Annotated in this window: 99 protein-coding genes, 1 tRNA gene and 2 pseudogenes (1 of these 102 only partly in view); 57 read left to right on the top strand and 45 right to left on the bottom strand. The window is 68.7% G+C overall.

Features of this window, described 5'->3' with window-relative positions; genetic code table 11:
• Both AC1DTW_RS02325 and AC1DTW_RS02320 read left to right on the top strand, forming a co-directional pair.
• Positions 1-345, top strand: partial view of an MBL fold metallo-hydrolase gene (locus AC1DTW_RS02325; protein ID WP_477978719.1) — the final stretch only. 618 nt of this gene lie to the left of the window's left edge; 345 of the gene's 963 nt are visible here — the last part of the coding sequence; its start codon lies off the left edge, out of view; it ends in the stop codon at positions 343-345.
• A gap of 9 nt (positions 346-354) precedes the next feature.
• On the top strand, positions 355-783 hold the full coding sequence (locus AC1DTW_RS02320; protein WP_477978717.1) for a cupin domain-containing protein: 429 nt from the start codon (positions 355-357) through the stop codon (positions 781-783).
• Between the two features lie 18 nt (positions 784-801).
• Here the strand turns inward: AC1DTW_RS02320 and AC1DTW_RS02315 are convergent, their stop codons facing one another.
• The 4 genes from AC1DTW_RS02315 to AC1DTW_RS02300 are packed head-to-tail and all read right to left on the bottom strand — an operon-like array spanning position 802 to position 4,741.
• Complete coding sequence (locus AC1DTW_RS02315) at positions 802-1,665, bottom strand: ABC transporter permease (RefSeq protein WP_477978715.1); 864 nt, start codon at positions 1,663-1,665, stop codon at positions 802-804.
• 16 nt (positions 1,666-1,681) lie between these two features.
• Positions 1,682-2,563, bottom strand: a complete 882-nt coding sequence (locus AC1DTW_RS02310; RefSeq protein WP_477978713.1) for an ABC transporter permease — start codon at positions 2,561-2,563, stop codon at positions 1,682-1,684.
• The gene (locus AC1DTW_RS02305) at positions 2,563-3,663 is read right to left on the bottom strand and encodes an ABC transporter ATP-binding protein (RefSeq protein WP_477978711.1); all 1,101 of its coding nucleotides are present in this window, start codon (positions 3,661-3,663) and stop codon (positions 2,563-2,565) included. The genes AC1DTW_RS02310 and AC1DTW_RS02305 overlap by 1 nt, the downstream gene beginning before the upstream one ends.
• Positions 3,664-3,673: 10 nt before the next feature.
• Positions 3,674-4,741: an extracellular solute-binding protein gene (locus tag AC1DTW_RS02300; protein ID WP_477978709.1), complete on the bottom strand. Its 1,068-nt coding sequence runs from the start codon at positions 4,739-4,741 to the stop codon at positions 3,674-3,676.
• 176 nt (positions 4,742-4,917) lie between these two features.
• Between AC1DTW_RS02300 and AC1DTW_RS02295 the strand changes: the two genes are divergently transcribed.
• Positions 4,918-5,973 (top strand): class I SAM-dependent methyltransferase, encoded by a 1,056-nt coding sequence (locus AC1DTW_RS02295; protein ID WP_477978707.1) that lies wholly within the window; start codon positions 4,918-4,920, stop codon positions 5,971-5,973.
• Between the two features lie 20 nt (positions 5,974-5,993).
• On the opposite strand, the gene AC1DTW_RS02290 is transcribed toward AC1DTW_RS02295, so the two are convergent.
• The 7 genes from AC1DTW_RS02290 to AC1DTW_RS02260 form a co-directional block, all read right to left on the bottom strand.
• Positions 5,994-6,257, bottom strand: coding sequence for a hypothetical protein (locus AC1DTW_RS02290; RefSeq protein WP_477978705.1), 264 nt, complete (start codon positions 6,255-6,257; stop codon positions 5,994-5,996).
• A 130-nt stretch (positions 6,258-6,387) separates the two neighbouring features.
• Positions 6,388-7,146: a flagellar brake protein gene (locus AC1DTW_RS02285; RefSeq protein WP_477978703.1), complete on the bottom strand. Its 759-nt coding sequence runs from the start codon at positions 7,144-7,146 to the stop codon at positions 6,388-6,390.
• Between the two features lie 21 nt (positions 7,147-7,167).
• Positions 7,168-7,467 (bottom strand): flagellar protein FliT, encoded by a 300-nt coding sequence (locus AC1DTW_RS02280; protein WP_477978701.1) that lies wholly within the window; start codon positions 7,465-7,467, stop codon positions 7,168-7,170.
• A gap of 57 nt (positions 7,468-7,524) precedes the next feature.
• Positions 7,525-7,944 carry a flagellar export chaperone FliS gene (fliS, locus tag AC1DTW_RS02275; protein WP_477978699.1) on the bottom strand — a complete coding sequence of 140 codons (420 nt, stop codon included), beginning with the start codon at positions 7,942-7,944 and terminating at the stop codon, positions 7,525-7,527.
• A 127-nt stretch (positions 7,945-8,071) separates the two neighbouring features.
• Positions 8,072-9,550 carry a flagellar filament capping protein FliD gene (gene fliD / locus AC1DTW_RS02270; RefSeq protein ID WP_477978697.1) on the bottom strand — a complete coding sequence of 493 codons (1,479 nt, stop codon included), beginning with the start codon at positions 9,548-9,550 and terminating at the stop codon, positions 8,072-8,074.
• Between the two features lie 124 nt (positions 9,551-9,674).
• The gene (locus AC1DTW_RS02265) at positions 9,675-10,832 is read right to left on the bottom strand and encodes a flagellin (RefSeq protein WP_477978695.1); all 1,158 of its coding nucleotides are present in this window, start codon (positions 10,830-10,832) and stop codon (positions 9,675-9,677) included.
• Positions 10,833-11,163: 331 nt separating this feature from the next.
• Complete coding sequence (locus AC1DTW_RS02260; protein WP_477978693.1) at positions 11,164-12,318, bottom strand: flagellin; 1,155 nt, start codon at positions 12,316-12,318, stop codon at positions 11,164-11,166.
• Between the two features lie 531 nt (positions 12,319-12,849).
• Here AC1DTW_RS02260 and flhD point away from each other — a divergent pair.
• The 7 genes from flhD (at position 12,850) to AC1DTW_RS02225 (ending at position 18,353) form a co-directional block, all read left to right on the top strand.
• On the top strand, positions 12,850-13,173 hold the full coding sequence (gene flhD / locus AC1DTW_RS02255; protein WP_477978691.1) for a flagellar transcriptional regulator FlhD: 324 nt from the start codon (positions 12,850-12,852) through the stop codon (positions 13,171-13,173).
• A gap of 41 nt (positions 13,174-13,214) precedes the next feature.
• On the top strand, positions 13,215-13,751 hold the full coding sequence (flhC, locus tag AC1DTW_RS02250; RefSeq protein ID WP_477978689.1) for a flagellar transcriptional regulator FlhC: 537 nt from the start codon (positions 13,215-13,217) through the stop codon (positions 13,749-13,751).
• Between the two features lie 273 nt (positions 13,752-14,024).
• Positions 14,025-14,885: a flagellar motor stator protein MotA gene (gene motA / locus AC1DTW_RS02245; RefSeq protein WP_477978687.1), complete on the top strand. Its 861-nt coding sequence runs from the start codon at positions 14,025-14,027 to the stop codon at positions 14,883-14,885.
• 111 nt (positions 14,886-14,996) lie between these two features.
• Positions 14,997-15,962 (top strand): flagellar motor protein MotB, encoded by a 966-nt coding sequence (gene motB, locus AC1DTW_RS02240; RefSeq protein ID WP_477978685.1) that lies wholly within the window; start codon positions 14,997-14,999, stop codon positions 15,960-15,962.
• Positions 15,963-16,009: 47 nt separating this feature from the next.
• Positions 16,010-16,408 carry a response regulator gene (locus AC1DTW_RS02235; RefSeq protein WP_477978683.1) on the top strand — a complete coding sequence of 133 codons (399 nt, stop codon included), beginning with the start codon at positions 16,010-16,012 and terminating at the stop codon, positions 16,406-16,408.
• 19 nt (positions 16,409-16,427) lie between these two features.
• Entirely contained in the window at positions 16,428-17,054 is a 627-nt protein-coding gene (locus AC1DTW_RS02230; RefSeq protein ID WP_477978681.1) for a protein phosphatase CheZ, read from the top strand.
• A gap of 135 nt (positions 17,055-17,189) precedes the next feature.
• Positions 17,190-18,353, top strand: coding sequence for an EscU/YscU/HrcU family type III secretion system export apparatus switch protein (locus AC1DTW_RS02225; protein WP_477978679.1), 1,164 nt, complete (start codon positions 17,190-17,192; stop codon positions 18,351-18,353).
• Positions 18,354-18,460: 107 nt separating this feature from the next.
• Here the strand turns inward: AC1DTW_RS02225 and AC1DTW_RS02220 are convergent, their stop codons facing one another.
• Together AC1DTW_RS02220 and AC1DTW_RS02215 are read right to left on the bottom strand one after the other, a co-directional pair.
• A complete protein-coding gene (locus tag AC1DTW_RS02220) occupies positions 18,461-19,225 on the bottom strand; it encodes a substrate-binding periplasmic protein (RefSeq protein WP_477978677.1) in 765 nt (254 codons plus the stop codon).
• Between the two features lie 10 nt (positions 19,226-19,235).
• Positions 19,236-19,447, bottom strand: a pseudogene (locus tag AC1DTW_RS02215) (hypothetical protein); the annotation flags it as partial.
• Between the two features lie 29 nt (positions 19,448-19,476).
• Between AC1DTW_RS02215 and AC1DTW_RS02210 the strand changes: the two are divergent.
• From AC1DTW_RS02210 to AC1DTW_RS02170, 9 genes are all read left to right on the top strand, one after another.
• On the top strand, positions 19,477-22,641 hold the full coding sequence (locus tag AC1DTW_RS02210) for a response regulator (RefSeq protein WP_477978675.1): 3,165 nt from the start codon (positions 19,477-19,479) through the stop codon (positions 22,639-22,641).
• Positions 22,642-22,933: 292 nt separating this feature from the next.
• Positions 22,934-23,923: an alpha/beta hydrolase gene (locus tag AC1DTW_RS02205; RefSeq protein ID WP_477978673.1), complete on the top strand. Its 990-nt coding sequence runs from the start codon at positions 22,934-22,936 to the stop codon at positions 23,921-23,923.
• A gap of 105 nt (positions 23,924-24,028) precedes the next feature.
• Positions 24,029-24,523, top strand: a complete 495-nt coding sequence (locus AC1DTW_RS02200; RefSeq protein ID WP_477978671.1) for a methyltransferase family protein — start codon at positions 24,029-24,031, stop codon at positions 24,521-24,523.
• 328 nt (positions 24,524-24,851) lie between these two features.
• A complete protein-coding gene (flhA, locus tag AC1DTW_RS02195) occupies positions 24,852-26,936 on the top strand; it encodes a flagellar biosynthesis protein FlhA (protein WP_477978669.1) in 2,085 nt (694 codons plus the stop codon).
• A complete protein-coding gene (flhF, locus tag AC1DTW_RS02190; protein WP_477978667.1) occupies positions 26,933-28,420 on the top strand; it encodes a flagellar biosynthesis GTPase FlhF in 1,488 nt (495 codons plus the stop codon). The genes flhA and flhF overlap by 4 nt, the downstream gene beginning before the upstream one ends.
• A gap of 43 nt (positions 28,421-28,463) precedes the next feature.
• Positions 28,464-29,255: a MinD/ParA family ATP-binding protein gene (locus tag AC1DTW_RS02185; RefSeq protein ID WP_477978665.1), complete on the top strand. Its 792-nt coding sequence runs from the start codon at positions 28,464-28,466 to the stop codon at positions 29,253-29,255.
• Between the two features lie 17 nt (positions 29,256-29,272).
• Positions 29,273-29,986, top strand: a complete 714-nt coding sequence (locus AC1DTW_RS02180; RefSeq protein WP_477978663.1) for an RNA polymerase sigma factor FliA — start codon at positions 29,273-29,275, stop codon at positions 29,984-29,986.
• Between the two features lie 14 nt (positions 29,987-30,000).
• Complete coding sequence (locus AC1DTW_RS02175; protein ID WP_477978661.1) at positions 30,001-31,350, top strand: methyl-accepting chemotaxis protein; 1,350 nt, start codon at positions 30,001-30,003, stop codon at positions 31,348-31,350.
• A gap of 5 nt (positions 31,351-31,355) precedes the next feature.
• On the top strand, positions 31,356-32,108 hold the full coding sequence (locus AC1DTW_RS02170; protein WP_477978659.1) for a class I SAM-dependent methyltransferase: 753 nt from the start codon (positions 31,356-31,358) through the stop codon (positions 32,106-32,108).
• 4 nt (positions 32,109-32,112) lie between these two features.
• On the opposite strand, the gene argH is transcribed toward AC1DTW_RS02170, so the two are convergent.
• Positions 32,113-33,537: an argininosuccinate lyase gene (gene argH / locus AC1DTW_RS02165; protein WP_477978657.1), complete on the bottom strand. Its 1,425-nt coding sequence runs from the start codon at positions 33,535-33,537 to the stop codon at positions 32,113-32,115.
• A 65-nt stretch (positions 33,538-33,602) separates the two neighbouring features.
• Between argH and AC1DTW_RS02160 the strand changes: the two genes are divergently transcribed.
• Together AC1DTW_RS02160 and AC1DTW_RS02155 are read left to right on the top strand one after the other, a co-directional pair.
• Entirely contained in the window at positions 33,603-34,712 is a 1,110-nt protein-coding gene (locus AC1DTW_RS02160; protein WP_477978655.1) for a sensor histidine kinase, read from the top strand.
• A 10-nt stretch (positions 34,713-34,722) separates the two neighbouring features.
• Entirely contained in the window at positions 34,723-35,514 is a 792-nt protein-coding gene (locus AC1DTW_RS02155) for a LytR/AlgR family response regulator transcription factor (RefSeq protein ID WP_477978653.1), read from the top strand.
• 16 nt (positions 35,515-35,530) lie between these two features.
• Here the strand turns inward: AC1DTW_RS02155 and AC1DTW_RS02150 are convergent, their stop codons facing one another.
• On the bottom strand, positions 35,531-35,776 hold the full coding sequence (locus tag AC1DTW_RS02150; RefSeq protein ID WP_477978651.1) for a hypothetical protein: 246 nt from the start codon (positions 35,774-35,776) through the stop codon (positions 35,531-35,533).
• Positions 35,777-35,785: 9 nt separating this feature from the next.
• Positions 35,786-38,608: a phosphoenolpyruvate carboxylase gene (gene ppc, locus AC1DTW_RS02145; protein ID WP_477978649.1), complete on the bottom strand. Its 2,823-nt coding sequence runs from the start codon at positions 38,606-38,608 to the stop codon at positions 35,786-35,788.
• A gap of 137 nt (positions 38,609-38,745) precedes the next feature.
• On the opposite strand from ppc, the gene hemC reads away from it, so the two are divergent.
• The 6 genes from hemC (at position 38,746) to AC1DTW_RS02115 (ending at position 43,404) form a co-directional block, all read left to right on the top strand.
• Positions 38,746-39,693 (top strand): hydroxymethylbilane synthase, encoded by a 948-nt coding sequence (gene hemC, locus AC1DTW_RS02140; protein WP_477978647.1) that lies wholly within the window; start codon positions 38,746-38,748, stop codon positions 39,691-39,693.
• Positions 39,694-39,727: 34 nt separating this feature from the next.
• Positions 39,728-40,486 (top strand): uroporphyrinogen-III synthase, encoded by a 759-nt coding sequence (locus AC1DTW_RS02135; protein ID WP_477978645.1) that lies wholly within the window; start codon positions 39,728-39,730, stop codon positions 40,484-40,486.
• Positions 40,487-40,548: 62 nt separating this feature from the next.
• Complete coding sequence (locus AC1DTW_RS02130) at positions 40,549-41,631, top strand: uroporphyrinogen-III C-methyltransferase (protein ID WP_477978643.1); 1,083 nt, start codon at positions 40,549-40,551, stop codon at positions 41,629-41,631.
• Between the two features lies 1 nt (position 41,632).
• A complete protein-coding gene (locus AC1DTW_RS02125) occupies positions 41,633-42,880 on the top strand; it encodes a heme biosynthesis HemY N-terminal domain-containing protein (RefSeq protein ID WP_477978641.1) in 1,248 nt (415 codons plus the stop codon).
• 33 nt (positions 42,881-42,913) lie between these two features.
• Positions 42,914-42,990 (top strand) — tRNA-Arg (locus AC1DTW_RS02120).
• A gap of 207 nt (positions 42,991-43,197) precedes the next feature.
• Entirely contained in the window at positions 43,198-43,404 is a 207-nt protein-coding gene (locus AC1DTW_RS02115) for a hypothetical protein (protein WP_477978639.1), read from the top strand.
• A 434-nt stretch (positions 43,405-43,838) separates the two neighbouring features.
• On the opposite strand, the gene AC1DTW_RS02110 is transcribed toward AC1DTW_RS02115, so the two are convergent.
• Entirely contained in the window at positions 43,839-44,762 is a 924-nt protein-coding gene (locus AC1DTW_RS02110; protein WP_477978637.1) for a LysR family transcriptional regulator, read from the bottom strand.
• Between the two features lie 185 nt (positions 44,763-44,947).
• On the opposite strand from AC1DTW_RS02110, the gene AC1DTW_RS02105 reads away from it, so the two are divergent.
• From AC1DTW_RS02105 to AC1DTW_RS02075, 7 genes are read left to right on the top strand one after another with little or no spacing between them, the layout of a single operon-like run.
• Complete coding sequence (locus AC1DTW_RS02105) at positions 44,948-46,426, top strand: ABC transporter substrate-binding protein (RefSeq protein WP_477979163.1); 1,479 nt, start codon at positions 44,948-44,950, stop codon at positions 46,424-46,426.
• Positions 46,427-46,448: 22 nt separating this feature from the next.
• Positions 46,449-47,366, top strand: a complete 918-nt coding sequence (locus tag AC1DTW_RS02100; protein ID WP_477978635.1) for an ABC transporter permease — start codon at positions 46,449-46,451, stop codon at positions 47,364-47,366.
• Positions 47,367-47,375: 9 nt separating this feature from the next.
• Complete coding sequence (locus AC1DTW_RS02095; RefSeq protein WP_477978633.1) at positions 47,376-48,278, top strand: ABC transporter permease; 903 nt, start codon at positions 47,376-47,378, stop codon at positions 48,276-48,278.
• Between the two features lie 10 nt (positions 48,279-48,288).
• The gene (locus AC1DTW_RS02090) at positions 48,289-49,299 is read left to right on the top strand and encodes an ABC transporter ATP-binding protein (RefSeq protein ID WP_477978631.1); all 1,011 of its coding nucleotides are present in this window, start codon (positions 48,289-48,291) and stop codon (positions 49,297-49,299) included.
• Positions 49,296-50,129 (top strand): ATP-binding cassette domain-containing protein, encoded by an 834-nt coding sequence (locus AC1DTW_RS02085; RefSeq protein ID WP_477978629.1) that lies wholly within the window; start codon positions 49,296-49,298, stop codon positions 50,127-50,129. Before AC1DTW_RS02090 ends, AC1DTW_RS02085 begins: the two co-directional genes overlap by 4 nt.
• Entirely contained in the window at positions 50,126-51,529 is a 1,404-nt protein-coding gene (locus tag AC1DTW_RS02080) for a M20 family metallopeptidase (protein ID WP_477978627.1), read from the top strand. The genes AC1DTW_RS02085 and AC1DTW_RS02080 overlap by 4 nt, the downstream gene beginning before the upstream one ends.
• On the top strand, positions 51,526-52,665 hold the full coding sequence (locus AC1DTW_RS02075) for a M20 family metallopeptidase (RefSeq protein WP_477978625.1): 1,140 nt from the start codon (positions 51,526-51,528) through the stop codon (positions 52,663-52,665). The genes AC1DTW_RS02080 and AC1DTW_RS02075 overlap by 4 nt, the downstream gene beginning before the upstream one ends.
• 42 nt (positions 52,666-52,707) lie before the next feature.
• On the opposite strand, the gene AC1DTW_RS02070 is transcribed toward AC1DTW_RS02075, so the two are convergent.
• A complete protein-coding gene (locus tag AC1DTW_RS02070; protein ID WP_477978623.1) occupies positions 52,708-53,724 on the bottom strand; it encodes a 1-aminocyclopropane-1-carboxylate deaminase in 1,017 nt (338 codons plus the stop codon).
• A 205-nt stretch (positions 53,725-53,929) separates the two neighbouring features.
• On the opposite strand from AC1DTW_RS02070, the gene AC1DTW_RS02065 reads away from it, so the two are divergent.
• Positions 53,930-54,439, top strand: a complete 510-nt coding sequence (locus tag AC1DTW_RS02065) for an Lrp/AsnC family transcriptional regulator (RefSeq protein ID WP_477978621.1) — start codon at positions 53,930-53,932, stop codon at positions 54,437-54,439.
• Between the two features lie 53 nt (positions 54,440-54,492).
• Here AC1DTW_RS02065 and AC1DTW_RS02060 read toward each other — a convergent pair whose 3' ends face one another.
• The 3 genes from AC1DTW_RS02060 to AC1DTW_RS02050 all read right to left on the bottom strand — a co-directional run bounded on the left by AC1DTW_RS02060 (position 54,493) and on the right by AC1DTW_RS02050 (position 59,060).
• On the bottom strand, positions 54,493-54,696 hold the full coding sequence (locus AC1DTW_RS02060) for a hypothetical protein (RefSeq protein WP_477978619.1): 204 nt from the start codon (positions 54,694-54,696) through the stop codon (positions 54,493-54,495).
• Between the two features lie 484 nt (positions 54,697-55,180).
• Positions 55,181-56,758, bottom strand: coding sequence for an ATP-binding cassette domain-containing protein (locus AC1DTW_RS02055; RefSeq protein ID WP_477978617.1), 1,578 nt, complete (start codon positions 56,756-56,758; stop codon positions 55,181-55,183).
• Between the two features lie 331 nt (positions 56,759-57,089).
• The gene (locus AC1DTW_RS02050) at positions 57,090-59,060 is read right to left on the bottom strand and encodes a sigma-54-dependent Fis family transcriptional regulator (protein WP_477978615.1); all 1,971 of its coding nucleotides are present in this window, start codon (positions 59,058-59,060) and stop codon (positions 57,090-57,092) included.
• A 402-nt stretch (positions 59,061-59,462) separates the two neighbouring features.
• On the opposite strand from AC1DTW_RS02050, the gene AC1DTW_RS02045 reads away from it, so the two are divergent.
• A complete protein-coding gene (locus AC1DTW_RS02045; RefSeq protein WP_477978613.1) occupies positions 59,463-61,037 on the top strand; it encodes a flavin-containing monooxygenase in 1,575 nt (524 codons plus the stop codon).
• Positions 61,038-61,100: 63 nt separating this feature from the next.
• Positions 61,101-62,285 carry a methyl acetate hydrolase AcmB gene (acmB, locus tag AC1DTW_RS02040; protein WP_477978611.1) on the top strand — a complete coding sequence of 395 codons (1,185 nt, stop codon included), beginning with the start codon at positions 61,101-61,103 and terminating at the stop codon, positions 62,283-62,285.
• Positions 62,286-62,306: 21 nt separating this feature from the next.
• Here acmB and AC1DTW_RS02035 read toward each other — a convergent pair.
• A pseudogene (locus tag AC1DTW_RS02035) lies at positions 62,307-63,803 on the bottom strand (aminotransferase class V-fold PLP-dependent enzyme); the annotation flags it as partial.
• Between the two features lie 124 nt (positions 63,804-63,927).
• Here AC1DTW_RS02035 and AC1DTW_RS02030 point away from each other — a divergent pair.
• The 10 genes from AC1DTW_RS02030 to AC1DTW_RS01985 all read left to right on the top strand — a co-directional run bounded on the left by AC1DTW_RS02030 (position 63,928) and on the right by AC1DTW_RS01985 (position 74,893).
• A complete protein-coding gene (locus AC1DTW_RS02030; RefSeq protein WP_477978609.1) occupies positions 63,928-64,407 on the top strand; it encodes an Lrp/AsnC family transcriptional regulator in 480 nt (159 codons plus the stop codon).
• An 87-nt stretch (positions 64,408-64,494) separates the two neighbouring features.
• A complete protein-coding gene (locus AC1DTW_RS02025; RefSeq protein WP_477978607.1) occupies positions 64,495-65,478 on the top strand; it encodes a LysR family transcriptional regulator in 984 nt (327 codons plus the stop codon).
• The gene (locus AC1DTW_RS02020) at positions 65,475-66,974 is read left to right on the top strand and encodes a SidA/IucD/PvdA family monooxygenase (RefSeq protein WP_477978605.1); all 1,500 of its coding nucleotides are present in this window, start codon (positions 65,475-65,477) and stop codon (positions 66,972-66,974) included. The genes AC1DTW_RS02025 and AC1DTW_RS02020 overlap by 4 nt, the downstream gene beginning before the upstream one ends.
• Positions 66,971-67,945: an ABC transporter permease gene (locus AC1DTW_RS02015; RefSeq protein WP_477978603.1), complete on the top strand. Its 975-nt coding sequence runs from the start codon at positions 66,971-66,973 to the stop codon at positions 67,943-67,945. The genes AC1DTW_RS02020 and AC1DTW_RS02015 overlap by 4 nt, the downstream gene beginning before the upstream one ends.
• The gene (locus AC1DTW_RS02010) at positions 67,942-68,841 is read left to right on the top strand and encodes an ABC transporter permease (RefSeq protein ID WP_477978601.1); all 900 of its coding nucleotides are present in this window, start codon (positions 67,942-67,944) and stop codon (positions 68,839-68,841) included. Before AC1DTW_RS02015 ends, AC1DTW_RS02010 begins: the two co-directional genes overlap by 4 nt.
• Positions 68,838-69,851 (top strand): ABC transporter ATP-binding protein, encoded by a 1,014-nt coding sequence (locus AC1DTW_RS02005; RefSeq protein WP_477978599.1) that lies wholly within the window; start codon positions 68,838-68,840, stop codon positions 69,849-69,851. The genes AC1DTW_RS02010 and AC1DTW_RS02005 overlap by 4 nt, the downstream gene beginning before the upstream one ends.
• Positions 69,848-70,864, top strand: a complete 1,017-nt coding sequence (locus tag AC1DTW_RS02000; protein WP_477978597.1) for an ABC transporter ATP-binding protein — start codon at positions 69,848-69,850, stop codon at positions 70,862-70,864. Before AC1DTW_RS02005 ends, AC1DTW_RS02000 begins: the two co-directional genes overlap by 4 nt.
• Before the next feature lie 25 nt (positions 70,865-70,889).
• Positions 70,890-72,461 (top strand): ABC transporter substrate-binding protein, encoded by a 1,572-nt coding sequence (locus tag AC1DTW_RS01995; protein ID WP_477978595.1) that lies wholly within the window; start codon positions 70,890-70,892, stop codon positions 72,459-72,461.
• A gap of 10 nt (positions 72,462-72,471) precedes the next feature.
• On the top strand, positions 72,472-73,770 hold the full coding sequence (locus AC1DTW_RS01990) for an acyl-CoA thioesterase/bile acid-CoA:amino acid N-acyltransferase family protein (RefSeq protein WP_477978593.1): 1,299 nt from the start codon (positions 72,472-72,474) through the stop codon (positions 73,768-73,770).
• A 10-nt stretch (positions 73,771-73,780) separates the two neighbouring features.
• Positions 73,781-74,893, top strand: a complete 1,113-nt coding sequence (locus AC1DTW_RS01985) for a CMD domain-containing protein (RefSeq protein WP_477978591.1) — start codon at positions 73,781-73,783, stop codon at positions 74,891-74,893.
• 107 nt (positions 74,894-75,000) lie between these two features.
• Here AC1DTW_RS01985 and AC1DTW_RS01980 read toward each other — a convergent pair whose 3' ends face one another.
• From AC1DTW_RS01980 to AC1DTW_RS01960, 5 genes are read right to left on the bottom strand one after another with little or no spacing between them, the layout of a single operon-like run.
• Positions 75,001-75,225 carry a formate dehydrogenase subunit delta gene (locus AC1DTW_RS01980; protein ID WP_477978589.1) on the bottom strand — a complete coding sequence of 75 codons (225 nt, stop codon included), beginning with the start codon at positions 75,223-75,225 and terminating at the stop codon, positions 75,001-75,003.
• A 4-nt stretch (positions 75,226-75,229) separates the two neighbouring features.
• Positions 75,230-76,066 carry a formate dehydrogenase accessory sulfurtransferase FdhD gene (fdhD, locus tag AC1DTW_RS01975; protein WP_477978587.1) on the bottom strand — a complete coding sequence of 279 codons (837 nt, stop codon included), beginning with the start codon at positions 76,064-76,066 and terminating at the stop codon, positions 75,230-75,232.
• Positions 76,063-78,927 (bottom strand): formate dehydrogenase subunit alpha, encoded by a 2,865-nt coding sequence (gene fdhF, locus AC1DTW_RS01970; protein ID WP_477978585.1) that lies wholly within the window; start codon positions 78,925-78,927, stop codon positions 76,063-76,065. The genes fdhD and fdhF overlap by 4 nt, the downstream gene beginning before the upstream one ends.
• Before the next feature lie 9 nt (positions 78,928-78,936).
• Positions 78,937-80,508 (bottom strand): formate dehydrogenase beta subunit, encoded by a 1,572-nt coding sequence (locus AC1DTW_RS01965; protein ID WP_477978583.1) that lies wholly within the window; start codon positions 80,506-80,508, stop codon positions 78,937-78,939.
• Positions 80,505-80,987, bottom strand: coding sequence for a formate dehydrogenase subunit gamma (locus AC1DTW_RS01960; RefSeq protein ID WP_477978581.1), 483 nt, complete (start codon positions 80,985-80,987; stop codon positions 80,505-80,507). Before AC1DTW_RS01960 ends, AC1DTW_RS01965 begins: the two co-directional genes overlap by 4 nt.
• A 135-nt stretch (positions 80,988-81,122) precedes the next feature.
• Here AC1DTW_RS01960 and AC1DTW_RS01955 point away from each other — a divergent pair, with 135 nt between their 5' ends.
• Complete coding sequence (locus tag AC1DTW_RS01955; RefSeq protein WP_477978579.1) at positions 81,123-82,214, top strand: substrate-binding domain-containing protein; 1,092 nt, start codon at positions 81,123-81,125, stop codon at positions 82,212-82,214.
• A 122-nt stretch (positions 82,215-82,336) separates the two neighbouring features.
• Here AC1DTW_RS01955 and AC1DTW_RS01950 read toward each other — a convergent pair whose 3' ends face one another.
• From AC1DTW_RS01950 to AC1DTW_RS01935, 4 genes are all read right to left on the bottom strand, one after another.
• A complete protein-coding gene (locus AC1DTW_RS01950) occupies positions 82,337-83,131 on the bottom strand; it encodes an oxidoreductase (protein ID WP_477978577.1) in 795 nt (264 codons plus the stop codon).
• A gap of 64 nt (positions 83,132-83,195) precedes the next feature.
• Complete coding sequence (locus AC1DTW_RS01945) at positions 83,196-86,288, bottom strand: efflux RND transporter permease subunit (protein ID WP_477978575.1); 3,093 nt, start codon at positions 86,286-86,288, stop codon at positions 83,196-83,198.
• Positions 86,285-87,298: an efflux RND transporter periplasmic adaptor subunit gene (locus AC1DTW_RS01940; RefSeq protein WP_477978573.1), complete on the bottom strand. Its 1,014-nt coding sequence runs from the start codon at positions 87,296-87,298 to the stop codon at positions 86,285-86,287. The genes AC1DTW_RS01945 and AC1DTW_RS01940 overlap by 4 nt, the downstream gene beginning before the upstream one ends.
• 107 nt (positions 87,299-87,405) lie before the next feature.
• Positions 87,406-88,899, bottom strand: a complete 1,494-nt coding sequence (locus AC1DTW_RS01935) for an efflux transporter outer membrane subunit (protein ID WP_477978571.1) — start codon at positions 88,897-88,899, stop codon at positions 87,406-87,408.
• Positions 88,900-88,967: 68 nt separating this feature from the next.
• Between AC1DTW_RS01935 and AC1DTW_RS01930 the strand changes: the two genes are divergently transcribed.
• From AC1DTW_RS01930 to AC1DTW_RS01910, 5 genes are all read left to right on the top strand, one after another.
• Positions 88,968-89,618, top strand: a complete 651-nt coding sequence (locus AC1DTW_RS01930) for a TetR/AcrR family transcriptional regulator (protein ID WP_477978569.1) — start codon at positions 88,968-88,970, stop codon at positions 89,616-89,618.
• 160 nt (positions 89,619-89,778) lie between these two features.
• Positions 89,779-90,789 carry a MerR family transcriptional regulator gene (locus AC1DTW_RS01925; protein ID WP_477978567.1) on the top strand — a complete coding sequence of 337 codons (1,011 nt, stop codon included), beginning with the start codon at positions 89,779-89,781 and terminating at the stop codon, positions 90,787-90,789.
• Positions 90,790-90,829: 40 nt separating this feature from the next.
• On the top strand, positions 90,830-91,705 hold the full coding sequence (locus AC1DTW_RS01920; protein WP_477978565.1) for a class I SAM-dependent methyltransferase: 876 nt from the start codon (positions 90,830-90,832) through the stop codon (positions 91,703-91,705).
• Between the two features lie 50 nt (positions 91,706-91,755).
• Positions 91,756-92,211, top strand: a complete 456-nt coding sequence (locus AC1DTW_RS01915) for a hypothetical protein (RefSeq protein ID WP_477978563.1) — start codon at positions 91,756-91,758, stop codon at positions 92,209-92,211.
• Positions 92,212-92,249: 38 nt separating this feature from the next.
• Positions 92,250-93,551: a lytic murein transglycosylase gene (locus AC1DTW_RS01910; RefSeq protein WP_477978561.1), complete on the top strand. Its 1,302-nt coding sequence runs from the start codon at positions 92,250-92,252 to the stop codon at positions 93,549-93,551.
• Positions 93,552-93,555: 4 nt separating this feature from the next.
• Here the strand turns inward: AC1DTW_RS01910 and AC1DTW_RS01905 are convergent, their stop codons facing one another.
• Positions 93,556-94,137 (bottom strand): putative pterin-binding protein, encoded by a 582-nt coding sequence (locus tag AC1DTW_RS01905; RefSeq protein ID WP_477978559.1) that lies wholly within the window; start codon positions 94,135-94,137, stop codon positions 93,556-93,558.
• Positions 94,138-94,281: 144 nt separating this feature from the next.
• Here AC1DTW_RS01905 and AC1DTW_RS01900 point away from each other — a divergent pair, with 144 nt between their 5' ends.
• Positions 94,282-96,009 carry a carboxylesterase/lipase family protein gene (locus AC1DTW_RS01900; RefSeq protein ID WP_477978557.1) on the top strand — a complete coding sequence of 576 codons (1,728 nt, stop codon included), beginning with the start codon at positions 94,282-94,284 and terminating at the stop codon, positions 96,007-96,009.
• A gap of 25 nt (positions 96,010-96,034) precedes the next feature.
• Here the strand turns inward: AC1DTW_RS01900 and AC1DTW_RS01895 are convergent, their stop codons facing one another.
• The 10 genes from AC1DTW_RS01895 to AC1DTW_RS01850 are packed head-to-tail and all read right to left on the bottom strand — an operon-like array spanning position 96,035 to position 106,845.
• On the bottom strand, positions 96,035-97,231 hold the full coding sequence (locus AC1DTW_RS01895) for a CaiB/BaiF CoA transferase family protein (RefSeq protein WP_477978555.1): 1,197 nt from the start codon (positions 97,229-97,231) through the stop codon (positions 96,035-96,037).
• A gap of 13 nt (positions 97,232-97,244) precedes the next feature.
• The gene (locus AC1DTW_RS01890; protein WP_477978553.1) at positions 97,245-98,060 is read right to left on the bottom strand and encodes a citryl-CoA lyase; all 816 of its coding nucleotides are present in this window, start codon (positions 98,058-98,060) and stop codon (positions 97,245-97,247) included.
• A 27-nt stretch (positions 98,061-98,087) separates the two neighbouring features.
• Positions 98,088-98,981, bottom strand: coding sequence for a dioxygenase family protein (locus AC1DTW_RS01885; RefSeq protein WP_477978551.1), 894 nt, complete (start codon positions 98,979-98,981; stop codon positions 98,088-98,090).
• A gap of 41 nt (positions 98,982-99,022) precedes the next feature.
• The gene (locus tag AC1DTW_RS01880; protein WP_477978549.1) at positions 99,023-100,621 is read right to left on the bottom strand and encodes an amidohydrolase family protein; all 1,599 of its coding nucleotides are present in this window, start codon (positions 100,619-100,621) and stop codon (positions 99,023-99,025) included.
• Positions 100,602-101,021, bottom strand: coding sequence for a Dabb family protein (locus tag AC1DTW_RS01875; RefSeq protein WP_477978547.1), 420 nt, complete (start codon positions 101,019-101,021; stop codon positions 100,602-100,604). The genes AC1DTW_RS01880 and AC1DTW_RS01875 overlap by 20 nt, the downstream gene beginning before the upstream one ends.
• Before the next feature lie 5 nt (positions 101,022-101,026).
• Positions 101,027-101,332 carry a YciI family protein gene (locus AC1DTW_RS01870; protein WP_477978545.1) on the bottom strand — a complete coding sequence of 102 codons (306 nt, stop codon included), beginning with the start codon at positions 101,330-101,332 and terminating at the stop codon, positions 101,027-101,029.
• 7 nt (positions 101,333-101,339) lie between these two features.
• On the bottom strand, positions 101,340-103,889 hold the full coding sequence (locus AC1DTW_RS01865) for a branched-chain amino acid ABC transporter ATP-binding protein/permease (RefSeq protein ID WP_477978543.1): 2,550 nt from the start codon (positions 103,887-103,889) through the stop codon (positions 101,340-101,342).
• An 8-nt stretch (positions 103,890-103,897) separates the two neighbouring features.
• Positions 103,898-104,764 carry a branched-chain amino acid ABC transporter permease gene (locus tag AC1DTW_RS01860; protein WP_477978541.1) on the bottom strand — a complete coding sequence of 289 codons (867 nt, stop codon included), beginning with the start codon at positions 104,762-104,764 and terminating at the stop codon, positions 103,898-103,900.
• A gap of 6 nt (positions 104,765-104,770) precedes the next feature.
• Positions 104,771-105,979 (bottom strand): amino acid ABC transporter substrate-binding protein, encoded by a 1,209-nt coding sequence (locus tag AC1DTW_RS01855; protein WP_477978539.1) that lies wholly within the window; start codon positions 105,977-105,979, stop codon positions 104,771-104,773.
• Positions 105,976-106,845 carry a dioxygenase family protein gene (locus AC1DTW_RS01850; RefSeq protein ID WP_477978537.1) on the bottom strand — a complete coding sequence of 290 codons (870 nt, stop codon included), beginning with the start codon at positions 106,843-106,845 and terminating at the stop codon, positions 105,976-105,978. The genes AC1DTW_RS01855 and AC1DTW_RS01850 overlap by 4 nt, the downstream gene beginning before the upstream one ends.
• A 113-nt stretch (positions 106,846-106,958) precedes the next feature.
• On the opposite strand from AC1DTW_RS01850, the gene AC1DTW_RS01845 reads away from it, so the two are divergent.
• On the top strand, positions 106,959-107,873 hold the full coding sequence (locus tag AC1DTW_RS01845; RefSeq protein ID WP_477978535.1) for a LysR family transcriptional regulator: 915 nt from the start codon (positions 106,959-106,961) through the stop codon (positions 107,871-107,873).
• Positions 107,874-107,888: 15 nt separating this feature from the next.
• On the opposite strand, the gene AC1DTW_RS01840 is transcribed toward AC1DTW_RS01845, so the two are convergent.
• The 3 genes from AC1DTW_RS01840 to AC1DTW_RS01830 are packed head-to-tail and all read right to left on the bottom strand — an operon-like array spanning position 107,889 to position 109,740.
• Positions 107,889-108,296 (bottom strand): GFA family protein, encoded by a 408-nt coding sequence (locus tag AC1DTW_RS01840; protein ID WP_477978533.1) that lies wholly within the window; start codon positions 108,294-108,296, stop codon positions 107,889-107,891.
• Positions 108,289-108,708 carry a YybH family protein gene (locus AC1DTW_RS01835; protein ID WP_477978531.1) on the bottom strand — a complete coding sequence of 140 codons (420 nt, stop codon included), beginning with the start codon at positions 108,706-108,708 and terminating at the stop codon, positions 108,289-108,291. The genes AC1DTW_RS01840 and AC1DTW_RS01835 overlap by 8 nt, the downstream gene beginning before the upstream one ends.
• Positions 108,709-108,711: 3 nt before the next feature.
• The gene (locus AC1DTW_RS01830; RefSeq protein WP_477978529.1) at positions 108,712-109,740 is read right to left on the bottom strand and encodes a uroporphyrinogen decarboxylase family protein; all 1,029 of its coding nucleotides are present in this window, start codon (positions 109,738-109,740) and stop codon (positions 108,712-108,714) included.
• A gap of 171 nt (positions 109,741-109,911) precedes the next feature.
• On the opposite strand from AC1DTW_RS01830, the gene AC1DTW_RS01825 reads away from it, so the two are divergent.
• Together AC1DTW_RS01825 and AC1DTW_RS01820 are read left to right on the top strand one after the other, a co-directional pair.
• On the top strand, positions 109,912-110,982 hold the full coding sequence (locus tag AC1DTW_RS01825) for a maleylacetate reductase (protein ID WP_477978527.1): 1,071 nt from the start codon (positions 109,912-109,914) through the stop codon (positions 110,980-110,982).
• A gap of 60 nt (positions 110,983-111,042) precedes the next feature.
• A complete protein-coding gene (locus AC1DTW_RS01820) occupies positions 111,043-112,215 on the top strand; it encodes an ACT domain-containing protein (RefSeq protein ID WP_477978525.1) in 1,173 nt (390 codons plus the stop codon).
• Positions 112,216-112,311 lie beyond the last annotated feature (96 nt).

Here is a 112,311-nt window from a genome sequence, read left to right as displayed (position 1 = left end):
GACGGCCGCAGCGAGCTCGTCGCCGGCGTGCGTGCGCTGCCGGCGCCGGGCCATACGCCTGGCCACACGGTCTACGTGGTCGAGAGCGACGGCGAGAAGCTGGTGCTGTGGGGTGACCTGATGCACGTGGCCGCGGTGCAGTTTCCGCTGCCGGCCGCGACGGTCTCGTTCGATGCGGTGCCGGCGCAGGCCGCGGCCAGCCGTGCACGCGTCTACCGCGAGGCCGCGCGCGAGGGCGTGTGGATCGCCGCCGCGCACATCGGTTTTCCCGGCATCGGGAAGATCCGCTCGAATCCCGACGGCGGCTACACCTGGGTGCCGATCTCGATGGTGCGCGGGCACTGAGCGTCGAGGATGGGCGAAGTCGACGACCTGATCGCGCGCCTCGCGCTCATGCCGCATCCCGAAGGCGGCTGGTACCGCGAGACCTGGCGCGCGGCACCGATCGCCGGCGCCGAACGCGGCGCCGGCACCTCGATCCTGTTCCTGCTCGAAGCCGGGCAGCGCTCGCACTGGCACCGCGTCGACGCCACCGAGCTGTGGATCTTCCAGGCCGGTACCGCGCTGACGCTGAGCATCGCGCAGGGCACGCGGATCGAGTCGTTCCGGCTCGGGGTCGATGTCGCCGCCGGCGACCGGCCGCAGCAGGTCGTCGAGCCGCACCGGTGGCAGTCCGCGCAGGCCGGCAACGGCTGGTGCCTGGTCGCGTGCGTGGTCGCGCCGGCGTTCCGCTTCGAGGGCTTCGAGCTCGCGCCGGCGGGCTGGGCGCCGGACCGGCCCTGACGCGCAACGACCGCGCGATCAGCCGGCGCCGTCGCGCCGCCGCGCGCCGCGCATCAACAGCAGCGCCAGCAGGCCGGAGGCCAGCATCAGGAACAGGCTCACCGCGTTCAGCACCGGGCTCGCGCCCTCGCGCATGCGGCCGTACATCAGCACCGTCAGCGGCGGGTCCGAGCCGACGAGCATCAGGGTCGTGTTGAAGTTCTCGAACGACATCAGGAACGAGATCACCGCGGCGCCGATCAGCGCGGGCTTCAGGTACGGCAAGGTGATCGTCGCGAACACCGCCGCGCGCGACGCGCCGAGGTTGTAGGCGGCGTCCTCGAGGCTGGTGTCGAAGCGCCGCAGGCGCGCGCCGATCGTCAGTGTCGCGATCGAGACGATGTAGGCGAACTGGCCGGCGACGACCAGCGGCAGGCCCGGCCGCAGGGCGTCGAGCTCCCAGCCGAGCACATCGTCGGCGAACTGCGCAATGCGGCTCGCGAACGCGAGGATCGAGATGCCGAGGATCACGCCCGGGATCACCAGCGGCGCGAGCATCAGCAGCGACAGCGCCGCCTTGGCGCGGAACTGCGCGCGCTCGATCAGGAACGCGTTCGCGGTGCCGACGAGCACCGCCAGGCCCGTGACCCACGCGGCCACCAGCGTGCTGGTCCACAGGCTGCGCAGCAGCGGGCCGTCGCCGAACAGCCCCGTGCGACCGCGCGCGTTGCCGACGAACCAGTCGAACGTGAAGCCGCGCCACGGTGGCGCGGGGTAGGGCGCATCGTTGAACGCGAACACCGCGACCACCGCGAGCGGCAGGAACAGGAACGCGAAGAACGCCAACGCGTACAGCGTGGTGCTCGCGCGCAGCCAGCGCGGGCGGGGCAGCGACGGGATCATGTCGAGCGCGGCGCCTTCATGCTCTCCGCATCGCCTCGCCGAAGCGCTGGCCAGCGAGCTTGAGCCCAAGCCACACGATCGCGGTCGACAAGCCGAGCAGCAGGAAGCCGAACGCCGCGCCCTGTTCCCAGTTGAAGCGCGTGATGAACTGCGTGTAGATCTGCTCGGTGAACCAGAGCGAGTTCTTGCCGCCGAGCAGCGTCGGCGTCAGGTAGTTGCCGAGCGTCAGCATGAACACGACGATGCAGCCGGCGGTGATGCCGGGCGCGGCGTGCGGGATGACGATCTGCCGCAGGATGCTCCAGCCGTTGCCGCCGAGGTCGTAGGCGGCCTCGATCAATGCATCGTCGAGCGATTCGAGCGCGCCGATCAGCGGCACGACCATGAACAGCAGTGAGGTGTAGACCAGGCCGACGAGGATCGTCGCGTCGCGGTACAGCAGCTCGACCGGCTGCGCGGTCAGCCCCATCGCGACGAGCAGCTGCGGCAGCACTCCCGACTCGCGCAGCAGGATCATCCAGCCCAGCGTGCGCACCGTCTCGCTGACCCAGAACGGGATCAGGCACAGCACGAAGAGCAGCGACTTCGCGCGGCCGCGCGCGAGCTTCGCGATCGTCCACGCGATCGGGAACGCGAGCAGCAGCGTCAGCGCCGTGGCGACGATCGCCATCACCGCGGTGCGCACGAAGGTGTGCCAGTACAGCGGCTCCTCGAAGAAGGTGCGGTACTGCGCGAGGCTCGCCTCGTACTGGCGCGGCGCGGTGCGCGCACGCAGCGAGAGCACGCCGAGCTCGAGATGCGGCAGCACGATCAGCCCGACCAGCCACAGCAGCGCCGGCGCGAGCAGCAGCCCCAGCGCGAGGCGCTTCGATGCGGCGGCGCGGTGCAGCGTCGGCATCAGCCGCTCGCGGCCGATGCGAAGCAGACGGCGCGCTGCGGATCGAACCCGAAGCTGACGATCTCGCCGACGCGCAGGTCCGAGAGCTGGCCGGTCTGCGGCAGCGCGACGCGAAACTCGAGCCCGGTGCCGGCCTCGCGCAACAGCACCGCGGAATTCGCGCCGTCGAACAGCAGGCTCTCGACCTGCGCGGCAAACCGCGGCTGCGCATCGCCGAGCTCGGCCGGGTCGCGCGCGAGGTTCGCGACCTCGGGCCGCACGAAGGCCTCGACCGCATCGCCGACCGCGACCGCGCCGCTGCGCCGCGCGAACAGGTACAGGCCCTCGGGCGTGACGAGCTCGACCGCGTCGCCGGCGACGCCGGTCGCCCGGCCCTTGACGCGGTTGTTCGCGCCGACGAAGCCGGCGACGAACGGCGTCTGCGGCGCGTAGTACAGCTGCTGCGGCGTGCCGATCTGCTCGAAGCGCCCGGCGTTCATCACCGCCACGTGGTCGGAGAGCACCAGTGCTTCCGACTGGTCGTGCGTGATGTAGACGAAGGTCGTGCCGAACGCGGCCTGCAGCTGCTTCAGCTCGATCTTCATGTGCTCGCGCAGCTTCAGGTCGAGCGCGCCGAGCGGCTCGTCGAGCAGCAGCAGCGTGGGTTCGAGCACGAGGCTGCGCGCGATCGCGACACGCTGCTTCTGGCCGCCCGAGAGTTCGTCGATGCGCTTGTGCTGCGCCCCCGCGAGGCCGACGCGTTCGAGCATCGCGCCGACCTTCTGCGCGATCAGCGCCTTCGGCAGCGCGCGCCGCGCGAGGCCGTAGCCGACGTTCTCGGCGACCGACATCATCGGGAACAGCGCGAGGTGCTGGAACACCATGTTGACCGGGCGCCGATTCGGCGCGACGCCCTGCATCGGCTGCCCGCCGATGCGGATCTCGCCGGCATCCGCCGCGATGAACCCGGCGATCAGCCGCAGCAGCGTCGTCTTGCCGCAGCCCGAGGGCCCGAGGATCGAGAAGAAGCTGCCGCGCTCGACACCGAACGAGAGCGCGTCGACGGCCTTGTGCGCGGCGTAATGCTTCGCGACCCGGATCGCTTCGAGGTCGAGCTGCATCGGGGCGGCGTCAGTTCGCCGCCTTGACCCGATCCAGCACGCGCCCTTCGATCTCCTCGATGCCGGCCGGCACGGCCGGATACCAGCGCACGTTCTCGAGCGCCGCCTTCGGGAAGCTCGCGGCGAACTGTGCCTTCAGCTTCTCCTCCATCAGCCGGTCGGCCCCTTGCGACGCGGTGAAGTTGCCGGCCGAGGCGGCGACCTTCGCGGCGATCTCGGGGCGCATGTTGAAGTTGATCCAGGCATAGGCGGCGGCGTCGGCGCGGCCCTTCGCGGGCAGCGCGAAGGTGTCGATCCAGCCCATCGCGCCGGATTTCGGCGCGATGAACTGGATCTCGGCGTTGTCGCGGTTCAGCTTCCAGCCGCCGGTGTCCCACATCATCGCGCCGACGACCTCGCCGGCGCGCATGCCGTTCAGCAGCTGGTCCTTGTTGTCCCAGAAGAACTTCAGGTTGCCCTTGCAGGCCGCGAGCGTCTTGCCGACCTCGTCCATCAGCGCGGCGTAGGCCTTCGGGTCGCCGTAGAGCGCGAACGGGTCCTTGCCGGCCGCGAACGCGAACGCCAGCAGGGTCGGTCGCTTCAGGCGCACGGCGGTCTTGCCCTTGTAGTCGGTCTTGCACAGGTCCGGGTAGTCGCTCATCTTCGCGAGCTTGGTGTTGACGACCAGGCCGTCGGTGCCCCAGATGTGCGGCAGGCCGTAGACCTTGCCGGCGAGCGTGGTGTTCTTCTTCGTCGCCTCGAGCATCGCCGGGATGAACAGCTCGGACTTGACCTTCGCCAGGTCGATCGGCTTGTAGATGCCGAACTCCTGCTGCGGGCCGGTGATGCGGTCCTGCGAGGGCTGCGCGAGGTCGAAGCCGGCGCCGCCGGTGGCGCGCAGTTTCGAGATCATCTCCTCGTTGTTCGACAGCGTGATCTCGACGTCGATCCCGGTTTCCTTCTTGAACTGCGCGACCACCTCGGGGGGCACGTAGTCGGCCCAGGTGATCAGGCGCAGCTTGTTTTCCTGCGCGAAGGCCGGCACGGCGAGCGCGGCACCGAGGACGAGCGTCGCGGCGAGGGCGGATCTGAGCTTCATGCGGTGGTCTCCTGATGTCCCTCGAGCCAGAGGGCGGGCGTCGGGTGCGCGAAGCATACCCGGCCGAAGCCGCGCTTCGCAGCGCCGCAACGGCGGCGTAAGCTTGCGCTGCATGCCTGCCGCGGACAGTGGCGCGTCGCCGATCGGCGACGCCCGAACCCCTTCAGGAGATCGACATGGCCATCGACGAGTCGAAGCTGAATGAATTCATGGGCCACTTCGTGCACGACATCGGCGCCGTGATGCATGCCGCGACCGTCGTCGTCGGCGACAAGCTCGGCCTGTACAAGGCGCTCGCCGAGTCGCCCGCCAGCGCCGAGGACCTGGCGCGCCGCACCGAGACCGACCCGCGCTACCTGCGCGAATGGCTGTCGAGCCAGGCCGCGAGCGGCTACGTGCAATATGACGCGGCGAACGACCGCTTCAGCATGAGCGAGGAGCAGGCCTTCGCGCTGGCGGTCGAGGGCAGCCCGGCGTTCATCCCCGGCGCGTTCCAGATCGCGGTGGCGCAGTTCAAGGCGATCCCGAAGGTGATGCAGGCCTTTCGCACCGGGCTGGGCCTGGGCTGGCACGAGCACGACGCGGCGCTGTTCCATGGCACCGAGCGCTTCTTCCGCCCCGCCTACGCCGCCAACCTGGTGAGCCAATGGCTGCCGGCGCTCGACGGCGTCGAGGCGCGCCTGAGGGCCGGCGCCAGCGTTGCCGATGTCGGCTGCGGCCACGGCGCCTCGACGATCATCATGGCGCAGGCCTATCCGAACTCGCGGTTCGTCGGCTTCGACTACCACGAGCCCTCGATCACGCATGCGCGCGAGGCGGCGGCCGCGGCCGGTGTCGGCGACCGCTGCCGCTTCGAGGTCGCGAGCGCCAAGACCTATCCCGGCAACGACTACGACCTCGTCACGGTGTTCGATTGTTTGCACGACATGGGCGACCCGGTCGGCGTGTCGCGCCATGTGCGGCAGAGCCTGCGCAAGGACGGCAGCTGGATGATCGTCGAGCCCTTTGCGAACGATCGGCTCGAGGACAACCTGAACCCGGTCGGGCGCGTCTACTACTCGGCCTCGACCTTCATCTGCACGCCGGCCTCGCGCTCGCAGGAGGTCGGGCTGTGCCTGGGGGCGCAGGCCGGCGAGGCGCGGCTGCGCGATGTCGTGACCGACGGGGGCTTCACGTCGTTCCGGCGCGCCGCGCAGACACCGTTCAACCTGGTGTTCGAGGCGCGCGCCTGAGCGGCAGCCTCAGGGTGACGTCACGCCGATTTGTCGACGTGGTCGCCCAGGATAGGCGCCGGCGCGAACGCCGGGCGCTGCCGGGCTGCCGATTCGAGTTGCTGCGAGAGCCGGCTCAGCCACGGGAAGCGTGGCGGCAGCGGCTGTTGGGTGACCTGGTCGATCTCGACCTCGGGCGCTGCGCTCGCCGAGAGCGCGCCCGGCGCCGGGGTGGTGGTCGCGGCCGGCGTGTCCGCGATCGTCGCCGGGACACGGGCGATGCCGGTGATGCCGGTGATGCTCATGAATGCGCTCCTTGCTCCCGCCCAAGAATGGCTGGTCAAGGGTCTATCGGCAGCGCCCGGAAAAACCTGAGGGCCGATCTGCGGAAAAGTTCGCGAAATCCGGCGCTGTTCGATCGATGGCGACGAATTCTCAGCCGACCGACAGCAGGTTGCCGCGCTTCTGCGTCAGGTCGATGAAGCGCTGCAGCGCACGCAGCGCGTTCGCGTCGGCGCGCACGAACTCGCAGCCCAGCCGCACCCCGTGCGACTCGTTGTTCAGCGAGGTCACGTGCTGCAGCCGCAGGTTGACGTGGAAACGGGTGTCGGCATCGAGATCGATCTGCACCTGGTTGATGACCCCGCCGACCTGCATCGGCGGCACGTCGTCGGGCAGGAACAGCGCGCAGCCGCCGATGCTGACGTCGAGCACGCGCAGGGTCAGCTGCATCTCGGCGATGTCGGTGTGGCGCACCCGCGCGACCGGCATGCTGCGCAGCAGCGGCCGCACGCGGTAGGCGTTGCGGCGCTGGAAGCGGAACAGCTCGCGCGGGTAGTTGCAGCTCAGCACGCAGGCGCGCGGGCCGCGCACCAGCACGAGGTTGTGGATGTCGAACTGGAGCTTGACGCTGTCGAGATAGCCGACGACGACGACGTCCTGGCACTCCATCAGCGCATGCAGCGCCGGATCGCTCGGGTCGACGTTGAAGCCGAGTCCGCCGCGTTCGGCGTCCATCGTCCAGATGGTCGCGCTGACGACGCTGCCGTCGCTGGCGTTCAGGTTCAGCTGCACGCTGCCGTCACAGAGCTGGCGCAGCATCGCGGCGATCTCGCGCGGCGCGCTCAGGCGGAACTCGTCCAACCCGCCGGGCGCAGCGCCCAGCGCGTCGAGCGGCATCGGCATCGTCTCCATCGCGGGAACGCTCCGGTCGCTCTAGTGGATGGTCTGCGGGCGGCCGGCAAGCAGGTGGTCGAGGTCTTCGAGCCAAGGCTCGGCGAGCTGGCGGATCTCGGCGTCGTTGACCAGGATGCGCTGCATGATGCGCGACTTGAACTGCGCCTCCTGCTCGCCCAGCGGGTTCGCCGCGGCGCCCTGCTTCAGCTGCGAAATCAGCAGCGCGCAGGCGCCTTCGAGTTTCAGGACCTGATCCCAGTTGCCGCTGCGGGCGGCGTCCAGCATGTCCTGGCTGGCCTTTTCGATGGCCTGGTAGTAGTTCAGCAGGGGCGTGTTCATGGCGTCACTCGGCTCGATGTTCCGGGGCGGGGTGGGGCAGATGCGCATGTGCGGCCTTCAGGCGGGAGCCCGCTCGGCGATGGCGGACCAGCCGCTGCGCAGCGGCTCGATCAGCGCGACGCATTCGGCCAGCGCGGCGTCGTCGTTGCGGGCATTCGCATGGACGAGGCGCAGCATGATGTATTCGTAGAGGCGGCGCAGGTCGGCGGCGATGGCACCGCCCTCGGCCATGTTCAGGCCGCCATTCAGACCTTCGTCGACGATGCGGCCGGCACGCGAGATCGCGCGTCCCTTGCGGGCGATGTCGCCGCTGCGCAGCGCACCGCGCGCCTCCGCCAGCATCTCGAGCAGGCCGTCGAACAGCATGCCGACCAGCTCGTGAGGCGAGGCGTTGTCCACACCCGTGGTCACGTGCACCTGCTGGTACGCGGTGGCCTGGCTGCGGAAGGCACTCGGGGAGACGGCGGATGCGAACATGGCGGGCGGTCTTTCTGGGTGGCGATGATGTCTTGTTATCGGTCGCACCGCGGTGCGCTTGAGTGTCGTCGCAGCGTGTGGCCCACACGGCGAGAGGGCGTGCATCGAAGCGCCGCCTGCCGGGCGCTCAGTTGTTCGAGTTCGCGTTCGTCTTGTTCCAGTTCGCGATCTGCTGGGTCATGTAGGTGCTCAGCGTGTTCAGCGTCGCCATCTTCGTGTCGAGCGCGGTGTACTGCGCGCGCATGCGCGCCTCGACGGCGGCGAGCCGGTCGGTCATCGCGTCCTGGCTCTTCTGGTTCGTCTTCAGGCTCGTGTTCAGGCCCTCGGTGCGGGTCGTCAGCAGGCCATCGCTGTTGACCAGCGAGTCGCTCAGCACGCGCAGGCGGCGCACGATGCCGTCGTTCGCCGGGTTGGTGGTGTCGCTGTTCGCGAACAGCTTCTTCAACTCCGGCAGCTTGCCCATCGCGCTCGTCAGCTTGGCGTCGTTGATCTTCAGCGTGCCGTCGGCCTGCGTCTCGAGCCCGGCCTGCGACAGCGTCGTGAACACGGTCGATGCGCCCGACGAGGCGCCCAGCAGGTTGCGCAGCTGGCGCTGCAGCGTCACTGCGGTGCTGTCGCCTTGCAGCACGCCGGCGGTGGACGTCCCGCTGTCGTACTTGGTGTCGGTCGTCAGCAGCGTCGCAAGCGCGTTGTACGCGGTGACGAAACCCTGGATCGCGGTCTTGGTCGCGGTCGTGTCCTGCGCGACGCTGATCTGCACCGGTGTGCTGCTGACCTTGAACAGGTTCAGCGTCACGCCCTGGATCATGTCGGCCAGGCTGTTGGTCGCCGAGCTGACTGCGAGGCCGTTGATCGTCGCCGCCGCGTTGGCCGCCGACTGCGTCAGCGTCGTGCCGGTGCTGTTCGGCGGGTCGTAGGCGAGTGCCGCGAGGTTGCCGCTGGCGCCGTTCGCGGCGGTGATCTGGAACCCGTTGGCGGCCCCCGTGGCGCTGGAGTTCAGCACCAGTCGGGCCCCGCTGGTGTCGGTCAGGATCGAGGCCGAGACGCCCGCGCCGGCGGCGTTGATCTTGTCGCGCAGCGTGGCCAGCGTGTCGGTGTCGGTGACGACGATGTCCAGGCCGGTCGTGCCCGATGCGGCGGTGAACGTCGAGGCCGGTGTGGTGGCCGGCGGCACGGGTGCGGCCGACCATTGCCCGAGGTTGATGTGCAGCGTGCCCGAGCCGACCGTGCTCGAGCTCGCGGTGAAAGCGGTGCTGGCGACGGATTGCGTCGTCGCGAGCGCCTGCACTGTCACGGCGTAGCTGCCGGCCACCGCGCTGGTGGTCGACGACACGCCGACGCTGCCGGCATCGCTCGAGGTGCCGGCGGTGCCGGACCAGGTGCTCGGGTTCGTCAGCGCGAGGGCGGCGTCGCGGAACGCCGAGACGCTCGACTGCAGCCCGCCGAAGGCCGAGATCTTGGTCTGGATCGTCGTCGCGGTGTTCTGCAGCAGCTTCAGCGGCTGCTGCTCGATCGCCATCAGCTTGGTGACGATGGTCTCGACGTCCAGCCCGCTGCCGATGCCGGCGGAGCTGATCGTTCCGGTGCTGCTGATGGAGGAGGTCATGCGAACTGCCTTTCAACGAGGGGCGCGCGCCCCAAAAGCGAACGCGGGATACCCGTTCCGGTGGACCGGGTATCCCGTTGTCGGCCGGTTGGCCGCGGACTTGAGGCCGGCGCGCGCCGGGCCATCAGCCCTTCAGCAGCGACAGCACCTGCTGGGGCAGCTGGTTGGCCTGCGCGACCATCGCGGTGCCGGCCTGCTGCAGGATCTGGGCGCGCGACATGTTGGCAGTTTCCGCCGCGAAGTCGGCGTCGACGATGCGGCCGCGCGCCGCCGAGGTGTTCTCGGTCTGGATCGCGATGTTGCTGACGGCCGTCTCGAACCGGGTCTGCAGCGCGCCGAGGTCGGCACGCGAGGAGTTGACCTGGTCGAGCGCCTTGTCGATCTGCACCAGCGCGGTCTGGGCGCCGTTGAAGCCGGAGATGTCCAGGCCGGCGATGCCGGTCGTGGGCGTGGCGACCACGGTGCCGGTGGTGTTGTCGAAGCCGGCGACGGTGGCGTCGTCGAGCGCGCCGGTCGTCGTGATGTTGCCGGCGTTGCTGCGCAGGCTGATCGTGCCGGTGCCGGCGTCGTACGACGCACTGACGTTCGTCTGCGACGAGACCTTGTTGATCGCGCTGACCATCTGGTTGGCGCGCTCCAGCGGGCTGCCCGCGGCCGTCACGGCACCGATGTCGACACCGTTGATCAGCACGTCGCCGGCGGCGATCGCGGTGGCGTAGCCGGTCACGCCGGTGGCAGGCGCCGACGCGGTGGAGATGTTGGTCGTGCCGCCGAGCACGGCCAGCGAAGCGTCGGCGATGCTGTTGACGCCGATGGTCTCGCCGGCATTGGCGCCGACCTGGAACAGCGCGGCGCTGAAGCTGCCGTCGAGCAGCTTGGTGCTGTTGAACGTCGTCTGCGCGGCGACGCGGGCGATTTCCGACTTCAAGGCGCTGACTTCGGTGTTCAGCGCATCGCGGTCGCTCTGGCTGTTCGTCGCGTTGGACGCCTGCACCGCCAGTTCACGCATGCGCTGCAGCATGTCGCCGACCTTGCCGAGCGCGCCTTCGGCGGTCTGCGCCAGCGAGATGCCGTCGTTGGCGTTGCGGCCGGCGACCGTCAGGCCGCGGATCTGCGTGTTCATGCGTTCGGCGATCGCCAGGCCGGCGGCGTCGTCCTTCGCGGAGTTGACGCGCAGGCCGGAAGACAGGCGCTGCATCGAGGTCGACAGCGAGCCCTGGCTCATGCTCAGGTTGCGCTGCGCCGTCAGCGAGTTCATGTTCGTGTTGATCGTCAGAGGCATTTCAGGGACTCCTTGTGGATGATGATTCCCGGCGAAAGTGCCGGCATTGCGGGGCTGCCTGTCCGCGGGGTGTCACCCCCGCCGCGCTGCGGCCTTCAAAGCCCGGCACGTATCACCGTCGTGCATTCCAGCATCCGCCAGTGTTTCCGGACCGCGGGCCCCGGTCATGAAGCCCGCTGGACCGAATGGTGTCAGTCCGGGCGCCGCACGAAGCTTCGAAAAGACGCCGAAACGCCATCCAGTTCGGCCAAACGCAGCAGGCCCCACCGGTTGCCCGGTGGGGCCTGCGTGAGCGGCGACGATGCGCCGCTCGCCGGAGAACGAAGCTGCCTTACTTCAGCAGCGACAGCACCTGCTGGGGCAGCTGGTTGGCCTGCGCGACCATCGCGGTGCCGGCTTGCTGCAGGATCTGGGCGCGCGACATGTTGGCGGTTTCCGCCGCGAAGTCGGCGTCGACGATGCGACCGCGGGCGGCCGACGTGTTCTCCGACTGGATCGCGATGTTGCTGACCGCGTTCTCGAACCGGCTCTGCAGTGCACCGAGGTCGGCACGCGACGAGTTGACCGAATCCAGCGCCTTGTCGATCTGCACCAGCGCGGTCTGCGCGCCGTTGAAGCCGGAGATGTCCAGGCCGGCGATGCCGGTCACGGCTGCGGCGGTCACGGTGCCGGTGGTGTTGTCGAACCCGGCGACGGTGGCGTCGTCGAGTGCGCCGGTCATCGCGATGTTGCCGGCATCGCTGCGCAGGCTGATCGTGCCGGTGCCGGCGTCGTACGACGCGCTGACGTTCGTCTGCGCCGAGACCTTGTTGATCGCGCTGACCATCTGGTTGGCGCGCTCCAGCGGGCTGCCCGCGGCCGTCACGGCGCCGATGTCGACACCGTTGATCAGCACGTCGCCGGCGGAGATCGCGGTGGCGTAGCCGGTCACGCCGGTGGCGGGCGCCGACGCGGTCGCGATGTTGGTCGTGCCGCCGAGCACGGCCAGCGAAGCGTCGGCGATGCTGTTGACGCCGATGGTCTCGCCGGCGTTGGCGCCGACCTGGAACTGCGCGGCGCTGAAGCTGCCGTCGAGCAGCTTGGTGCCGTTGAAGGTCGTCTGCGCGGCGACGCGGGCGATTTCCGACTTCAGCGAGCCGACTTCGGTGTTCAGCGCATCGCGGTCGCTCTGGCTGTTCGTCGCGTTGGAGGCCTGCACCGCCAGTTCACGCATGCGCTGCAGCATGTCGCCGACCTTGCCGAGCGCGCCTTCAGCGGTCTGCGCCAGCGAGATGCCGTCGTTGGCGTTGCGGCCGGCGACGTTCAGGCCGCGGATCTGCGCGTTCATGCGCTCCGAGATCGCCAGGCCGGCGGCGTCGTCCTTCGCGGAGTTGACGCGCAGGCCGGAGGACAGGCGCTGCATCGAGGTCGACAGCGAGCCCTGGCTCATGCTCAGGTTGCGCTGTGCGGTCAGGGAATTGACGTTGGTGTTGACGGACATGCTCATTTCGATAACTCCAGTGACGGTTGAAGGGACTCCCGGCGAGAGCGCCGGCATTGCCTTGGCAGAGCGGGCTTCAACCCGACCGACCGATCTGCTTCGAGCTGACACCTGCATCGGCAGGTGGCCTGCTGCGCCCGGCGCTCGTCTTCCTCAGATCTCGTTGGAGGGGCGAATGGTTGTGCCCTCTACGAAACATCGGCGGCTTACTCCGGACCCCGGTTCTGATTGCTCGTCCCCGTTGGGAGGGTTATCGGGCAGGGGGTTTCGATACTTGAGGGCGTCTGTCAACAGAAATTTGCGGGTGAATCGGCCGCCTGTTCAATGGTTCACAGGTGGCGGCCGGATTCGGCCCGATCGGTCCCGGACGACGAGGCCTTGTAGGAAGTTGCCTGACACGGGGCACGGAAGAACGTGGACTGCAGCGACAGAACTGACCTGATGTTCCGGCCCTGATCGGCTCTTCACAATCCGTTTCACGTTGAGACACATAACAACGCGGAACGACACCCAGTAAAGACCACCGGAGCAGACACCATGAACGCAGACCAGATCCTCACCGAGATTCGCGAAGCCAACCTGTCGTACCTGATGCTGGCGCAAAGCCTGATCCGGGCCGACAAGGAACAAGCGCTGTTCCGCCTCGGCGTCAGCGAAGAAAGCGCCGCGATGATCGCGCTGCTGACGCCGGCACAGATGATGAAGGTCGCCTCGGGCAACACGCTGCTGTGCCGCTTCCGGATGGACGACGACCTGGTCTGGGGTCTGATCACGAACCACGGCCGCGGCGCCGCGAACGACACCACCTCGCGCCTGCACGCGTCGATCCTGATGGCCGGCCGCCATCAAGAAGCGGCCTGAGCCAGCCGGTCAGTCAATACAAGTACAGCCAGGAGCCGACCATGCGCATCAAGAGCATCCTCACCGAAGCGAAGCAGATCAGCCGCGCCGTGACGCTGATCAACCTCGGCGCCCGCCTGCAGGTGCTCGAGTCCGAGACCGACCTGTCGTACGAGCGCCTGCTGCGCCTGTACAAGGAAGTTTCGGGCAAGTCGCCGAGCAAGGGCCAGCTGCCGTTCTCGACCGACTGGTTCATGACCTGGCAGCCGAACATCCATGCGTCGCTGTTCCTGAACATCCACGAGTACCTGAACAAGGTCGCCGAGATGGACGAGATCGACACCGTCATCAAGGCCTACCAGCTCTACCAGGAGCAGACCCAGGCGCAGGGCCTCGAGGCGCTGCTCTCGGTCACGCGCGCCTGGCGCCTCGTCAAGTTCGTCGACAACGGCATGCTGACGATGACCCAGTGCTCCAAGTGCCGCGGCCACTTCGTCACGCACCCGCACGAGATCGCCAAGCACTATGTCTGCGGCCTGTGCAGCCCGCCGGCGCGCGCCGGCAAGGGCAAGGCCGCGGGCGGCATCCAGATGCACTGAGCGGCCGAGCGCAGCGGTCTCAAGTCTGCGCACGGCACGCCGATAGACGTCTCAACGTTCTTGATGGCTTGAACTCCTCCTGGCACATTCCAATGTGTCTTTAAACGGGTCCCTCGGGGCCCGTTTCTTTTTGGGCGGCGAAAGCCGCGCTGATGCACGCATCGCCCGAAACCCGGCGATCCCAAACTCAAGAGACGCCGCAGCGGGCCGATAAAGCGGCAAGGCAGGGCACGCCGAGGTTGGCGCGCCCACACACTCGGACTTCCACACACCATGTTCGTACTCGTCGGCTGGGGCTTGGCACTGGCTTGCATCTTCGGGGTGTACATCGCGCACGGCGGCAACATCGCCGTGATCCTGCACGCGCTGCCGTTCGAACTGATCACGATCCTGGGGGCCGCGATCGGCGCGTTCCTCGCGAACAACCAGATGAAGGTCATCAAGGCCTCGCTGTCGGGCCTGGGCCGCTGCTTCAAGGGCAGCAAGTACAGCAAGGCGCGCTACATGGAAATGATGGCGCTGCTCTACGACATCCTGCAGAAGGCCCGCAAGGAAGGGCTGATGTCGATCGAGAAGGACGTCGAGGAGCCGCACAGCTCGCCGATCTTCCAGAAGTACGCGGTGGTCGGCAGCGATCACCACGTCGTCGAGTTCATCACCGACTACCTGCGCATGATGGTCTCGGGCAACCTCAACGCCCACGAGATCGAGAGCCTGATGGACAGCGAGATCGAGACCCACCACAACGAGGAACACGCCGCGGTCGCCGCGATCGCACGGGTGGCCGGTGGGCTGCCGGCGTTCGGCATCGTCGCGGCGGTGCTCGGCGTCGTCAACACGATGGGTTCGGTCGGCCAGCCGCCGGCGGTGCTCGGCGGGATGATCGGCTCGGCGCTGGTCGGCACCTTCCTCGGCATCCTGCTCGCCTACGCGTTCGTCGAGCCGCTCGGCGGCCTGCTGGAACAGAAGGTCGAGGACGCCTCGAAGGAACTGCAGTGCATCAAGACCACCCTGCTCGCGAGCATGCAGGGCTATGCGCCGCAGGTCGCGGTCGAGTTCGGGCGCAAGGTGCTGTACTCCGGTGACCGCCCGACCTTCGCCGAGCTCGAAGGCCACGTCAAAGGCAAGAAGTAATGGAGCCCCTCGTCCGATGGGTACATCGGCCGATCCCCCGGGGGGATGCGGGCCGGCTTGGGAGCGGCCCGGCGCTCGGCCCGCGCGCCAACGACGGAAGGAAGCGGTGCCATGTCCGGTGACTCGAAAAAGCTCCAGCCGATCATCATCAAGAGGGTGAAGAAGGGCGGCCATGCCGCGCACGGCGGCGCGTGGAAGATCGCCTATGCCGACTTCGTCACCGCGATGATGGCGTTCTTCCTGCTGATGTGGCTGCTCGGCTCGACGACCGAGGGCGACAAGAAGGGCATCGCCGACTTCTTCAATGCGCCGCTGAAGGTCTCGCTGTTGGGCGGTGGCAGCGGTTCCGGCGATTCGTCCAGCGTCGTCAAGGGCGGCGGCACCGATCTGTCGCGCAGCTCCGGCCAGGTCAAGGCCGGCGATATTGAGGCGCCGCGCAAGAACGTGCAGCTCAAGGCGCTGAAGGCAGAACAGCGCCGCGCCGAGATCGCGCGGCTCGAATCGCTGAAGAAGAAGGTCGAGGACGTGCTCGCGGCGAACCCGAAGCTCGCGGCGCTGAAGTCGCAGATCCGCCTCGAGATGACGCGCGACGGCCTGCGCATCCAGATCGTCGACGAGCAGAACCGGCCGATGTTCGACAGCGGCAGCGCGGTCGTCAAACCCTATATGCGCGAGTTGCTGCGCGAAATCGGCTCGGTGCTCGCCGAAGTGCCGAACCGGCTGACCCTCGAAGGCCATACCGACGCGCAGCCCTTCGGCGCCGGCGAGCGCGGCTACAGCAACTGGGAGCTCTCGAGCGACCGCGCGAACGCGTCGCGCCGCGAACTCGGTGCCGGCGGGCTGCCCGAGGAGCGCGTGCTGCTGGTGCAGGGCCTCGCGTCGAGCGTGCTGTTCGACCCGAACGACCCGCGCAACCCGGTGAACCGGCGCATCAGCATCATCGTGATGAACCGCGAGGCCGAGGACCGGCTGCTGCGCCTGAAGACCGACGACGAAGACGACGCCACGCCAAGCCTCGCAGATTCACGGAAAGAAGCGCTCGCGCTGCCCTCAATTCCGCCTGCCATCACCCGATAAACACCCAGTGCCCGGCGCGCAGCCGGAGCGACCCCGCGAGGAGCGCCATGAGCCACCCCAACGACATGAAATTTCTGATCGTCGACGACTTCTCGACCATGCGCCGCATCGTGCGCGGCCTGCTGAAGGAAATCGGCTACCACAACGCCGACGAGGCCGAGGACGGCGCGGTCGCGCTGACCATGCTGAAGAACTCGAAGTACGACTTCGTCGTCAGCGACATCAACATGCCGGTGATGAACGGCTTCGAACTGCTGAGCGCCGTGAAGGCCGACGACAACCTGAAGCACCTGCCGGTGCTGATGGTGACCGCCGAAGCGCGCAAGGAAGACATCGTGCGTGCCGCGAAGGACGGCGCCGCCGGCTACATCGTGAAGCCCTTCACCAAGGCCACGCTGGAAGAAAAGGTGCAGAAGATCATGCAGAAGCTCGCCGCGACGGCTTGAGCACCCCGGAGCCCACAAGATGAAGATGGATGACCTGGACACGCTCGCGCCGCAGATGGCGGCTTCGCCCGAGGTGTTTCAGCAGCTCGGCCTGATCACGCGCCAGCTGCACGACACGCTGACGCAACTCGGCGTGATGCCGCGCCTGCAGCAGGCCGCGAACGGCCTGCCCGACGCGCGCAGCCGCCTGTCGTACATCGCGCAGAAGACCGGCGACGCCGCGAACAAGGTGCTGAACTCGGTCGACATGGCCAAGGCCGAACACCACGGCATCAGCGACGAGACGCGGCGCATCGCCGCGGCGATCGTCAGGGACCCGGTGAAGGCGGTCGCCAGCGGCGCCGTGCTGAACTTCGTCACCGACGTCGAGGCCTCGACCGAACGCATCGACAGGCACCTGACCGACATCATGATGGCGCAGGACTTCCACGACCTGACCGGCCAGGTGGTCGCGAAGGTCGTCGCGCTCGCCTCCGACCTCGAGGACAGCCTGGTCAAGCTGCTGGTCCAGGCGGCGCCGCCGGAACAGGCGCAGCGCGTCGAATCGGCGATCCTGAACGGCCCGGTCGTGAACCCGGAGGGCCGCACCGACGTGGTCGCCAACCAGGGCGAAGTGGACGACCTGCTGGCCAGCCTCGGCTTCTGATCCCGCGCGCCTGACCGGGCGCCGACCCGACGACATTCACGCCGCCGAACAGGCGGCCGTTCACCTCTCTTATCCGCCTCAAGTTTCGGGCCTGCCCCGGAACAATGACGAAGCGCCAAACACCGGCGCTCCGTCATGTCCGAATCGAACTCCCAAGACCGCAATCTCCCCGCCTCGCAACGCAAGCTGAACAAGGCTCGCGAAGAAGGCCAGGTCGCGCGCTCGCGGGATCTGGGGCATTTCGTCGCGATCGCCGCCTGCGGCGCGCTGCTCGTGACCGCAGCGCCGCTCGTGGCCGACTGGCTCAAGCAGACGCTGATGCAGGGTCTGCACTTCGACCGCGCCGCGATCCTGAACACCGGCTTCATGGGCGAGCGCCTGCTCGAGCTGACGCTGCGGCTGCTGTGGATCGTCGTGCCGTTCGGCATCGCGATGATGGCCGCCGCGCTGGCCGGCAGCCTCGCGATCGGCGGCTGGAACTGGACGCTGAAGCCGCTGCTGCCGAACTTCGGCAAGCTCAACCCGATCACCGGGCTGCCCGGCATCGTCTCGAAAGACAAGCTGATCGATGCGCTGAAGGGCAGCGCGCTGGCGCTGATCCTCGGCGCGATCGGTGCGCTCTACCTGAAGAGCCATCTCGACGCCTTCGCCGGCGTGCTCGCACTGCCGTTGCCGGCGGCGATCCAGCAGACCGCGACCTCGATGCTCGGCGGCCTCGGGCTGCTGCTGCTGGCGCTCGCCGCGTTCGCGCTGATCGACGTGCCGCTGCAGCGTCACCACCACGCGCAGCGCCTGAAGATGAGCCACCAGGAGCTCAAGCAGGAGCACAAGGAGCTCGAGGGCAACCAGGAGATCAAGGCCAAGCTGCGCGCCCGCATGCGCGAGATGACCAAGCGCCGCATGCTCGCCGCGGTGCCGAAGGCCGACCTGGTCGTGATGAACCCGACCCACTACGCGGTCGCGCTGAAGTACGACGACAAGAAGATGGGCGCACCGCGCGTCGTCGCGAAGGGCGCCGACCTGCTCGCGATGAAGATTCGCGACCTCGCGAAGGACTCGAAGGTGCCGGTGCTGCAGGCGCCGGTGCTGGCGCGCGCGCTGTACGCGCATGCCGAGCTCGATCGCGAGATTCCGGCGGCGCTGTTTGCCGCGGTCGCGCAGGTGCTCGCCTACGTCTACCAGCTGCGTGCGGCGCTCGCCGGCCAGGTGGCGATGCCGAACGCGTTGCCCGAGCTGAACGTGCCCGAAGAGCTGGACCCGCACAACAAGCCGGTTCCCGACATGGAGATCTTTGACTGACGGCGGTGTCGAATGCCCGCGTTCACGGGCCGAGAGTTGGCGCGAACGATCAACTCGTTGAGTGGGCTACAAAAACGGCGCCATCGGTGCGCGGCGGTCCTGAAGCGTCATCGGTAGCGTTTCACGATCGCCTGGTACGAACCATCCGCTCTCATCCGGTCGATGGCGTTTGCGATCCTCTTCGCGATCTCTTTCGGAAAATCGGGGGAAGCAGCGACGTAGGAAATTTTGACCGGTCCCAAGTTGGGGCCGTACTTTAGTTCGACAGGGTCGAACCCGGCTTGCCGGTACACACCGTACGCCATCAGATCCGTGGTGATCCATGCGCCGATGCGTCCCAGCTTCAATTTCTTGGCGTTCGTCAAATCGTCGTTGGTTTCTTCGACATACCGAAATCCCGCTTGTTCCGCCTCATCCTTGAAACTGGTGCCGCGGACATAGCCCACGACCAGCGTCCGCGCTTCCTCGATGGAAGACGGTGGCTTGGCCAGAGTCACCAACACCGTGTGAAATTCCAGCACTGGCGCAACCCATTGATAGTGCGTTTCCCTGCCAGGCGTACGGGTGAACGGAATGATCAGTACGTCGTTTCCGGCCTGGGTTTCCAGTTGCGCCCGCTGCCACGGGAGAAAACTGAACTCGAGCGCAATCCCCGCCCGCCTGCCGGCCTCGCGGACAACTTCGAGCACAACGCCGCCTGCTTGCCCTCCCGCATTGGTGGTGAGCGGAGGAAACTCTGCAGTCACCACCTTGAAGGTTTGCTCGGCCATGCTTGACGGCGAAAGAAGCAATGCCAGCAGCGCGAGCATCCCAACGCGGATTCTCGGTCGCCGCATACGGAAACTCCTTTCGGGAATGGTGCTCTTGAGCATCGGTCAAGCTTTAACATATACACCATATCGATCCTCCGCAGGCGAGGATCGAATTAGCGGATGCACTCCACCTGAAGGGCCTGCTGCTTCTGGGTGGTGGTGAGTGACGAAGTGCTTGATCTTCGCGACCGACTCCTTGACCGAGGCGAACGAGCCCCGACGGATCGCTTTGTCGGTGATGACGGAGAAGTAGCGCTCAAGCTGGTTCAGCCAGCAGCTGTGGTCGCGCGAAGCGCGGTGGAGCAACTGAGATGCCATCGCCGTTTCGCCTGATCCCGCGGGCGACGAGCTTGCACACCAAGCTGATGTTGGCACTGGCGATCGTGGTCGCGCTGGTGGCGCTCGCTTCGGCCTATGTGCTGATCGAACGCGAGCGTGAGCGCCGATTGCTGGAACTCGAAGGCCGCGCCGCGCGCATCGCCGAGCTATTCAGTCGCTCGGTGGCCTATCCACTCTGGAACCTCGACCGTGCTGCGATCGACAGCCAGCTCGCTGCGCTGGCGCCCAATCCCGAGGTCGCGCAATTCAGCATCACGACGGTCGGCGAAGGCACGGTGTCCGCGGTGACCAAATTTCAGGGGCCGGATCTCGTCGACCCGATTGTGCGCGTGCAGTCGATCGAGTACGCGCCGCCCGGCGGATCCAAGCCGCAGAAGATCGGAGAAGTCCGTGTCGTGCTGACACGCGCGGTGGTCGAGGAGGCCATCGCTACGGCCCGTCGAACCATTCTTGCGCTGGTGGCCGCGATCGTGGCCGTGTTGTATGCGGCGACCTTCGTGCTGCTCAGGCGCATGGTGAGCGCGCCGATCAATCGCCTGGAGACGACGGTCGATCGAATCGCCGTCGGTGATCTGAACGCACGCTGCGTGATCGAATCCGGCGACGAATTGGGGCGGCTGGCCGTGCGTGTCAACGCGATGGCGGACCGGCTGCTCGACTCCGCACGGCGATTGCGCGAAAGCGAGGCGACATACCGGGGGATCTTCGAGAATTCGCTGGAGGGCATCTTTCATCTGGATCGATCGGGGGGGCTGCACGACACCAACGCGGCACTGGCACGGCTGATGGGCTACGCCACGCCAGCCGAACTGATGGCGGCAGTGAACGGCGATGGTCGCAACGATTCGCCGCTCGGCTGCCGGCCTCTGTTCACGCCGGCTCAGACTGCCGCGCAGTTCGCCGCACTCGAACGGGACGGTGAGATCGCCGGCATGGAACTGCAACTGACGCGCGCCGACGGCAGCCCCATCTGGGTCCAGCTCAACGCGTGGCAGCAAGGCGACGCCCGTCCAGATGGCAGCGCACCGGCCGGATTCGACGGGCTGATCACCGACATCACGTCACGCAAGCAGACACTGGAGGACTTGCGCAGCCATCGCGATCATTTGGAAGAGGCGGTGCGTGAGCGTACCGCGGAACTGGGCGATGCGATGAATCGGGCCGAGGTTGCGAACCAGGCCAAGAGCGAATTCCTGGCGAACATGAGCCACGAGATCCGCACGCCGATGAATGCGATCCTCGGCATGTCGTACCTGGCCCTGCAGAGCGAGCTGAGCCCGCAGCAGCACAACTACATCCAGAAGGTGCACGCGTCGGCCGAGGCGCTCCTGGGCATCATCAACGACATCCTCGATTTCTCCAAGATCGAAGCCGGCAGGCTCGACATGGAGGTCCTGACATTCGGCCTCGGCAGCGTGATGGACGACCTCGCGAACCTGGTCGGCATGAACGCGGAGGAGAAGGGCCTGGAGCTGGTGTTCGCGCTGCCGCCGGATCTGCCCAACGCGCTGGTGGGCGATCCCTCGCGGCTGGGGCAGGTGCTGATCAACCTGGGCAACAACGCGGTCAAGTTCACCGAACGGGGTGAGGTCATCGTCGCGGTCGAGGTGGTCGCGCGCGACGCAACCTCGGTGCGCCTGCGCTTCGAGGTACGCGACACCGGCATTGGCATCACGCCTGAAGAGCAACAGCGGCTTTTCAAGCCGTTCTCGCAGGCCGACTCGTCGACGAGCCGCCGATTCGGCGGCACCGGGCTGGGCCTGGCGATCAGCCACCACCTGGTGCGCATGATGGACGGAGAACTCGGCGTCGACAGCGCACCGGGGCGCGGAAGCCGGTTCCACTTCAGCGCGAGCTTCGGCCTCGGACCTGAATGCGCTGCCAACGACGCGGCTTCGTCCAACTGTGGCCTGCATGGCGCCCGAGTGCTCGTCGTCGACGACAACGATGCCGCACGCGAGGCGCTGGTGCACATGGCTGACTCGCTCGGGCTGCGCGCGTCGGCGGCCAACGGTGGCCACGAAGCCATCCAGGCGGTCGTGGCGGCGGATGCGCGCCACGAGCCCTTCGACCTGCTCTTGCTCGACTGGAAGATGCCGGGCATGAATGGTCTTGACTGTGCAAGGCAGTTGGCCTGCATGCCGCTGGCGCACCCGCCGCCCACCGTGCTGATGCTCACCGCCTTCTCCCGCGATGAAATGGCGCGCAGGCTGGCGGCCGAACAGCTTACCGTAGCGGCAACCCTGACCAAACCGGTGACGCCTTCGACGCTGCTGGATGCCTGCCTGCAGGCGATCGGTCAGCCGCGGCAGCATGCCTTGCGAGGTGATCTACGCGAAGAAGAGTTGGAGAGCAACCGCGCCGTCCTGGCCGGCGTGCATGTTCTGCTGGTTGAGGACAACCCGTTCAACCAGGAGCTGGCGCGTGACCTCCTGGGCCGCGCGCAAATCGTGGTTCGGGTCGCCAACAACGGTCGCGAGGCCATCGACATGCTGGCGCGCGAACGCTTCGACGCGGTGCTAATGGACTGCCAGATGCCTGTCATGGACGGTTATGCAGCCACGCGCGAGTTGCGCAGCGACCCGAAGTGGCGCGATCTGCCGATCATTGCGATGACTGCAAACGCGATGGTCGGCGACCGCGAAAAGGTGCTGGCGGCCGGTATGAACGACCACATTGCCAAGCCGATCAACGTAACCGAGATGTTCGCCACGCTGGCGCGCTGGATCCGACCTGGCACGGCGGCGAGCAAGGGTTTCCCGGGCATCGAGAGCGCCGTCGCGCTCGCCGGCGTGATGGGCGACGAGCAACTCTATCGGCGCCTGTTGTGCATGTTCCGAGACCGGGAAGCCAGCTTCGCGGCCCGTTTCGGCGCTGCCCGTGCGGCGCACGACATGGTCACAGCCACGCGGTTGGCGCACGACCTGAGGAGCGCGTCCGGCACCCTGGGGGCGACGGCCGTCCGCGAGGCCGCTGGGGTGCTGGAACACGCCTGCTCCAACGGCGCAGGCCCGGCGGAAATCGACGCGCTGCTCGCGACGGTGGTCGAGCATCTCGACCCTGTGATCGCCGGCTTGCGCTCGCTCGAGGCCGGGTCGGCGCGAGCCGGTGCAGTTCCTCTTCTCCGCGCTTCTTAGCGAAGCATCGTACTGTGCGTGCTGCTGGCGTGAGGCACGAGAGCCTGCCTCGCCAACTTGGGGCCCGAAGAGTTCGAAATGAGAGCGTGGGGCTGTCGCTGTCCAGCGACCCGATTGGGCTCGATCCCGATGCGTGCTTTCGCCAACGACCGCTTCTTGGTCCGGCTCGTTCGCAGCACGGTTCGACAAGGGCTGACGAAGGTCGAGTGCCCCAGGGTTCCCGCGCCGATCCCACTCCTATACTGCACCGCGCCGGCCTCGAGCCGAGCCCCAACGAGACGAGGAGACGGCCGTGCACCTCAATCGCCGCGACGTGATGTTCGCCTTTGCCGCCAGCGCCGCCCTCGGCGGCTGTGCCACACCAGCGGCGCCGGCTGCTGACTGGCAGCAGTTCTCCGCCGGCGACGGCACCGCTATCCACTACCGGCGTTGGGTATCGGCCGGCGCGGCACCGAAGGCAGTGCTGCAGATCGTGCACGGCGCAGCCGAGCACGCCAGCCGCTACGATCGTTTCGCGCAGGCGGCCGTTGCGAGCGGCTATGCGGTCTACGGCACCGACCATCGCGGTCACGGCCGCACGCGGCTGCGCTCGGGCCGCACCGGCGATGCCGGCCCCGATGCCTGGAACCGGATGGTCGAAGACGAAATCGCCTTCACGCAGCGCCTGCGCGCCGCGCATCCCGGTGCCAAGCTCGTGCTGTTCGGCCACAGCCTCGGCTCGTTCATGGCGCAGGACTACATCGAGCGCCGCAGCGATCTGCTCGACGCGCTGGTGCTGAGCGGCACGTCGTACCGTCCGGGGGTGCCGCCGCAGCTGATCGATCTGCTCAACGACGCGGTGCGCAAGGAGCCGCTCGGCGACTCGGCGGTATGGGCGGGCCTCTTCAAGGACTACAACAAGCCCTTCGGCGGCCCCACAGGCTTCGAGTGGTTGAGCCGCGATTCTTCCGAAGTGAAGAAGTACGTCGACGATCCGCTGTGCGGCTTCGCCTTCAGCAACGAGCTGGCGCGCGACATCTTCGTCGGCCTCGCGCGCATGCGCGACCCGGCACTCGAGGCGCGCATTCCCAAGCCCTTGCCGGTGCTGGTGATCCAGGGCGAGCTCGACCCGGTGGGCGAGAACCTCGTCGGTACGCGGCGCCTCGTGGCGCGCTACCAGGCGCTCGGGATGTCGCGCATCGAGACCCGCTACTACACGGGTGCGCGGCACGAGTTGCTGAACGAGACCAACCGCGACGAGGTCCAGCGCGAGGTGTTGGCGTGGCTGGCGAAGACGGTTTGAGCGGTCCTGAAAGCCACATCCCGAGTCATTGCTCGCGAGACGTCACGCGACGCCAGCGCTCGCCCAATCCGCACGATTCGCGGCGGCGTTGAGTAGGCTCCTATCGTGCAGCGCGCCGCCGCGATCATCGGTTCCGCGATCTTCCTGGTCATCGCTCCGGGCACGCTCGCCGTGTACGTCCCTTGGTACCTCACGCACTGGCACTTCGCGCCTCCGCTATTCCCGAGCGCGCGCGTGCTCGGCGCCGCCCTGATCGTCGCCGGGTTGCCCATCTTGCTCGATTCGTTCGCTCGCTTCGCGTTGCAGGGCCTCGGCACACCGGCGCCCGTGATGCCTCCCAAGCGCCTCGTCGTCACCGGGTTCTATCGCTACGTCCGCAATCCGATGTACGTCGCAGTCACGGCGTTGATCGCCGGCCAGGGCCTCCTGTTCGGGAGCGTCACGGTGCTGGAGTACGGCGCGATCGTGTGGGCCGGATTCTTCTTGTTCGTTGTCGCCTACGAAGAGCCTGCGCTGGGCGAGCAGTTCGCCGACGAGTACAAGCGCTACCGGGCGAACGTGAGGCGATGGTTACCGCGCATCACCCCATGGCGCGGGTAGGTGATAAGAACGCTGCGTGCGCGTCGTCGTCCAGCATCGCAGCCGCTACCACTATCCGAGACCGGCGCTGCTGGGCCCGCAGCTGATCCGGTTGCGGCCGGCCGATGCATCGCCTGCACTGGCTGCGCGATCCGCACGGCAATCGCGTCGCGCGCGGCACGTTCAGGGCCGGGCAAGCGGTCTCCGGGCTCGACCACGCCCGGCCCAGGCGCCGAAGTGGCTGCGCTTCACCCCTCTTATCCGGCTCAAGTTTCAGGGCCGTCCCGGAACAATGGCGCAGCACCTCCCGGTGCGTCCCGCCACCCCGCTTCCGGAGCTTCCGACCGACATGAACCCGTTGCAGCAGTTGCAAGCCTGGCTCGGCCCGAACGCGAAGGCGATCCGCTCGATGGCGGCGCCGCTGGTCGTCGTGATGATCCTCGCGATGATGGTGCTGCCGTTGCCGCCGTTCGCGCTCGACCTGCTGTTCACCTTCAACATCGCGATGGCGCTGATGGTGATGATGGTCGCGGCCTACATGGTCAAGCCGCTGGACTTCGCGGCGTTCCCGTCGGTGATCCTGCTGACGACGCTGCTGCGGCTGTCGCTGAACGTCGCGTCGACCCGCGTCGTGCTGCTCGAGGGCCACACCGGCGCCGGCGCGGCGGGCGCGGTGATCGAGTCGTTCGGCCACTTCCTGATCGGCGGCAACTTCGCGGTCGGCCTGATCGTGTTCGCGATCCTGGTGGTCATCAACTTCATCGTCGTGACCAAGGGTGCCGAGCGCATCGCCGAGGTCGGCGCGCGCTTCACGCTCGATGCGATGCCCGGCAAGCAGATGGCGATCGACGCCGACCTGAACGCCGGCCTGATCGACGACAAGGAGGCGAAGCGCCGGCGCGCCGAGGTCGGCGACGAGGCCGAGTTCTACGGCTCGATGGACGGTGCCAGCAAGTACGTGCGCGGCGACGCGATGGCCGGCCTGCTGATCCTGTTCATCAACATCGTCGGCGGCTTCGTGATCGGCGTCGCCCAGCACGACCTCAGCGCCGCGCAGGCGGCGAACAGCTACATCCTGCTCGCGGTCGGCGACGCGCTGGTCGCGCAGATCCCGGCGCTGCTGATTTCGGTCGCCGCGGCGATGGTCGTCTCGCGCGTCGGCAAGGGCGAGGACGTCGGCAGCCAGATCGCGGCCCAGGTCTTCAGTTCGCCGAAGGCCCTGGGCATCACCGGCGGCGTGATTGCGCTGCTCGGCGTGATCCCGGGCATGCCGAATGTCGTGTTCCTGTCGCTCGCGGCGGGCTTCGGCTACGCGGCGTGGTGGATGCACCAGCGCGACAAGCGCGCCGCCGAGACGCCGCCGCCGCGCCCGGCCGAGGCCGCGCAGGCCAACCCCGAGGCGACCTGGGACGACCTGATGCCGGTCGACACGCTCGGCCTGGAGGTCGGCTACCGGCTCATCGCGCTGGTCGACAAGGCGCGCCAGGGCGACCTGCTCGGCCGCATCAAGGGCGTGCGCAAGAAGTTCGCGCAGGACGTCGGCTTCCTGCCGCCGCCGGTGCACATCCGCGACAACCTCGAGCTCAAGCCCAGCGCCTACCGCCTGACCCTGCGCGGCGCGGTCGTCGGCGAAGGCGAGGCCTATCCCGGCATGCTGCTCGCGATCAACCCGGGTGGCGCGACGACGCAATTGATCGGCACGCGCACCACCGACCCGGCGTTCGGGCTGCCGGCGGTCTGGATCGAGGAGCGCCAGCGCGAGTCGGCCCAAATGGCCGGATTTACGGTTGTTGATTGCTCGACCGTCGTGGCGACGCATCTTTCACACTTGATGCAACTTCACGCGGCCAAATTGCTGGGCCGCGTCGAGACCCAGCAGCTCGTCGAGCACGTGACGAAGCTGGCCCCGAAACTGATCGAAGACGTGGTCCCCAAGATGGTTGGCATCGCCGCACTGCAAAAGGTTCTGCAGCTTCTTCTCGAAGAAGGCGTGCACATCCGCGACATGCGCTCGATCGTCGAGAGCCTGGCCGAGACCGCCGCGACCGTCACCGACCCGGCCGAACTGGCGCGCCGCATCCGCATCCACCTGGCGCCGAGCATCGTGCAGCAGATCTACGGGCCGGTGCGCGAGCTCGAGGTGATCGCGCTGGAACCCGAGCTCGAGCGCCTCGTCACGCAGGCCCTCAATTCGCCGCACGGCGCGGCGCTCGACCCCGGCGTGGCCGAGACGCTCGCGAAGAGCGCCGCGGATTCCGCAAAGCGCCAGGAAGACCTGGGCCACCCGGCCTGCCTGCTGGTGCCCGACATGATCCGCGCGCCGATGGCGCGCCTGCTGAAGCGCGCCGCACCACGTCTGCGCGTGCTCGGCCACAGCGAGATTCCTGAAACGCATTCGATCCGCATCGGTTCGATCATTGGAGCCCACTCATGAACGTTCGTCGCTTTACTGCGCGCACTTCGCGCGATGCACTCGTTCTGGTGCGGCAGGCCCTGGGCGAGGACGCGGTCGTGCTGTCCACCAAGCCGTCGGTCGATGGCGTCGAGGTGCTCGCGATGGCGCCCGAGGGCATGAAGCAGATCGAGCGCATGGCGGCCAAGACGCCGGCCGCCGCGGCGCCCGCCAGGCCGGCGCCGGTGCACAGCGAGGTCGATGTCGACGTGGCCCAGCTGTCGATGAGCACGCTGTCGTTCCAGGACTATGTGCGCGAGCGCATGCTGCGCCGTCGCCAGGCATCGATGACCACCGAATCGCCCTCGCCGCAGACGCCGGCGCGCGACGAGCCGCGTGTCGCGGCGGCGCCCGCGCCGGAGCGCGCCAGCGTGCTCGAGCAGCGCATGAGCGTGCCGGCAGCGCCGGTGCTGCGCGAGGCACCGCCGGTCGCGCAGAGCTACGCGCCGGCGCTCGCCGACCTGCAGCCCGAGCCATCGGCGAACCACGCCGCGTCGCGCCGCGACCAGGAAGACATGATGAGCGAACTGCGCTCGATGAAGGGCCTGATCGAAGAGCGCTTCGGCGCGCTCGCCTTCATGGAGAAGCTGAATCGCCAGCCGGCGCAGGCACGCCTGACGCAGAAGCTGCTCGACTGCGGCTTCTCGCCGGCGCTGATCCGCAAGATCGGCGACAGCCTGCCGATGGACGTGAGCGACGAGGCCACCTGGGCCGCCAACGTGCTCGAACGCAACCTGCTGACGGCCGACGCCGAAGCCCCGCTCGAAGACCAGGGCGGCGTCTACGCGCTGGTCGGCGCGACCGGGGTCGGCAAGACCACCACCACCGCGAAGATCGCCGCGGCGTTCGCCGCCAAGTACGGCGCCGCGAACCTCGGCCTGATCACGCTCGATGCCTACCGGATCGGCGCGCACGAACAGCTGCGCGCCTACGGCCGCATCCTCGGCGTGCCGGTGCACACCGCGCACGACCGGGCCTCGCTCGAAGACCTGCTCGAGCTGCTCTCGGCCAAGAAGATGGTGCTGATCGACACCGCCGGCATGGCGCAGCGCGATGCGCGCACCCGCGAGCTGCTCGACATGCTGAGCCACCGCTCGATCAGGAAGCTGCTCGTGATCAACGCGGCCTCGCAGGGCGAGACGATCGAGGACGTGATGATCTCGTACCACGCCGCGCTGTGCGCCGGCGTCGTGCTGTCGAAGATGGACGAGGCCGTCAAGCTGGGGCCCGCGCTCGACGCGCTGATTCGCATGAAGCTGAAGGTGATCGGCGTCGCGAACGGCCAGCGCGTGCCGGAAGACTGGCATCGCCTGTCGGCCAACGCGCTGGTGCACCGGGCGCTGCGCGCCGGCGGCAGCAGCGCCTACAAGCTCGACGCGAGCGACGTCAGCCTGATTTTCACCGCGCCGCTCGGCCAGAGCGCGCGCCCCGACGCCCGCACGGCGCGCCCCGCGCTGCACGCCTGATTCCGACGCGCCGATGAACCGCTCTTCAGCCGCGACCACCCCCATGTCACGCTCCATTCCGCTCGACCAGGCCGATGGCCTGCGCCGCCTCTTCGCCCACTCGCGCGTGTGCCTGCTGCCCGTCGTCTCGAACCCGAACGTCGCGTTCGGCGGCGTGATGCTGGAGCGCCTGTGCACCGCGTTCGCCGAGCACGGCAAGCACACGCTGGTCGTCGACGCCGCCGAGCGCGCGAGCCCGCACAGCGAGATGGCGCTGCTCGATCTCGCCGCCTGCGTCGAGCCGCTGTCGGCGCGGGTCTCGTACCTCGCGGCGCGCGGCCTGCCGCTGCGCTTCGTCGATTCGACCGGCTCGACCGCGGCCTTCCTGCAGGCGGCGATCGAGGCCGCGCCGCAGTGCGACGTGGTGCTGGTGCACGCCAGCGCCTCCGACCTGTGCCGGCTGTTCGCACGCAGCCCCGATCTGGAGCGCGTACGTCCCTTGCTGCTCGCCGACGACCGGCCCGCGAGCGTGACCCACGCCTATGCGGCGATGAAGCTGCTGACGCAGCGCGCCGGCCTGGTCGTGCACGACCTGCTGCTCGGCGCCGCGAAGCACTCGCCGCGCTCGGAGCGCATCGCGATGCAGATCGCCACCTGCGCCGACGACTTTCTCGGCGCGGTGCTGCGCGACTGGGTCCAGATCGACCCGGCCTGCGATGCCACCGAGGCGCCGACCCCCGAACTGCGCCGCCTGGTGCGCGAGCAGCTGCGATCGGCGCACGGCGACGCACTGCACGCGGCGCCGCCGCACCCGATCACGAACGCTGGAGCCGAGCTCGCATGGGCCCACAACTGAATTCTTCGGAGCAATCCATGTACACCGCCAAAGGCCAGCTGGATCTGAACTCGACCTTGAAGCAGTACAGCCCGCTGGTGCGCCGCCTCGCGCACCAGATGATCGCGAAGCTGCCCGCCAACGTCGAGATCGACGACCTGATCCAGGTCGGCATGATCGGCCTGGCCGACGCGCTGAGCCGCTTCGACGCCGCGCAGGGCGTGCAGTTCGAGACCTTCGCGACGCAGCGCATTCGCGGCGCGATGCTCGACGAGCTGCGCGGCAACGACTACCTCTCGCGCGGCACCCGCAAGCAGCAGCGCACGATCGAATCCGCGGTGCACAAGCTAGAACAAAAGCTCGGCCGCGCGCCGGCCGAGAGCGAGATCGCGAAAGAGATGGGCACGACGCTGACCGAATACCAGGAACTGCTCGGCAAGGTGCGCGGCACCCAGCTCGTCTACCTCGAGGACATGTCCGGCGACGAGGGTGACAACGACTTCCTCGACCGCCATGTCGGCGACGAGGAGAGCAACCCGCTCGCGCAGCTGCAGGACCACCGCATGCGCGAGGCGCTGGTCGAGGCGATCAAGGTGCTGCCCGAGCGCGAGCAGTACGTGATGAGCATGTACTACGAGCACGACATGAACCTGAAGGAAATCGCCGCGGTGCTGAAGGTGACCGAATCGCGCGTCTGCCAGCTGCACAGCCAGTCGATCGCGCGGCTGCGCGTGAAGCTGCGCGCCTACTGACGCCGGAGCATCCGATGCTGCTGACGCTGAAGCGGGCCCCGAAGGCGACGATCGACCCGGTCGACCCGGTCACGCTCACCGCGCAGCCCGATCTGGACGCGGCGATCCGCACGATCGGCCAGCAGGCCTCGACGATCGGCCGCGAATCCGCCGAGGTGCGCGGGCTGCTCGACGACACGACCAAGGCGTCGGAGCGCGGCGTGGTCGCGGTGGCCGCGCTGACGGCGCAGGTCAAGGACATCAATCGCGCACAGGCCAGCATCGGCAGCGTCTCGACCGCCGGGCTCGGCGCCGTCGAGCGCGTGCGTATCGCGGTCGAAGGCGTCGGTCGCGAGGTCGGCGACGTGGTCTCGACCTTGCGCGATGTCGCGCAGGCGGCCGAGAGCATCTCGCAGATCGCGCTGCAGACGAGGCTGGTCGCGTTCAACGCGTCGGTCGAGGCGAAGCGCGCCGGCGACGCCGGGCGCGGCTTCGGCGTCGTCGCCGATGCGGTGAAGGACCTGGCCGGCAAGGTCGAGTTCTCGTCGAAGGAGATCATGCGCACGGTCGGCGTGCTCGACAAGCGCATCGACGCGCTCGCGCGCGAGATCCGCTTCGACGAAAACGCCGCGCAGCGTGGCGAGTTCCATGCCGCGCTGGCCGATGTGCAGGGCGCCGTCACGAGCATCATCCAGGCTGCCGAACAGAGCCGCACGATCTGCGCCGGGCTCGATTCGCAGATGGTCGGCATCGCCGCCGAGATGGCCCAGACCGGGCGGGCGCTCGGCGCCGCGATGAAGCGCAGCGAGGCCTTTCTCGGCGTCTCGGAGCACCTGATCGAGCTCGTCGCCGAGTGCGGCATCGAGACCGAGGACACGCCCTACATCGACGCCGCGATCGCCGCGGCGCAGCAGATCGGCACGCTGCTCGAGGAGGCGGTCGCGAACGCCGCGATCCCGCTCGCGAGCCTGTTCGACGAGGCCTACCAGCCGATGCCGAACACGAACCCGCCGCAACACACGACGCGCTTCGTCGCGCTCGCCGACAAGCTCTTTCCGCAGGTGCAGGAGCGCATGCTGGCGCTGAGCCCGAAGGTCGTGTTCTGCATCGCGGTGGACCGCAATGGCTATGTCGCGACGCACAACCGCACGTACAACCAGCCGCAGCGCGGCGACCTCGCGTGGGACAGCGCGAACAGCCGCTACCGTCGCATCTTCAACGACCGCACCGGCCTGGCCTCGGCGCGCAACGAGCGCCCGTTCCTGCTCCAGACCTACCGTCGCGACATGGGCGGCGGCAGCTTCGTCGTGATGAAGGAAGCGGCCGCGCCGATCCGCGTGACCGGCCGGCACTGGGGCGGCCTGCGCCTCGCGTTCAAATTCTGAAGGCCATGATCTGGCCCCTGCCGGCCCTGCTGGCCTGGGCCCTCGGCTGGGTCGTGTTCGCGTTGCTGCGCTCGGTCGACGCGCCGCTCGCGGTCGCGATCGCGGCGGCCGTTGCGCTGGGTGCCGCGCTCAGCGTGCTCGGCAGCACGCCATGGCGGCGCCTCTTCGTCGCCGCCGGGTTTCCGTTGTCGCTCGCGGTCTCGGGCATCGCCGGTGCGCTGCCGGCATGGGGCTGGCTGCTGCCGCTCGTGCTGCTGGCGCTCGTCTATCCCATCAATGCGTGGCGCGATGCGCCGTTGTTCCCGACGCCCGCCGGTGCGCTGCAGGGCCTGGCGCAACTCGCGCCGCTGGCGCCGGGCGCACGCGTGCTCGATGCCGGCTGCGGCCTCGGCGACGGCCTGCGCGAGCTGCGCCGCGAGTACCCGGGCGCCGCGTTGCACGGCCTCGAATGGAGCTGGCCGCTGCGCCTGCTGTGCGGCTGGCGCTGCCGCTTTGCGACACTGCGGCGCGGCGACATCTGGGCCGCGGACTGGTCCGGCTACGACCTGGTCTACGTCTTCCAGCGCCCCGAAAGCATGGACCGCGCGGCCGAGAAGGCGACGCGCGAATTGCGGCCCGGCGCGTGGCTCGTCAGCCTCGAATTCGACGCACCCGGTTTCGCGGCGACGAAGGTGATCGAGTGTCCTGACGGCCGGCGCCTGTGGCTCTACCGCGTGCCGTTCCGCGCCCGGCCTGCGTTGTCGCCGCTGCGCGACTGAGGGCTCAGGCCGGCCGTGCCAACCGGGCGCGGTGCCGCACGACCTGCGCGCGCACCTGCGCCGGCGCCGTGCCGCCGAGCACGCCGCGTGCGTTCAGCGAGCCGCGCAGGCTCAGCACCGCGTAGACATCGTCGGCGATCAACGGGTTGAACGACTGCAGCGTCGCCAGCGGCAGCTCGGAGAGATCGAGCCCGCGCTGGATCGCGAGCTTGACCGCATGCGCGACGACCTCGTGCGCGTCGCGGAACGGCAGGCCCTTCTTGACGAGGTAGTCGGCCAGGTCGGTCGCGGTCGCGTAGCCGCGCGAGGCCGCGCGCTCCATCGCCTCGGGCTTCACGGTGATGCCGGCGACGAGCTCGATGAAGATGCGCAGCGTGTCCTTCAGCGTGTCGACGCTGTCGAACAGCGGTTCCTTGTCTTCCTGGTTGTCCTTGTTGTACGCCAGCGGCTGGCCCTTCATCAGGGTCAGCAGGCCCATCAGGTGGCCGACGACGCGGCCGGTCTTGCCGCGGGCAAGTTCGGGCACGTCGGGGTTCTTCTTCTGCGGCATGATCGACGAGCCGGTGCAGAAGCGATCGGCCAGGTCGATGAAGCCGAAGTTCTGGCTCATCCACAGCACCAGCTCTTCGCTCAGGCGCGAGAAGTGGATCATGCACAGCGCCGCGGCCGACGTGAACTCGATCGCGAAATCGCGGTCGCTGACCGCGTCGAGGCTGTTCTGGCAGATGCAGGCGAGGCCCGAGTCGTCGACCATCCCGAGCGTGCGCGCGACGCGCTCGCGGTCGAGCGGGTAGCTCGTGCCGGCCAGCGCCGCGGCGCCGAGCGGCAGCCGGTTGGTGCGCCGGAACACGTCGGCCATGCGCTCGGCGTCGCGCGCGAACATCTCGACGTACGCGAGCAGGTGGTGCCCGAAGCTCACCGGCTGGGCCACCTGCAGGTGCGTGAACCCGGGCAGGATCACCTCGGCGTTCTTCTCGGCGACCTCGACCAGCGCGCGCTGCAGCTCGGTCAGCAGCCCGGCGATCGCGCCGATCTCGTCGCGCAGCCACAGGCGCACGTCGGTCGCGACCTGGTCGTTGCGCGAGCGGCCGGTGTGCAGCCGCTTGCCGGCAGCGCCGACCAGGCTGGTCAGGCGCGCCTCGATGTTCAGGTGCACGTCCTCGAGATCGAGCTTCCACTCGAAGCGGCCGGACTCGATCTCCTCGGTGATGGTCTGCATGCCGCGCTGGATCGCGGCGTGGTCGTCGGCCGAGATGATCTGTTGCGCCGCCAGCATCTCGGCATGCGCGAGGCTGCCGGTGATGTCGGCCTTCCACAGGCGCTGGTCGAAGCCGACGCTGGCGGTGTAGCGCTTGACCAGCTCGCTCATCGGCTCCGAGAACAGGGCCGACCAGGCTTCAGATTTTTTGTCGAGTTGGTTGGAGGACATCGGTGCTGCGCTGGACAATGCGGGTCTCGGATTCTATCGAGGCCACCGTTCCCGCCCCTTCAGCGATGCCAGCACGCCCGCCGACACCCGCTACGCCCGCCGCCGCGCCCACACGGCCCGGCGAACTGCGCACGAGCGGCTTCGGCACGACGCTGTTCGACGCGCTCGCCCCGGTCGATGCGGCGGCGGTGGCCCCGGTGCCGGGCTCGGTCTTCGATGTCTGCCACGTCGGCGTCGTGCTGCGGGCGCTGCTGTTCGTGCACGGCGTGCTGGCGATCGGCGTGCTGTTCGGCGCCAGTTCGTTCGCCGGCTGGGTCGCGGCGTTCGCGGCGGGGTCGAGCGTCGCGCTGCCGGCGGTGCTGCTGTGGCTGTTGGTCGCCTGCGCGGGGCGGCGGCCGTTCGGCCGCCTGTCGCGCGCCGGGCAGTGGGGTGTCGCGCTCGTGCTCGGGGCGGCCAGCGGAGCGGCCGGCTCGGCGCTCGGCTGGCTGGCCGCCGGCGACCCGCTCGGTACGCCGACGTGGCTCGCGCCGGCGCTGGCCGGCGCCGCGCTCGCGGGCGCGGTGTTCCAGTGGCTGCAGTTGCGCACGCAGGCGCTGCTGCCGGCCGACACGACCGCGCGGCTGGCCGAACTGCAATCGCGCATCCGCCCGCACTTCCTGTTCAACACGCTGAACACCGCGCTGGCGCTGGTGCGCCACGACCCGGCCACGGCCGAGGCGGTGCTCGAGGACCTGGCCGAGCTGTTCCGCGTCGCGATCACCGAGAACCCCGTGTCGGTCTCGCTGGCCGAGGAGGTCGAGCTCGCGCAGCGCTACCTGGCGATCGAGCAGGTCCGCTTCGGCGGCCGCCTGCAGGTGGTCTGGGAACTCGACCCCGATGCCGGTGCCGCGCGCGTGCCGCCGCTGCTGCTGCAGCCGCTGGTCGAGAACGCCGTGCGCCACGGCATCGAGCCCGACGCCGCGGGCGGTGTGATCCGCGTGCGCACGCGCGTCAAGCTCGGCCGCGCGCTGGTCTCGATCGTCAACAGCGTGCCGGCCGCGGGCTCCGAGCCCGGCAACGGCATCGCGCTGCGCAACGTGCGTGAACGCCTGCGCCTGATGCACGACGTCGCGGCGCAATTCGAGACGCGCCGCGAAGCCGACGTGTTCCGGGTGCAGATCGTGCTGCCGCTGTGAGGGCCCCGCCATGACATTGCGTGTCCTGCTCGTCGACGACGAGGATCTCGCGCGGCTGCGGCTGCGCGGGCTCGTGCACGACAGCGTCGAGCCGAAGGCCAGCGTCGTCGGCGAGGCGGCGAACGCGGCGCAGGCGCTCGCGTGGCTCGCCGAACAGCGCTGCGACCTGATCCTGCTCGACGTGCAGATGCCGGGCCGCGACGGCATGCAGCTCGCGGCCGAACTGAAGCGCCTGGCCGATCCGCCCGCCGTCGTCTTCGTCACCGCGCATGCGCAGCACGCGCTGCATGCGTTCGATCTCGACGCGATCGACTACCTGACCAAGCCGGTGCGGCGCGAGCGCCTGCATGCCGCGCTGCAGCGCGTCGCGCAGCGGCTCGCGCTGCGGCGCGAGGCCGCGTCGGCCCCCTCGGCCGCAGGCCCCGGCGCATCCGATGACACGCCGACGATCGTCGTCACCGATCGCGGCCGCGTGCTGCGCGTGCCGCTCGCCGAGGTGCTGTACTTCAAGGCCGAGCTGAAGTACGTGACCTTGCGCACCGCCGACCGCAGCTACGTGCTCGACGAGGCGCTGTCCGACCTCGAACAGCGCCTCGGCGAACGCTTCCTGCGCGTGCACCGCAACGCGCTCGTCGCGCGCAGCGCGGTGCGCGCGCTCGAGCGACATGCGATCGCCGGCGAGGGCGACGAAGAGGGCGGCGAGGGCTGGGCCGTGCGCATGGCGTCGGTCGACGAATGGCTCGCAGTCTCGCGGCGCCAGGTCGCCGCGGTGCGCGAGGCGCTGGTGGCGGCCGGGCGTTGAGCAACGCCGCCGTGCGCTATCCCCGGTCCATGAACAACCCCGCGCACAGCGCGAGACCGACGGCGTACACCAGCCAGGTGCGCGAGATCGCGTACGGGTAGAGCATCAACGCGACGCCGATCCACAGCGTCACCGGCTTCGCGCGCCTGCGGCCAAAGCGAAACGCCGCGAAGCCGATCAGTCCGAAGACGATGGCGCCGAAGAGGTAGGCCGGGCCCGGGAGCTCGAAGCCGAGCGACTGCAGTGGCGGCAACGCGTCCATGCGTGCCGTTCAACCGGTGTTGCGCAACCCGGCCGCGACACCGTTGATCGAGATGTGAATTCCGGTCTGCACCCGCGCGTTCTCCGGGTCGCCTTCCTTGCGCTGACGGTAGCGCCGCATCAGTTCGACCTGCAGGTGGTTCAGCGGGTCGAGGTACGGAAAGCGGTGCTCGATCGAACGCGCCAGCGACGGGTTCGACGCGAGGCGGTTCTTCTCGCCGGTGATCAGCGTGAGCGCGTCCGAGGTGGCCTGCCATTCGGCCTTGACCAGCGCGAAGATCTTCTTGCCCAGGCGCTTGTCTTCGACGAGCTCGACGTAGCGCGCCGCGATCGCCAGATCGCTTTTCGCGATGACCATGTCGAGGTTCGACATCAGCGTGCTGAAGAACGGCCACTGCTTGTGCATCTTCTGCAGCAGCGCGAGGCGCTCCTTGCGCTGCTTCGGCTCGGCGCCGAGGTACGCGGCGATCGCGGCGCCGAAGCCGCACCAGCCCGGCAGCGCGACGCGGCACTGGCCCCAGCTGAACGACCACGGGATCGCGCGCAGGTCCTCGATCGCGCGCGTGGCCTTGCGCGACGCGGGGCGCGAGCCGATGTTGAGCTCGGCGATCTCGCGGATCGGCGTCGCGCTGAAGAAGTATTCGGTGAAGCCGGGCGTCTCGTAGACGAGCTTGCGGTAGGCCTTGAAGCTGGCGTCGCTGATCGCGGCGGCCGCGTCGAGAAAGCTCTTCGGCGCGCTCTTCGTCGGGCGCAGCAGCGTCGCCTCGAGCGTCGCGGCGACGAGCGTCTCGAGGTTGCGCCGGCCGATCTCGGGGTGCGCATATTTCGACGCGATCACCTCGCCCTGCTCGGTCAGCCGGATCTGCCCGTTCACGGTGCCGGGCGGCTGCGCGAGGATCGCCTGGTAGCTCGGGCCGCCGCCGCGCCCGACGGTGCCGCCGCGGCCGTGGAACAGGCGCAGCGTGATGCCGTGCTGCTGGCGCAGCGCGCCGAACAGCTCGACCAGATCGATCTCGGCGCGGTAGAGCTCCCAGTTGCTCGTGAAGCTGCCGCCGTCCTTGTTGCTGTCGCTGTAGCCGAGCATGATGTCCTGCTCGGCGCCGCTGCGCCGGGTCATCTCGGCGATGCCGGGCAGCGCGTAGAACGCGCGCATGATCGGCGCCGCGTTGCGCAGGTCGCCGATGGTCTCGAACAGCGGCGAGACGATCAGGTCGGAGGTTGCGCCGCCGTCGTCGTCGAGCGTGCCGCGCAGCAGGCCGACCTCCTTCAGCAGCAGCATCACCTCGAGCAGGTCGCTCACGTCCTCGGTGTGCGAGATGATGTAGTGGCGCAGTGCCTCGCGGCCGTAGCGCTGCAGCATCACGACCGCAGCCTCGAAGATCGCGAGTTCGCCGACCGCGTGCTCGCTGTAGGCGGCAGCGCGCACGCGCAGCGGCCGTGCGTCGTTGAGCTGCTGCATCAGCAGCGTGCGGCGCGCGGCCTCGGTCAGCGCGCTGTAGTCGGCCTCGACCCTCGCGACGCGCAACAATTCGGCGACGACCGCCTCGTGCTTGTCCGAGCTCTGGCGCAGGTCGACCGTCGCGAGGTGGAAGCCGAACACCTGCACCGCGCGCATCAGCGGCTGCAGGCGCGGGCTGGTCAGCGCCTGCGCATGGTGCGCGGCGAGCGAGGCGTCGATGACCTTCAGGTCGGCGAGGAACTCGTCGGCCGACGCGTACGGATTCTGCGGCGCCACCGCATGGCGCAGTGCCTCGGTGCCGGTGAAGAGCTCGAGCGTCGCGGCCAGGCGTGCGTACATGCCGATCAGCGCGCGGCGATAGGGCTCGTCCTTGCGGTGCACGCTGTGATCGGGCGAACGCGCGGCGAGCGCGAACATCTCGGGCGTGACCGGCGCGAGCGTCGCCGAGATCGAGAGTTCGGCGCCGAGCTCGTGCACCTCGGTCAGGTAGAAGCGCAGCACGGTTTCGGCCTGGCGCGCGAGCGCCATCTGCAGCGTCTCGGCGGTCACGAAGGGGTTGCCGTCGCGATCGCCGCCGATCCAGTTGCCCATGCGAAAAAACGGCGCGATCGGATGCCCGGGCAGGGCGCTCTCGAGCTCGCGGTACATCTTCGGGATCTGGCGCAGAAAGGTCGAGCGGTAGTACGAGAGCGCGTTCTCGATCTCGTCGGCGACCGTCAGCTTCGCGGTGCGCAGCATGCGCGTCTGCCAGATCTGCGTGACGCGGGCGCGGATCAGCGATTCGTTCTCGGCGCGCTCGCGCTCGGTCGGCAACGCATCGCGCTGTCCGACCAGTTCGGCGATCGTGCGCTCGGCGTCGAGGATGCTCTTGCGCTGCACCTCGGTCGGGTGCGCGGTCAGCACCGGCGAGATGTAGGCATGGGCCAGCGTCTTCGCGATCTCGGCGGCGCGGATGTCGGCGCGCGCCAGGCGCTCCAGCGTCATCGTCAGCGAGCCTTCCTGCAGGTGGCCCTGGCGCTCGTGGTGGTCGCGCCGGCGCACGTGGTGGCGATCCTCGGCGATGTTGGCGAGGTGCGAGAAGTAGCTGAACGCGCGGATCACGCTGACGGTCTGGTCGCCCGACAGGTTCTTCAGCAGCCGGTCCAGCGCGCGGCCGGCCTGCGCGTCGCGCTTCAGCCGGTACGACACCGACAGCTTGCGCACGCGCTCGACGAGCTCGAACGCCTCCTTGCCCTCCTGCTCGCGGATCACGTCGCCGAGGATGCGGCCGAGCAGCCGGATGTCGTCGACCAGCGGGCGGTTCTTCTCGGCCGCATCGGCGCTGGCGCTGCGCTTGCGTGCGGGCGGGGTGGACGCGCTTCCGGCTGTTGCCATGCTGACCTCGGTCATGTAATTCGGTTACGGACTGGCGCATGCTAGCAGCGTCGGCGTGGCGGCCTGCCGCGGCGCCGCGGCATATCAGTCATGCCGCAGGAGCCGATGCAAGAGGCGCGCCTGCTAGCATCCGATGCATGGCTGAGACCACCCTGATTGCCACCCGCGAAAGCCGCCTCGCGCTGTGGCAGGCCGAGCATGTGCGCGCGCTGCTGATGCAACGCTTCGGCCTGCGCGTCGAGCTGCTCGGGATGACGACGCGCGGCGACCAGATCCTCGACCGCACACTGTCGAAGGTCGGCGGCAAGGGCCTGTTCGTGAAGGAGCTCGAGACCGCGCTCGAAGAGGGCCGCGCGCAACTCGCGGTGCATTCGCTGAAGGATGTGCCGATGGACCTGCCGCCCGGCTTCGAGCTCGCCGCGGTGCTGGAACGGGAGGATCCGCGCGACGCGTTCGTCTCGCCGCGCCATGCGTCGCTGGCCGCGCTGCCGCAGGGTGCGAAGGTCGGCACCTCGAGCCTGCGGCGTGTCGTGCAGCTGCTCGCGCTCCGGCCCGACCTGGATGTGCAGCCGCTGCGCGGCAACCTGGATACGCGCTGCGCCAAGCTCGACGCCGGCGCCTACGACGCGATCGTGCTGGCGGCCGCGGGCCTGAAGCGGCTCGGCCTGGCGCCGCGCATCGCCGGCTGGTTCGAGCCCGAGGCGATGCTGCCCTGCGCCGGGCAGGGCGCGCTCGGCATCGAGGTGCGCAGCGACGCGCACGCGCTGCGCGCGCAGCTCGCGCAGCTGACGCATCGCCCGACCTGGCTCGCGGTGCAGGCCGAGCGCGCGGTCTCGCGTGCGCTCGGCGGCAGCTGCAGCATGCCGCTCGCCGCGCACGGCGTATGGCATGGCGCGACGCTGACCTTGCGCGCCGTGCTCGGTCACGCGCAAACCCCGCTCGCGCCGCTGCTGCGGGCGCAGGCGAGCGCGCCGGTGCTGACCGACGAGCAGGCCCGCGCGCTCGGCGAGCACGCCGCGCAGACGCTGCGCGACGCCGGCGCCGGCGACTACCTCGACGCCGCCGCGCCGGGGCCGACGCGCTGAACGCGCGGATCCTGGCGCCAACAGGCCCCCAGCCGTGCGAGTGATCGTCACGCGACCGGCGGCGCAGGCGGCCGACTGGGTCGAACGGCTGCGCGCGTGTGCGATCGACGCGGTCGCGCTGCCGCTGATCGGCATTGCGCCGGTCGCCGATCCGGCCGCGCTGCGCGCCGCCTGGCAGGCGCTGCCGCAGCAGCGCCTCGTCGTCTTCGTCAGCCCGAACGCGGTCGAGCACTTCTTCGCGCAGCGGCCCGCGGGCGCGAACTGGCCGCCGGCGTTGCTGGCCGGCTCGCCGGGGCCGGGCACGACGGGGGCGCTGCTCGGGCTCGGCGTCGCGCCGGACCGTGTCGTCGAACCGGCACCCGATGCCGCGCAGTTCGACTCCGAATCGCTGTGGCAGCAGCTGCGCGGCCACGACTGGCGCGGCGCGAACGTGCTGGTCGTGCGCGGCGACGGCGGGCGCGACTGGCTCGCGCGAACGCTGCACGACGCCGGCGCACAGGTCGCGCACCTGACCGCGTACCGGCGAGTCGCGCCCCGGTTCGACGCGCACACGGCCGCGGTGCTGCACGACGCGCGCGCACAGCCGGCCGCGCACCTGTGGTTCTTCAGCAGCTCGGAGGCCATCGACAACCTGGCCGCGGCGGCGTCGGCCGACGACTGGCGCGAGGCGCTGGCGATCGCGACCCATCCGCGCATCGCGGCGCGGGCGCGGCAATTGGGGTTCGCACGCGTGACCGAAGCGCGACCGACACTGGCGGCCGTGGTGGCCTGCATACAATCGATCGGACCGTGACCGAAGACCCCGACAACGCCCTTGCTCCATCGCGCGGCTCCGCAGCCGATGCGTTGCCCGCCATGCTGCCAGCCGCATCGAATCACCCGGCAACCGCGCGCTGGCTCTGGGGCGCCGTGGCCGCCCTCGGCGCGTTGTGCGTCGTCAGCCTGGTGCTGGCCTGGAAGGCCGACCAGCGCGGCGCGAGCCTCGAACAGGAGCTGGTGCGCCGTCAGCAAGACAGCGCGGTGCGTGCGACCGAGGCGCGCACGCTCGCGAAGCAGGCCCAGGAGACCGTCGCCGACACCGCCGCGAAGGTCGGCCTGCTCGAAGCGCGCGTCGCCGAGGTGGCGGTGCAGCGCGGCCAGCTCGAGGAGCTGATCCAGTCGCTGTCGCGCTCGCGTGACGAGAACCTGCTCGTCGATGTCGACGCCGCGATCCGCGTCGCGCTGCAGCAGACCGCGATCACCGGCAGCGCCGAACCGCTGGTCGCGACGCTGAAGCAGAGCGACGAGCGCCTTGCGCGCTACAACCAGCCGCGGCTCGAAGGCGTGCGCCGCGCGATCTCGCGCGATCTCGACCGCGTCAAGGCCACCAGCGTCGCCGACATCGCCTCGCTCGGCATCAAGCTCGACGAAGCGATCCGCATGGTCGACGAACTGCCGCTGCTCGCCGTGGCCGACGGCCGCGGCGCGAAGGAGGCCGCCCGGCCGACGGCTTCCGGCAAGCCCGCTGCCACGGCGAGCGCGGCGCTGCCGGCATCGGCCGCGAGCGCCGCGGCAGGCCTCGGCGGGCGCCTCGGCGTGGCCTGGAACGCGTTCGCCGACAAGGTCTGGGACGAGGCGAAGTCACTGGTTCGCGTGACGCGCATCGATCACCCCGAGGCGATGCTGCTCGCGCCGGAGCAATCGTTCTTCGTCCGCGAGAACCTGAAGCTGCGGCTGCTGAATGCGCGCCTCGCGCTGTTGAGCCGGCAGTTCGATACCGCGCAGGCCGATCTTCAGGCCGCACTCACGACGGTCGACCGCTACTTCGACCGCGGCTCGAAGCGCACGGTGCTCGCGACCGAGTTGATGCGGCAAGTGGCAGGGCAGGCGCGCCACGTCGGCGTGCCGCGGCCCGACGACACGCTCGCCGCGTTGACCGCCGCGTCGGCGGGCCGCTGACGTGCGCAGCGTCATCTGGATCCTGCTGCTCGCAAGCGCCGCGGTCGTCGCGGCCTCGGCGCTCGGCACCAACGACGGGCTGGTCACGTTCTACTGGCGCGCCTGGCGCGCCGATGTGTCGCTGAACCTGTTCCTGATCGCGCTGATCGGCGCCTGCATCGTGATCGTCGTCGCGATCCAGGCGATCGGCTCGCTCGTCGGGCTGCCGCAGCGCGCGCGCGAGTGGCGCGTCGCGCGCCGTGACCGCAGCGCGCAGGCCGCGCTGCGCGACGCGCTGGCACAGTATTTCGGCGGCCGCTACAGCCGCGCCCAGCGATCGGCGCAGCGCGCGCTCGTGATCCAGGCCGACACGCCCGAGCTCGCCCAGGACAACGAGTTCACCGTGCTCAGCCACCTGCTCGCCGCCGGCAGCGCGCACCGGCTGCAGGACCGCGCCGGCCGCGACGAGCAGCTGCGCCGCGCGCTCGAGCTGTCGCGCCGCAGCGCAGCGGCGCGCTCGGCCGAGGAGGGCGCCCGCCTGCTCGCGGCCGAGTGGGCGCTCGACGACCGCGACGCGCCGCGTGCGCTCGAACTGCTCGGCGAACTGCCGATGGGCGTGGCGCGCCGCACCCACGCGCTGCGGCTGCGTCTGCAGGCCACGCGCCTGGGCCGCCAGCCGCAGGACGCGCTGAAGACTGCGCGCCTGCTCGCCAAGCACCAGGGCTTTTCGCGCATCGCCGCGCAAGGCCTGCTGCGCTCGCTCGCGTTCGAATCGCTCGACACGGCACACGACATCGACCAGCTCAAGCGCGTCTGGGCTCAGTTCGATCCGGTCGACCGGCGCGACGCCTTCGTCGCCGCGCGCGCTGCCGATCGCGCCGCAGTGCTCGGCGCATTCGACGACGCACGCGGTTGGCTGCGGCCGTTCTGGGAGCAGCCGGGCGAACTCGGACCCGAGGAACGCGCGGCGGTCTCGCTCGGTCTCGTCAACGCGGTCTCGGGCATCGGCGCCGAATGGCTGCCGCGGCTCGAGGCCGCGTCGATCGCGTACACGCGCGAAGGCGCGGTGGCGCTCGCGGTCGGCTGCGCACTGGCCGAGCGCCAGCTGTGGGGCAAGGCGCGCCGGCTGCTCGAGCAGGCCGCGGCAGACAGCGCGCTCGGCAGTGCCTCGCGCCGCAAGGCCTGGCTCGCGCTCGCGACGCTCGCGCAGCAGGAAGGCGACCTGCCGCGCGCCGCCGAGTGCTTCGAGGCCGCCGCACGGCTGGCTTGAGGCCACGGCAATCCTGCTATACTCCATGGCTGCGCGGCTGTAGCTCAGCTGGATAGAGTACTTGGCTACGAACCAAGGGGTCGTGGGTTCGATTCCTGCCAGCCGCACCAGTCATCCAGAGCAAGCATCCACGCGGGTTTCAAGCCTGCGGGGGTGCATGCCGAGGGTGCATCAGAAGTAGAAAAAAGAAGCCTCCGAGGTAGCCGTAACTGGCCGTCTCGGGGGCTTTTCCGTTTGCCAGTACGCCTGCGCCCTGGGCGCCATGCCGCACTGCTACTCTGTGTGTGTGGAACCACCCGCACGAAGGAGCAGAGAGCATGCAGACGGTCACCCGGACTGAGTACCTTGCGGAACTGAACCGACAACTGCAGTTGCATCCTGACTACCTGCCGGGATTGCGGTTCGTGACCGCGCCCGAAGGCTCAGAGCCGGAGCAAGCGTCGGGCTACTCGTGGGTGCCCTACGAACTCAAGCACCCGTTCGTGAACGTCGCCCACGCGGTGCTCAAGGACTTCACCACGTAGCGACACAAAGGATCAAAGCGAATTGGCAAGCCATCGAAGAGCGCGGTAGAGGTCGTACGCAGCGTAGCCAATCACGAGTGCGACCACCAACAGGAACGCTGCGGTGACAGCATGGTCTCGAAGGCGCGACAACGCGGTGCTTGGTTGTGGCGGCGACTCTGGCCCGGGATTCGGCCCGCGGCCAAATAGAACCTCATCTCTGCCGGTGTAGCGAAGAACCTCTTCCGTGGTGACCTAATGGATTCGATGGTCGCGCGCGGAGCTAGCCTCCTTCAGTGCGGCAATCTCCAACAGAAGCTTTTCGTTTTCAAGACGCGTCTTCTTGACTTGGCGAAGTTGGAGGCCAAAGCCGACGACTGCCGCGATCGCTCCCTGGTCGATAGCTGGCCTCCGAGCGCGAGCGCGACAACGTGCGACGTTGCAGCTCACGGTGCCTACTCGGACAACCGTTCCTTGAGAAACTTCAGGAAAGCCTGCGACGCACTGGACAGCGTGCGGCCCATCAGCGTCTGCACCTCGATGTTGCGCAGGTCCAGCCCGCGGTCGCGCAACGCGACCCAAGCCACCTCACCGCGTTCGACCTGGTAGCGGATCGAGATCTCGCCGGCGATCGTCACGCCGTCCTGGTGGTGGCGCAGAAAGCCGAACAGGCTGCTGATGTAGTTGCTCGTGAGCACGGGCTCGAAGTTCAGCCGCTGGCGGCTGCAGGCGATGTCGAACAGCTGGCGCACCGTCGTATCGGGCTCGGGCAGGGAGATCGGGTAGGCGAGCAGCTGAGACAGGCTGATCTGCTTGAAGCGCGTGAGCGGATGGTCGGGCCGCATCACGGCAAGGATCGGAGAGGGCTGCGTGTGTTCGACCTGAATCCCGTTCTCGGGCGTGCGGCTCATCGTGATGCCGATGTCGGCGTCGCCATGCAGGATGCGGCGCGTGCACTCGGCCGGCGGATGCACGCCCACGTGGAACTGGATGCCGGGATGCCGCTTCACGAAGTCGCTGGTCAGCCGCGGGATGAACTCCATCGCGAAGCCTTCGGTCGCGGAGATGCGCACCCGCCCGCGCTGCATGCCTTGCAGCGCCTGGATGTCGTGAACCACGCGCTCCGAATCGTGTGCCGACTTGAGCGCGTGGACCGCGAGCACCTCGCCTGCGGCGCTCGGGACCATGCCGCGTGCATGGCGGTCGAACAACTGCACGCCCAGCAGGTCTTCGAGCTGCGAGATGGCTCGGCTGATGGCCGACCCGGCGACGTTCAGGCGCTGCGACGCTTCGCGGATCGAGCCGCCGCGAACGACCTCGAGGAAGTAGCGCAGCGCGGTGTCCTGCAGCTGGCGGGCGACGAGTGGCGGTGTCGGCATACGGTGTCCTGAGCATTGCCGATACGGCAACGGATGCATCGATATTCTCTAGCAGATGAAACGCTCATCCGGTCCCGTTCTTGCTCAAACTGCGCAGGTTTCCAGTTTCGGCACGACGAAGGAGTTTCTCGATGAAGCATCTGTCCATCGCGGCGTTGCACCCGCACGGCCTGGTTCTGGCGCTGATGGTCGGCGCCGGTGTCGCGCACGCCGGCAAGGCCAACGACACGCTGGTCTACGCCTCGGACAACGAGGTCGAGAACGTCAGCCCTTATCACAACAACATGCGCGAGGGCGTGATCCTGGCCAACATGGCCTGGGACACGCTGGTCTACCGCGACACCAAGACCGGCGAGTACAAGCCGCAGCTCGCGACCGCGTGGAAGTGGGAGTCGCCCACCGCGCTGTTGCTCACGCTGCGCCAGGGCGTCACCTTCCACAACGGCGACAAGTTCAGCGCCGACGACGTGGTCTACACCTTCAACGTCGTGACCGCGCCCGACGCGAAGATCGCGACGCGCCAGAACACCGACTGGATCAAGAACGCCGAGAAGGTCGGCGAGTACCAGGTGCGCGTCAACCTGAAGACGCCGTTCCCGGCCGCGCTCGAATACCTCGCCGGCCCGACGCCGATCTACCCGGCGGCCTACTTCCAGAAGGTCGGCATCGAGGGCTACAGCAAGGCGCCGGTCGGCACCGGCCCCTACAAGATCACCGCGGTCGTGCCCGGCCAGGGCGTGACGATGGTGAAGAACCCCGCCTACTTCAAGGACAGCCCGTTGGGCCAGCCGCGCATCGGCACCGTAAAGTTCGCGGTGGTGCGCGACCCCGAGGCCCGCGCGGCCCAGTTGATGACCGGCGCCGTCGACTGGATCTGGCGCGTGCCGGCCGACCAGGCCGAGTCGCTGAAGGCCTCGCCCAACATGAGCGTGCTCAGCGGCGAGACCATGCGCGTGGGCTTCGTCTCGATCAACAACAACGGCACGACGCCCGAATCCCTGCCGTTCAAGGACGCGCGCGTGCGCCAGGCCGTCAACCATGCGATCAATCGCAAGGCGCTCGCCGACAGCCTGGTGCGTGGCGGCAGCCAGGCGGTCTATGCGCCGTGCTTCCGCACCCAGTTCGGCTGCGACACGGCCAAGGTGACCAGTTACGACCACAACCCCGCGAAGGCCAAGGCCCTGCTCGCCGAGGCCGGCTATGCGAACGGCTTCGACACCGACCTGTGGGCCTACCGCGAGCGCGACTACGCCGAGGCGATCATCGGCGACCTGCGCAAGGTCGGCATCCGCGCGCGCCTGCATTTCGTGCAATACCCGGCGCTGCGCACCGAGTTGCGCGCCGGCCGTGCACCGTTGTCGTTCCAGGCCTGGGGCTCGTTCGGCGTCAACGACGCGTCGGCCTTCGTCGGCAACTTCTTCAAGGGCGGGCCGGACGACACCGCGAAAGACCCGCAGGTCATCGCGCTGCTTCAGACGGCCGACGCCACCGTCGACAAGGCCGAGCGCAAGACCAAGTACGCGCAGGCGCTGCAGCGCATCTCGACGCAGGCGATGTGGGCGCCGCTGTTCTCGTACTCGACCAACTATGCGTTCACCTCCGACCTGAAGTTCGAGGCCCAGCCCGACGAACTGCCGCGCTTCTTCCAGGCGAGCTGGAAGTAGGCACGTCTGCGGCGACCACACCATGCTGCGCTACGTCTTCCGTCGGTTGCTCGTGGGCTTGAGCGTGATGCTCACGGTGGCGGTCGTCAGCTTCATGCTGCTGCACTTGTCGGGCGACCTGGCGACTGCGATCGCCGGGCCCGAATCGAGCGCGGCCGATGTCGACAAGGTGCGCGTGCAGTACGGCCTGGACCGCCCGATCGCGACGCAGTTCGCCGACTGGCTGGGCGCGGCGGTGCGGCTCGACTTCGGGCGCTCGTTCTACTTCCAGAACACCGTGATGGAGCTGATCGGCGAGCGCCTGCCGGTCACGCTCAAGCTCGGCGGCGTCGCGCTGCTGCTGGCGGTGGTCGTGGCGATTCCGCTCGGCGTGCTGGCGGCGATCTACCGCGACAGCTGGATCGACCGGCTCTCGCTGCTGGTCGCGGTGGTCGGCCAGGCGATGCCCAACTTCTGGTTCGCGCTGAGCCTGATCCTGGTGTTCGCGGTCGGGCTCAAGTGGCTGCCGGTGGCCGGCAACACGAGCTGGCAGCACTTCGTGTTGCCTGCGATCGCGCTCGGCTACTACGCGATGCCATCGCTGATGCGGCTCACGCGTGCCGGCATGCTGGACGTGCTCGGCTCCGACTACATCCGCACCGCGCGCGCCAAGGGCCTGAGCCCGGCGCGCGTCGTGTTCAAGCATGCGTTGCGCAACGCGATCATCCCGGTGATGGCGCTCGCGGCGGTCGAGCTCGGCTTCATGCTGGGCGGCTCGGTCGTGATCGAGTCGGTCTACTCATTGCAAGGGCTCGGCCAGCTCGCATGGGACTCGATCTCGCGCAACGACTATCCCGTGGTGCAAGCGGTCGTGCTGATCATTGCGGTGTTCTATATCGGCCTGACCTTCGTCGCCGACGTGCTCAACGCCGCGCTCGACCCACGCATGCGCACGCGCTAGGACCGCACGATGTCAACCACCTCTGTCCTGTCGGCCCCGTTGCCCTTGCCGCTCATTCCCGCGTGGCGCCGCGGGCTGCGGCGCAGCCTCGGCCACCGCGGCCTGGTGCTCGGCAGCGTGATCCTGGCCCTGATCGCGCTCGCCGCACTATTCGCGCCCTGGCTCAGCCCGCACGACCCGTATGCGCAAGAAGTGACGCAGCGCCTGATCCCGCCGGCCTGGTACGGCAAGGGCAGTTGGGAACATTTGCTCGGCACCGACAAGCTCGGCCGCGACTACTTGAGCCGGCTGCTCTACGGTGCCCGCGTGTCACTGTTCATCGGCCTCGCGACGGCGCTGATCTCGGGCCTGATCGGCACGACGATGGGCGTGCTCGCCGGCTACTACGGCGGCCGCGTCGACGCGGTCGTCAGCTACATCGTCACGACGCGGCTGGCGCTGCCTGTCGTGCTGGTGGCGCTCGCGATGGCCTCGCTGGTGGGAGGCTCGCTGAAGGTCGTGATCGTGCTGCTCGGGCTGTTGCTCTGGGACCGCTTCGCGATCGTCACGCGCTCGGCGACGCAGCAGCTGCGCGACGCCGAGTTCATCGCTGCGGCCAAGGCGCTCGGCGCGTCCACGCCCTACATCCTGCTGCGCGAGCTGCTGCCCAACCTGATGAGCGCGCTCACCGTGGTCGCGACGCTGGAGATGGCGCACGCGATCCTGCTCGAGGCCACGCTGTCCTTCCTGGGTCTGGGCGTGCAGCCGCCGACGCCGTCGTGGGGGCTGATGGTGGCCGAGGGCAAGGCCTACATGTTCTTCCAGCCCTGGGTCATCGTGATTCCCGGTGTCGTGCTGGCGCTGCTGGTGCTGGGCATCAACCTGGTCGGCGACGGCCTGCGCGATGTGACCGCACCGGATGGCCGCAATTGAAGGAATGACGATGAGCGTGCCCGACGACAGACTGCTGCTCGACGTGAAGAATCTGCGCGTCGACCTGCCGACCGAGCGCGGCCTGCTGCACGCTGTGCGCGGCATCGACTTCCAGGTGCGGCGCGGCGAGATGCTGTGCCTGGTCGGCGAATCGGGCTGCGGTAAATCGATGACTTCGCTCGCGCTGATGAGCCTGCTGCCGCGCAAGGCGGAACGCCATGCCGACCACCTCCGCTTCGACGGTGTCGACCTGCAAGGCCTGCCCGAGCGCGAGATGAACGCATTGCGCGGTGCGCGCATGGCGATGATCTTTCAGGAGCCGATGACCTCGCTGAACCCGTCCTACACGCTGGGCGATCAGCTGTGCGAGGCCTTGCGGGCGCATCGCAGCGTGAGTGCATCACAGGCACGCGAACGGGCTGTGTACTTGCTCGAACGCGCTGGCGTTCCGCAGGCCGCGGATCGCCTGCGCCAATACCCGCACCAGCTCTCCGGCGGGCTGCGTCAGCGCGTGATGATCGCGATGGCGCTGATGTGCGGGCCCGACCTCATCATTGCCGACGAGCCGACCACCGCGCTCGACGTGACCATCCAGGCGCAGATCCTGCGGCTGATCCGCGAGCTGCAGCGCGAGTTCGGCACTGCGGTCGTCTTCATCACGCACGACCTCGGCGTGGTCGCGCGCATCGCCGATCGCGTCGCCGTGATGTACGCCGGCGAGATCGTCGAGACCGCGCCGGTCGCCGAACTGTTCGCGCGCCCGTCGCACCCGTACACGCGCGGGCTGCTGAGCTGCATCCCGGTGCGCGGCAAGACGCTGCCGGGCAGTCGGCTGCAGGCCATTCCGGGTGTCGTGCCCAGCCTGATCGGGTCGGTGTCGGGCTGCGCGTTCGCGAACCGTTGCACCGAGGTTCGCGAAGCCTGCGTACAGACGCCGCCGCAGGTGTGGCTGGCTCCGCAGCACGCGGTCCGTTGCGTGGCGGCGCGGTCGTCGGACGTGCTGTCGAAGGCCGCAGCATGACGTCGTCGGACTGTGCGCTCGAGCTGTGCGCGCTGAGCCGCCGCTTCGTGCTCAAGCGCGGCCTGTTCCGCGCGCCGGGCGAGATCAAGGCCGTCGACAACGTGACGCTGCGCGTCGCGAAGGGCGAGACGCTGGGCCTGGTCGGCGAGTCCGGTTGCGGCAAGAGCACGCTGGCCAAGATGCTGCTGGGCCTGCTCGCGCCGACCTCGGGAAACGTGCTGCTGCACGGCCAGGAGATCGACCCGCGCCAGCGCCGAGCCCATGCGCGCCAGATCCAGCCGATCTTCCAGGACCCGTACTCGTCGCTGAACCCGCGCCGCACCGTCGCCGACATCGTCGGCGTGCCGCTGCGCATTCATCACGTGGGTTCGCGCGCCGAACAGCAGCGCACGGTGCGCGAGACGCTCGATCTCGTCGGCATGCCCGAGCGCACGCACCAGCAGTATCCGAACCAGCTCTCGGGCGGGCAGCGTCAGCGTGTCGCGATCGCACGCGCGCTGGTGCTGCGCCCCGACATCCTGGTCTGCGACGAGCCGACCTCGGCGCTGGACGTCTCGGTGCAGGCGCAGATCCTGAACCTGCTGATGGACCTGAAGGCCGAGTTCGGGCTGACCTACTTCTTCATCAGCCACGACCTCGGCGTGGTCGAGCACCTGGTCGATCGCGTCGCCGTGATGCACCGCGGCGCGATCGTCGAGCTGGGCACGCGCGAGCAGATCTTCGCGCGGCCCGAACACCCGTACACCCGAGCGCTGCTGGCCTCGGCGCTGTCGCCCGAGCCCGGCCTCGGGATCCCTGAAATCCATGTCCCGGAAGGCATCACCGCATGAGCCGCCAGCAAGCCATCGCCAAGACCCTCGCCTGTTTCGACGACGGGCGTTTCCAGCAGGTGCTGGCGCGCCGTGTCGCGATGCGCACCGAAAGCCAGGACGAGGCCAGCGGCCCCGCGCTGCACGCCTACCTCAGCGACGAGATCGCGCCGCAGCTCGAACGCCTGGGCTTCACATGCCGCATCGTTGCGAACCCGGTGACGCCGCGCTGCCCGTTCCTGCTCGCCGAGCGCATCGAACCCGGCGCCGCGTTCACGCTGCTGAGCTACGGCCACGGCGACGTGGTGCGCGGCTACGACGCGCAGTGGCGCGCGGGCCTGAGCCCGTGGGAGATCGTCGTCGACGGCAACCGCTGGTACGGGCGCGGCACGGCCGACAACAAGGGCCAGCACACGATCAACCTGGTCGCCCTCGAGCAGGTGCTCTCGGTGCGCGGAGGCACTCTCGGCTACAACGTCAAGATCATTCTCGAGATGGGCGAGGAAGCGGGCTCGCCCGGCCTGAACGAGGTCTGCGCGCAGCACCGCGAGCTGCTCGCGGCCGATCTCTTTCTCGCCTCCGACGGCCCGCGCGTCGCGGCCTCGCGCGCGACGATGTTCCTCGGCTCGCGCGGCGTGTTCAATTTCGATCTGCATGTGAAGCTGCGCGATGGCGGCCATCACTCAGGCAATTGGGGCGGGTTGCTGCGCAACCCCGGCATTCGGCTGGCGCACGCGATCGCGAGCCTGATCGATGCGCACGGCCGCATCCTCGTGCCGGGGCTGCTGCCGAGCGAACTTCCCGCAAGCGTTCGCGCCGCGCTGAAGGACATCGAAGTCGGCGGTGGCCCCGGCGACCCCGCGATCGATCCCGACTGGGGCGAGCCCGGCCTCAGCCCTGCCGAGCGCGTGATCGGCTGGAACAGCCTGGAGGTGCTGGCCTTCACGACCGGCAACCCCGCGATGCCGGTGCACGCGATACCCGCCGAGGCGCGTGCGCATTGCCACATGCGCTTCGTCGTCGGCAGCGACGTGGCGAACTTTCTCACGCACATCCGAGCGCATCTCGATGCCCAAGGCTTCGACGACGTCGAGCTGCGCGCCACCGACGTGCACATGGCCGCGACCCGGCTGGACCCCGACGACGCCTGGGTGCGCTGGGGCCTGGCCTCGATGGAGCGCAGCACCGGCAAGCGGCCCGCGCTGCTGCCCAACCTCGGCGGCTCGCTGCCGAACGACGTGTTCGCCGAGACGCTGGGCCTGCCGACGCTGTGGGTGCCGCACTCGTATGCGGCCTGCTCGCAGCATGCGCCGAACGAACACATCCTCGCCGACCTCACGCGCGAGTCGCTGCACATCATGGCCGGCATGTTCTGGGACCTGGCCGAAGAAGGCCCAGCGGTGATGAAGGAGCGCGCATGAACGCCGCGATCGAGTGGTTGTCGAGCCAGCGCCCCGCGATGCAGGCGGGGCTGGCCACGCTGGTCGACATCGACTCCAACAGCCACGACAAGGCCGGCACCGACCGCGTCGCGCAGGCCATGCTGGACTGGCTGCGCGACGCCGACATCGAGGGGGAACATCGGGCCGATCCCGACGATGGCGACGCGCTGCTGGTGCGCTTGCGCGGCGCGGTGCCCACCGCCGCGCCGGTGCTGCTGATGGGTCACCGCGATACGGTGTTCCCGACCGGCACCGTGGCGCAACGGCCGTGGCGCGTTGTCGGCGATCGCGCTTATGGGCCCGGCGTGTCGGACATGAAGTCGGGTCTGGTGCTGCAATGCTTCGTGCTGATGGCTCTGCGGCGCTTGCCGCTGCTGCCATTCCCGGTGCTGGGCCTGTTCACCGCGGACGAGGAGATCGGTTCGCAGCGCGGCCGCATCGCCATCGAGACGCACGCTCGCGGCGCGCGGGCGGCGTTCAATGCGGAGCCCGGCCGGGTCAGCGGCAACCTCGTTACTTCGCGCAAGGGCGGTGCCACCTTCGCGATTGACGTGACCGGCCGCGCCGCGCACTCCGGCGTGAACCACGCCGATGGCGCGAGTGCGATCGAGACGCTGGCGCGCAAGGTGCAAGCGCTGCATGCGCTGACCGACTATGCGTCCGGCATCACCGCCAACGTCGGGCTGATCAGCGGCGGCATGTCGACCAACACCGTCGCGCCGTCGGCGCAGGCCAAGCTTGATGTGCGCTTCTGTTCGCTGCAGCAGCGCGAGTTCATCTTCGAGCGCGTCAAGGCCATCGTCGACGCACCCGGCGTCCCGGGAACCGAAGCCCGCCTCACGCAGACCTCGGAGTTCCTGCCGCTGGAGCCGCAGTGGAGCGGCGAGTTGATGCAGCGCTACAAGTCCAGTGCCGCCCGGGTCGGATTCGATGTGGATGGCGAGTTCACCGGCGGCTGCTCGGACGCCGGGTTCACGGCGTCGCTGGGCATTCCGACGCTGTGCGGCGTCGGGCCGGTCGGGGGAAGGGCACACACCGACGGCGAGTACTGCTGCCTGGACACGCTGGTGCCGCGCGCACAGGCTCTGGTCGGAACCATCCTGAGTCTGGCCTAGACCGAAGCGAGCGCGACGAACCGAACCGGTGTGTTTGCCCGCTCAGCCATTGCGGAACAGAAAGCTGTAGGCGTTGAGTGCGGGCACGCCGCCCAGGTGGGCATACAGCACCTTCGAGCCGGCAGGGAACTCGCCTTGACGCACCATGTCGATCATTCCGTGCATGGACTTGCCCTCGTAGACCGGGTCGGTCAGCATGCCTTCCTGCCGCGCGCACAGGCGGATCGCCTCCAGCGTGCCGGCGTTGGGCAGGCCGTATTCGGGGCCGCCGTAGCGGGTGTCGAGCACCACGTCCTCGTCGGTGATCTCGCGACCCAGTTCGACCAGTTTGGCGGTGTTCTGCGCGATGCGCAGGATCTGCGCCTGCGTCTGTGCCGGCTTCGCGGAGGCGTCGATGCCGATCACGCGGTCGGCACGGCCGTCGGCCGCAAAGCCGACCACCATGCCAGCCTGCGTGCTGCCGGTGACCGAGCAGACGACGATGTAGTCGAACTTGAAGCCGAGCTCGGCCTCCTGCGCACGAACCTCTTCGGCAAAGCCGACGAAGCCCAGGCCGCCCAGCGGATGCTCGGAGCAGCCGGCCGGGATCGGGAACGGCTTGCCGCCGGCCTTGCGCACGTCTTCCATCGCCTGCTCCCAGCTCGGGCGGATGCCGATGTCGAAGCCGGCGGCGTCCAGGCGCACGTCGGCGCCGAGGATGCGTGACATCTCGATGTTGCCGACGCGGTCGTACACGGCGTCGGAATAGTTGACCCAGTTCTCCTGCACCAGCACGCACTTCATGCCCAGGTGCGCGGCGACGGCGGCGACCTGGCGCGTCTGGTTGGACTGGATGCCGCCGATCGACACCAGCGTGTCGCAGCCCTGAGCCAACGCCTCGGGAATCAGGTACTCGAGCTTGCGCGTCTTGTTGCCGCCGAAGGCCAGGCCGCTGTTGCAGTCTTCGCGCTTCGCATACAGGTCCACCTCGCCGCCGAGGTGTGCGCTCAGGCGCTTCAGGGGCTGGATCGGTGTGGGGCCGAAGGTCAACGAATGGCGTGGAAAACGTTTCAGGTTCATGGCTCTTGATCGTGAAGTTGCGGGCGGCGCCCAGGCATTCGATGCGGGCGAACAGGGAGGGTGTGCCGAAGCACATTCATCGCTGCCGATGACGCATGAATGGTAGGAAAGAAGGCGAACTTCAGGGTTGCAAAGTGAGCCGCGCCCGAGCAACGTTGCGATGAAATACGATTCGATTCATCGGAACAATTTCTACAGGATCCGCATGAGCGCAACAAAAGTTCGTGGGAAGCCATCGCCTCCAGGGCCTCTCCCGCACGAGATCGACCGAACCGACAAGGCCATCCTGCGCTCGCTGCAACGTGACGCCTCGATGTCGAACGTGGCGCTCGCGGCCAAGGTCAACCTCAGTGCGCCGGCGTGCCTTCGGCGCGTCGAGCGACTCAAGCAGATGGGGCTGATCACGGGCATCGTCGCGTTGCTGAACCCACAGGCGCTCGACGCCGGCATGCTCGTGCTGATCGGCGTCGTGCTCGATCGGTCGACGCCGCAGTCGTTTGCCGACTTCGAGAAGGCGGCCGTGACCGTGTCCGGTTGCATGGAGTGTCATGTGGTAACGGGCGAGTTCGACTACTTCATGCTGGTGCGCACGCGTGACAGTGACAGCTTCAACCGGCTGCACGCGGAGCAACTGCTGCACCTGCCCGGTGTGCGGCAGATACGATCGTTCATGGTGTTGAAGCAAGTGCTGTCGACGACTCGGTTCCCGATCTGAGCGTGACACGAGCCTCGTCGGGCTCATGATTTGTCCGCTGATCATTGGCAGCATCATTGCGCGTTGGCATGTCGATCGCGGCACGGCCGGCCTTGCGGGTCACTGGCGTGCCACGACGCGTGGCCGAGCACCGGCGCGGCCACCAGCAGCCCGAGGAACCACGGCGGCATCGCAACGACGACGATCGTCGCGATCATCGCGCCCCACAGCGGCATCAAGCCAGGACCGGGGAATGCAAGCAGACAGCGATCGTCCAAGTCGAAGACTTGTCTGACTTCGTCGATGACCTGCAGCACCACGTCGGCGGCAGGCTCGTACTTGAGATCCTCCAGGAGGTCGAGTCTCGGTCGGCTCGCTGCAAGTCGTGTGCGATCGCCCTGCGCAGTTTGTCTGCCTCCACTCGATCCTGACCCTGAGTGTCGTCGATCTCGGCGAAGCCGCTCCGCAGCGGCGCGGTCGCCATGCACTACAGGCGCGCGCGCTGACGCGGAGATGGGTCATGTCGCGTAGATTCCATCGAGAGGACGCCTTCCGGCGTTCGGCTTCTAAGCGCCTCTCATGTAAACCGTTCGATGCGCTGAACGACCGCTAGTGGCGAGACCGTTTTGCGGAAGGACCGCTGTGGGTCGGCAGTGCAATTTCGAGGCGTTGGATGTGGCCGTTCAGGCATGCCCGATGCCGCCGGGGCTCTCACGCGGACAGTCCGCGTCGGCTGATCTTCAGCGATCGGCCTCGGGCGGATTAACTTTGGAGATGCGCCGCGACGGATTCTCGAACCACCCTGGCCATCGAGGATTGCCGCATCACCAGTCGACCGTCGCGCCATTCCCACCGATGCGTCGGCCGCAACGCCTCGATGAACTCCACGTCGTGCGACGCGACGATGAGCGCCCCTTCGAAAGCTTGCAGCGCACCCTGCAGCACCAGGGTCGTGTCCAGATCGAGGTGATTGGTCGGTTCATCGAGCAACAGCATCCGGGCCGGTTCCTTGCGCCACAGTGCACAAGCCAGCGCGGCCTTCACACGTTCGCCTGCACTGAGCAGGCCCATCGGCAGCAGCACGCGTCCCGCGTCGAGACGCAGTCGGGCCAAGCGGGTTCTCAGCTCGCTGCCGCGCAATGGGCAGTCGAGCGTGCGCAGGCATTCGAGCAGCGAGCTGTGCGGCGGCAATGTGTCGCCGCCGTCTTGGTCGAGCGCGGCGGTTCGGACTTGTGTTGTCGCGCTCCCTTGCTGCGGTGCGAGCGCACCGGCGATCACGCGCAGCAGCGTGCTCTTGCCGCAGCCGTTCGGGCCAGTCACGGCGACACGTACTGGCCCGACGAGCGTTGCATCGATGAGCGGGCCACCGACGTGCGGGAGGCGCAGCCCCTGCAGTTGCAGTACCGGCTTGTCGGCCGGCACGCGACTGGTGGGCAGTGCCAGAGACATGGCCGGCGGCTGCTCCGCCCGCTCGGCGGCGGCGCGCACGGCGCCGTCCATCGACCGGCGCTTGTCGGCATCGCGTTGCGCGTCGCGTGCGGCGGTGGCTTCGGAGGTTTCGCGAAGGCAGTTGATCGTCATCGCGGGCAGATTGGCCGTGCGTGCCATGCGACGGCCGCGTGCCTGCCGCCGCTTGCGTGCGGCCTGTTCGCGACTCTGTTTGGCGAGCGCTGCGTCGCGCTCCGCGCGGGCATGCTGCAGGGCCGCTTGGGCGGCAGACGCATGGCCGTCTCGCAGGGCACGGTAGAGCGTGTAGTTGCCGCCGTACAGCGCCAGCCCGCGCGGGCTCAGTTCGGCAATGCGGTCCACGGCGCGCAACAGCTGCCGATCGTGGCTCACGACCACCACGGTTCGCTTGGCGGCCTGCAGCCATTCCAGCAGCCAGGCGCGGGCCTCCGCGTCGAGGTGGTTGCTGGGCTCATCGAGGATGACGCTGTGAGCGTCGGTCGCCATGGCGCCTGCCAGGGCCACGCGCATTCGCTCACCGCCGCTCAGGCCGGCCACCGCGTCTGCGGGCTGCAAGCCGGGCAGGCCCGCTTCGGCCAGGGCCTGCGCCACGCGGGCGGGCAGGTCCCAATGGCCATCGGCCAGGACCAGATCGTCCGGCGTTGCCAGCCCGGCCGCGACCCGCTCCACGGCTGCGAGCACCGGGCCGAGGCCCATCGCCTCGCCGACACTGCGTCTGTCCTGTGGCAGCAGCGGCGGGGCGACGAGGTGAACGCGGCCGCTGCGCCATGCCGTGCCGGCCGAGGGCATGCGGCCCGCAAGAATCTGCGCGAGCACGCTCTTGCCCACGCCGTTGCGGCCGACCAGCCCCAAGCGCTCGCGGCCGATGGACAAGTGCAGCGGCTCTTGCCACAGCGGCCTTCCATTGGGCAGATGCCACTGGACGTCGTGGAGCTGAAAAGAGCAGAGACCTGGTGTAGCAGGAGCAGGCGCTCCGGGCGCAGTGCGGCCCGTCGAGAACGATGACATTGCAAGCTTTCCGTTCGAACGAAGACATGCCACGCCGCAGGGCAGCGTGGAACGGCATCCGGGGGAAGGCTTACATCCGCATGGGAATCGTGCTCGGGGCAGTGAAGGGGCGCGATCTTAGCGAGCGGCTCTTGTCGCGTCAACGCGCCGCGCTTTGCCTTGACTGCATTGCGCTCGGCAGCGCAGTCCGAAACAGTCAATCAACGTCTGTTGTCGAGCCGATGAACTCGCTCTGATTGATATTGAGTTCGGCAAACTTGCGGTACAGGGTGGAGCGAGCCAGTCCAAGCACGTGCGCCACTTTGTTGACCTTCCGGTATTTGCGCAGCATGCCGACGATGATCTGACGCTCGTAGTCGCGCAGTGATGCAAGGCTTTCGTCGGGAGAGGCTGGCGCGCCCCTGGTATCGGCGTCCGCGCTGCCACCGTGTAGTACCTCCGGTGGCAGGCAGTCTCTGTCGATGGTCCCATCGGCGCACAGCATTGCCACTTCGATTGCATTGCGCAGCTCGCGCGCATTGCCTGGCCAGTGATAACAGCTCAGCGCGTCGTAAGCTTTGGGCGTGATGTCCACGGATTGGAGGCCGTGCTTGCGGCGCACGGTCTCGGCAAACTGATCCGCCAGCAGGTTGATGTCACATGGGCGCTCCCGCAGCGGCTTGATGGTCCGCTGCACCACCTTGAGGCGGAAGTACAGATCTTGGCGGAAGCGGCCTTGCGCGATCAAGTGCTCGAGGTCGCGGTGCGTGGCGGCGACGATGCGGCATGACGCGTGTCGCGTCTCGCACGAGCCGACGCGCTGAAAGCTGCCGTCTTCCAGCACGCGCAGCAAAGCCGCTTGCATCGCGGGCGGAAGCTCGCCGACCTCGTCCAGAAAGAGCGTGCCACCCTGGGCAGACTCGAAGTAGCCCGCGCGACCGCGTGGATCGGCGCCGGAGAACGCGCCTTTCACATAGCCGAAGAAGGTGCTTTCCATCAGGTGTTCACTGATGGCCCCGCAGTTCACCGCGAGATACGGCTCATTGCGGCGCCTGCTGCAGGCGTGCACATGGCGAGCGAGGAGCTCCTTGCCGGTCCCCGTCTCGCCGATGATCAGCAGGTTCACATCGGCCGTGGCAATGCGTTGCAGATCGTCGAGCATGCGCCGCGTCTGCGGGTCGCGCGACGCGAACTCGCCGAAGCGGCCGATCGATTCGACCGTCGTGGAAAGCGCCGGCCTTTCCTCGTGGCGGAACACCTTCGGGTAACCGGCGGGCTTCGCGAGCAGCACGATCGAGCCGATGCACGCGCCGGTGCCGGGGGCCTTGACTTCGATCGTTGCTTGCACGGCGACCACCGCGTCGCGAGCGGACGAGCCCCAGCGCTCGGCGACTTGCCGGCACCGCTCGCTCGGCGAATGCATCACGGGCCGGCCGGCGTGATCGAGCGCGAGCATGTCGTCGTGCGGATAGTGGCGGGCGGTTTCGCTGAAGGCGCTCAGAATGAGACGACGCTCCAACTCGCGGTGCAGCGCCATGCGCGCCTGGATCGAATTGGCTACCGACACCGTCAGCCCCAGCGCTTGATCGCGGAAGTCGGTCTCGACGGTGGTGAAGTCGATGATGCCGAGCAGGGTCTGTCCGTCTGTGTCAAAGATCGGCGCTGCGGCGCAGGACCACGAATGCCAGTGCTCGCAGAAGTGCTCGGTCGCGAAGACGTGGACCGGTTGACCCTTCGCAAGCGCGGTGCCCATGCCGTTGGTCCCGGCCGCCATCTCGGTCCATTCGGAGCCCACGACGATGCCGGAGTGGGTCGCCGCACGCTCGCGCACCTTCTGGTTGCCGGTGATGTGCAACACGGTCCCGGTGCGCTCGGTCAGGATCATGATGCCGGGCACGTCCACCAGGAAGTGGCCGACATCCTGCACGATGGGCACCGAGGTCTCCAGAAGCAACTGCTCGGCCTTGCGGCGGTGCCGGAACTCCTCGTCGCTGAGCCGCCGTCCCTTGGTCATCGCGACGTCGACGCCGAGCGCGGTGCAGCGCTGCCACTCACCGACCAGAAGCTGGTGGTAGGGGGTGCGGCATTCCTCGACGTCGATCAGCCCGGCGTTGAAGCGCTCCCACAGGCTGTGGACGCCGCGCAGGTCCTTGTGGAAGCCCACGTAGGGACTTGAGTCGGGCTTCATGGCGTCTCCTGGCCCGCATTGGAGCGGGTTGGCGAGATTCGATCAAGCCAGCCAAATCCCTGATGGCAAGCGCCCGGTGTCCCGCAAATCGGACACGGCGGGGTTCGTCTTGCCGGTGTCCGAGCACTGGGACAGCCGTGTCCACGCCAAGACAGACGAATCGGCCTGAACAGGCGTCGCGGCGCCCGCGCGGCGGGTCCGTGCGCTGAAGGCTCTGGTGAAAGCCCTGAGTTCTGTGGTCCGCGCCGGGTGGTCTGCGATGTGCAAAAGGAAGCCTGCCACAGCGCATCGCATGACCCGCAAGGCTTGCGTGATCCGGCATTCAAGTCACATGAAGGAGAGTGAGACATGACAGCTTCCCAATCTGCCCCGACCCCCGCCGCGCAGCGCTTCGACGCGGTCGTGATCGGCGCCGGCGTCGCCGGCTTGTACCAGTTGCACCAGTTGCGCAAGCAGGGGTTGAAAGTGCGCGTCTACGACACCGCCTCGGATGTCGGTGGCACCTGGTACTGGAACCGCTACCCCGGCGCCAAGTTCGACTCGGAGTCCTACATTTACCAGTACCTGTTCGATGAGCAGCTGTACAAGGACTGGTCGTGGAGCGAACGCTTCCCGGGGCAGGCCGAGATCGAGCGCTGGCTGCAATATGTCACCGAGCGGCTGGACCTGCGGCGCGACATCCAGTTCAACACCACCGTCATCCGTGCGCAGTACGACGAGTCGCGCGGCCGCTGGCAGATCAACACCAGCGGCGGCGAGCAGATCGATGCGCAGTTCTTCATCACCTGCGGCGGCATGCTCTCGGCACCGATGGAAAGGGTCTTTGCGGGCCAGGATGCGTTCAAGGGACGCATCTTCCACACCGGCCGCTGGCCGCGCGAGACACTGGACTTGTCGGACAAGCGGGTGGGCGTGGTCGGCATCGGCGCAACCGGCATCCAGGTCATCCAGACCATTGCCGACAAGGTCAAGCAGCTGAAGGTGTTTGTCCGCACGCCGCAGTACGTGCTGCCGATGAAGAACCCGAAGTACGGTCAACGCGAAGTCGCCAAGTACAAGGCGCGATTCGAGGAACTGCGCAGCAACCTGCCCAACACCTTCACCGGCTTCGAGTACGACTTCGTGCACCAGTGGGCCAAAGATTCGCCAGAGAAGCGCCGCGCAGTCCTGGAGGAGATCCACGCCGACGGCTCATTGAAGCTGTGGCTGGCCTCGTATGCCGAGATGTTCTTCGACGAGAAGGTGAGCGAAGAGATCTCGGAGTTCGTGCGCGAGAAGATGCGCGAGCGCCTGAAGGACAAGCGCCTGTGCGACCTGCTCATCCCCAAGGACTATGGCTTCGGTACGCACCGGGTGCCGCTGGAGACGAACTACCTGGAGGTCTACCACCGGCCCAATGTCGAGGCGGTGAGCGTCAAGTCCAACCCCATCCAGCAAATCGTGCCGCAGGGCATCCAGCTGGCCGATGGCACCGTGCACGAGTTGGACGTGATCATCTTGGCCACGGGCTTCGACGCCGGCACCGGTGCGCTCACCCGCATCGACATCCGTGGCCGCGAGGGCCGCTCGCTGCGCGACGATTGGTTCACCGAGATCCGTACCACGATGGGTCTGGCCAAGCACGGCTATCCCAACCTGTTGACCACGGCGGTGCCTCTGGCGCCGTCGGCCGCACTGTGCAACATGACCACCTGCCTGCAGCAGCAGACCGAGTGGATCAGCGGCCTGATCGGCCACATGCAAGCCACCGGCAAGACGGTGGTCGAGCCCACCGCCGAGGCCGAGGACGCCTGGGTACGCCACCACGACGAGACCGCCGGCGCCAATCTCATCTCCAAGACGTCGTCCTGGTACGTGGGCTCCAACGTGCCGGGCAAGCCGCGGCGCGTGCTGTCCTACACCGGCGGGGTGGGTGAGTACAAGCGGCGTTGTGGCGAGGTGGCCAAGGCCGGCTATCCCGGCTTCGACATGCAGTGACCGCCAACGGCGCGCCGGCCGCGAGCCGGTCGCGCCCCCAACCCTGACTCCTGGAGAGCATTGATGAGCCAACAACTGAAGTCGGCACTCGACACCGTGCTGCAACAAGCCGTGAAAGGCAACCCCAACGTGCCCGGCGTGGTGGCCATGGTCACCGACCGGAACGCCAACCTGTACGAAGGGGCGGCGGGCGTGCGCCGCCTGGGCGATGCCACGCCGATGACCGCCGACAGCACCTTCGCGATCTTCTCGACCACCAAGGCGATCACCGCGACCGCGGCGCTGCAACTGGTGGAAAGCGGCCAGCTCGACCTGGATGCCCCGGCGCAGACGTACGCGCCGGCCATCGGCAAGCTGCAGGTGATCGAGAGTGTGGACCTGCAGGGCAACGCCAAGCTGCGCCCGCCGCGCAGCCAGGTGACCACGCGACAGCTGCTCACCCACACCGGCGGCTTCGGCTACGACTTCTTCAACGAGAACTACAAGCGCCTGGCCGACGCGGGAAAGCAGCCCAGCGTCATCACCGCTTCTCGCGCAGCGCTCGAGACGCCGATGCTGTTCGATCCTGGCGAGCGCTGGGAGTACGGCACCAACATCGACTGGGTGGGTCAGGTGGTGGAGGGCATCACCGACCGCCGCCTTGGCGAGGTTTTCAGGACCCGCATCTTCGATCCACTGGGCATCCAGGACATGACCTTCGAGATCGACGACCGCATCCGTGCCCGCCTGGCCAGCATGCATGCACGCCACCCCGACGGCCACCTGGAGGCGATGGACTTCGAGCTGCCGGCCAAGCCCGAAGTGCATTTCGGCGGCCACGGCCTGTACGGCACGGTAGGCGACTACATGAAGTTCATCCGCATGTGGCTGAACGATGGCGCCGGCGGCAACGGGCGGGTACTGAAGGCGGAGACGGTGGAGATGGCTTGCCGCCGCCACCTCGATCCGAAGCTGAAAGTGACCATGCTGCCGGGCGTGATCAAGACGCTGTCAAACGACGCCGAGTTCTTCCCCGGCCAACCCAAGGCCTGGTCGCTGGCGTTCATGATCAACGAGGAGCGGGCCCCCACCGGTCGTCCGGCTGGCGCGCAGGGGTGGGCCGGTCTGGCCAACCTCTTCTACTGGATCGACCGGCAGAACGGCCTCGGGGGTTTCTGGGCAACGCAGATCCTGCCGTTCGGCGATCCGGCGTCGTTCGTCGGCTACATGAACCTTGAGTCGGCCACATACAGCGCCGTCAAGGGCTGAGGTCCCAAGACACGGCGCAGGGGCGGCAAGCAGACCGCTTGCGAGATGCCAGGTGTGCTCGTGTCCTCGGTCGCGCATCGACGCTGCGGCCCGGCGGGCACGCTGGCCGCTTCGACAGACGAAGACCAGCGGCACACCACTGGCACGCAGCCACTCGGCGGCGTGTGCACTCAATCGTGCCATCGGCACGTTGAAGGCCGTTCGCCCGCCATGCTGGAATCCTCCGTCCGCGGCGCATTCGCGGGCTTCCCGAACGTCCACCAAAGTGGCATCCGGGTGCCAACGTAGGAAGGCGTCGAGCGCCGCGGTGTCAGGGATCGCGTGATCCGGGCCGAGCGGCTGCGCGGCAAACGCAGCGCCGCAGCGCGTGATGGCGTCGCAGGCGGCCGCTATCGTTGCCGTGTCCACGAGCGGGCCGAACGACATGCGGATCGCCGAGGCGCTGCGCGACCGTGGAAGGTGCATCGCCTCCAGCACATGGCTGGACGTGGCCTGACCCGACGAACAGGCGCTGCCCGCGCTGACGCGAATGCCGGCGGCGTCGAACAGCTGAAGCAGTTCGGGGCTGGCGTGGCCAGGCACCGAGAAGTTCAGCGTCGTCGGCAAGGCCTTGTCGAAAGGCGTGTTGAATTGCAGACCCAGGAAGGCAGCGCGCAGCGCGTCGGCCAACTGGTCGCGCATGGCTCTCAGCTCATCCGGATGGCGCAGCGTGCGGTCGCCTTCGAGCCCGTCCAGCACGGCGCCCAATGCGGCAACGCCGGCCATGTTCTCGGTACCTGAACGCCAGCCGGCTTCCTGTCCGCCGCCCACCATCAAGGGCGTGAAGGGCGACCCCGCGCGCACGTACAGCATGCCGATGCCCTTGGGGGCGTAGAGCTTGTGGCCGGAGAAGGGCGCGTAGTCGATGCGCGTGGCTGCCAAGTTCAGCGGCAGCTTGCCGAGCGCCTGCACGCCGTCGACCAGCCAGTAGGCTGGGCTGCAGGTCGCGGCCAGCGCGCCTTCGATGCCGGCGAGGTCGGAGATGACGCCGGTCTCGTTGTTGGCTGCCATCGTGCACACCAGCCCGCACTCGGGCGCGACGGCGTGCAAGTGGGACAGGTCATGCCGGCCGTCACCATCGACCGGCAGCTCGAGGATCTCGAGGTCCAGTCCGAGCAGGCGATTCCAGTGCGCGAGACTCTCGGGCACCGCTTTGTGTTCGGTCGCGCCGTGCAGCAGCCAGCGGCCGATGGGCTGTCCACGAGCACGGCGCTCGCGCAGCGCGACCAGCGCCGACAACACGGCAGTGTGGATGCCTTCGGTGGCGCCGCTGTTGAACATCAGGCGACCGTCTCCGGCACCGAGCACGCGCGCCGCCTTCGTCCGCACTGCCTCGAGCACGGCCTTCGCGCGCAGCCCTGCCTCGTGTGTGCTGCTGGGGTTCCCGAAGTCCTGCTCCATCACCTGCTTGGCGGCGTCTACCGCCGCCGCGAGCACGTGGTTGGTGGCATTGCTGTCGAGATAGATGTCGGTCGCCATGACGGGCAAGAAGGATTCTGTTCGGCAGCAGTGTGCATCGTCGTAGCGGTGAAGACATACCAAGTCAAACCTTGAATCGTCCACTGCATAGAATGAACGTTCCCCAAATGCTCTAATTGGTGGTATGAACTCACTCGACAAATTCGATCAAGCGATCCTCACCGCTCTGCAGGAGGACGGCGCGCTGTCGATCGCGGCGTTGAGCGAGCGCATAGGCTTGTCCACCACGCCGTGCTGGAAGCGCGTCAAGCGTCTCGAGGACGAAGGCTTCATCGAAAAGCGGGTCGCCATCGTCAACCGCAAGAAGGTCGGCCTCGGCGTCACCGTGTTCGTCAGCGTGCGCACGGGCCAGCACGACGAGAAGTGGTTGAAGAAGTTCGCCGCGGCGGTGGCGACGCTGCCCGAGGTGCTGGAGTTCCACCGCATGAGCGGCGACGTCGACTACCTGCTGAAGGTGGTCACGACCGATATCGACGGCTACGACGCCTTCTACAAGAAGCTGATCCGGGCGGCGCAGCTGACCGGCGTCTCGTCGGCGTTCTCGATGGAGCAGATCAAGTCTACGACGGCGCTGCCGCTGGGCGTCATTGGCCGGTCCCGCTGAGGCCGACCGCCAATAAGCTATCCAGCACAAAGTATTTGCAATTGGCATACTCCATGCATGATGATCCGCATCTTGCATGATTGAGTCATGGAACCGCGCCAACTTGAAGCCTTCGCCGCTGTGATGTCGACCGGAAGCGTCACCGGCGCGGCACGCTTGCTGGCGCGTTCGCAGCCGGCCATCACGCGCCTGGTGCAGGAGCTCGAAGCCGAGATCGGCTACGCCCTCTTCACGCGCCACGGCCCGCGCGTCACGCCCACGGCGCAGGGTTTTCTGCTGCATGAGGACGCCGAGCGCGCGCTCGCCGGGCTGCGACAGCTCCACCTCCGCGCGGCCGAGATCGCGCGTGGCGATGCGCCGCCCCTGCTGCTCGCAGCGACATCGGCGCTGGCGGTCGGTCTGCTGCCGCAGGCCTTGAAGCGCGTCGAAGCGCAGACGGGGCCGGCACCGATCCAGCTGCGCACCGGCGCGCCCGAGCAGGTGCTGCAGTCGGTGCTGACCGGTGCCGTGCAGCTCGGCGTTTGCAGCCTGCCACTGGCGCACCGCGGCCTGAAGGTGCACTGGATCGCGCAGCTGCCGTGCGTGGCGGTGCTGCCGCAGCGTGATCCGCTGGCCAAGCACGCGGTCGTGCCGCTGGCCGCACTGGCACAGCGGCGCATCGTCACGATGAGCAATCCGTTCCGTTTGCGCCACCGCCTCGATGCCGAACTGGCGCGCGCCGGCCGTGTATCCGATCGACACGCCGCGCTGATCGAGACGAACTCATCGACCAGCGCCCAGGCTCTGGTGCGCGCCGGCCTCGGTGTCGCGGTGCTGGAGCCGCTGACGGCGCACGGTACGCCGCTGGCCGGCCTGGTCGTGCGCCCCATTGATACCGACATCCCGTTTTTCTTCGGCGTCGTCACGCCGGAATCGCGGCCGCTGACCGACTCCGTGCAAGCGCTGGCCGATGCCTTGCTGCAAGCGGCCGCTGCGTTGCCGGGGTTCGTGCAGCGCGACTTGGCCGACCATGCGCGGCTGCTGGACGACGGCGCCGTCAAGCGCGCTGCTTCGCGGAAACCCATTCGATGAGCGAAGCACCGTCCGCCGGCCTGCCGGCGCTCGAAGCGCGGTTGCGCCAAGACCTGCAGTGGCTGGGCGTGCCGGCGCGGCGCTGGGTGCCGACAGCGCCGCGCTCCGAAGTGCCCGACGCGACCGAGGTGCTCGACGTGGCCATCGTCGGCGGTGGCATGGCCGGCCTCGCGTTGGCCGCGTCGCTCACGCACCTGGGTATCCAGGCACGCATCTTCGATCGCGCGCCCGCAGGTTTCGAAGGGCCGTGGGCCACCACCGCGCGCATGGAAACGCTGCGTTCGCCGAAAGAGCTGACCGGGCCGGCGCTGGGCTTGCCGGCGCTGACCTTTCGCGCCTGGTTCGAAGCCCAGTTCGGGCTTGCGGCCTGGGACGCGATGGACAAGATCCCGCGCCTGCAATGGGCCGACTACCTGCGCTGGTACCGGCAGGTGCTCGGTCTGGACGTGCGCAACCGCCAGCGCGTGCTCGCTGTGCGCCCGCGCGCCGATGGCCTGGTGCAGCTGGATTTGTCGGATGAGAACCGCGACGGACAGCCCTACCGGGTGCTGGCCCGTCATGTCGCGCTGGCCGCGGGCCGCGACGGCCTCGGTGGCCCGTGGGTGCCCGAATGGGCCCACGCACTGCCACGCGAACGCTGGAAGCACTCGTCCGACGAGTGGGAGGGCGCATCGCTGCGGGGTCTGCGTGTGGCCGTCATCGGCGGCGGCGCGTCGGCGATGGATGCCGCCGCCACCGCGCTGGAGAGCGGCGCCCGGCGTGTCGACCTGCTGATCCGCCGGCCCGACCTGCCGCGCATCAACAAGGGCAAGGGGGCCGGCAGTCCCGGCATGGCCCACGGCTTCTGGACCCTGCCTGACGAATGGAAGTGGCGCCTTCGTCACTACATCAACGTGCAGCAGGTGCCGCCACCGCACGGCAGCACGCTGCGCGTGTCGCGTCATGCGAACGCCTTCTTCCACCTCGGCGCGCCGGTGCGTTCGGCCGTGCTGCGCACCGACGGCGCGCTGCGTGTGGACACCGCGAAGGGGCCGCTGGCGACTGACATGCTGATCTTCTGCACCGGCTTTCGCACCGACTGGTCGCTCCGCCCCGAGTTCGCGCCGTTCGCACCGCATGTGCGGCTGTGGCAGGACCGCTTTACGCCGCCGGCCGGCGAAGAAGACGCCGAGCTCGCCACTTCGCCCGATCTCGGGCCGCTGTTCGAGTTCCAGGAAAAAACGCCGGGCGCCTGCCCGGGGCTGGACCGTGTGCACTGCTTCTGCTACCCCGCGGCGCTGTCGCATGGCGCGGCCACTGGCGACATTCCGCAGATCAGCGACGGTGCGCAGCGGCTGGCGCGTGGCCTGGCGGGGCGGTTGCTGTCCGAAGACGTGGCGCAGCACTTCGCGGCGATGGGCCGCTACGACGAGCCCGAGCTGATCGGCGACGAGTGGACGCTCGCGGCATTTCCGGCCTACGTGGCCTGCGATGACTGCAGCGAGGGCACCCGGTGACCGGCTGGCTGCTGCGCCGCCTCGCGCAGGCGGCGCTGGTCGTGCTGCTGATGACGGCGATCGTCTTCGTCGGCCTGCACGCGATCGGCAACCCGATCGACATCCTGATCGGCGAAGACCTGAACCAGCAGGAGCGGCTGCAGGCCATCGCTCGCCTCGGGCTCGACCAGCCGCTGTGGCGCCAGTACCTCGCCTTCGTCGACGGGGCGCTGCACGGCCAGCTCGGCAAGAGCTTCGTCTACCAGGAAGACGCGATCCGCCTGATCCTGCATCGTTTGCCCGCGACGATGGAACTCGCGGTCGGTGCGTTGCTGCTGGCAGTCGCGATCGGCGTGCCACTCGGGCTGTTCGCCGGCATGAAGCCCGACCACCCGCTGGCCAAGGCCCTGATGGCGGCGAGCATCGTCGGCTTCTCGCTGCCCGCGTTCTGGGTCGCACTGATGTTCATCATGGTCTTCAGCGTGCAGCTCGGCTGGCTGCCGGCCAGCGGCCGCGGTGCCACGCGCGAGCTGTTCGGCGTGCAGTGGTCGTGGCTCACGCTCGACGGCCTTCAGCATCTGATCCTGCCAGCGTTCAATCTTGCGCTGTTCAAGATCTCGCTGGTGCTGCGACTCACGCGCGCCGGCGTGCGCGAAGTACTGCCGCAGGAATTCGTCAAGTTCGCGCGCGCCAAAGGCTTGTCGCCGGCGCGCGTGGTGGGGGTGCACGTGCTGCGCAACACCTTGATCCCGCTCGTCACCGTGCTCGGCCTGGAACTGGGCTCGACGATCGCCTACGCGGTGGTGACCGAGACCATCTTCGCCTGGCCCGGCGCCGGCAAGCTGATCCTCGACAGCATCAACAGCCTCGACCGGCCGGTGGTCGTCGCCTACCTGATGGTGGTGGTGGTCATCTTCGTCACGCTGAACCTGGTGGTGGACCTGCTCTACAAGCTGCTCGACCCGCGCGTGCGGCTGGAGGGCGCGCGATGAACTGGCGCCCTCGCTTCGACGAGCACTCGATCTGGTGGCGCGTGGCCGCCGACTTCCTGCGTTCGCGCGTCGCCATCGCCGGGCTCGCAGTGCTGGCGCTGGTCGCGCTGGCCGCGATCGCGGCACCGTGGATCACGCCGCAGAACCCCTACGACCTGATGCAGCTCGACGTGCTGGACGCGCGCCTGAAGCCCGGCACGCCCAGCAGCGCCGCTGGCTACACCTACTGGCTCGGGACAGACGGCCAGGGCCGCGACCTCTATTCGGCCATCGTCTACGGGCTGCGCATCAGCCTGCTCGTCGGCATCGGCTCGGCGGCGATTGCGGCGGTGCTCGGCACCGGGATCGGCCTGCTCGCGGCCTACGCCGGCGGCAAGGTCGACGCGGCGCTGATGCGGCTGGTGGACCTGCTGTTGTCGTTCCCGACCATCCTGATGGCGCTGATGATCCTGGCCTATGTCGGCAAAGGCGTCGGCAACGTGGTGCTGACGCTGGTGCTGCTCGAATGGGCTTACTACGCGCGTACCGCACGCGGCCAGGCGCTGGTCGAAACGCGCCGCGACTACGTCGAAGCGGCGCGCGGGCAGGGGATCCCGCCGTGGCGCATTCTCAGCGGCCACATCCTGCCGAACTGCCTGCCGCCGCTGCTGGTGATCGGCGCGTTGCAGATCGCGCGCGCGATCACGCTCGAGGCGACGCTGTCGTTCCTCGGGCTGGGCGTGCCGATCACCGAGCCGTCGCTGGGGCTGCTGATCTCCAACGGCTACCAGTACCTGCTGTCGAACGAGTACTGGATCAGCTTCTTCCCCGGCGTGGCGCTGCTGACCACCATCGTCGCGATCAACCTGGTGGGCGACCAGCTGCGCGACGTGCTGAATCCAAGGCTGCAGCGATGACAGCAGACGCGCCCACGCTCGAACTGCGCAACCTGCAGACGCGCTTCCACACGCGCGACGGCGTGCTGCCGGTGGTCGACGGCGTGTCGTTCACGCTCCGTCGCGGCAAGGTGCTGGGGCTGGTCGGTGAATCGGGCTCGGGCAAGTCGGTGACCGGCTTCTCGATCATGGGGCTGGTCGACCCGCCGGGGCGCGTCGAAGGCGGCCAGGTGCTGTTCCAGGGCAGCGACCTGCTGCAGATGTCGAACGCCGAACGGCGCGCATTGCGCGGCGACCGCATCGCGATGATCTTCCAGGACCCGATGGCGACGCTGAACCCGGTGCTGCGGGTCGACACCCAGATGATCGAGACGGTGCTGGCGCACCGCAGCGTCTCGACGGCGGCCGCGCGCCGGCAGGCCGCCGACACGCTGGCGCTGATGGGCTTGTCCAATGCGGAAGAGCGGCTGCGTGCCTACCCACACCAGTTGTCGGGCGGCATGCGCCAGCGCGTCGCGATCGCGATCGCGCTGCTGCACGCGCCCGACCTGATCATTGCCGACGAGCCGACCACGGCGCTGGACGTGACGATCCAGGCGCAGATCCTGTCCGAGATGCAGAAGCTGGTGGCCGCGCGCGGCACCTCGCTGATCTGGATCAGCCATGACCTCTCGGTGGTGGCCGGCCTGGCCGACGAGATCGCGGTGATGTACGCGGGCCGGATCGTCGAGCACGGCACGGTCGACCAGGTGCTGGACAACCCGCAGCATCCGTACACGCAGGGCCTGATCGGCAGCCTGCCGAGCGCGAACACGCGAACCCAGCGCCGGGGCGCGCGGCTGCGTCAGATTCCCGGCATGGCGCCGAATCTGCTGCAGATGCCTGCCGGCTGTGCCTTTGCACCGCGCTGCGCGCGTGCCAGCGCGGCCTGCGCCACAAGACCTGAGATGAGCGCACCACGCGCCGATGTGCCGAGCCACCGCGTGCGCTGCGTTCACCCCGGCCCGGTGGCCGCGGAGGCCTCGGCATGAGCACCTCGACCGCGCTGCCTCTGGTCGACCTGCAAGGCGTCAGCAAGCGCTTCGGCGCGCAGCCGCCGCCGGGAGCCGTCGGAAAAGCCTTGCGACGACTCGGCTGGCGCAAACCACCGGTGGTGACGCACGCCGTCGATGGCGTGGACCTGGCCGTGCGCCCGGGCGAGGTTGTTGGCCTGGTCGGTGAATCCGGCTGCGGCAAGTCCACGCTGGGCCGCATCGCTGCGGGTTTGCTGGCGCCGTCAGAAGGCAGCGTGCAGGTCGACGGTCAGCCGCTGCAAGACCTGAACGCCGACGCGCGCCTCGCCGCGAGACTGCGCGTGCAGATGGTGTTCCAGGACCCGTTCGCGAGCCTGAACCCGCGCCTGCGCGTCTCGCGCATCGTCGGCGAAGCGGCGCGGCTGCATGGGCTGACCGACGCGGCGGGCGAGGACGACTACGTCAGCGCGCAGTTGCAGCGTGCCGGGCTCGACCCGGCGCTGCGCCACCGCTATCCGCACCAGTTCAGCGGCGGCCAGCGCCAGCGCATCGGCATCGCACGCGCGCTGGCGGTGCAGCCGAAGATGCTGGTGTGCGACGAAGCGGTGGCGGCGCTCGACGTGTCGATCCAGGCGCAGATCCTGAACCTGTTCATGGACCTGCGCGACGAGCTCGGCCTGGCCTATCTCTTCATCAGCCACGACCTCGGCGTGATCCGCCACCTGTGCGACCGCGTCGCCGTGATGTACCTCGGCCGAGTGGTGGAGAGTGCGCCCGTCGACGAACTCTTCGCGCGGCCCAACCACCCGTACACGCGCGCGCTGCTGGCCGAGATCCCGCGCATCGACCAGCGGCGCACGGCGTTCAACACCATCCGCGGCGAGATCCCCAGCCCGATCACGCCGCCGTCGGGCTGCCACTTCCACCCGCGCTGCCCGCAGGCCATGCCACGCTGCAGCAGCGAGGTGCCCACGCTGCGCGGCATCGCGATCCACCACGCCAGCGCCTGCCATCTCAACGATGCGGCCTGACCTCAATTCTTTGCAAGGACGTCCCATGAACTATCGCAAGCTTTTCGTGCTGGCCACCGGCCTGCTGGTCGCGGGCACCGCCGCGACCGCGCAGACGCTGTCGATCGGCTTTGCCGACCCGGTCTCGTCGGTCGACCCGGAGCTCAACAACCACGCCGGCGACCGCTCGCTCGCGCTGCACTTCTGGGACTCGATCATCAACTCGCGCGACGGCGGCAAGCTCGAGCCCGCGCTGGCGTCGAGCTGGAAGGCGCTCGACGATCGCACCTGGGAATTCAAGCTGCGCAGCGACGTCAAGTGGCAGGACGGCACGCCGTTCACCGCCGACGACATCGTGTTCTCGTTCCAGCGCGCCCGCAACGTGCCGGGCACGGTGGCGTCGTACACCGGCGCGCTGCGCACGGTCGAGTCGACGACCGCGAAGGACGCGCAGACCATCGTCATCAAGACCAACACGCCGAACCCGATGCTGCCGCTGGACATCGCGTCGATCTACATTGTCAGCAAGCACGTCGGCGAAAAGTCCAAGACCGAGGACTACAACGCCGGCCGCGCGGTGATCGGCACCGGCCCGTACAAGTTCGTCTCGTACAGCCCTGGCGACCGCACGGTGTTCGAACGCAGCTCGACCTACTACGGCCCGAAGCCGCTGTGGGACAAGGTCAACTACCGCTTCATCAACAACGGCGCCGCACGCACCGCGGCGCTGCTGGCCGGCGACGTCGACGTGATCGACAAGGTCGCGGTGACCGACGTCGACAAGCTCCGCAAGACGCCGTCGGTCAGCGTCTACACCTACCCCGGCCTGCGCGTGCTGCTGCTGCAGCCGAGCCATCGGTCGGGGCCGAACGAGTTCATCACCGACAACGCCGGCAAGCCGCTGGCGAAGAACCCGCTGCAGGACCTGCGCGTGCGCCTGGCGCTGTCGCTGGCGATCAACCGCAAGGCGATCGCCGACCGTGTGCTGCAAGGCACCGTGACCGAAGCCAACCAGTGGATGCCCAAGAACACCTTCGGCTACAACCCGGAGGTCAAGGACATTCCGTACAACCCCGATCAGGCAAAGAAGCTGCTGGCCGACGCCGGCTTTGCGCAGGGCTTCCAGCTCAGCATCCACGTGCCCGGTGACCGCTACCCGCAGGCGCCGGAGACGGTGCAGGCGGTGGCCCAGTTCTGGACCCGCATCGGCGTGAAAACCAAAGTCGAGGTCGTGCCCTGGTCGGTGTATTCGAGCCGCGCCACGAAGAACGACTACGCCGTCAGCGTGATCGCGTGGGGCAACGGCACCGGCGAGGCCGGCTACGGTCTGCTGCAGACGCTGGCCACCAACGACGCCAAGCGCGGCCGCGGCGCCAACAACTGGGGGCGCTACAGCAACGAGTCGGTCGACAGGGCGCTGGACGCGGCGACGGTGGAGTTCGACGCGCCGCGACGCGAAGCAATGTTCCGGCATGCCGTGAAGCTGGTGACCGATGACGTGGGCCACATCCCGCTCTTTCACTACCAGAACATCTGGGCTGCGAAGAAGGGCTTGAAGGTCGTGCCGCTGCTGAGCGATCGCACATCGGCGATGCAGGTGGCCCCGGTTGGCAAGTGAGGCCGCAGCGATGCTGCGGGTCACGCCCGAAGACGCACTGATCGACGTGCCGCGCCGCATCGCGGTGACGGCGCTGTCGCCCGGCGAAGAGGTCGTGCTGCACGCCCGCACCGTGCGTGGGCCGGGGGTGGTCTGGCGATCGGCCGCAGTCTTTCGCGCGGATGGCCACGGTGAGGTCGACCTCGAGCGCGACGCTCCAGTTGACGGCAGCTACGCCGGCGTGTCGGCGATGGGCCTGATCTGGTCGCAGGAGCCCGAGCAGGCCGGCGCACCACGCGACGTGTTCGCCGCCGAACCTGCGGCGCTCTTGAGCACCGAGATCACGGTTCAGCGTCATGGATCACTGCCGCTGCACGGTCGTCTCCTGCAGCGCCTCGCAGGCCCCGGCGTGACGCGCCGCGAGCTCCGCGAGGACGGCCTCGTCGGCACGCTGTTCCAGCCCCCGGACCGCGCCGACGGGCGTGCGCACCCCGCCATCCTGGTGCTCAACGGCTCGGGCGGCGGCATCAACGAGCCGCGCGCCGCGCTCTATGCGTCACACGGTTATGCGGCGCTCGCGCTGGGCTATTTCAAGGCGCAGGGGCTGCCGGACTACATCTCGAACACGCCGCTCGAGTATTGCGAGGGCGCGCTCGCGTGGCTGCACGGCACGCTGCGGCCGTGGCAGGGCTTCGTCGCGGTGAGCGGCCAGTCGCGCGGCGGCGAACTGGCGCTGCTGCTGGGGTCGACGTTCCCGCAGTTCGTGTCGGCGGTGATCGGCTACGTGCCCGCGGCGCTGGTGCACAGCGCGCAGAACGCCTGCGACCCGAAGACCGGCCGCGAAGGCCCGGCGTGGATCTTTCGTGGCCGGCCGCTGCCGCACCTGTGGCAAGACAATCGCACGGCCACCTGGGCACCGTGGGACGGTGGCCCATCGCCGCGCCGTCACGCCGACGCCCTCTTGACCGCGCTGCAAGACACCGATGCGGTCGAGCGTGCGCGCATCCGCGTCGAGAATATCCGCGGCCCGGTGCTGCTGCTGTCGGCCACCGACGATGGCTCGTGGCCCTCGAGCGTCTACGGCCGCATGGTCGTCGAGCGGCTGGCCCGCTTCCAGCGTCCGTTTGGGGTCGAGCACCTGGACTTCGAAGGGGCAGGGCATTCGATCGTCTTTCCCTACGTCCCGACCACGCAACTCGTCTACGCCCACCCGGTGTCCGGCCGGCTCAGTACCACGGGCGGCACGCCGGCTGCGAACGCGCAGGCCGACGAAGCCTCGTGGGCGGGGGTGCTGCACTTCCTCGATAGAGCACTCGATCAAACACCTTGAAAGCACTGCCATGTCCGATGTCATCGACGCCCTCGTGCCGCTCCACGCTGCCAGCCCGCTGCATGCCGTTCGCCACCAGCGCGAGAAGGTCGTGGCGGCGACGCAGGGCAGCTACGACGCGATCTTCGACCCGGCGCTGCCCGGATTGTCGATGGCCGAGCGCCTGCTAGCAGCGCAAACCGTCGCGCGCCTGTCGGGCAGCACGGTGCTGCAGGTCCACTATCGCGATCGCCTCGATCGCCTGCCCGCAACGCCACCGGGTGGTGAGCGTGTGCAGGCCATCCTCGCGTTCGCCGAGGTGCTCACCGAGCATCCGGTGGAAGGCGACCGCATCGCGTTGCAGAAGCTGCCGGCGGCCGGTCTCAGCACGCCCGAGGTCATCACGCTGGCGCAACTGATCGCGTTCGTCGCCTATCAGGTGCGCGTGGTCGCTGGCTTGCAGGCGATGGCTGCGATGGACCCCGCCGACGCCGCGGCCGCGCAGACGCAGTCCGACGAAACGGCGGCGCCCTTCGTCCACCCTGCCAACCTGCCACAGCCCGGCGAGCCCGTGCGCGTGAATGGCTACACCAGCGAAACCCTCGGGTGGAAGGCCTGGCTGCCGGTGGTCGACCTCGTGTCGGCCACGCCCGAACAACTGGCCGTGCTGGAGAGCAGTCACCCGAAGGCGAAGACCTCGGACTACTACCGCGTGCTGGTGCACCAGCCGCGCATCCTGCATGAGCGATCGGTGGTCTTCAACGCCATCATGTATGCGCCCGGCGGGCTGTCGCGCGCCGAGCGCGAACTGGCCAGCGCGGCGGTCTCGCGCGTCAACGGCTGTGTCTACTGCGCATCGGTGCATGCACAGCGCTTCGAGCAACTGACCAAGCGCAACGACGTGATCGTGCAGCTCTTCACCGAGCCGCAAGGCGCCGGCACCAACGCCCGCGAGCGCGCCGTCGTGCAACTGTCGACCGACCTGACGCGGGCGCCGGCGCGGTTCGACGCGTCGCAGTTGCAGGCCGTTCGCGCCGCGGGCCTGACGCCACTCGAGGTGTTGGACCTCGTGCATGCGGCGGCGATCTTTGCCTGGGCCAACCGCTTGATGCTGAACCTGGGAGAGCCGGTCTTTCCGGCATGACTTTCCAATGGCTGCGTTCGTGAGACTGTGTCCGATCAACTCTGGTGCCAGGGCGCAGGAGTGCGATCGACCTCTCAGGACGGACAGGGGGACAGCCGTGTCGGAGCTCAGTTGAACAACGCTCGGTGGCGTTGGAGCGCATCGACGACGAGCTCGTCGACACCTTCGCCGTGGCGCACTTCCAGATGCTCGAACAGCTGCTGCCGCATGCGCGGCTCCCAGAATCGTCGCACGTGCTGGGCCAAGTCGCGCATCGCTTCCTCGCGGTCCGGCATGGCAGCGAAGAACGCACCGATGCGGTTGACCATGCGGACCAGGTTGTCGTTGTTCATGGGTTCAGCTCATCATGGTGCCGAGAACGACGTGATCGGCCCCGACATAGACGACCAGATCGTCGCCGCGCACCAGGCCGACCAGGCCCATGCCGGCGGCTCGTGCCGTTTCGACGGCCAGCAGCGTCGGTGCCGACACCGCCGCGAGCAGCGAAACGCCGGCGACGGCGGCCTTCTGGACCATCTCGATGCTGGCGCGGCTGGTCACGGCAATGAACCCGTCGGTAGCGGCGATGCTTGCGCCGGCGAGCGCACCGATCAGCTTGTCGAGCGCGTTGTGACGGCCGACGTCCTCACGCAGCATCTGCACCGCGCCGTCGGCGCCGCACCAGGCTGCGGCGTGCACCGAGCCCGTCGCCTGGTTCAGGTGCTGGCGCGCGTGCATTCCACGCATCGCATCGGCGATGGCGCGCGACTGCACCGGCATGCCCGCTGCCACCGGCCGCACCGGGCGCAGCACCTGATCCAGGCTCTCGGTGCCGCACACGCCGCAGCCGGTGCGGCCCGCCAGCGTGCGACGCCGCTGCTTCAGACTAGCGAAGCTGCGCGCCGACACCTCCATGCGGACGGTGATGCCTTGCGCCGACGTGCTCGCGTCGCAGCCGTAGAGATCGGCGGCACTCGCGAAGATGCCCTCGCTCAGGCCGAAGCCGAGCGCGAAGTCCTCGAGGTCGGCCGGGGTCGCCAGCATCACCGCGTGCGAGATGCCGTTGAACTCGAGCGCGACCGGCACTTCCTCCGTGAGCCAGTCGTCGGCCTCGCTGCGCGCACCGTCACGCCAGCGCACGACCGGGGCCACGCGTGCGCCGCCGACAGGCATGTCGAAGTTGTCGCGCTTCATTTGCCGCCCACCACTTCGGCCGCGTGACGCAGGCCGAGCAACTCGGCCTGCACCTTGTCGAAGCGGCTGAACTCCCGCTGCCATTCCGACGGCTGCGAGACCGGCATCACCTGCACCGCGGTCACCTTGTACTCGGGGCAGTTGGTGGCCCAGTCGGAGTTGTCGGTCGTGATCACGTTCGCGCCCGACTCGGGGAAGTGGAAGGTCGTGTAGACCACGCCCGGCTGCATGCGATCGCTGACGATCGCGCGCAGCACGGTGTCGCCAGCGCGGCTCTGGATGCCGACCCAGTCGCCATCGTGGATGCCGCGATCTTCGGCATCGTGCGGGTGGATCTCGAGCCGGTCCTCGCTGTGCCACTGGTTGTTCTCGGTGCGCCGCGTCTGCGCGCCGACGTTGTACTGCGACAGGATGCGCCCGGTCGTCAGGATCAGCGGGAACTTGCGCGTCACCTTCTCGTCGCTCGCGACGTACTGCGTGATGATGAACTTGCCCTTGCCGCGCACGAACTGGTCGATGTGCATCGTCGGCGTGCCGTTCGGCGCTGCCGCATTGCACGGCCACTGCACGCTACCGAGTTCGTCGATGAGCTTGTAGCTGACGCCCGAGAACGTGGGCGTCAGCGCCGCGATCTCGGCCATGATCTCTTCCGGGTGCTTGTAGTTCATCGGGTAGCCGAGCGCGTTCGACAGCAGCATCGTGACTTCCCAGTCGGCGTACTGCGCCTTCGGCGGCATCACCTTGCGCACCCGCGAGATGCGGCGCTCGGCGTTCGTGAAGGTGCCGTCCTTCTCGAGGAACGACGACCCTGGCAGGAACACATGCGCGTACTTCGCGGTCTCGTTCAGGAACAAATCCTGCACGACGATGCATTCCATCGCCTCGAGCGCATGCGCGACGTGCTGCGTGTCCGGGTCGGACTGCACGATGTCCTCGCCCTCGCAGTAGAGGCCCATGAAGCTGCCGTCGATCGCGGCGTCGAACATGTTCGGGATGCGCAGCCCCGGCTCGCTTTGCAGCGTCACACCCCAGGCGGCCTCGAACTCGTTGCGCACCGTGGTGTCGGAGACATGCCGGTAGCCGGGAAGCTCGTGCGGGAACGAGCCGATGTCGCACGAGCCCTGCACGTTGTTCTGGCCGCGCAGCGGGTTCACGCCCACGCCTTCGCGGCCGACGTTGCCGGTCGCCATCGCGAGGTTCGCGATGCCCATCACGGTGGTCGAACCTTGGCTGTGTTCGGTGACGCCCAGGCCGTAGTAGATGGCGGCGTTGCCGCCGGTGGCGTAGAGGCGGGCGGCGGCGCGCATGTCGGCCGCCGGAACGCCGGTGGTGGCTTCGGTCGCTTCCGGCGAGTTCTCGGGGCGGCTCACGAACTCGCGCCACTCGTTGAACGACTTGTCGTCGCAACGCTCGGCGACGTACTGCTCGGCCAGCAGCCCTTCGGTGACGATGGTGTGCGCGAGCGCGGTGACGACGGCCACGTTGGTGCCCGGCCGCAGCTGCAGGTGGTATTCGGCCTTGATGTGCGGCGACCTGACGATGTCGATCTTGCGCGGGTCGATCACGATCAGCTTCGCACCCTCGCGCAGCCGCTTCTTCATGCGCGAGGCGAACACCGGGTGGCCGTCGGTCGGGTTCGCGCCCATCACCAGGATCACGTCGGCCTTCTCGACCGACTTGAAGGTCTGCGTGCCGGCCGATTCGCCCAGCGTCTGCTTCAGGCCGTAGCCGGTCGGCGAGTGGCACACGCGGGCGCAGGTGTCGACGTTGTTGTTGCCGAACGCGGCGCGCACCAGCTTCTGGACCAGGTAGCCCTCTTCGTTGGTGCAGCGCGACGAGACGATGCCGCCGATCGAGTCGCGGCCGTGCTTGGCCTGGATGCGCCTGAACTCGCCGGCGGCGTAGCCGATCGCCTCTTCCCAGCTGACGGCCTGCCACGGGTCGGTGATCTTCTTGCGGATCATCGGCGTGGTGATGCGGTCCTGGTGCGTCGCGTAGCCCCAGGCAAAGCGGCCCTTCACGCAGCTGTGGCCTTCGTTCGCAGCGCCGTCCTTCCACGGCACCATGCGCACGACCTCGTTGCCCTTCATCTCGGCCTTGAAGCCGCAGCCGACGCCGCAATAGGCGCAGGTCGTGATCTTGCTGTGCTCGGGCTGGCCGAGCCAGATCACCGATTTCTCTTGCAGCGTGGCGGTCGGGCAGGCCTCGACGCAGGCGCCGCAGCTGACGCACTCGCTTTCCATGAACGGCTCGTCCATGCCCGGCGACACGCGTGACTCGAAGCCTCGGCCCGAGATCGTCAGTGCGAACGTGCCTTGCGTTTCCTCGCAAGCGCGCACGCAGCGGTTGCAGACGATGCACTTGCTCGCGTCGTAGGTGAAGTACGGGTTCGATTCGTCCTTCTCGCTCTTCAAGTGGTTGGCGCCGTCGAAGCCGTAGCGCACATTGCGCAGGCCGGTGACGCCGGCCATGTCCTGCAGCTCGCAGTTGCCGTTCGCGCTGCAGGTCAGGCAGTCGAGCGGGTGATCGGAGATGTAGAGCTCCATCACGCCCTTGCGCAGCTCCTGCAGCTTCGGACTCTGCGTGCGCACCTTCATGCCGGTTTCGGCCGGCGTGGTGCACGACGCCGGGAAGCCCTTGCGGCCGTCGATCTCGACCAGGCACAGGCGGCACGAGCCGAACGGCTCCAGACTGTCGGTCGCGCACAGCTTGGGCACCTGGATGCCGGCGTCGACTGCGGCGCGCATCAGCGACGTGCCCTTGGGAACCGTCACCAGGTTGCCGTCGATCTCGAGCGTGACCTCTTGTGCTGACTCGCGCTTCGGCGTGCCGAAGTCGCTGACCTTCAGATGTTCGAGCATGGCGTTCTCCTAAGCGGCCTCGCGGTCTGGTGTGGCAAGACCGAAGTCCTGCGGGAAGTGATTGAGCGCGGACAGCACCGGGTACGGCGTCATGCCGCCCATCGCGCACAGACTGCCGTGGACCATCGTGTCGCAGAGGTCGCGCAGCAGCTGCACCTGCTGAGGCTTGTTGGTCTTGGGTGATGGGGGCGCGATGATCTTGTCGATGACTTCGACCCCGCGCGTCGAGCCGATGCGGCACGGCGTGCACTTGCCGCAGGACTCGATCGCGCAAAATTCCATCGCGTAGCGGGCGAGCTTCGAGAGGTCCGCCGTGTCGTCGTGCACCACGATGCCGCCATGGCCGACGACCGCGCCGACGGCCGCGTAGGCCTCGTAGTCCAGCGGCAGGTCCCACTGCGATTCGGGCAGGTAGGTGCCCAGCGGGCCGCCGACCTGCGCGGTCTTGATCGGCCGGCCGGTGGCGCTGCCGCCGCCGAAGTCGAACATCAGTTCGCGCAATGTCACGCCGAAGGCCTTCTCGACCAGGCCGCCGTGCTTGATGTTGCCGGCGAGCTGCATCGGCAGCGTGCCGCGCGAGCGGCCGACACCGTGGTCGCGGTAGAACGCCGCGCCGCGCGCCAGGATCAGCGGCACGCTGGCGAAGCTGATGACGTTGTTGATCACGGTCGGTTGGCCGAACAGCCCCTCGATCGCCGGCAGCGGCGGCTTCGCGCGCACGATGCCGCGCTTGCCTTCGAGGCTCTCGAGCATCGCGGTTTCTTCGCCGCAGACGTAGGCGCCGGCGGCCTTGCGGATCGTCAGGTGGAAGGCGCGGCCGGAGCCGAGCACATCCTCGCCGAGGAAGCCTGCAGCCGTGGCACGAACGACCGCCTCGTTCATCGTCGCGACCGCATCCGGATACTCGCTGCGTATGTAGACATAGCCGCGCGTCGCGCCGACCGCCATCGCGGCGATCGTCATGCCTTCGATCAGCATGAACGGGTCGCCTTCCATCGTCATGCGGTCCGAGAAGGTCCCCGAGTCGCCTTCGTCGGCGTTGCAGACGATGTACTTCTGTGCAGACGGTGCGGCCGCGACCGTCTTCCACTTGATGCCGGTCGGAAAGGCCGCGCCGCCGCGGCCGCGCAGGCCGGAATCGAGCACCTGCTGGACGATGGCCTCGGGCTGCAGCGCCAGTGCGGCGCGCAGGCCTGCATGGCCTTGGTTCGCCTCGTAGTCGGCGATCGAGAGCGGGTCGGTGATGCCCATGCGGGCGAAGGTCAGGCGCTCCTGCTTCGCGAGATACGGGATCTGCTCGGTGACGCCGTGGCACAGCGCATGCGCCGCGCCGCTCAGCAGGCCGGCGTCGAGCAGCGCCGGCACATCATCGACTTCGACCGGTCCGTAGGCGATGCGGCCCTGCGGTGTGGCCACCTCGACCAGCGTCTCCAGCCAGAACATGCCGCGCGAGCCATTGCGCACCAGGTTCAGTCCGAGCCCGCGACGCGTGCACTCGGCCTGCAGCGCGGCTGCGACCTCGTCGGCGCCGACCGCGAGCGCGGCCGAGTCGCGCGGCACGTAGACGGTGACCGCATTCATGGCTGGTCTCCGAGGGCGTTGATGACACTGTCGAACTTGGCCGCCGTCACGCGCGCAAGCAGCTTGTTGTCCACCACCATGGCCGGCGACGACGCGCACAGCCCGAGGCAGTAGACGGGGTTCAGCGTGTAGCGGCCATCGGCGCTGGTGCTGCCGTGTCCGCCATGCGTGAGGCAGCCCAGCGTCCGTTCAGCGTGCGCCATCAGCGCGTCGGCGCCCATGGCCTGACAGGCCTCGGCGCGGCAGACCTGCACCACGTGCCGGCCCGGCGCCTCGGCGCGGAAGTGGTGGTAGTAGGTGACCACGCCATGCACCTCGGCGCGCGACAGGTTCAGGCCATCGGCGATTTGCGGCACGACCTCGCGCGGGATGTGGCCCAGTTCGTCTTGCACGTCGTGCAGGATCGGCAGCAGAGCGCCGGGCTCGCCGGCGTGCCGGGCCAGCACGGCTTGCGTCACGTTCGCGGGGGTCGGGATCATCGGCGGTCTCCATATAGGTGCTCGTCGACATAAGCGCTCCGAGCATACGGACACTGTAGGAACACCGCTAACATCCCGCAATATGATCGGATCGGTCGACGTCATAGGCGTTGGCCGACATAAGCAAGAACCCTTGTGCATCAGGTCAACATCAAACCCCAATGGACGATCGCGCGGCCCGACGGCGGTGCGCTGGCCGAGCGCACCGTCGCGCTGCTGGTCAGCGTGGCCGAGCACGGCAGCTTGCTGAAAGCGTGTCAGGCGATGCAGGTGTCGTATCGCCACGCCTGGCAGCTGATCCGCCAGGGCGAGGAGCTTCTCGGTGCGTCGCTGTTGCACATGGAGCGCGGCAAGGGTTCATCGCTGAGCCCGCTGGCCGAGAAGCTGGTGTGGGCCGATCGACGCATCGCGGCGCGGCTGTCGCCGATGCTGGACTCGCTGGCGTCCGAGCTTCAGGCCGAGATCGACCGCGTGCTGACGAGCGTGCCGCCGCTGCTGCGAATCCACGCCAGCCACGGTTTCGCGATCGAGGCACTGCACGATGCGCTGGGGCGCGCCGGCATCGTCACCGAACTGCGCTACTGCGGCAGCACCGAGGCGGTGGCCTCGCTGAACATGGGCGGTTGCGAGATCGCGGGCTTTCACGTGCCGATCGGCGAGTTCGAGGCCGAGGCGGTCGCGCACTACGCGCAGTGGCTGAAGCCGGCGTCGCAGAAGGTGATCGGCATTGCAACGCGCCGGCTCGGCTTGATGGTGGCCCGGGGCGACCCGAAGAAGGTCTATGGCATCAAGGATTTGGCGCGCGCCGACCTGCGCTTCATCAACCGCCAGTCGGGTTCGGGCACGCGCTTCCTGCTCGACCTGCTCCTGCGCAAGGAGGGCGTCGACCCCGCGCGCGTGCACGGCTACGAACAGTGCGAGTTGACGCACGCGGCGGTCGCTGCCTACGTGGCCAGCGGCATGGCCGACGTGGGCTTTGGCGTCGAGACGCCGGCACGCCAGTTCAAGCTCGACTTCGTGCCGATCCAGACCGAGCGCTACTTCCTTCTGTGCGAGGAGCGCTCGCTCGAAGCCCCTGTCGTGCGCGAGATGCTGGCGATCATCCAGGGCGACGAGTTCAAGCGCACGGTGAACCGGCTGCCGGGCTACCAGGCGACTGAATCGACCGGCGTGGTCGCCGATCCGAGGTCGACGTTTCCAACCCTGAAGGGACGCAAGAAGCGCTAGTTTGCAAGTCGGCTCGCAACTCGCAGCGAATGACGGTTTTGGGGCCGGGAGACAGTGGCGTAGTTCGGCCGGTTTGGGTCGACTGCGGGTGCTGGACTTTCGGCTCTTCCCAGAACGCAGGCCTATACCGGCATCTGCATCCGCTTGCGCAAGCTCTTGTCGAACGCCGACGCCGGCACGAAGCGCCTGAGCAGACTGACCGTCGTGGCGTCACGACCGGCCGTGTATCGCAGCTGCGGCGTCGCAGCGCCAGCGGCGGTGATGACTGTCCGGGCCACCACGTCCGGTGGGTCGGCTTTCGCGACCTCGGTGCGCAACACGGTTTCGGCGTTCGCCCGGCCCAGCGCGTAGTGTTCGCTCTGCTGGTCGGCTGCCAGCGCGTTGCTCTCGAACGTGGTGCGGGTGTAGCCCGGTTCGACGAGAACGACCCGGATTCCGCAGCCTCTGACCTCGTGGTCCAGCGCCTGCGAGTAGCCCTCCACCGCGTGCTTGCTGGCCGAATACAGCGCCATGAAGGGCGAGGGAATCAGGCCCATCACCGAGCTGATGTTGACGATGCGTCCCGACCGCTGGTGGCGCATCGAGGGCAGGACCGCCTTGATCATGCGAATCACGCCGAACAGATTGACGTCGAAGACCGACCTGGCCTGTTCGAGCGAGGACTCCTCCGCTGCCCCCACCAACCCGACGCCCGCGTTGTTGACCAGCAGATCGATGCGGCCGGCCTTCGCAAGAATCTCCCGCACCGCGGTGTCGACCGCCTGGTCGCTGGTCACATCGCAGAGCACATAGTCGACGCCCGGAACCTTCGTCGCCGGGAGCTTGCGGTAGGTCCCGAACACACGGTATCCGGCCGCGTGCAGCGCGCGCGCGGTCGCCTCCCCGATACCCGTCGCTGCCCCTGTGACGATCGCCACGGGTTGCGCTTGCTGCTTCTGGTCTCTTGACATTTCGTGTCTCACTTTCCGTTGAAATCTGTTGTCACGCGACGGCCGGCACCGGTGCCGCGTCCGGTGCTCGCGCCGGGCTGTCGCGCCGGATGCGGAACCACGCGGCATACAGCGCCGGCACGAAAACGAGGGTCAGCGCGGTGGCCACGACGAGGCCGCCCATGATCGAGATGGCCATTGGTCCCCAGAAGACGCTGTGGGTGAGCGGGATCATTGCCAGCACCGCGGCGGCGGCCGTCAGCACCACCGGGCGCGAGCGCCGCACCGTGGCGTCGACGATCGCGGCCCAGGGCGCGATGCCGCGCGCGATGTCCTGGTCGATCTGGTCGACGAGGATGATCGCGTTGCGCATGATCATCCCGCCCAGCGCGATCACGCCCAGCAGCGCGACGAAGCCGAACGGCGCCTGGAACAGCAGCAGCGCCGGCACCACGCCGATCAGCGCGAGCGGCCCGGTCATGAACACCATGAACAGCCGCGAGAAGCTCTGCAGCTGGATCATCAGCAGTGTCAGCATCACCGCGAACATCGCCGGGAACACCGCGAACAGCGCCTTGTTGGCCTTGTCGCTTTCCTCGATCGCGCCGCCTTCCTCGATGCGGTAGCCCGCGGGCAGGCTGTCGACGATGGGTTGCAGCGATGGCCGTATCTGCGCCGTGGCGTCCGGCCCCTGCACACCGTCGACGACATCGCTGCGCACGGTGAGCGCCATGTCGCGGTTGCGTCGCCACAGCACCGGCTCCTCGAAGCCCGGTTCCACGCGCGCCACCTGCGACAGCGGCACGGTCACGCCGCTGCGCGTGAACAGCTGCAGGTCGCCGAGCTGACCGATGCGCTTGCGCTCCTCGGGCGTGCCGCGCACGACGACGTCCACGAGCTCCTCTCCGCGGCGAATCTGCGTCACGGGGGCGCCATCCAGCGTGGTCTGCACGAGGCCCTGGATGTCGGCGGTGGACAGGCCCAGCAGCCGTGCCTTGTCCTGGTCGACGTGAACCTGCACGGCGCGGACCTGTTCGTTCCAGTCGAGCTGGGTGTCATGCACCAGCGGACTGCGGCGCACGGCGTCGCGCACCCGGTAGGCGATCTCGCGCACCTGCGCCTTGTCGGGGCCGATGACACGGAACTGGACCGGGAAGCCCACCGGCGGGCCGAACTCGAGACGCAGCACGCGGGCCGTTGCGTCGGGCAGGACCTCGTCGCGGGCGAACAAGCCCGTCAGCCGCGCGCGCACCCGTTCACGGGCCTCGGTGTCGGCCGTCTTGATGACGAACTGCGCGAACCCCGGGTTGGGCAGTTCGGGCTGGATCGACAGGTAGAAGCGCGGCGTGCCGGCGCCTGTGTAGGCGGTGAAGAACTCGATGTCCGGGTCCTTCGCCAGTTGCGCCTCGAGCAGCTTCACCTGGCGCTCTGTGGCGGCGAACGACGCGCCCTCGCGCAGCCGCAGTTCCACCAGCAGTTCCGGCCGCGACGCGGTGGGGAAGAACTGCTGCTGCACCTTCAGCATGCCGGCGCCGGCGATGGCGAAGGCCAGCACCGTGAGGGCCAGGACCCATGTGCGGTGCTGCACCGCCCAGTCGATGACGCGTCGCAGCCGGTGGTAGACGGGCCGGTCGTAAACGTCGTGGTGGGTGCCGGCCAGGTTCTTCGGCAACAGCAAGACGCCGAGGTACGGCGTGAACACCACGGCCACGACCCACGACAGGATCAGCGCGACGCCGACGACCCAGAAGATGCCGCCCGCGTACTGGCCTGCGATCGACTTCGCGAACCCCACCGGCATGAAGCCGGCGGCCGTGACCAGCGTACCGGTCAGCATCGGAAACGCGGTGGTCGTGTACGCGTACGTGGCGGCGCGCAGGCGGTCCCAGCCTTCCTCCAGCTTCACCACCATCATCTCCACCGCGATGATGGCGTCGTCGACCAACAAGCCCAGCGCGATGATCAGTGCGCCCAGCGAGATGCGGTCCAGGTTCCAGCCGGCGGCATACATGACGGCCGCAACCAGCCCGAGCACCAGCGGCACCGACGCGGCGACGACGATGCCGGTGCGCCAGCCCAGGAACAGGAAGGACACCGCCAGCACGATGGCCAGCGCCTCCAGGAACGAGCGCTCGAACTCCCAGACCGACTCCGCCACCACACGCGGCTGGTCGGCGTACTGCTGGATCTCCACACCCGCCGGCAGTTCCTGCCGGACCTGCGTCAGCCGCTGCTCGAGCGCGTGCCCGAAGTCGAGCACGTTGCCGTTGGCCTGCATGGTCACGCCGATGGCCAGCACTGGCACGCCGTTGTGGCGGATGGTCAGGCTCGGCGGATCTTCGTAGCCGGTGCGCACGGTCGCGATGTCGGCCAGCTGAAGCAGTTGGCCGCCCACTTCGAGCGTCACGTTGGCGATGTCTGCGGCGCTGCGCAGCCCGCCATCCACGCGCACCTGCACGCGGTCGTGCGTGGCATCTGCCGAACCGGCCGGGGCGACCAGGTTCTGCCGTGCCAGCGCGTCGAACACCGCCGTGGGCGGAATGCCCAGGGCCGCCAGCCGCTGCGTCGACAGCTCCACATACACGCGCTCGGCCTGCTTGCCCAGCACGTCGACCTTGGCGGCCCCGGGCACGCCCTGGAGGCTGCGCTTTACTTCTTCGGTGACGACCAGCAGCTCGGCCATCGACAGCTGCGGCGCGCTCAGCGCATAGAGCACGCTGTAGCGGTCGTTGTACTCGTCGTTGAAGAACGGCCCGCGCACGCCGTCGGGGAACTCCTGCCGCACGTCGCCGATCTTCTTGCGCACCTGGTACCAGGCCTCGTCCAGCTCCGCCTTGCTGCTGCCGCCCTTCATCCACAGCGTGATGCCACCGTAGCCCTGGCGCGCGAAGCTGCGCACGTATTCGAAGTGATCCAGCTCCTGCAGCTTGCGCTCGATGCGGTTGAGCACCTGGTCCTGCACGTCCTGTGCGGTAGCGCCTGGCCAAACGACGACGGCCGTCATCTGCGGCACGTCGAAATTGGGGTCCTCCAGGCGGCCGAGCCGGCTGAACGAGAAGCCACCGACGATCAGTGTCGTGATGATCAGGAACAGCACCATCGGCCGGTGCGTGACGGCCCATTCCGAGAGGTTGAAGCGTTTCATGAATTGCTCTTCGCGATGCGGGCGAGCGCGCCTTCGGGCGTGCGCTCGATGGCGCGCACGGTGATGCCGGCATCGAGCTTCTGTGCGCCGACGCTGACGACCCGGCTGCCGGCGGCCAGGCCGGTGACCTGCACCGAGGCATCGTCCATCTGCACCACCTGGACCGGTTTGAAGACCAGGCCGGATCCCTTGGCGTCCAGCACCCAGACGCCTTCCGACCCGCTCGCCTTCACCAGCGCGGTGACCGGCAGAACTGCGGCCGCCGCGCCGGTGGGCTGGCTGGACAGGTTCAGCTGCATGGTGCTGCCCAGCGGGAGCGCGGCGGCCGCTGCGCTTGATTCGGCGGTCGCGGCATAGCGCACGCGGAAGGTTCGGCCCTGCGCGCTGGCCACCGGAGAGAGCTCACGCAGCACGAGCCGCAGCGAAGGCTGGGTGTCGTGCCAGCGCGTGGCCGTGGCGGCGAGCGTGCGCACGCGGCCCACCCACTCCTCCGGCAGATCGGCGACGATCTCGCGCTCGCCGTCCCGGGCCAGTGACAGCACGGGCTGGCCTTCCGTGACCACCTGGCCACGCTCGAAACGCAGCGCGGTGATGACGCCGGCATAGGGCGCGACCAGCGTGGTGTAGCCCTGCCGGTTGCGCGCCAGGTCGAGCTGGCGGCGCGCCTGATCGAGCCGGGCCGCGGCCGCTTCGGCGCGGGCCTTCTGGCGCTCGTGATCGGCACTGCCGACCGAATCGTCGGCCAGCAAGCGACGCAAGCGGGCCTCGTCGGATGCGGCCTGCTGCGCATCGACCGATGCCGCCTGCATCTGATCGGCGGCGGCACTCGCGGCCAACTGGTAGTCGGCCGGATCGAGCCGCGCCAGTCGCTGGCCGGCCTTCACCGCGTCGCCCACCTCGACCAGGCGATCCACCACCTTGCCGGCAGCGCGGAAGCCCAGGTCCGTTTCGACGTGGGCCCGGACGACGGAGGTGAACGAGCGCGTCTGCGAGGACACGGCCTCGGTCACGGTCGTCACGAAGACCGGCTTGGGCTTGGCGACAGGCGCGGGCGGGCCGCTGCAGGCGGCCAGCAGAACGCCGACCGCGGCCAGGGCCAGATGGGGGGAAGTTCTGTTCACTGAGGGGTCCTCTCGGCAGGCGAAGTCATGGCAGTGCGGTCGGCGTTGGCCGGCACGAAGCCGCCGCCCAGCGCCTTGTAGAGCTGCAGGTCGGCCAGCACCTGCTGCAGGCGGCTGTCCGACAGTGCGAGTTCGCTGGACAGCACCGATCGCTGCACATCCAGCAGCACCAGCAGGTCGATCTGTCCTTCACGCTGCAGCGATTGCGCGCGTTGCAGCGAACGGCGGCGGTGGTCGACCGTGCTGGCGAGCGCAGCGGCTCGTTCGGCCTCCTGGGCGCGCACGAGCAGACTGTCCTCGACCTCCTGCACGGCGACGAGCACCGCCTTCTGCCAGACCAGCAGCGCCTCGTCGGCCCGCGCGGACTGCGTGCGGATGCCGGCGTCGATGCGGCCGGCGTTGAAGATCGGCGCGGCAAAGGCCAGCGCGACGTTCGAGAAGTGCACCGGCGCGAGATCCAGCGCATTCAGCCGCAGGTCCTCGCGGCCGAACAGGGCGCTCAGGAAGAGCTTGGGCCAATATTGGGCTCGCGCCTCCGCGCCGCGCAGCGTCTCGGCCGCGACGCGCGACTCGGCAGCGATCAGGTCGGGACGACGCCGCAGCAGTTCGCTGGGCTGGCCGGTGCCGATCTCGCGCGCCCCAGGCCATGCGAAGCCTGCGTTCTCACCGACGACGCGGGCCGACGGGTTGCGGCCCAGCAGCACGGCCAGCCGCGTCTGCGAGATGCCCGCCAGCGTCCGCAACGGAGGTACCTGCGCATCGAGCGCGTTGGCCTCGGCGCGCGCGCGGTCCAGGTCGAAGGCACTGGCCTCGCCTTCGCGCTGACGGCTGGCGACGCGGTTGGCCGTCTCGCGCTGGGCCGCGGCGAGGGCTTGCACGATGCGCAGACGCTCCTCGGCGCTTCGGAGCACGAAATATTGCCGCGCCACCTCGCTGGCCAGCAGCAGCCGTGCGCCTTCCACACCGGCCGCTGCGGCGGCGGCATCGGCCTGCGCCGCGTCGCGCGCCGCACGCACGCCACCGGCCAGGTCGATCTCCCACGCCACATCGACGCCCGCGCGCAGTGCACGCGCATCTGGCATGCCTTGCTTGACCGGTGCGGGCAGTCCGCTGTCGCTGCGCGAGGCGGACGCCTGCACACCCACGGTGGGCCACAGACGCGATGCCTGAGCATCGCGTGCGGCGCGAGCCTGGGCGACACGTTGCAGCGCGATCGCCACATCCTGGTTGGCGATCAATCCCTCTTCGACCAGTGCGGTCAACGTCGCATCGCCGTAGCCGGCCCACCAGGCGCCATCGAAGACAGCGGCGCCAGCCGACCCGGCCTGCGTGAATGCGGCGGACAGCGGCACCGAAGGCGCCGGCGGCTGCAGTGGCGGCACCGAGCAGGCCGACAGGATCGCCAGCGCCGCGGCGGCCGGCACGAGGAGGATCGGTCGGACACCGGACTGGCGATGGCGGTGCGAGGCGGGCGTTGTGAAAGGCTTCATATACTGTACGATTTAGTCCAGTAAGTATAGTGACATATAATGGACTGTCAAGTACAGAAAAGACGCCGATGCCCCGAACCGAGAAGCAAGTCGAGTCCCCACCGCGTCGCGGCCGGCCGCGCGACCCCGAGCGCTTGCGGCGCATCGTGGAAGCCGCGCACAGCCACTTCAATGCGCACGGCCTGGAGCGGGCCAGCGTCGACGCCATCGCCGCCGACGCGGGCGTCTCGAAGATGACCATCTACAGCCACTTCGCTTCGAAGGAAGGGCTGTTCGAGGCGGTGATTCGCGATCGCACCGACCGCGTGATGGGCGGAGTCGCCGGCGTCGAAGCGCTGGACCCGGCGCAGCCTCAGAAGGCTCTGCTGGCCGTCGGAGAGCAATTCCTGGCGCTGGCGCGCGAAGCGGAGGCGCTGGGCCAGTTTCGCTCGCTCTACGGCGCTGCAGGGTCACAGCCCGAGGCGTGCCGCGCCTTTTACAGGCAGGGGGCCGACAGGCTGATCGGCGACCTGGCGGCCTATCTGCGTCGCGCCGATGCGCAGGGCGCGCTCAACGTACGGCACCCGCGGCAGGCGGCGGATCTGTTCCTGTCGATGTTCCTTGGCGATGGCCACATCCGCGGGCTGCTGATGCTCGAAATGCCCGACGCGAGGGAAGACAGGGCACTGCTGCGGGAGGCGGTGCGGGTGTTCATGGCGGCTTATGCGAAAGCACCTTGACGCGCAAGGAGTCATTCGCGACCGACCACTCACGGAGCGCGCGCCGGCGTCAACCTTGACGCCTCCATCAAGGATGTCAGAGGGACTCCGTCGGCGCCGCAAGACCTGAGTTCCTCGGTGTCTCCGAATGGCTGGCGCGCCGTGCATGGATACTCACCGCATGCTCCTCAAAGTCGGCGAACTGGCCAAGCGCACCGGTCTGACCGTGCGCGCATTGCATCACTACGACAGCATCGGTTTGCTGCGACCCTCGGGGCGCTCCGACAGCGGCTATCGGCTGTACAGCCGTGACGATGTTGCGCGACTGCATGGCATCCAGACCCTGCGCCGCATGGGCCTGGCGCTTGGCGATGTGGCGCAGTTGCTTGACGGCGGCGCTGTGACGCTACCGGCCATCCTTGCGCAGCAGATCGGGACGCTGGATCAGGAGATCGCGCAGGCCCAGGCATTGCGCGAGCGGCTCCGCGTGATGCAAATGATCCTCGCGAGGGGTGGTCAGCCGGAGATCGACGACTGGCTCGCCAGCCTGTCGATGATGAGCACGTTCGAGCAGTATTTCAGCGCTGGCGAGCTCAAGCTCGTCTTCGAGCGGTGGAAGCGCATCGAGGCCGAGTGGCCACCATTGTTGCAGGCGATCCGCGACGCGATGGAACGCGCCGTGGCGCCCGATTCGATCGAGTTGCAGCCGCTGGCGCGGCGATGGATCGACGTGTCGGCGCGCTGGATGAACGGCGACATCGCGCTTCTGAAGCGCTGGGGCAGCATGTTTCGCGAGCAGCCCGGTCTGCCGCTGCCCAGCGGGATGGATCGCGCCTTGCTGGGGTACATCGACCAGGCGATTCAGCTGCGGCTCGCTGTGGTTGCCAAGTACATCAGTGCGGACGAACTGCAGCGCCTGGACAAGACACTGGATCCAGAGTGGCGCGCACTCGCAGAGCGCGTCGAGCGCCTGATGGCCGATGGCGTGCCGCCGCATTCCGCGCAAGCACGCCAGCTGGCGCGCGAATGGCAAGCTCTGCTGGACCGGATGGTGGGCCACGACGCCACCTTGCGCGCAAAGCTGCTCGCGGCCTACGAGAACGAGCCGCTGCTCCAAGCTGGAACGGCCTTCACGCCGGAAGTACGGCGCTACGTGTGGCGGGCCGCGGCCCTTGACCCTCACGCAACGTGAGGGTGGACGATCGGATGTCTACTTCACCAGGAGGTTCCCGATGTCCACGTTGCCGACCAACATCGTTCGCCAGGGCGAGCCGAGCCGCTCGGCGCTGACGGTTGCCTCGTTGCGCGCTGTGCACCAGTTGCTCGACGAGCCTCTGGTCTTCGCGGATCCGATGGCGCTGCCTCTGCTGGGCGCGTCCGCCGAGGCCGCGCTGCGGGACGATCCGTTCGTGCTGAACGATCCGATGTCGCGGGGCCTTCGCGGCGCACTGGTCGTGCGCAGCCGGTTCGTCGAGGATGAGCTCTCGCGCTGCGTGGCGGCGGGCGCGCGCCAGTACGTCTTGTTGGGCGCCGGTCTCGACACCTTCGCGTATCGCAATCCTTATGGCGATGAGGGCCTGCGGGTGTTCGAGGTGGACCATGCGGGCACACAGCGCTGGAAGCAGCAGCTGTTGGCCGAGGCCGGCATCGGCGTGCCTGCGTCGCTGACTTTCGTGCCAGTGGACTTCGAGCGCGACGATCTGGGCGGCGCGCTGCGGCAGGCGGGGTTTCGGGGCGACCAGCCGGCCTGCGTCAGCTGGATGGGCGTGACCATGTACCTGACGGCCGACGCGGTGCTGAGGACACTCGGCACGGTGGCCGGCTTTGCCGCGGGCAGCTGCCTGTGCTTCGACTACCGCGTTCCGCCGACGATGCTCAACCCGATCGAGCGCGTGGTCAGTGAAGTCCTCGAGCTGCAGATTGCGGCGCTCGGTGAGCCATGGTTGTCGACCTTCGATCCCGCGCAGTTGCAGAGTCAGCTGCTCGAGCTGGGTTTCAGTTCCGCAGCGAGTGCCACGCCGGACGATCTCAACCTGCGCTACTTCGCGCGGCGCAAGGACGGGTTGCGCACGGGCGGTGGTGTTCGCATCATGTGTGCGAACAAGTGATGTCGCTGGGCAAGTTCTGAAGGCACTCGCTTCAGGCGCAGAATGATTCGATGCACGCCGAGTCCCGTGCCATCGCTGCGATCTTGACGGTGCTGCTGCACCTGCTGATCGTGTTCGCGCTGATGCGCGCCGCACCCAGCGCGGTCAGGCCGCCACCGCAACCGCCGGCCGAGCAGGAAGCCACCGCCGACAGGCTCCACGGCGCAGGCGAGCAGATCGTCAGCGTCGACATCAGTCCCGGCCTGTCGACAACGAGCGGACTCGTGTGCGCCGGCAGCAGCTACATCGGGGTCGGGGTCACCGCCGACCCGGGCTCGGAGCGCATCATTCTCGTCGGCGACGACACCCCGGCATCCCGGGCCGGCCTGCGGCACGATGACATCGTGCTGAACCCGAGTGTCTGGCGCGATGCCCACACGCCAGGCGCCTTGCTGCAGGTCGTGATCTTGCGCGAAGGCGTGAAGATGGCGGTGTCGGTGCTGGTGGGCAAGATCTGCATCGGGTGACCGGCAAGCCCACGCGGGTCGTCGGCGAAAATCCAAGGATGCACAGACTCATTTCTCCGCCGCCGCGACGCGGTCGGCCCGCTTCGATCGCGCTGCTGCTGCTGCTGGCGGCCCTGTCGGGCTGCGCCGCGGCGCCGTCGAGCGAAGCCCAGACGCCGCCGCCTCTGCCGGCCGTCGGTGCGCCGCCGATCCAGGCCGCGACCGACGAGGCAGCGCTGCGCCAAGGCTTCGCGCGCTGGGTCGCCGGCTTCCGCGCCAGCGCGCGCGCCGCCGGCATCGACGCCGTGACGCTGAATGCCGCGCTCGATGGTGTGCAGTACCTGCCGCGCGTCGTCGAGCAGGATCGCGTGCAGCCCGAGTTCACGCGCACGGTCTGGGATTACCTCGACAGCGCCGTGACGCCGCAACGCGTCGCGACGGGTCAGGACAAGCTGGCGCAGCTGCGCGGCGTGGCCGATGCCGCGGCCGCTCGCTATGGCGTGCCAGCGAACGTCATCGTTGCGATCTGGGGCATCGAGAGCAACTTCGGCAGCAACTACGGCGACACGCCGACCATCGACGCGCTCGCGACCCTGGCCTTCGAGGGCCGGCGCGAGGACTGGGCGCGCGGCCAGTTGCTCGCGGCGTTGAAGATTCTGCAGAGCGGCGACATCGCCCGCGCCGACATGGTCGGATCGTGGGCCGGCGCGATGGGCCAGACGCAGTTCCTGCCGTCGAACTTTCTGGCCTACGCGGTGGACGCCGACGGCGATGGCCGGCGCGATGTCTGGGGCAGCATGGCCGACGTCATCGCGTCGACCGCGAACTTCCTGGCGCGCTCGGGCTGGCAGGCGGGGCAGCCATCGTCGGTCGAGGTCCGGTTGCCGCCGGGCTTCGATCCCGGCCGCGCCGACGACGCGCTGCGCCAGTCCAGCGCGCAGTGGGCCGCCGAGGGGGTGCGCACGATCGACGGCGCGACGTTGCCGGAGTTGACCGATGCCGCGATCCTGCTGCCGGCCGGTGCGCGCGGGCCGGCCTTCCTGGTCGGGCGCAACTTCCGCGCGATCCTGCGTTACAACAACTCGGCGAGCTACGCACTCGCGGTCGGCCTGCTGGCGCAGCGCCTGCTCGGTGGTCCGGGCGTGCAGGCGCCGTGGCCGCGCGATCTGCCGGCGCTGTCGCGCAGCGAGTTGCTGGCGTTGCAGACGGCGCTGAACCAGCGCGGCTTCGCCAGCGGCACGCCCGACGGGATGTTGGGTCCGGCCACGCGCGACGGGCTGCGTCGCTACCAGCGCAGCATCGGCGTGCCTGCCGACGGTTACCCGACGCCGGATCTGCTTCGACGCCTGCAAGCCCCGTAGCGGCTCAGACCGCTTTGACCTCGATCGCGTACAGGCCCCACGGGCACATCGCGAAGCGCTCCTTCAGCGGCTTGTCCCTGAAGGCCGGCACGCGGTCGGCGTCGTAGACGGCCCACAGCGGCCCGAGGCCGCCGATGCGCATCGGATGACCGTCGATGCGGTCGGCGACGATCATCCGGTAGCTGCGCGCGTCGGCCAGACTGATGGCGATCGTGTAGCCATCGAGCGCGCGCAGGGCCAGCACCACCGAGGCATTCGGGCGCACGCCGGCGGCCTCGACCACCGAGCTCAGCAGCGGGCCGCTGAGCTTGTGCGGGCGCGCATCGTATTCGAGCGTCGGCTCGATCGTGATCGCCGGCAGCCGGCCGAGCAGCGCCGAATCGAACTCGAACGCGCGTTCGAAGCCGGCACCGTGCTTGACCATCAGCTGATCGAGCGCCGGGTCCAGCGGCCCGCGGTTCGTCTTGCCGATCGCGCCGCTGACCGTGAGGATGGAAAGCCCGCGCCGGGTACTCGACTCGGCGCCGGCGGACACCGGGACGGACGCGGCCACGGCCGCCGCGGTCAGAAGCTGACGTCTTTTCATGAGCACTCCATGCGCCGGATCGGCTCGGTATTCTGGGCCTCCCCGCGAACGGGTGGATGCGCTCGGCTCGCTCAGGGTTTGTCCGATGGGGGCCGGCACAAGTTGGCCCGTACCGTCAGGCCCGAACCAACGGGAGCCGACGAAATGCAAAGAATCTCACTCCTTGTCGCGTGCGCTGCCTTCGCGTGGCAGGCCACGGCCTCGGCGCAAGGCGCCTCGCCGGTCGTCGAGCGACAGACCCGCTTCGGCGCGGTCGTCGGCGTCGACGACTCTTCCGCCACCGGCACCTATGCCTGGAAGGGCGTGCCGTTCGCGAAGCCGCCGGTCGGCGATCTGCGCTGGAAGGCGCCGGTCGACCCCGACGGCTGGGCCGCGCCGCGGCCCGCGCAGCAGTTCGGCAATGCCTGCGTTCAATACGGGCGCATCTACGGTCCCGGCGCGAACAACCGCTACGACGCGACGATCGGCACGACGCTGAACCAGGCCGTTGGCAGCGAGGATTGCCTGTACCTGAACATCTGGCGCCCGGCCGATCGGCGCGGCGGCCGGCCGGTGATCGTCTTCGTGCACGGCGGCAGCAATGTCTCGGGCTACACCGCCGACCCGGTCTACGACGGCGCGGCGCTGGCGAAGGCGGCCGACGCGGTCGTCGTCAGCGTCAACTACCGACTCGGCATCTTCGGCTTTCTCGACGTGCCGCAACTCAAGTCGGGCACCGACGCGCAGGAAGACTCGGGCAACTTCGCGCTGCAGGACATCATCAAGGCGCTGAAGTTCATCCAGCACGACATCGCCAAGTTCGGCGGCAACCCGACCAACGTCACGCTGATGGGCCAGTCGGCCGGCGCGATCGATGTCTATGCACTGCTGACGACGCCGAGCACCGTCGAGGCCCGCCCGCGGCTGTTCCATCGCGCGGCACCGTTGAGCGGCGGCATCTCGCTCGCGACCAACCTGCCACCCGGCCGCCTGCCGACGCTGAACCCCGCGTCGTTCTACCTGACCCAGGGCAACCGGCTGCTGTACAGCCTGGTGATCGCCGACGGCCTGGCGCCCGACCTCGCCGGCGCGACCGCCTGGGTCGCGAGCCAACCGGCCGCGCAGGTCGCGGCCTACCTGCGCTCGAAGACGCCGGCGACGCTGCTGTTCACGCTGCTGACCAAGCTCGGCCCGCTCGGGCTGGCCGGCTCCGGGCCGATTCCCGACGGCGCGATGCTGCCGGTCGATCCGATCGCCGCGATCGCCGCCGGCAACTACGCGCACGTGCCGGTGCTCGCGAGCAACACGCGCGACGAAGGCAAGCTGTTCCCGACCTTCCTGACGCTGTTCGGCGGGCCGAGCGGCCGCCTCGTCACCGACAAGCAGCTGTTCGACATCCAGCAGGCCTACCAGCCCGATGCGCCGCCGCAGATCACGATCGGGCAGTGGATTCCGGCCGCCTATCTGCCGGTCACGACGCCGGTGACCGGCTTCAACGCGAAGACCGAGCTGCTGAACCAGATCTTCCTCGTCGCGGCCGCCGACAACGTGCTGGCCGCGCTGAAATCGCAGCAGAACGAGGTCTGGTACTACCGCTTCGACTGGGACCAGGAGCCGGCCCCGTTCAACGACATCTACGGCGCCGCGCACGCCTTCGACCTGGCGTTCCTCTTCGGCAACTTCGGGCCGTCGCTGTTCTCGAACATCGCGAACTCCACGGCCAATCGCCCGGGCCGGCTCGCGCTGTCGCAGGCGATGATGGCCAGCCTCGCTGCGTTCGCGCGCAGCGGCGATCCGAACGCGCCGGCGGCGCTCGGCGTGACCTGGCCGGCCTGGCCGTCGAAGCTGATCTTCGATGCGACGCCGGTGTCGACGGCGATCTCGGTGCAGTAGCGGTTCGCGCAGCGAACCGGCGCGCTCACTCGGGCGCGCGTGGCGTCCACGGCGATACGCCCGAACGCAGCGCCTCGTTGTGGTCGCCGAGCAGGGGCGGCGCGGTGACTTCGAGCGCCCGCTCACCGTCGAAGCTCACCGGTGAGCGCACGGTGCGCCAGCGGCCGCCCTGCGGATCGGCAGGGTGCGCCGCATCGACGAAGAGCTGCAGGTGCCTGGCCTGCGGATCGTCGGGCACCTCGTTCGTGTCGTACACCGGCGCGTACGGCACGTCGAGCGCCTCCAGGCGGCGGCACCACTCGGCGCGCTCGCGGGTGCGGAAGATCGCGCTCAGCAATTCGATCAGCTCGCTCTGGTGCGCGATGCGCGCCTCGCGCGTCGCGAAGCGCGGGTCTTCGAACAATGTCGGTCGCTCGATCGCGCTCGCGAGGCCTTCCCAGAACTTCGGCGGCGACGACATGTGCAGCGCGATCCACTTGCCGCCCGCGCAGGGCAGCACGTAGCTCTGCGAGACGCTCGGCCGGCTGAACGGCCCCATCACTTCGCCTTCGGAGAACAGGTGCGTGAACGCGTCGAGGTTGAAGTGCGTCATCGCCTCGAACATCGACACTTCGACGCGGCGCCCCCGGGCGCCGCCTTCGGAGTTCGGGCGACCCCGATCGGTCTTCTGCTTCTCGCGCTCGTACAGCGCACCGAGGATGCCGTAGGCCGCGTAGAAGCCGGTGATTGCGTCGGCCAGCGCCGGCCCGACGACGCGCGGATTCGCCGGGTTGATCAACAGCTTCAGAAAGCCGCTCGCCGCCTGTGCGACGGTGTCGTAGCTCGGCCGCGCGGCGGCCGGGCCGTCGGGCCCGAAGCCGCTGATCGCGCAGTAAATCAGGCGCGGGTTGAGCTCGCGCAGCCGCGCCTCGCCGGCTCCGATCTTCTCGGCCACGCCGGGTCGGAAGTTCTGGATGTAGACGTCGGCTTCGGCGACCAGCCCCTCGAAGCGCGCGAGGTCGTCCTTCTGCCGCGTGTCGAGCGTGACGCTCTTCTTGTTGCGGTTGTAGGTCTGGTAGTGCGGGCTGTACAGGCCGCCGCGGAACGCGCGGAACGGGTCGCCGGCCGGCTGCTCGACCTTGATGACCTCGGCGCCGAGGTCGGCGAGCAGCATCGAGGCCGCCGGGCCGGTGATGAAGGTGCCGTGCTCGACCACGCGCACCCCTGCGAGAACCTTGCTCATGGGTCGTGTTTCCTCAGACCGCTGTCTTCGGCGTGAAGCCCGGCGGCAGCTCGCCGGTGTAGTGCTGCTCGCGCGTCGCCTGGTACGACAGCGCGAAGCCGATCGGGTGGCTCAGCTCCTCGGTCAGGTGGCCGATCAGCCCGGCGCAGCGCGCCAGGATCGGCACGCCCTTCAGTGCCTCGGCCGGGAAACCGACGTCGAGCAGCACCGCGGGGATCGCGGCCGACACGTTGAGGCGCAGGTCGCGGCCGGTCAGCGCGGGCAGCACCGATTCGATCGCCTCGGCGATGCGCACGAAATGCATCGTCGCGCCGGCTTCGGCCGCCACCGCGAACAGGCGCGCGACCCGCGGGTCGCGCGCCTTGTGCTGCGGGTGGCCGTAGCCGGGGATCGCCTCCTTGCGTTCGCGCAGCTCGCGCACGACCTCGCGGGCGGCGTCTTCGAGCGACAGCGACTTCTCCTTCGCGAGCGCATCGACGCGCAGGAACAGTCGGCCCGCGGTCTCGGAAGCGCCGAGGATCACCGACCCGCAACCCAGGATGCCGGCCGCCACCGCGCCCTGGATCGCATCGGGCGCGGCCGCCAGCGTCATGCGGCTGGCCTGCACGCTCGGCACCAGGCCGTGCTCGGCGATCGCCACCAGCGTGGCGTCGAGCACGCGGCTCGCGATCGCGTCGGGCCGGCGCCCGGTGACGAGGAGGTGGAAGTAGTCGACGAAGCCGAGCTTGCCGATCAGGTCTTCGCAGAGGTCGGCGCCGCGCACGACGATGGTCTCTTCGTCGTAGGTGCAGATCGCCGATTCGGGAACGGTGGCCTTGCCGATCTTCATGGGGTGCTTTCGATTGCCAGGACCGACTCAGGCCGGTGCGAGCGCGAAGTCGTATTGCGCGGAATAGAACGGCCGGTCCAGCGTGCGGCCGTCGGGCGCGGTGCCGCGTTCGTGGCGCTCGAACGGGACGACCAGGCTGTCGCGCACGCCGAACACAGCGTCCGAGTCGAGGTACGGGCTGTCGGCGGCGAACAGGTGCGTGGTCAGCGGCACGTAGCCGTCGCGGTAGACCATCATGTGGATGTGACCGGGCCGGTTCGGGTGCCGGCCCATCGCGCGCAGCATGTCGCCGACCGGGCCGTCGTCGGGCACCGGGTAGAAGGTCGGCTTGATCGACCAGAAGCGGTAGCGTCCGTCGTCGTCGGTATGGAAGCGCGCGCGCAGCGCCATCCCGGCGTCGCCGCCTTTCTGCATGTCGTAGACGCCTTCGCCGTCGCCCGACCACACATCGACGCAGCAGCGCGCGATCGGCGCGCCGTGCGTGTCGGTGATGCGGCCGCTGTAGTGGCACGGCTCGCCCGGCATGCCGTGGCCGATGTCGCTGCCCAGCGGCAGCACCGGCGCGCCCTCCCAGTAGAACGGGCCCTGCACCGTGGCTTCGGTGGGCTGCACGCGCGCGCTCCGGTCGGCCAGCGCTTGCGCCGAGCGGCGCGCCTGCTCGAGCTGCACCACCAGCATCGAGATGCCCAGCGTGTCCGACAGCAGGATGAACTCCTGCCGCTTGTCGTCGCAGGTCTGGCCGACCTTGGTGAGGAACTGGATCGCGTTCATCCACTCGTCGGGCTTCAGGTCGAGCTCGCGCACCAGCGTGTGCGCATGGCGCACGACGCCGGTGATGATCTCGCGAAAGCGCGGGTCGGTGTCGTCGCCCAGGCGGTCGAGCACGGCCTGGGTGATGTCGGAGGTCTGGTGCTGGTTCATGCGGGTCTCGGTGTTGCAGGTCGGGCCGCGGGGTCGCGCGCTCAGTTGGGGTTGAAAAGATTCTGCGGGATGCCGGCCGCGGCGAACACGTAGTCGCGCGAGGCCTCGAGCTCCTGGCGCAGGCGCGAGATGTCGGCGTCGAGCAGGCGGCCCTTCCACTTTCGCACCTTGCCCGCGACGATCACGGTCTCGACGTTGCCGCGGTCCATCAATGAGACCACCGCCCCCGGCACCTGGTTCAGCGGCGCGACGTTCAGCGCCTGCGCGTCGAGGATGATGATGTCGGCCTCCTTGCCCGGCGTCAGCGAGCCGACCTTGTGATCCAGGCGCAGGTGCTTCGCACCGTTCATCGTCGCGTAGCGCAGCACGTCGCGCGTGTTCAGCAGCGCCGGCGTGCCGGCCGGCGGCGTGGGCCACCAGTTGCCGCTCGCGAAGCCGGGGTCCAGGATCATCTGGTTCACCATCATGCGTTGCATCGTCATCATCGACCGCATCTGCGTGAAGAAGTCAGCCGTCATCGTGCATTCGACGTCGACGCTGAGCGAGGGCTCCAGCCCCAGACTCTGCATCTTCAGGATCGGCGGCGTGCCGTGGCGCATGTTCATCTCGATCGGCACCGCGAGCGAGACATTGGCGCCGACGTCCTTCACGCGCTGCCAGGCCAGGTCGGACATGCCGGTCATGTGCACGAAGAGGTTGTCCGGCCCGAGCCCGATGTCGCCGTTGACGCCGCCCTTGCCCTGCGCGAGCAGGTCCATGATCGGCCGGATGCCGAACGGCGACAGGATGTGCGCCGCAACCTGCAGGCCGAGCTGCCGGCCGAGGGTCCACGACTGCGTGTAGGTCGGCGCGCCGAGGTAGACCTCGCCGCCCATGATCATGTGCACCAGCTGGTCGCTCGACGAGAACCACTTGTTGACCATGCGCGTCGCGTCCTGCGGGTAGGCGTAGGCCGCACTGTGCGTCGAGCCCGCGCCTTCGAAGTAGCCCAGCGCGGCACGCCGGCCGGTGTCGAACAGGGCCTGTGCGACCGCGTCGGAGTGCTGCGGCGTGTGGTGGATCTGCGAGATGTCGTGCACCGTCGTGACGCCGTGGTCGAGCTGGCTCAGGCCGCCGAACAGCTCGTTGATGTAGACGTCCTGCGGCCGGTACACCGGCGCGAAGCGCGAGAGGATGTACTCGAAGTAGGTCTGGTTGCCGCTCGGCGTGTTGGAGCCGTCGTTGATCAGGATGCCGTCGGCGAGAAAGCTGCGCAGCGCGGTCTCGAACTGATGATGGTGCGTGTCGATGAAGCCCGGCATCACGATGCGCCCGCGCGCATCGATCACCGGGATGCCGGGGGCCGCGAGGCTGGGGCCGACGGCGACGATCTTCTTGCCTTCGACGAGCACGTCGGCCTGCGCGAAATCGCCGACCTTGGGATCCATCGACATCACCGCGCCGCCGCGGATCAGGTAGCGGCGACCGAAATGGCCGCTGTGTTCGGGCGCCGCGCCCTCGTTCGCGCGCGCCGGGCGCGGCGCGAACAGCGCGAGACCGCCGGCGCTGGCCATCGTTGCGGCCGCGGCGGTGGCCTTCAGGAAGCCGCGCCTCGAATCCCAGTGCCGTTGCGGGCGGCCTTCATCGCAGAGTCTGCACATGATCGGTGTCTCCTGGTTGTGGTTGGGCATCCGCCACGCAAGACCCGGCGGTGGGGGTTGTTGCGCCTTCGCGCGCAATCGGTTCGCTGGTGGCCGTGCCGCCGGCGTCGTAATCGACCTGGTGGCGGGCGATACGCAGGTCGCCCAGCGCACGCTTGATGCGCAGGTGCTCCGGATGGTCGGCATACGCGGCCAGCGCTTCGCGCGAATCGAACTCGGTGTAGAGGACCACGTCGCAGGCGTAGTCGATGCGGCTCTCGTCGACGCCGACCTCCACGTGCACCAGGCCGGGCACCCGGCCGCGCAGCGACTCGAACGCGGTCTTCACCTGCGCGATGTGGCGCGCACGGGTCGCGGCGTCGTCGCCGCGCACGTTCCACATGACGATGTGCTTCAGCATGGTCGTCAGGCCGCGGGCGCAAAGCCGGCCTTCTGCGGCCACAGGTTCACGAAGGCGTGCACCGCGACGCTCGCATACAGGCCGGCGCGCGTGAACGGCTCGTCGTCCAGCCAGGCGCGCACGGCGGCGCGGCTCTCGAACTCGATCGCGAGCAGGCTGCCGATCATCGTCACGCCGTCGTCGGCCATCAGCGGGCCGGCGAAGGCGATGCGATCGGCGACCGCACCGAGGTAGGCCTTGTGCTCGGGGCGCACCTGCTGGCGCAACGCGGCGCCGTCGGATCGGTCGAGCAGGTGCAGCACGTAGATCATCACGCCCTCACACGCCCAGGTAGGCGCGACGGATCTCGTCGCGCTGCATCAAGGCGTCGGGCGTGCCCTCGGCCACCATGCGGCCTTGCTCCAGCACGTAGGCGCGGTCGGCGACGCGCAGCGCCATCGAGACGTTCTGCTCCACCAGCAGCACCGCGGTACCTTCCTGGTTGATGCGGCGGATCGCGCCGAACATCTCGCCCACGATCAGCGGCGACAGGCCGAGCGAGGGCTCGTCGAGCAGCAGCAGGCGCGGTCGTGCCATCAGCGCGCGCCCGATCGCGACCATCTGCTGCTGGCCGCCCGAGAGTTCGCCGGCCGCCTGCGCCAGCTTCGGCTCGAGCGCCGGGAACAGCGCCAGCACCGCGTCGAGCGACTCGGCACGCCGCGCCTTCGCCGCCGGCAGCACGCTGCCGATCTCGAGGTTCTCGCGCACGCTCATCGCGCCGAACAGCCGCCGCCCCTCGGGCACGATCGCGATGCCGGCCTCGCAGAAGCGGTGCGGCGGCAGCGCGGCGATCTCGCGCCCTTCGAACACGATGCGGCCGCCGCGCGCACGCTGCAGGCCCGCGATGGCATTGATCAGCGTCGTCTTGCCGGCGCCGTTCGGGCCGACGACGCACAGCAGCTCGCCCTCGCGCAGCTCGAACGAGACACCCCACAGCGCAGGCGCCTGCCCGTAGGCGACCTGCAGGTCGTGCACGTCGAGCAGCTTCGCCTGCGGCGCAGCCGGCGCCGGCTCCGGCCGCTCGGGCACGGCCTGCGGCTGGCCGAGGTAGGCCGTCATCACCTCGGGGCGCTGCATCACCTCGGCGGCCGGGCCTTCGGCGAGCAGCACGCCATGGTCGAACACGACGACGCGGTCGGTCAGCGCCATGACCGCGCGCATCACGTGCTCGACGAAGACCACCGTCGAGCCCTGGTCGCGAATGCGCCGCACCAGCGCCACCGCACTGTCGATCTCGCTCGGCGTCAGGCCGCACAGCACCTCGTCGAGCAGCACCAGGCGCGGGCGCGAGGCGAGGGCGCGCGCGAGCTCGAGGAACTTGCGCTGATGCAGGTTCAGGTCGGCGGGGTGCGCGTGCGCCTTCTCGTGCAGCCCGGTGAAGGTCAGCCAGGCCATCGCCTCGCGGCGTGCCACCGCGGGCGACGCGACGCCGCCGCCGAACAGGGTGGCCAACGCGACGTTGTCGAGCACCGTCTGGTGGCCGAAGGGCCGCGGAATCTGGTAGGTGCGCGAGATGCCGGCGCTGGCGATGCGGTGCGCCTCGCGGCCGGCCAGCTCCTGGCCCTCGAACACGATGCTGCCGCCGGTCGGCAGGTAATGGCCGCTGACGACGTTGATGAAGGTCGACTTGCCCGAGCCGTTCGGGCCCAGCAGGCCGAGGATTTCACCGCGCCGCACTTCCACGTCGACGCCGGCGAGTGCCTTGACGCCGCGGAACGACTTGGCGAGGCCGCGTGCGCGGAGCAGCACCTCGCCCGGCGCGACGGCGACCGACCGCACCGGCAGCGGTGCCGACGCTGCGGGCAACGGCACCGGCCCGCTTCGCCGCGCAAAGACGCGCTGCAGCCGCGGCAGGATGCCATCGGGCATGAACAGGATCGCCGCGATCAGGATCACGCCGACCATCGCCTTGCCCGCCACCGCGTAATTCGCCGCGGTGAAGCTGTACAGCAGCAGCGTGATCGCGACCGCACCGACGGCCGGCCCGGCCCAGTGGCGCGTGCCGCCGAGCACGCTCATCAGCACGACGGTGAGCGGCACGGTGATCGTGAACACCTCGCCGACCGTCACGTAGTTCAGGAACAGCGCGTGGATGCCGCCGGCCACGCCGGCGAGCGAGCACGAGATCGCCAGCGCGATCAGCTTGTAGCGGTAGGTCGGCACGCCCATCACCTCGGCGGCGTCCTCGTCGTCGTGGATCGCGAACAGGCCGACGCCGAGTTTCGACACCGCGACGCCCCATGCGACCAGCATCGTCAGCGTCGCCGCGGCGAGTGCGAGCAGGTAGAAGGTCGACGACGCGCTCGGGCCGATCGCCGGCACCGGCACGGCCGCGAGCGACACGCCGTTGCCGCCGTCGATCGGCGTGTTGACGACGATCGTGCCGATCACGAAGGTGACCGCCAGCGTCAGCAGCGCATAGACCTCGCCGCGGATGCCCCTGACGCGAAACACGATCGCACCGAGCGCGACGCCGAGCACGCAGGCCACCGCGGCGGCGACCGGCAGTGTCCACAGGAACGGCCAGTTCCAGCGCGACAGCAGCGTGCTCGTCGTGTACAGGCCGGCGCCGAAGAACGCGCCGTGCCCGAACGAGAAGTAGCCCGCGTAGCCCGACAGGATGTTCCACGAGGTCGCCAGCACGATCCAGAGCAGGATCAGGTACAGCAGCGAGTCGTAGAACGCCGGCAGGCCGAGGCGCGGCACGAAGGCCAGCGCGATGGCGATCGCGACGATGGCCGCAGGGGTTCGGTGAGCCCCCAAGCGGACGCCGCGGATCCGGCTCTGCCGGGCCGCCAGCGGCGCCCCTCCCGGGGAGGACTCATTCAAGGAAGCACTCATGCGGCCCGCCCCGGTCGCAGCAAGAGAATCGCGATCAGCAGCGTGAACGACACCAGCGGCGCCCACGAGGGCGCGGTCACCGCCATCGTCACCGCTTCGCTGACGCCGATCACGACGCCGGCGATCAGCGGTGCCAGCGCGCGGCCCAGGCCGCCCAGCATCACCGCGGCGAAGACGACGCCGATCCACGCGTAGATCTGCGACGGCGCAAGCGTGAAGCCGAGCGCGAGGCACACGCCGGCGACGCTGGCCAGCGCCGAGCAGGTGCCGGCCAGCAGCAGCGCGTTGCGTTGCTGGTGGATGCCGAACGCGGCGGCTACGGCTGAGTCCTCGGCGGAGGCGCGCAGCGCCTTGCCGAGGTCGGTGTGGCGCAGCACCGCCCACACCGCGAACGACAGGCCCACGGCCAGCACCAAGGTGATCAGCTCGGGCAGCGGCACGAACAGGCCCGCGATCTTGAAGCGGTGTTCGCCGTAGCCCGATTCGAGCTTGCGGAAGTCGGCGGTCCAGACGGTCTGGATCAAGGCTTCGACGAGGCCGGTCAGCCCGAAGGTCACCAGCAGCGAATTGAACGGCGTGATCGCGAAGCGCGCCATCGCGGCATGCAGCGCGGCGCCGATCGCGAAGAACAGCGGCACGATCACGACCAGCGTGAGCAGCGGGTCCATGCCCATCGTCGCCATCTGGTAGCACAGGTAGGCGGCCAGGAAAGCGAACGCGAAGTGCGCCAGGTTGATCAGCCGCAGCAGCCCCCACGACAGGCTCAGGCCGAGCCCAAGCAGGCCGTAGAGGGCGCCGACGAAGATGCCCGAGAGAATGCTCTGCGCCAGCAGGCTGGCGCTCGGCAGCGTGAAGCCGGACATGGCGCGTCAGGAGGCCAGCAGCGTGGCGCCGCCGGACGTGAACTCCTTCGGGTAGACGACGGTCCAGCGGCCGTTCTGGACCTGCTTGATGCGCATCAGGTCGTCGCCGTAGTTGCCGGCGCCGTTGAAGCGCAGCTTGCCCTGGATCGTGTCGACGCGGTTGGCCTTGAGCCAGGTGCCGATCGCCTTGTCGTCCAGGCTCTTGGTCGCGGTCACGCCCGCCTCGAGGATCTGCCAGGCGGTGTACGACGCGCCGGCCTGCACCTCGACCGAGGGGTCGGGCAGCTTCGCGGCAATCGCGCGCTCGTGGTACAGCCTGATGAACTCGGCCGCGCCGGGTGCGTTGCTGAAGGGGGGCTGCTCCTCGAAGATCGTCACCGACAGCGCGTTCTTCGCCTCGGGCATCGAGACCAGCGGGCCGGGGGCGGGGTACAGGTAGAAGTGCTGCGGCGGCTGGTACTCGATCTTCTTCATCGCATCGAGCAGCAGGTTGCCGTCGAGGCCGATCGCGCCGACCCAGACGAAGTCGGGCTTGGCATCCTTGATGCGGTTCGCGATGGGTCCGAAGTCGCGGTTGCCGAAGTCCCACTCGAGGAACAGCACCTCGGTCAGGCCGCGCTTCTTCAGCACCTCGCGTGCACCGGCCGACATGAACTGGATCGACGGGAACTTGCTCGTCACGACGGCCACCGTCTTCGGCGGCTTCGGCCCCGCGGCGAGCGCGTCGAACAGCGTGTTGGGCACGGTCACGGCCGGATCGGAGCCGAGCGACCAGGCCGGAAACGCGAACTCGTATTTCGCCAGCGACGGCACCCCCAGCGTGTGATGCACCAGCACCTTGTTGTAGCGCTGCGCGACACCCATCGCCGACAGGATCGCGCCGGTGGCATAGGGCCCCATCAGCAGGTCGACCTTGTCGGCCGTCACCAGCTGTTCATACAGCGTGCGCGCCAGGTCGGGCTTGGACTGGTCGTCCTTCAGGATCCACTCGAGCGGTCGGCCGAGCCAGCCGCCGCGCTTGTTGGCCTGCTCGACATAGATCTCGCCGACGAGTCTGTGGATCTGCGCGGTCGCCGACAGCGGCCCCGTCAGTGCAAGCGTGCCGCCGATGCGGATCGGCTGCGAGCCCTGCGCTTGCGACAGTCCCGACGCGGCGGCGAGGCCGGCGATGCCGGCGCCGAGAACGGTGCGGCGGTTCAACGGATGGCTGTTCATGTCTTGTCTCCTGTGGATGTCGTTGTAGTGGCGTTGAGAACGAACGCGAAATCCAGCGTGGTGAACGGCGCCGCGCTGGTGTGGCCGTCGGGCGTGCGGCCCGATGCATGGTGCACCCAGTCGGCCACCAGCGAGCTGCGCACGCCGAACAAGGCATCGGAGTCGAGGTACCGGTCTCCCTTGCGGAACACGTGCGTGACGAGCCGCTGGTAACCCGGCGCAGTGATCATGAAGTGCAGGTGCGCAGGGCGCCACGGGTGGCGACCGAGCGCCTGCAGCATGCGCCCGACCGGGCCGTCGTGCGGGATCGGGCAGGGCTCGGCGACGATCGACTTGAAGTGGAAGCGGCCGTCGGCATCGCTGGCGAGCGTCGTGCGCGATGGGCCGTCGTTCGGGCCGTCGGCGTCTGTGTCGGCGTACCAGACCTGCACCTCGGCGCCTGCGATCGGCGTGCCGTCGAGGGCCCGCACGCGGCCGCGCACGTAGCAGGGCTCGCCGCCGGCGGCGTGATCGACGGCGCCGCTGCGCGCATGACGCGGCGCGCCGCCGGGATGAAACGGCCCGAACGACACCGCCTCGGTGCAGCCCTTGGGCTTGCGATGATTCAGCGCCGTGACCAGCATCGACAGGCCGAGCGTGTCGGACAGCAGCGCGAGCTCCTGCCTCCCGCCGCTGCTGAGCTGGCCGCATTCGGTGAGGAAGCGAACGCCGTCGGCCCACTCGGCTTCGGTCAGCGCGACCTCGCGGGCGAACGCATGGAGATGCTGCACCAGGCTCGTCATCACTTCGCGCACGCGTGCGTCGCCGGCCGCCGCGTGGCGCGCGATCACCGCCTGGGTAATGTTGTCTTCGTCGATGTTGCGCATGCCGGGTTGTTCCGTGCGACAGGACACCAAGCCGACTCTAGACTTCCACTCATGGAGGTCAAAGCGCGCTGCAGCAAAGCTTTCTTCCGCGCAGAGGAAAACTCCGGGTAAACATGGATCGCTTGACCGAAATCGAACTGTTCGTGCAGGTCGCCGAACTGGGCAGCCTGTCGCGCGCCGCGGACTCGCTGGGCTTGAGCAACGCGGCGGCGAGCCGGCACCTCGCCGCGCTCGAGACGCGCCTGACGGCACGCCTGGTGCAGCGCAACACGCGGCGCCTGTTCCTGACCGATGTCGGCGAGGCCTTCTATCGGCGCTGCAAGCCGCTGCTCGGCGAGCTGCGCGAAGCCGAAACCGCGGTCAACGAAGCGGTGCTCAAGCCGGCCGGGCTGTTGCGCGTGCAGGCCTCGCTGTCGTTTTCGATGATCGTGATCGCGCCGCTGCTGCTGGAGTTCAACGCACGCTTCCCGGCGATGCGCATCGAGGTCGTCGCGTCGAACCGCTACCACGACCTGCTCGAGAGCGGCATCGACGTCGCGATCCGCAACCGCGAGTTCGAGAACGACTCGGCGATCACGGTGCGCCGCCTGGCCGAGACCAAGCGCGTGCTGGCCGCGTCACCGCAATACCTGCAGCGCCACGGCACGCCGCACACGCCCGACGAACTGGCGAACCACCGGCTGCTGATCTACAACCTGGCGAATCAGCCGCACCAGATGCGCTTCATGCGCAACGGCGCCGAGACCTTGCTGCCGGTGCAAGGCGTGCTCGAGGCCAACGACGGCCAGGTCATCCGCGCCGCCGCGATCAAGCACCTGGGCATCCTGTTGCAGCCGATGTACATCATCCACGACGACGTGGTCGCCGGCCGCCTCGTGCCGGTGCTGCAGGAGTGGGAGCTGCAGCGCCTGACGATCAACATCGCCTACCCGACGCGCCGCCACCTGCCGGCCAAGGTGCGCTGCTTCGTCGACTTTCTGGTCGAGAAGTTTGCGGAGCTGGACTACGAAAGGCGCTGGACGGCCTGAGGCGGATGCCGTCTGCTAGGTCGGATTCCTGTCGTAGCTCGTGATCCCGGCAGGCAATTGAACCCACGCATGGCGACGGCAGTCGTAGACCGAGTCTTCGGGCGCAGGAAAGCCCGGGTCGGCGAACGCGCCGACAGCCACCGCCACCCACGCGTCTTCGCAGCCCTCTTCGGTGTGGAACACGGTCGATCCGCAGACCGGGCAGAACCTGAACCTGAAGCGGGCACCAGCGTCGCCGGTACGGACGTACTCGGTGGCCGTCCCGAAGACCTTGTAGGGCGTGGCGAAGCCCGCAAGCGTCGCGAAGACGCTGCCGGTCCGGCGCTGGCAGGCCAGGCAGTGACACACGCCGACGCCGCGCGGCTCGCCTTCGACTTCGATTCGGAGTTGACCGCAGGAACAAGAGGCGGTTCGGCTAGACATGGGACACCTCGGTGGGCGGCTTGGGAACGGGCGCCAACAGATTGGCGTCGCGCGCCAGCAGCCACTTGCCGTTCTCCTTCTTGAGAACGCTGAGCGTGTGCCCCGCCCGCGCGCTGGGCGGCGAGCCATCGGGTGGCGTGGCGGTGACCGTGAGCTTCGCCCACATGAACGCCCAGTCGCCCAGCACCTTGATCTCCTGAATTTCGCTGCTGCCGTCGAACGTCGGCGCCGCGTGTGCCGCCTGGGCCTTCGCGGCCGCCGCGAACTCGCTCTTTCGCATCGGCGGCCGGCCGGGGACGAGGAAGACGGCATCTTCCGCCATCAGGCCCAGGACGGTGTCGACATCGCCGGTCTTGGTGGCGGCCATCCAGGTGGCGACGAGCTCACGAATCAATTGTTGATCGTCTTTCATGTGTCACCCTTCGCCATGCTCCACGCGCAGGATCCTCGCCGCCGCGACCATCGCTGCGAGCTTGCCGACGGCCACCTCGCGCGGCAGGTACTTCATGCCGCAGTCGGGCGCCAGGATCACGCGCTCCTTCGCCACAAAGGGCAGCGCGCGCCGAATCCGTGCGGCCACCTGCTCGGGCGTCTCGATCGCCAGGTCCGACAGGTCGATGCAGCCGACCATGATCTGCTTGTCGTCGAGCTGTGCCAGCACCGAGCAGTCGAGCTTCGATTGCGCGGTCTCGATCGACACCTGCTTGCAAGCGCAGCCGCGCAGCTCGGGCAGGAAGGAGTAGCCGCTCGGCCGCTCGTGGATGATCGCGGCGTAGCCGAAGCAGATGTGCACCGCGGTCGTGCCGGTGATGCCGTCGAGCGCACGGTTCAGCGCTGCGAGCCCGTACTGGCGCGCCTTCTCGGGCCGCGCCTGCATGTAGGGCTCGTCGATCTGCACGACATCGGCGCCGGCGGCGAACAGGTCGCGGATCTCGGCGTTGACCGCCGCGGCGTAGTCCATCGCGGCGTCGGCATCGGACGCATAGAAGTCGTTCTGCGCCTGGCAGCTCATCGTGAACGGCCCGGGCACGGTGATCTTGACCTTGCGCGTCGTGTGCCGCTTCAGGAACAGCAGGTCCTCGACCTCGACCGCATGCTTGCGGCGGATCTTGCCGGCGATGCGCGGCACCGGGTTCGGGTGGCCCGAGCGGTCGAGCGCGCTGCCGGGGTTGTCGAGATCGACGCCTTCGAGCGCGGTCGCAAAGCGGTTCGAGTAGCTCTCGCGCCGGATCTCGCCGTCGGTGATGATGTCGAGGCCGGCGTCTTCCTGCGCCCGGATCGCCAGCAGCGTGGCATCTTCCCAGGCCTGCTGCAGGTAGGGTTCGGCGACGCGCCAGAGCTCTCGGGCGCGCACGCGCGGCGGAAAGCGGCTGGCGAGCTTCTCGCGGTCGATCAGCCAGTCGGGTTGGGGAAAGCTGCCGACGATCGTGGTGGGGAAGAGCATGGTGTTCTCGCTCGCGCGCGTTGTCTGTGCATCGAAGGGCGAGGCCATCATGGCACCGGCCGATTCGCGTGCCAACCGGGGCCGCACCGCAGCAACGCGGCGCGCGGCGGAAAACACTTCTTCAGCCGCCGGCGCTTCCCACGCCGCGCGGCGGCTGGTGCAATCGCGCGCATGGAGAACTTCACCTACACGGCGTCCCCGACACGCGTCGTCTTCGGCGCCGGCGCGCTGCAGCAGCTCGGGCGCGAGATCGAACGGCTCGGTGCCACGCGCGCGCTCGTGCTCTCCACGCCCGGGCAGGCCGATGCCGCGCAGCGCATCGCCGATCTGCTGGGTGCCAGGGCGGCCGGGGTCTTCGCGCGCGCCGTGATGCATGTGCCGATCGAGACCGTCCGAGAAGCGCGCGCCGAGGCACGGCGCCTCGGCGCCGACTGCGCGGTCGCGATCGGCGGCGGCTCGACCACCGGGCTCGGCAAGGCAATCGCGCTCGACGCCGGCTTGCCGATCCTGGCGATTCCGACGACCTACGCCGGCAGCGAGGTGACCTCGATCTACGGCGTCACCGAAGGCGGCCTGAAGAAGACCGGCCGCGACCCGCGCGTGCTGCCGAAAACGGTGATCTACGACCCCGAGCTGACGCTGACGCTGCCGTTCGCAACCACCGTGACGAGCGTGCTGAATGCGATCGCACATGCCGCCGAAGGCCTGTACGCGCACGATGGCAACCCGATCGTCGCGCTGATGGCGCAGGAGGGCATCCGCGCCTGCGTCGCCGCGCTGGCGCCGCTGCAGGCCGATCCGAGGGATCTGGCGGCGCGCGCCGACGCACTGTACGGCGCCTGGCTGTGCGGCACCGTGCTCGGCAGTGTCGCGATGGGCTTGCATCACAAGCTCTGCCACACGCTGGGCGGCAGCTTCAACCTGCCGCATGCCGAGACGCATGCGGTGATCCTGCCGCACGCGCTGGCCTACAACGCCGCGGCGGCGCCCGACGCGATGGCGCGCATCGCCAGCGCGCTCGGCGGCCCCGGCGACGCGGCGCTTGCGCTGCAGCAGCTGGCGCGCCGCTACGGCGCCCCGACATCGCTGGCCGCGATCGGGATGCCGGCCGACGGCCTGGACCGCGCGGCCGATCTCGCGGCCAGCATGCCGTATCCCAACCCCCGAGCACTGGAACGCGGGCCGCTGCGCGCGCTGCTGCAGCGCGCCTACGACGGCGCGCCCCCGCGTTCGGGCGTTTAGGATAGGCGCCCGCGCGGCTTGCGCACAGCGGCGGTCTTTCGGCCGCTCGGGAGTGTCTCGATGAAGTGTGTTCTGGTCGGCTCGCGCTTTTTCGGGGCGACGGTGCTCGAAGCCTTGCACAACGAAGGTGTCGCGAAGTTCAGCCGCGTCGTCGTGCCGGCGGCGGACGATCGGCTCGCGACCGCGGCACGTGCGCTCGGGATCGACGTGCTCGTGCTCGACAACCCGAAGATCGTGCCGGGCGAAGCGATCCCGGCCGATACCGAGCTGATCCTGGCCGCGCACACGCACGCGCGCGTCAGCAACGAAGCGCTGGCTCGATCGCGCCTGGGCGGCATCGGCTATCACCCGTCGCTGCTGCCGCGACACCGCGGCATCGCCGCGGTCGAATGGACGATCCTCGAGGGCGACGCGATCGCCGGCGGTTCGATCTACCACCTCGCCGATGGCTGGGATGCGGGCGCCGTCGCGGCGCAGGACTGGTGTTTCGTGGCCAAGGGCGAGACCGCGCGCGAGCTGTGGGAACGGGCGCTCGCGCCGATGGGCCTCGCGCTGCTCGCGCGCGTCGTGCGCCATGCGCAGCAGCTCGGCGAAGTGCCCGCCCTCGCGCAAGACCAGCGCTTCGCGACCCGCGCGCCGATGATCCGCCGCTCGATCGTGCTGACCGAAGATCAACCGTCGACCACGACCTCGCTGATCGTGACCGTGATGGGCCGCGATCGGCCGGGAATCGTCCGTCTCCTGTCGGATTGCGCGCAGCGCCACGGCGCCAGCTGGGCGGCCAGCCGCCTGGCGAATCTGGCCGGCGAGTTCGCCGGGATGATCCACTTCGAGGTGCCGCGCGCGAATGTCGACGCGCTCGCCGCCGCGCTCGACGCGCTCGGCTCGTCGGGCCTGCGCCTGACGATCGCGCGGACCGAAGGCGCGCAGGCGCCCGAGGGGCTGCGCGGCATCGACCTGGAACTCGTCGGCGAAGATCGGCCGGGCATCGTCAGCCGATTGACCGGGATCCTCGCCGAGTGCGGCATCAGCATCGAGCACATTCACACCGAGATCGTCGGCGCGGGCGCGTCCGCGAAGCCGTCGTTCAAGGTGGCCGCCCATCTGCTCGTGCCCAAGGCGCTCGCGCTCGATGCACTGCGGCGCAAGGTCGAAGTGCTCGCGAACCAGATGATGCTGGACATCGCGCTCGGCGAGCGGGCAGCCCCCAGGCGCGTGACGGAGGCCGAATGACCCGCGGCAATCGACGCAGCGCGCTGGCGACGCTGTCGGCGCTGTGGCTCGCCGCGTGTGGCGGCGGTGGCGGCGCGAGCGGCGGCGCACCGGCGG

The sequence above is a fragment of the Rhizobacter sp. P5_A1 genome, assembly GCF_056400745.1.
This window is presented reverse-complemented; position numbering and strand designations above follow the sequence as displayed.

Bases quoted from the DNA above. Each gene is read 5' to 3' on its own strand.
- AC1DTW_RS02320 (WP_477978717.1), top strand. From the start codon at position 355: ATGGGCGAAGTCGACGACCTGATCGCGCGCCTCGCGCTCATGCCGCAT.
- AC1DTW_RS02315 (WP_477978715.1), bottom strand. From the start codon at position 1,665: ATGATCCCGTCGCTGCCCCGCCCGCGCTGGCTGCGCGCGAGCACCACG.
- AC1DTW_RS02310 (WP_477978713.1), bottom strand. From the start codon at position 2,563: ATGCCGACGCTGCACCGCGCCGCCGCATCGAAGCGCCTCGCGCTGGGG.
- AC1DTW_RS02305 (WP_477978711.1), bottom strand. From the start codon at position 3,663: ATGCAGCTCGACCTCGAAGCGATCCGGGTCGCGAAGCATTACGCCGCG.
- AC1DTW_RS02300 (WP_477978709.1), bottom strand. From the start codon at position 4,741: ATGAAGCTCAGATCCGCCCTCGCCGCGACGCTCGTCCTCGGTGCCGCG.
- AC1DTW_RS02295 (WP_477978707.1), top strand. From the start codon at position 4,918: ATGGCCATCGACGAGTCGAAGCTGAATGAATTCATGGGCCACTTCGTG.
- AC1DTW_RS02290 (WP_477978705.1), bottom strand. From the start codon at position 6,257: ATGAGCATCACCGGCATCACCGGCATCGCCCGTGTCCCGGCGACGATC.
- AC1DTW_RS02285 (WP_477978703.1), bottom strand. From the start codon at position 7,146: ATGGAGACGATGCCGATGCCGCTCGACGCGCTGGGCGCTGCGCCCGGC.
- AC1DTW_RS02280 (WP_477978701.1), bottom strand. From the start codon at position 7,467: ATGAACACGCCCCTGCTGAACTACTACCAGGCCATCGAAAAGGCCAGC.
- fliS (WP_477978699.1), bottom strand. From the start codon at position 7,944: ATGTTCGCATCCGCCGTCTCCCCGAGTGCCTTCCGCAGCCAGGCCACC.
- fliD (WP_477978697.1), bottom strand. From the start codon at position 9,550: ATGACCTCCTCCATCAGCAGCACCGGAACGATCAGCTCCGCCGGCATC.
- AC1DTW_RS02265 (WP_477978695.1), bottom strand. From the start codon at position 10,832: ATGCCTCTGACGATCAACACGAACATGAACTCGCTGACGGCGCAGCGC.
- AC1DTW_RS02260 (WP_477978693.1), bottom strand. From the start codon at position 12,318: ATGAGCATGTCCGTCAACACCAACGTCAATTCCCTGACCGCACAGCGC.
- flhD (WP_477978691.1), top strand. From the start codon at position 12,850: ATGAACGCAGACCAGATCCTCACCGAGATTCGCGAAGCCAACCTGTCG.
- flhC (WP_477978689.1), top strand. From the start codon at position 13,215: ATGCGCATCAAGAGCATCCTCACCGAAGCGAAGCAGATCAGCCGCGCC.
- motA (WP_477978687.1), top strand. From the start codon at position 14,025: ATGTTCGTACTCGTCGGCTGGGGCTTGGCACTGGCTTGCATCTTCGGG.
- motB (WP_477978685.1), top strand. From the start codon at position 14,997: ATGTCCGGTGACTCGAAAAAGCTCCAGCCGATCATCATCAAGAGGGTG.
- AC1DTW_RS02235 (WP_477978683.1), top strand. From the start codon at position 16,010: ATGAGCCACCCCAACGACATGAAATTTCTGATCGTCGACGACTTCTCG.
- AC1DTW_RS02230 (WP_477978681.1), top strand. From the start codon at position 16,428: ATGAAGATGGATGACCTGGACACGCTCGCGCCGCAGATGGCGGCTTCG.
- AC1DTW_RS02225 (WP_477978679.1), top strand. From the start codon at position 17,190: ATGTCCGAATCGAACTCCCAAGACCGCAATCTCCCCGCCTCGCAACGC.
- AC1DTW_RS02220 (WP_477978677.1), bottom strand. From the start codon at position 19,225: ATGCTCAAGAGCACCATTCCCGAAAGGAGTTTCCGTATGCGGCGACCG.
- AC1DTW_RS02210 (WP_477978675.1), top strand. From the start codon at position 19,477: ATGCCATCGCCGTTTCGCCTGATCCCGCGGGCGACGAGCTTGCACACC.
- flhA (WP_477978669.1), top strand. From the start codon at position 24,852: ATGAACCCGTTGCAGCAGTTGCAAGCCTGGCTCGGCCCGAACGCGAAG.
- flhF (WP_477978667.1), top strand. From the start codon at position 26,933: ATGAACGTTCGTCGCTTTACTGCGCGCACTTCGCGCGATGCACTCGTT.
- AC1DTW_RS02185 (WP_477978665.1), top strand. From the start codon at position 28,464: ATGTCACGCTCCATTCCGCTCGACCAGGCCGATGGCCTGCGCCGCCTC.
- AC1DTW_RS02180 (WP_477978663.1), top strand. From the start codon at position 29,273: ATGTACACCGCCAAAGGCCAGCTGGATCTGAACTCGACCTTGAAGCAG.
- AC1DTW_RS02175 (WP_477978661.1), top strand. From the start codon at position 30,001: ATGCTGCTGACGCTGAAGCGGGCCCCGAAGGCGACGATCGACCCGGTC.
- AC1DTW_RS02170 (WP_477978659.1), top strand. From the start codon at position 31,356: ATGATCTGGCCCCTGCCGGCCCTGCTGGCCTGGGCCCTCGGCTGGGTC.
- argH (WP_477978657.1), bottom strand. From the start codon at position 33,537: ATGTCCTCCAACCAACTCGACAAAAAATCTGAAGCCTGGTCGGCCCTG.
- AC1DTW_RS02160 (WP_477978655.1), top strand. From the start codon at position 33,603: ATGCCAGCACGCCCGCCGACACCCGCTACGCCCGCCGCCGCGCCCACA.
- AC1DTW_RS02155 (WP_477978653.1), top strand. From the start codon at position 34,723: ATGACATTGCGTGTCCTGCTCGTCGACGACGAGGATCTCGCGCGGCTG.
- AC1DTW_RS02150 (WP_477978651.1), bottom strand. From the start codon at position 35,776: ATGGACGCGTTGCCGCCACTGCAGTCGCTCGGCTTCGAGCTCCCGGGC.
- ppc (WP_477978649.1), bottom strand. From the start codon at position 38,608: ATGGCAACAGCCGGAAGCGCGTCCACCCCGCCCGCACGCAAGCGCAGC.
- hemC (WP_477978647.1), top strand. From the start codon at position 38,746: ATGGCTGAGACCACCCTGATTGCCACCCGCGAAAGCCGCCTCGCGCTG.
- AC1DTW_RS02130 (WP_477978643.1), top strand. From the start codon at position 40,549: ATGCTGCCAGCCGCATCGAATCACCCGGCAACCGCGCGCTGGCTCTGG.
- AC1DTW_RS02115 (WP_477978639.1), top strand. From the start codon at position 43,198: ATGCAGACGGTCACCCGGACTGAGTACCTTGCGGAACTGAACCGACAA.
- AC1DTW_RS02110 (WP_477978637.1), bottom strand. From the start codon at position 44,762: ATGCCGACACCGCCACTCGTCGCCCGCCAGCTGCAGGACACCGCGCTG.
- AC1DTW_RS02105 (WP_477979163.1), top strand. From the start codon at position 44,948: ATGGTCGGCGCCGGTGTCGCGCACGCCGGCAAGGCCAACGACACGCTG.
- AC1DTW_RS02100 (WP_477978635.1), top strand. From the start codon at position 46,449: ATGCTGCGCTACGTCTTCCGTCGGTTGCTCGTGGGCTTGAGCGTGATG.
- AC1DTW_RS02095 (WP_477978633.1), top strand. From the start codon at position 47,376: ATGTCAACCACCTCTGTCCTGTCGGCCCCGTTGCCCTTGCCGCTCATT.
- AC1DTW_RS02090 (WP_477978631.1), top strand. From the start codon at position 48,289: ATGAGCGTGCCCGACGACAGACTGCTGCTCGACGTGAAGAATCTGCGC.
- AC1DTW_RS02085 (WP_477978629.1), top strand. From the start codon at position 49,296: ATGACGTCGTCGGACTGTGCGCTCGAGCTGTGCGCGCTGAGCCGCCGC.
- AC1DTW_RS02080 (WP_477978627.1), top strand. From the start codon at position 50,126: ATGAGCCGCCAGCAAGCCATCGCCAAGACCCTCGCCTGTTTCGACGAC.
- AC1DTW_RS02075 (WP_477978625.1), top strand. From the start codon at position 51,526: ATGAACGCCGCGATCGAGTGGTTGTCGAGCCAGCGCCCCGCGATGCAG.
- AC1DTW_RS02070 (WP_477978623.1), bottom strand. From the start codon at position 53,724: ATGAACCTGAAACGTTTTCCACGCCATTCGTTGACCTTCGGCCCCACA.
- AC1DTW_RS02065 (WP_477978621.1), top strand. From the start codon at position 53,930: ATGAGCGCAACAAAAGTTCGTGGGAAGCCATCGCCTCCAGGGCCTCTC.
- AC1DTW_RS02050 (WP_477978615.1), bottom strand. From the start codon at position 59,060: ATGAAGCCCGACTCAAGTCCCTACGTGGGCTTCCACAAGGACCTGCGC.
- acmB (WP_477978611.1), top strand. From the start codon at position 61,101: ATGAGCCAACAACTGAAGTCGGCACTCGACACCGTGCTGCAACAAGCC.
- AC1DTW_RS02030 (WP_477978609.1), top strand. From the start codon at position 63,928: ATGAACTCACTCGACAAATTCGATCAAGCGATCCTCACCGCTCTGCAG.
- AC1DTW_RS02025 (WP_477978607.1), top strand. From the start codon at position 64,495: ATGGAACCGCGCCAACTTGAAGCCTTCGCCGCTGTGATGTCGACCGGA.
- AC1DTW_RS02020 (WP_477978605.1), top strand. From the start codon at position 65,475: ATGAGCGAAGCACCGTCCGCCGGCCTGCCGGCGCTCGAAGCGCGGTTG.
- AC1DTW_RS02010 (WP_477978601.1), top strand. From the start codon at position 67,942: ATGAACTGGCGCCCTCGCTTCGACGAGCACTCGATCTGGTGGCGCGTG.
- AC1DTW_RS02005 (WP_477978599.1), top strand. From the start codon at position 68,838: ATGACAGCAGACGCGCCCACGCTCGAACTGCGCAACCTGCAGACGCGC.
- AC1DTW_RS02000 (WP_477978597.1), top strand. From the start codon at position 69,848: ATGAGCACCTCGACCGCGCTGCCTCTGGTCGACCTGCAAGGCGTCAGC.
- AC1DTW_RS01995 (WP_477978595.1), top strand. From the start codon at position 70,890: ATGAACTATCGCAAGCTTTTCGTGCTGGCCACCGGCCTGCTGGTCGCG.
- AC1DTW_RS01990 (WP_477978593.1), top strand. From the start codon at position 72,472: ATGCTGCGGGTCACGCCCGAAGACGCACTGATCGACGTGCCGCGCCGC.
- AC1DTW_RS01985 (WP_477978591.1), top strand. From the start codon at position 73,781: ATGTCCGATGTCATCGACGCCCTCGTGCCGCTCCACGCTGCCAGCCCG.
- AC1DTW_RS01980 (WP_477978589.1), bottom strand. From the start codon at position 75,225: ATGAACAACGACAACCTGGTCCGCATGGTCAACCGCATCGGTGCGTTC.
- fdhD (WP_477978587.1), bottom strand. From the start codon at position 76,066: ATGAAGCGCGACAACTTCGACATGCCTGTCGGCGGCGCACGCGTGGCC.
- fdhF (WP_477978585.1), bottom strand. From the start codon at position 78,927: ATGCTCGAACATCTGAAGGTCAGCGACTTCGGCACGCCGAAGCGCGAG.
- AC1DTW_RS01965 (WP_477978583.1), bottom strand. From the start codon at position 80,508: ATGAATGCGGTCACCGTCTACGTGCCGCGCGACTCGGCCGCGCTCGCG.
- AC1DTW_RS01960 (WP_477978581.1), bottom strand. From the start codon at position 80,987: ATGATCCCGACCCCCGCGAACGTGACGCAAGCCGTGCTGGCCCGGCAC.
- AC1DTW_RS01945 (WP_477978575.1), bottom strand. From the start codon at position 86,288: ATGAAACGCTTCAACCTCTCGGAATGGGCCGTCACGCACCGGCCGATG.
- AC1DTW_RS01935 (WP_477978571.1), bottom strand. From the start codon at position 88,899: ATGAAGCCTTTCACAACGCCCGCCTCGCACCGCCATCGCCAGTCCGGT.
- AC1DTW_RS01930 (WP_477978569.1), top strand. From the start codon at position 88,968: ATGCCCCGAACCGAGAAGCAAGTCGAGTCCCCACCGCGTCGCGGCCGG.
- AC1DTW_RS01925 (WP_477978567.1), top strand. From the start codon at position 89,779: ATGCTCCTCAAAGTCGGCGAACTGGCCAAGCGCACCGGTCTGACCGTG.
- AC1DTW_RS01920 (WP_477978565.1), top strand. From the start codon at position 90,830: ATGTCCACGTTGCCGACCAACATCGTTCGCCAGGGCGAGCCGAGCCGC.
- AC1DTW_RS01915 (WP_477978563.1), top strand. From the start codon at position 91,756: ATGCACGCCGAGTCCCGTGCCATCGCTGCGATCTTGACGGTGCTGCTG.
- AC1DTW_RS01910 (WP_477978561.1), top strand. From the start codon at position 92,250: ATGCACAGACTCATTTCTCCGCCGCCGCGACGCGGTCGGCCCGCTTCG.
- AC1DTW_RS01905 (WP_477978559.1), bottom strand. From the start codon at position 94,137: ATGAAAAGACGTCAGCTTCTGACCGCGGCGGCCGTGGCCGCGTCCGTC.
- AC1DTW_RS01900 (WP_477978557.1), top strand. From the start codon at position 94,282: ATGCAAAGAATCTCACTCCTTGTCGCGTGCGCTGCCTTCGCGTGGCAG.
- AC1DTW_RS01895 (WP_477978555.1), bottom strand. From the start codon at position 97,231: ATGAGCAAGGTTCTCGCAGGGGTGCGCGTGGTCGAGCACGGCACCTTC.
- AC1DTW_RS01890 (WP_477978553.1), bottom strand. From the start codon at position 98,060: ATGAAGATCGGCAAGGCCACCGTTCCCGAATCGGCGATCTGCACCTAC.
- AC1DTW_RS01885 (WP_477978551.1), bottom strand. From the start codon at position 98,981: ATGAACCAGCACCAGACCTCCGACATCACCCAGGCCGTGCTCGACCGC.
- AC1DTW_RS01880 (WP_477978549.1), bottom strand. From the start codon at position 100,621: ATGTGCAGACTCTGCGATGAAGGCCGCCCGCAACGGCACTGGGATTCG.
- AC1DTW_RS01875 (WP_477978547.1), bottom strand. From the start codon at position 101,021: ATGCTGAAGCACATCGTCATGTGGAACGTGCGCGGCGACGACGCCGCG.
- AC1DTW_RS01870 (WP_477978545.1), bottom strand. From the start codon at position 101,332: ATGATCTACGTGCTGCACCTGCTCGACCGATCCGACGGCGCCGCGTTG.
- AC1DTW_RS01860 (WP_477978541.1), bottom strand. From the start codon at position 104,764: ATGTCCGGCTTCACGCTGCCGAGCGCCAGCCTGCTGGCGCAGAGCATT.
- AC1DTW_RS01855 (WP_477978539.1), bottom strand. From the start codon at position 105,979: ATGAACAGCCATCCGTTGAACCGCCGCACCGTTCTCGGCGCCGGCATC.
- AC1DTW_RS01850 (WP_477978537.1), bottom strand. From the start codon at position 106,845: ATGCGCAACATCGACGAAGACAACATTACCCAGGCGGTGATCGCGCGC.
- AC1DTW_RS01845 (WP_477978535.1), top strand. From the start codon at position 106,959: ATGGATCGCTTGACCGAAATCGAACTGTTCGTGCAGGTCGCCGAACTG.
- AC1DTW_RS01840 (WP_477978533.1), bottom strand. From the start codon at position 108,296: ATGTCTAGCCGAACCGCCTCTTGTTCCTGCGGTCAACTCCGAATCGAA.
- AC1DTW_RS01835 (WP_477978531.1), bottom strand. From the start codon at position 108,708: ATGAAAGACGATCAACAATTGATTCGTGAGCTCGTCGCCACCTGGATG.
- AC1DTW_RS01830 (WP_477978529.1), bottom strand. From the start codon at position 109,740: ATGCTCTTCCCCACCACGATCGTCGGCAGCTTTCCCCAACCCGACTGG.
- AC1DTW_RS01825 (WP_477978527.1), top strand. From the start codon at position 109,912: ATGGAGAACTTCACCTACACGGCGTCCCCGACACGCGTCGTCTTCGGC.
- AC1DTW_RS01820 (WP_477978525.1), top strand. From the start codon at position 111,043: ATGAAGTGTGTTCTGGTCGGCTCGCGCTTTTTCGGGGCGACGGTGCTC.